The sequence below is a fragment of the Nonomuraea ceibae genome, assembly GCF_019396325.1.
GTDB lineage: Bacteria > Actinomycetota > Actinomycetes > Streptosporangiales > Streptosporangiaceae > Nonomuraea > Nonomuraea ceibae.
Genome location: NZ_JAHKRO010000027.1, coordinates 1 through 85,659 on the forward strand (window position 1 = coordinate 1; position 85,659 = coordinate 85,659).

At 71.1% G+C, this 85,659-nt stretch carries 80 protein-coding genes and 6 pseudogenes; 33 read left to right on the forward strand and 53 right to left on the reverse strand.

Translation table 11 applies throughout. From position 1 onward, the window contains the following. Positions 1 to 1,636, reverse strand: a pseudogene (locus KME80_RS19110) (hypothetical protein); the annotation flags it as partial. Further along, complete coding sequence (locus tag KME80_RS19115; RefSeq protein WP_219507059.1) at positions 1,636 to 2,034, reverse strand: YbaB/EbfC family nucleoid-associated protein; 399 nt, start codon at positions 2,032 to 2,034, stop codon at positions 1,636 to 1,638. The pseudogene KME80_RS19110 and the gene KME80_RS19115, both read right to left, overlap by 1 nt. A gap of 187 nt (positions 2,035 to 2,221) precedes the next feature. Between KME80_RS19115 and KME80_RS52760 the strand changes: the two genes are divergently transcribed. Then, entirely contained in the window at positions 2,222 to 4,339 is a 2,118-nt protein-coding gene (locus KME80_RS52760; RefSeq protein WP_219507061.1) for a polyprenyl synthetase family protein, read from the forward strand. Here the strand turns inward: KME80_RS52760 and KME80_RS19125 are convergent. Next, the gene (locus KME80_RS19125; RefSeq protein ID WP_219507063.1) at positions 4,324 to 6,459 is read right to left on the reverse strand and encodes an MMPL family transporter; all 2,136 of its coding nucleotides are present in this window, start codon (positions 6,457 to 6,459) and stop codon (positions 4,324 to 4,326) included. The two genes, KME80_RS52760 and KME80_RS19125, sit on opposite strands and share 16 nt — an antisense overlap. An 81-nt stretch (positions 6,460 to 6,540) precedes the next feature. On the opposite strand from KME80_RS19125, the gene KME80_RS19130 reads away from it, so the two are divergent. Continuing rightward, positions 6,541 to 7,176, forward strand: a complete 636-nt coding sequence (locus KME80_RS19130; protein ID WP_219507065.1) for a hypothetical protein — start codon at positions 6,541 to 6,543, stop codon at positions 7,174 to 7,176. A gap of 39 nt (positions 7,177 to 7,215) precedes the next feature. On the opposite strand, the gene KME80_RS19135 is transcribed toward KME80_RS19130, so the two are convergent. Then, positions 7,216 to 7,899, reverse strand: coding sequence for a TioE family transcriptional regulator (locus KME80_RS19135; protein ID WP_219507066.1), 684 nt, complete (start codon positions 7,897 to 7,899; stop codon positions 7,216 to 7,218). Positions 7,900 to 7,990: 91 nt separating this feature from the next. On the opposite strand from KME80_RS19135, the gene KME80_RS19140 reads away from it, so the two are divergent. After that, on the forward strand, positions 7,991 to 9,157 hold the full coding sequence (locus KME80_RS19140) for an erythromycin esterase family protein (RefSeq protein WP_219507068.1): 1,167 nt from the start codon (positions 7,991 to 7,993) through the stop codon (positions 9,155 to 9,157). A gap of 25 nt (positions 9,158 to 9,182) precedes the next feature. Here KME80_RS19140 and KME80_RS19145 read toward each other — a convergent pair whose 3' ends face one another. From KME80_RS19145 to trpB, 3 genes are read right to left on the reverse strand one after another with little or no spacing between them, the layout of a single operon-like run. Continuing rightward, positions 9,183 to 9,938: a GntR family transcriptional regulator gene (locus tag KME80_RS19145; RefSeq protein ID WP_219507070.1), complete on the reverse strand. Its 756-nt coding sequence runs from the start codon at positions 9,936 to 9,938 to the stop codon at positions 9,183 to 9,185. Next, positions 9,935 to 10,750, reverse strand: a complete 816-nt coding sequence (gene trpA / locus KME80_RS19150; RefSeq protein WP_219507071.1) for a tryptophan synthase subunit alpha — start codon at positions 10,748 to 10,750, stop codon at positions 9,935 to 9,937. The genes KME80_RS19145 and trpA overlap by 4 nt, the downstream gene beginning before the upstream one ends. After that, on the reverse strand, positions 10,747 to 11,943 hold the full coding sequence (trpB, locus tag KME80_RS19155) for a tryptophan synthase subunit beta (protein ID WP_219507072.1): 1,197 nt from the start codon (positions 11,941 to 11,943) through the stop codon (positions 10,747 to 10,749). Before trpB ends, trpA begins: the two co-directional genes overlap by 4 nt. A gap of 130 nt (positions 11,944 to 12,073) precedes the next feature. On the opposite strand from trpB, the gene KME80_RS19160 reads away from it, so the two are divergent. Both KME80_RS19160 and sigJ read left to right on the forward strand, forming a co-directional pair. Further along, complete coding sequence (locus KME80_RS19160; protein WP_219507074.1) at positions 12,074 to 12,793, forward strand: nucleotidyltransferase domain-containing protein; 720 nt, start codon at positions 12,074 to 12,076, stop codon at positions 12,791 to 12,793. An 81-nt stretch (positions 12,794 to 12,874) separates the two neighbouring features. Beyond that, positions 12,875 to 13,762: an RNA polymerase sigma factor SigJ gene (gene sigJ / locus KME80_RS19165; RefSeq protein ID WP_219507075.1), complete on the forward strand. Its 888-nt coding sequence runs from the start codon at positions 12,875 to 12,877 to the stop codon at positions 13,760 to 13,762. 66 nt (positions 13,763 to 13,828) lie between these two features. Here sigJ and KME80_RS19170 read toward each other — a convergent pair whose 3' ends face one another. Next, the gene (locus KME80_RS19170) at positions 13,829 to 14,050 is read right to left on the reverse strand and encodes a hypothetical protein (protein WP_219507076.1); all 222 of its coding nucleotides are present in this window, start codon (positions 14,048 to 14,050) and stop codon (positions 13,829 to 13,831) included. A gap of 179 nt (positions 14,051 to 14,229) precedes the next feature. On the opposite strand from KME80_RS19170, the gene KME80_RS19175 reads away from it, so the two are divergent. Further along, complete coding sequence (locus KME80_RS19175) at positions 14,230 to 15,153, forward strand: aminoglycoside phosphotransferase family protein (protein ID WP_219507078.1); 924 nt, start codon at positions 14,230 to 14,232, stop codon at positions 15,151 to 15,153. Between the two features lie 46 nt (positions 15,154 to 15,199). On the opposite strand, the gene KME80_RS19180 is transcribed toward KME80_RS19175, so the two are convergent. From KME80_RS19180 to KME80_RS19215, 8 genes are all read right to left on the reverse strand, one after another. Next, complete coding sequence (locus KME80_RS19180) at positions 15,200 to 16,126, reverse strand: hypothetical protein (RefSeq protein WP_219507080.1); 927 nt, start codon at positions 16,124 to 16,126, stop codon at positions 15,200 to 15,202. Next, entirely contained in the window at positions 16,123 to 16,656 is a 534-nt protein-coding gene (locus KME80_RS19185) for an RNA polymerase sigma factor (protein ID WP_308125832.1), read from the reverse strand. Before KME80_RS19185 ends, KME80_RS19180 begins: the two co-directional genes overlap by 4 nt. Before the next feature lie 177 nt (positions 16,657 to 16,833). Then, positions 16,834 to 17,958 carry an N-acetylglucosamine-6-phosphate deacetylase gene (gene nagA / locus KME80_RS19190; RefSeq protein WP_219507081.1) on the reverse strand — a complete coding sequence of 375 codons (1,125 nt, stop codon included), beginning with the start codon at positions 17,956 to 17,958 and terminating at the stop codon, positions 16,834 to 16,836. Further along, complete coding sequence (locus tag KME80_RS19195) at positions 17,955 to 19,436, reverse strand: glycoside hydrolase family 3 protein (RefSeq protein ID WP_219507083.1); 1,482 nt, start codon at positions 19,434 to 19,436, stop codon at positions 17,955 to 17,957. The genes nagA and KME80_RS19195 overlap by 4 nt, the downstream gene beginning before the upstream one ends. A 17-nt stretch (positions 19,437 to 19,453) precedes the next feature. Next, on the reverse strand, positions 19,454 to 20,296 hold the full coding sequence (locus KME80_RS19200) for a carbohydrate ABC transporter permease (RefSeq protein ID WP_219507085.1): 843 nt from the start codon (positions 20,294 to 20,296) through the stop codon (positions 19,454 to 19,456). Next, a complete protein-coding gene (locus KME80_RS19205; RefSeq protein ID WP_219507086.1) occupies positions 20,293 to 21,258 on the reverse strand; it encodes a carbohydrate ABC transporter permease in 966 nt (321 codons plus the stop codon). Before KME80_RS19205 ends, KME80_RS19200 begins: the two co-directional genes overlap by 4 nt. Position 21,259: 1 nt before the next feature. Beyond that, positions 21,260 to 22,573, reverse strand: coding sequence for an extracellular solute-binding protein (locus KME80_RS19210; RefSeq protein ID WP_219507088.1), 1,314 nt, complete (start codon positions 22,571 to 22,573; stop codon positions 21,260 to 21,262). A gap of 69 nt (positions 22,574 to 22,642) precedes the next feature. Then, the gene (locus tag KME80_RS19215) at positions 22,643 to 23,842 is read right to left on the reverse strand and encodes an ROK family transcriptional regulator (RefSeq protein WP_219507090.1); all 1,200 of its coding nucleotides are present in this window, start codon (positions 23,840 to 23,842) and stop codon (positions 22,643 to 22,645) included. Positions 23,843 to 23,973: 131 nt separating this feature from the next. Here KME80_RS19215 and KME80_RS19220 point away from each other — a divergent pair, with 131 nt between their 5' ends. The 4 genes from KME80_RS19220 (at position 23,974) to KME80_RS19235 (ending at position 26,622) form a co-directional block, all read left to right on the forward strand. Next, positions 23,974 to 24,399 (forward strand): MarR family winged helix-turn-helix transcriptional regulator, encoded by a 426-nt coding sequence (locus KME80_RS19220; protein WP_219507091.1) that lies wholly within the window; start codon positions 23,974 to 23,976, stop codon positions 24,397 to 24,399. A 259-nt stretch (positions 24,400 to 24,658) separates the two neighbouring features. Continuing rightward, positions 24,659 to 25,543, forward strand: coding sequence for a LysR family transcriptional regulator (locus KME80_RS19225; RefSeq protein ID WP_219507093.1), 885 nt, complete (start codon positions 24,659 to 24,661; stop codon positions 25,541 to 25,543). A gap of 68 nt (positions 25,544 to 25,611) precedes the next feature. Then, positions 25,612 to 26,091 (forward strand): VOC family protein, encoded by a 480-nt coding sequence (locus KME80_RS19230; RefSeq protein ID WP_246645215.1) that lies wholly within the window; start codon positions 25,612 to 25,614, stop codon positions 26,089 to 26,091. A gap of 96 nt (positions 26,092 to 26,187) precedes the next feature. Continuing rightward, complete coding sequence (locus tag KME80_RS19235) at positions 26,188 to 26,622, forward strand: PASTA domain-containing protein (protein WP_219507094.1); 435 nt, start codon at positions 26,188 to 26,190, stop codon at positions 26,620 to 26,622. Here KME80_RS19235 and KME80_RS19240 read toward each other — a convergent pair. Continuing rightward, on the reverse strand, positions 26,591 to 27,235 hold the full coding sequence (locus tag KME80_RS19240) for a TetR/AcrR family transcriptional regulator (protein ID WP_219507095.1): 645 nt from the start codon (positions 27,233 to 27,235) through the stop codon (positions 26,591 to 26,593). The two genes, KME80_RS19235 and KME80_RS19240, sit on opposite strands and share 32 nt — an antisense overlap. 101 nt (positions 27,236 to 27,336) lie before the next feature. Here KME80_RS19240 and KME80_RS19245 point away from each other — a divergent pair, with 101 nt between their 5' ends. The 3 genes from KME80_RS19245 to KME80_RS19255 all read left to right on the forward strand — a co-directional run bounded on the left by KME80_RS19245 (position 27,337) and on the right by KME80_RS19255 (position 29,747). Next, positions 27,337 to 28,302: an oxidoreductase gene (locus KME80_RS19245; RefSeq protein WP_219507097.1), complete on the forward strand. Its 966-nt coding sequence runs from the start codon at positions 27,337 to 27,339 to the stop codon at positions 28,300 to 28,302. A 72-nt stretch (positions 28,303 to 28,374) separates the two neighbouring features. Beyond that, positions 28,375 to 28,818 carry an RNA polymerase sigma factor gene (locus KME80_RS19250; RefSeq protein WP_246645223.1) on the forward strand — a complete coding sequence of 148 codons (444 nt, stop codon included), beginning with the start codon at positions 28,375 to 28,377 and terminating at the stop codon, positions 28,816 to 28,818. Beyond that, a complete protein-coding gene (locus KME80_RS19255) occupies positions 28,815 to 29,747 on the forward strand; it encodes a hypothetical protein (RefSeq protein ID WP_219507099.1) in 933 nt (310 codons plus the stop codon). The genes KME80_RS19250 and KME80_RS19255 overlap by 4 nt, the downstream gene beginning before the upstream one ends. Positions 29,748 to 29,751: 4 nt before the next feature. Here the strand turns inward: KME80_RS19255 and KME80_RS19260 are convergent, their stop codons facing one another. Both KME80_RS19260 and KME80_RS19265 read right to left on the reverse strand, forming a co-directional pair. Further along, positions 29,752 to 30,945, reverse strand: coding sequence for an FAD-dependent oxidoreductase (locus tag KME80_RS19260; RefSeq protein WP_219507101.1), 1,194 nt, complete (start codon positions 30,943 to 30,945; stop codon positions 29,752 to 29,754). Position 30,946: 1 nt separating this feature from the next. Continuing rightward, positions 30,947 to 31,504 carry a TetR/AcrR family transcriptional regulator gene (locus KME80_RS19265; protein ID WP_219507106.1) on the reverse strand — a complete coding sequence of 186 codons (558 nt, stop codon included), beginning with the start codon at positions 31,502 to 31,504 and terminating at the stop codon, positions 30,947 to 30,949. A gap of 440 nt (positions 31,505 to 31,944) precedes the next feature. Here KME80_RS19265 and KME80_RS19270 point away from each other — a divergent pair, with 440 nt between their 5' ends. Both KME80_RS19270 and KME80_RS19275 read left to right on the forward strand, forming a co-directional pair. Further along, on the forward strand, positions 31,945 to 32,484 hold the full coding sequence (locus tag KME80_RS19270) for an RNA polymerase sigma factor (RefSeq protein ID WP_219507108.1): 540 nt from the start codon (positions 31,945 to 31,947) through the stop codon (positions 32,482 to 32,484). Continuing rightward, positions 32,481 to 33,632, forward strand: a complete 1,152-nt coding sequence (locus KME80_RS19275) for a hypothetical protein (protein WP_219507110.1) — start codon at positions 32,481 to 32,483, stop codon at positions 33,630 to 33,632. The genes KME80_RS19270 and KME80_RS19275 overlap by 4 nt, the downstream gene beginning before the upstream one ends. A gap of 203 nt (positions 33,633 to 33,835) precedes the next feature. Here the strand turns inward: KME80_RS19275 and KME80_RS19280 are convergent, their stop codons facing one another. Beyond that, entirely contained in the window at positions 33,836 to 34,402 is a 567-nt protein-coding gene (locus KME80_RS19280; RefSeq protein WP_219507111.1) for a TetR/AcrR family transcriptional regulator, read from the reverse strand. A 192-nt stretch (positions 34,403 to 34,594) separates the two neighbouring features. On the opposite strand from KME80_RS19280, the gene KME80_RS19285 reads away from it, so the two are divergent. Together KME80_RS19285 and KME80_RS19290 are read left to right on the forward strand one after the other, a co-directional pair. After that, a complete protein-coding gene (locus tag KME80_RS19285) occupies positions 34,595 to 35,767 on the forward strand; it encodes an MFS transporter (RefSeq protein WP_219507113.1) in 1,173 nt (390 codons plus the stop codon). A 48-nt stretch (positions 35,768 to 35,815) separates the two neighbouring features. Next, complete coding sequence (locus KME80_RS19290; RefSeq protein WP_219507114.1) at positions 35,816 to 36,622, forward strand: alpha/beta fold hydrolase; 807 nt, start codon at positions 35,816 to 35,818, stop codon at positions 36,620 to 36,622. 6 nt (positions 36,623 to 36,628) lie between these two features. On the opposite strand, the gene KME80_RS19295 is transcribed toward KME80_RS19290, so the two are convergent. Both KME80_RS19295 and KME80_RS19300 read right to left on the reverse strand, forming a co-directional pair. Beyond that, entirely contained in the window at positions 36,629 to 36,847 is a 219-nt protein-coding gene (locus KME80_RS19295) for a hypothetical protein (RefSeq protein ID WP_219507116.1), read from the reverse strand. A 40-nt stretch (positions 36,848 to 36,887) separates the two neighbouring features. Then, complete coding sequence (locus KME80_RS19300) at positions 36,888 to 38,417, reverse strand: N-acyl homoserine lactonase family protein (protein ID WP_219507117.1); 1,530 nt, start codon at positions 38,415 to 38,417, stop codon at positions 36,888 to 36,890. Positions 38,418 to 38,636: 219 nt separating this feature from the next. Here KME80_RS19300 and KME80_RS53210 point away from each other — a divergent pair, with 219 nt between their 5' ends. Further along, the gene (locus tag KME80_RS53210) at positions 38,637 to 38,927 is read left to right on the forward strand and encodes a GrpB family protein (protein ID WP_372455366.1); all 291 of its coding nucleotides are present in this window, start codon (positions 38,637 to 38,639) and stop codon (positions 38,925 to 38,927) included. Between the two features lie 61 nt (positions 38,928 to 38,988). Here the strand turns inward: KME80_RS53210 and KME80_RS19310 are convergent, their stop codons facing one another. The 3 genes from KME80_RS19310 to KME80_RS19320 are packed head-to-tail and all read right to left on the reverse strand — an operon-like array spanning position 38,989 to position 42,257. Further along, positions 38,989 to 40,431, reverse strand: coding sequence for a nitrilase-related carbon-nitrogen hydrolase (locus KME80_RS19310; protein WP_219507119.1), 1,443 nt, complete (start codon positions 40,429 to 40,431; stop codon positions 38,989 to 38,991). 36 nt (positions 40,432 to 40,467) lie between these two features. After that, positions 40,468 to 41,154 (reverse strand): response regulator, encoded by a 687-nt coding sequence (locus KME80_RS19315; protein ID WP_219507120.1) that lies wholly within the window; start codon positions 41,152 to 41,154, stop codon positions 40,468 to 40,470. Between the two features lie 5 nt (positions 41,155 to 41,159). Further along, positions 41,160 to 42,257 (reverse strand): sensor histidine kinase, encoded by a 1,098-nt coding sequence (locus tag KME80_RS19320; RefSeq protein ID WP_219507122.1) that lies wholly within the window; start codon positions 42,255 to 42,257, stop codon positions 41,160 to 41,162. A 125-nt stretch (positions 42,258 to 42,382) separates the two neighbouring features. Between KME80_RS19320 and KME80_RS19325 the strand changes: the two genes are divergently transcribed. Together KME80_RS19325 and KME80_RS19330 are read left to right on the forward strand one after the other, a co-directional pair. Beyond that, positions 42,383 to 42,772, forward strand: coding sequence for a hypothetical protein (locus KME80_RS19325; protein WP_219507123.1), 390 nt, complete (start codon positions 42,383 to 42,385; stop codon positions 42,770 to 42,772). Positions 42,773 to 42,906: 134 nt separating this feature from the next. After that, entirely contained in the window at positions 42,907 to 43,572 is a 666-nt protein-coding gene (locus tag KME80_RS19330) for a maleylpyruvate isomerase family mycothiol-dependent enzyme (RefSeq protein WP_219507125.1), read from the forward strand. Positions 43,573 to 43,886: 314 nt separating this feature from the next. Here the strand turns inward: KME80_RS19330 and KME80_RS19335 are convergent, their stop codons facing one another. The 4 genes from KME80_RS19335 to KME80_RS19350 all read right to left on the reverse strand — a co-directional run bounded on the left by KME80_RS19335 (position 43,887) and on the right by KME80_RS19350 (position 48,554). Further along, the gene (locus tag KME80_RS19335; RefSeq protein ID WP_219507126.1) at positions 43,887 to 44,669 is read right to left on the reverse strand and encodes an alpha/beta hydrolase; all 783 of its coding nucleotides are present in this window, start codon (positions 44,667 to 44,669) and stop codon (positions 43,887 to 43,889) included. A 71-nt stretch (positions 44,670 to 44,740) separates the two neighbouring features. Then, the gene (locus KME80_RS19340) at positions 44,741 to 45,856 is read right to left on the reverse strand and encodes a serine hydrolase domain-containing protein (protein WP_219507128.1); all 1,116 of its coding nucleotides are present in this window, start codon (positions 45,854 to 45,856) and stop codon (positions 44,741 to 44,743) included. A gap of 89 nt (positions 45,857 to 45,945) precedes the next feature. After that, a complete protein-coding gene (locus tag KME80_RS19345; protein ID WP_246645216.1) occupies positions 45,946 to 47,454 on the reverse strand; it encodes a serine hydrolase domain-containing protein in 1,509 nt (502 codons plus the stop codon). 32 nt (positions 47,455 to 47,486) lie between these two features. After that, the gene (locus KME80_RS19350; protein ID WP_219507129.1) at positions 47,487 to 48,554 is read right to left on the reverse strand and encodes an FAD-dependent monooxygenase; all 1,068 of its coding nucleotides are present in this window, start codon (positions 48,552 to 48,554) and stop codon (positions 47,487 to 47,489) included. A gap of 79 nt (positions 48,555 to 48,633) precedes the next feature. Here KME80_RS19350 and KME80_RS19355 point away from each other — a divergent pair, with 79 nt between their 5' ends. Beyond that, positions 48,634 to 51,414, forward strand: a complete 2,781-nt coding sequence (locus KME80_RS19355; RefSeq protein WP_281427068.1) for an AfsR/SARP family transcriptional regulator — start codon at positions 48,634 to 48,636, stop codon at positions 51,412 to 51,414. Positions 51,415 to 51,614: 200 nt separating this feature from the next. On the opposite strand, the gene KME80_RS19360 is transcribed toward KME80_RS19355, so the two are convergent. Further along, positions 51,615 to 52,436 carry a helix-turn-helix domain-containing protein gene (locus KME80_RS19360; protein ID WP_219507132.1) on the reverse strand — a complete coding sequence of 274 codons (822 nt, stop codon included), beginning with the start codon at positions 52,434 to 52,436 and terminating at the stop codon, positions 51,615 to 51,617. A gap of 101 nt (positions 52,437 to 52,537) precedes the next feature. Here KME80_RS19360 and KME80_RS19365 point away from each other — a divergent pair, with 101 nt between their 5' ends. The 3 genes and pseudogenes from KME80_RS19365 (at position 52,538) to KME80_RS51890 (ending at position 54,103) form a co-directional block, all read left to right on the forward strand. Beyond that, positions 52,538 to 53,275: an SDR family oxidoreductase gene (locus KME80_RS19365; RefSeq protein ID WP_219507133.1), complete on the forward strand. Its 738-nt coding sequence runs from the start codon at positions 52,538 to 52,540 to the stop codon at positions 53,273 to 53,275. Between the two features lie 26 nt (positions 53,276 to 53,301). After that, positions 53,302 to 53,424 (forward strand): annotated as a pseudogene (locus KME80_RS51885) (short-chain dehydrogenase/reductase); the annotation flags it as partial. 172 nt (positions 53,425 to 53,596) lie between these two features. Beyond that, a complete protein-coding gene (locus KME80_RS51890) occupies positions 53,597 to 54,103 on the forward strand; it encodes an SDR family NAD(P)-dependent oxidoreductase (RefSeq protein WP_281427060.1) in 507 nt (168 codons plus the stop codon). A gap of 159 nt (positions 54,104 to 54,262) precedes the next feature. Here the strand turns inward: KME80_RS51890 and KME80_RS19375 are convergent, their stop codons facing one another. From KME80_RS19375 to KME80_RS19400, 6 genes are all read right to left on the reverse strand, one after another. Then, on the reverse strand, positions 54,263 to 55,831 hold the full coding sequence (locus KME80_RS19375) for a CotH kinase family protein (protein WP_219507135.1): 1,569 nt from the start codon (positions 55,829 to 55,831) through the stop codon (positions 54,263 to 54,265). Between the two features lie 6 nt (positions 55,832 to 55,837). Further along, the gene (locus KME80_RS19380; protein ID WP_219507136.1) at positions 55,838 to 56,515 is read right to left on the reverse strand and encodes a DUF4956 domain-containing protein; all 678 of its coding nucleotides are present in this window, start codon (positions 56,513 to 56,515) and stop codon (positions 55,838 to 55,840) included. A 6-nt stretch (positions 56,516 to 56,521) separates the two neighbouring features. Next, positions 56,522 to 57,439, reverse strand: coding sequence for a polyphosphate polymerase domain-containing protein (locus KME80_RS19385; RefSeq protein WP_219507148.1), 918 nt, complete (start codon positions 57,437 to 57,439; stop codon positions 56,522 to 56,524). Between the two features lie 138 nt (positions 57,440 to 57,577). Then, a complete protein-coding gene (locus KME80_RS19390) occupies positions 57,578 to 59,044 on the reverse strand; it encodes a sensor histidine kinase (protein ID WP_219507150.1) in 1,467 nt (488 codons plus the stop codon). After that, positions 59,041 to 59,742, reverse strand: a complete 702-nt coding sequence (locus KME80_RS19395; RefSeq protein ID WP_219507151.1) for a response regulator transcription factor — start codon at positions 59,740 to 59,742, stop codon at positions 59,041 to 59,043. Before KME80_RS19395 ends, KME80_RS19390 begins: the two co-directional genes overlap by 4 nt. 446 nt (positions 59,743 to 60,188) lie before the next feature. Then, entirely contained in the window at positions 60,189 to 61,091 is a 903-nt protein-coding gene (locus KME80_RS19400; RefSeq protein WP_219507152.1) for a LysR family transcriptional regulator, read from the reverse strand. Between the two features lie 188 nt (positions 61,092 to 61,279). Here KME80_RS19400 and KME80_RS19405 point away from each other — a divergent pair, with 188 nt between their 5' ends. After that, on the forward strand, positions 61,280 to 61,585 hold the full coding sequence (locus tag KME80_RS19405; RefSeq protein WP_219507153.1) for a DUF1330 domain-containing protein: 306 nt from the start codon (positions 61,280 to 61,282) through the stop codon (positions 61,583 to 61,585). Positions 61,586 to 61,833: 248 nt separating this feature from the next. On the opposite strand, the gene KME80_RS19410 is transcribed toward KME80_RS19405, so the two are convergent. The 9 genes and pseudogenes from KME80_RS19410 to KME80_RS19440 form a co-directional block, all read right to left on the reverse strand. Beyond that, a complete protein-coding gene (locus tag KME80_RS19410) occupies positions 61,834 to 63,075 on the reverse strand; it encodes an FAD-dependent monooxygenase (protein ID WP_219507154.1) in 1,242 nt (413 codons plus the stop codon). Between the two features lie 1,116 nt (positions 63,076 to 64,191). Then, positions 64,192 to 65,559 (reverse strand): tyrosine-type recombinase/integrase, encoded by a 1,368-nt coding sequence (locus KME80_RS19415; protein ID WP_219507155.1) that lies wholly within the window; start codon positions 65,557 to 65,559, stop codon positions 64,192 to 64,194. Positions 65,560 to 65,801: 242 nt separating this feature from the next. Beyond that, positions 65,802 to 66,656: an alpha/beta fold hydrolase gene (locus KME80_RS19420; RefSeq protein ID WP_219507156.1), complete on the reverse strand. Its 855-nt coding sequence runs from the start codon at positions 66,654 to 66,656 to the stop codon at positions 65,802 to 65,804. A gap of 375 nt (positions 66,657 to 67,031) precedes the next feature. Next, positions 67,032 to 67,487 (reverse strand): GNAT family N-acetyltransferase, encoded by a 456-nt coding sequence (locus tag KME80_RS19425; RefSeq protein ID WP_219507157.1) that lies wholly within the window; start codon positions 67,485 to 67,487, stop codon positions 67,032 to 67,034. Positions 67,488 to 67,833: 346 nt separating this feature from the next. After that, positions 67,834 to 68,187: an ATP-binding cassette domain-containing protein gene (locus tag KME80_RS50410; protein ID WP_308125833.1), complete on the reverse strand. Its 354-nt coding sequence runs from the start codon at positions 68,185 to 68,187 to the stop codon at positions 67,834 to 67,836. Beyond that, a complete protein-coding gene (locus tag KME80_RS19430) occupies positions 68,169 to 69,284 on the reverse strand; it encodes an ABC transporter transmembrane domain-containing protein (protein WP_246645217.1) in 1,116 nt (371 codons plus the stop codon). The genes KME80_RS50410 and KME80_RS19430 overlap by 19 nt, the downstream gene beginning before the upstream one ends. Positions 69,285 to 69,447: 163 nt before the next feature. Further along, positions 69,448 to 69,783, reverse strand: coding sequence for a hypothetical protein (locus KME80_RS19435; RefSeq protein WP_219507159.1), 336 nt, complete (start codon positions 69,781 to 69,783; stop codon positions 69,448 to 69,450). Positions 69,784 to 70,142: 359 nt separating this feature from the next. Continuing rightward, positions 70,143 to 70,475 (reverse strand): annotated as a pseudogene (locus tag KME80_RS53215) (MvdC/MvdD family ATP grasp protein); the annotation flags it as partial. A 36-nt stretch (positions 70,476 to 70,511) separates the two neighbouring features. After that, positions 70,512 to 70,670, reverse strand: coding sequence for a hypothetical protein (locus KME80_RS19440; RefSeq protein ID WP_219507160.1), 159 nt, complete (start codon positions 70,668 to 70,670; stop codon positions 70,512 to 70,514). Positions 70,671 to 70,843: 173 nt separating this feature from the next. Between KME80_RS19440 and KME80_RS52765 the strand changes: the two genes are divergently transcribed. Both KME80_RS52765 and KME80_RS19450 read left to right on the forward strand, forming a co-directional pair. Continuing rightward, on the forward strand, positions 70,844 to 71,998 hold the full coding sequence (locus tag KME80_RS52765; protein WP_219507162.1) for a sensor histidine kinase: 1,155 nt from the start codon (positions 70,844 to 70,846) through the stop codon (positions 71,996 to 71,998). Next, a pseudogene (locus tag KME80_RS19450) lies at positions 71,995 to 72,636 on the forward strand (response regulator); the annotation flags it as partial. The gene KME80_RS52765 and the pseudogene KME80_RS19450, both read left to right, overlap by 4 nt. Before the next feature lie 121 nt (positions 72,637 to 72,757). Here KME80_RS19450 and KME80_RS19455 read toward each other — a convergent pair. Continuing rightward, a complete protein-coding gene (locus tag KME80_RS19455) occupies positions 72,758 to 73,255 on the reverse strand; it encodes a DUF7134 domain-containing protein (RefSeq protein ID WP_219507165.1) in 498 nt (165 codons plus the stop codon). 189 nt (positions 73,256 to 73,444) lie between these two features. Here KME80_RS19455 and KME80_RS19460 point away from each other — a divergent pair, with 189 nt between their 5' ends. After that, positions 73,445 to 73,978 (forward strand): calcium-binding protein, encoded by a 534-nt coding sequence (locus tag KME80_RS19460; protein ID WP_219507166.1) that lies wholly within the window; start codon positions 73,445 to 73,447, stop codon positions 73,976 to 73,978. 660 nt (positions 73,979 to 74,638) lie between these two features. Next, on the forward strand, positions 74,639 to 74,860 hold the full coding sequence (locus KME80_RS19465; RefSeq protein ID WP_219507168.1) for a hypothetical protein: 222 nt from the start codon (positions 74,639 to 74,641) through the stop codon (positions 74,858 to 74,860). A gap of 282 nt (positions 74,861 to 75,142) precedes the next feature. Here the strand turns inward: KME80_RS19465 and KME80_RS19470 are convergent, their stop codons facing one another. The 5 genes from KME80_RS19470 to KME80_RS19485 all read right to left on the reverse strand — a co-directional run bounded on the left by KME80_RS19470 (position 75,143) and on the right by KME80_RS19485 (position 78,454). Beyond that, a complete protein-coding gene (locus KME80_RS19470; protein ID WP_219507169.1) occupies positions 75,143 to 76,702 on the reverse strand; it encodes an OmpA family protein in 1,560 nt (519 codons plus the stop codon). An 80-nt stretch (positions 76,703 to 76,782) separates the two neighbouring features. Beyond that, positions 76,783 to 77,049, reverse strand: a complete 267-nt coding sequence (locus tag KME80_RS50420) for a hypothetical protein (protein ID WP_308125834.1) — start codon at positions 77,047 to 77,049, stop codon at positions 76,783 to 76,785. 106 nt (positions 77,050 to 77,155) lie between these two features. Further along, entirely contained in the window at positions 77,156 to 77,422 is a 267-nt protein-coding gene (locus KME80_RS50425; RefSeq protein ID WP_246645218.1) for a TetR/AcrR family transcriptional regulator, read from the reverse strand. A 334-nt stretch (positions 77,423 to 77,756) separates the two neighbouring features. Beyond that, positions 77,757 to 78,023: a hypothetical protein gene (locus KME80_RS19480; RefSeq protein ID WP_219507171.1), complete on the reverse strand. Its 267-nt coding sequence runs from the start codon at positions 78,021 to 78,023 to the stop codon at positions 77,757 to 77,759. Between the two features lie 119 nt (positions 78,024 to 78,142). Next, entirely contained in the window at positions 78,143 to 78,454 is a 312-nt protein-coding gene (locus KME80_RS19485; protein ID WP_219507172.1) for a hypothetical protein, read from the reverse strand. A gap of 203 nt (positions 78,455 to 78,657) precedes the next feature. Between KME80_RS19485 and KME80_RS19490 the strand changes: the two genes are divergently transcribed. Next, entirely contained in the window at positions 78,658 to 81,210 is a 2,553-nt protein-coding gene (locus KME80_RS19490) for a type II secretion system protein GspG (RefSeq protein ID WP_219507174.1), read from the forward strand. Positions 81,211 to 81,244: 34 nt separating this feature from the next. Next, complete coding sequence (locus tag KME80_RS19495; RefSeq protein ID WP_219507175.1) at positions 81,245 to 83,167, forward strand: hypothetical protein; 1,923 nt, start codon at positions 81,245 to 81,247, stop codon at positions 83,165 to 83,167. A 128-nt stretch (positions 83,168 to 83,295) separates the two neighbouring features. On the opposite strand, the gene KME80_RS50430 is transcribed toward KME80_RS19495, so the two are convergent. Continuing rightward, complete coding sequence (locus KME80_RS50430; RefSeq protein ID WP_246645231.1) at positions 83,296 to 83,517, reverse strand: hypothetical protein; 222 nt, start codon at positions 83,515 to 83,517, stop codon at positions 83,296 to 83,298. Between KME80_RS50430 and KME80_RS19505 the strand changes: the two are divergent. Beyond that, positions 83,416 to 84,545 (forward strand): annotated as a pseudogene (locus KME80_RS19505) (DUF4158 domain-containing protein). The gene KME80_RS50430 and the pseudogene KME80_RS19505 sit on opposite strands and share 102 nt — an antisense overlap. Further along, positions 84,491 to 85,255: a DinB family protein gene (locus tag KME80_RS19510; RefSeq protein WP_219507180.1), complete on the forward strand. Its 765-nt coding sequence runs from the start codon at positions 84,491 to 84,493 to the stop codon at positions 85,253 to 85,255. Before KME80_RS19505 ends, KME80_RS19510 begins: the two are co-directional and overlap by 55 nt. A 287-nt stretch (positions 85,256 to 85,542) precedes the next feature. Here the strand turns inward: KME80_RS19510 and KME80_RS19515 are convergent. Beyond that, positions 85,543 to 85,659 (reverse strand): annotated as a pseudogene (locus tag KME80_RS19515) (IS5/IS1182 family transposase); the annotation flags it as partial.

Genomic DNA, 85,659 nt, shown 5'->3' on the forward strand with positions numbered 1-85,659 from the left:
CCGCTTCCGGTTGGTCGCGGGGTGTGGCGGGGGCTGCCGGTTCCGGCCGGGGGGCGGGTGGGGGCGGGTTCTGGTCGCGTGCCGGTGGGGGTGTGTCCGCGCGGGGGTGTTCGGGCCGTTCCGGTCCTGGCTCGCCGCCGGTGGCGGTCTCGGGGGACGCGACGATCGTCGCCGGGACGGTGGCCGGGACCAGGGAGGCGCGCGGAAGCTCCCCCGGGCCCGCGGCATCGGCGCGGGCGGTGGTGGCCGCGCTCTGGCTGTACGGGGTCCGCTCGGCGGGAAGGCTCTGCGGGGCGCGCTCGGCCGGCAGGTTGCGGGCCCGCTCCCCCGGCGGGTCCTGCGCGGCCCGCTCGGCCGGGCGGTCCTGCGGGGCCCGCTCGGCCGGGCGGGTGTGCGGGGTGCGGTCGCCGGGATGGGGCTGCGGTGCGCGGTCACCGGGCGGCTGGTGCGGGGGGCGCGTCGGCGCGGCACGATCGGCGGGGGGCAGCGGCGTGTCGTGGCGCCGGACGACCTCGCCGGCGAGGGCGCCGTTCGGGAGCACCTGCGGTCCGGCGTCGTCCGGGGCTCTGGGGGCGGGCGGCGGGGCGGTGTCGGCGTGGGCGGCCCCGGCGAGCGAGGTCTCCCCGAGGGCGGGCCGGGCGGGTGGCGGTGAATCGCCGGCCGGGTGCGCGGGGCCGCCGATCTCGCCGATGGCCGCCATCGGCAGGTAGCTCACCCGGGCCGACGCCGGGACGTCGAGCCCGCCCGCCACGCCGGAGATGAACGCGTAGCCGAGGTGCGAGGCGTCCAGCTGCCCGCTGGCCGCCAGTGCGGGGACGGCCCCGGCGGTGCCCGCCGCCCCGCCCAGCAGCGCCTGGCCGTACATGCTCTGCCCGATCGCCACGATCTTGTCGCGGACGGCCAGCTCCGCCCGGGACGCGACGTACACCATCTGCTTGCTCAGCAGGCGGGAGAGGGCGGCGTTCGCGCCGCCGAACAGCACGCCGGTGAGGGCGCCGCTGCCGGTCGACATCGCCAGCGAGGCGAGGTCGAAGTCCCCCGCCTCGCGGTCGCCCCAGAGCTGCTGGGCCACCTGTACGCCGAGGTCCAGGCCGCCCATGATCCCGGCGAACTTCAGCGTGTTCATCAGCATGAGCCGCTTGATCGTCTGGATGCTCACCTGGGTCATCAGCGTGTGGTGCCTGATCAGCGCGAGGACGGCCGGGCCGTTGACGTAGATCCACACCAGCAGCCTGACGATCATCACGCCGAGCAGCGCCAGCGCCGCGTAGATCATCCACTCGGCGTGCTGCATCCGCACGCCGTGCGTGCGCAGGGCCTCCGCCTCGTCGCGCAGCGCCCGCTCCAGCACGTCGAGCACCGCTTCGCCGGAGACGGAGCCTGCCTCGCCGCCGAGGGACTCGAAGGCCTTCTCGAACGCCTCCTTGGCGACGCCCTCCCATTCCCCGCTGCGTAACAGCCGGGTGACCGCGCCGGCGTCCTCGGCCTTGATCCCGGCCAGCAGGTCCGCCAGCCGCTCCAGCGCCTGCGCCTCGGCGAGGAGCCCGCCGACGTCGGCCCCGGGGAACGCGCCGCCGGTCAACGGCATGGCCAGCGGCTTGACCACGTCGGGCACCAGGCTGAGGTCCAGCCCCATCAGCGCGCGTCCCCCCGCGGCTGCGCCGGGCCGGCACCGGGGAGGAACGCGTCGAGGTCCGTGCCGTCGCCGAACAGGTCCTCGAACGGGAGGTCCGGCACGAACGGCGCCATCAGCTCCTTCATCTCGTCGGACACCTGCGTGGTCGCCCGCCCGATCTGCTCGACGAGCACGGCGGACAGTTCCGAGGGCGACAGCCTGCGGTAGACGCGGGGGTCGAACTCGATGGACCGGACCTCGCCGCGCGGGCCGACGGTCACGGTGACCAGTCCGTCCCTCGACGTGGCCGTGGCCGACAGCTCCCGGGCCCGCTCGCGCATCCTGCCGAGCTGTTCGGTTTGCTGGTTGACCTCCTGGACGAGTTGCTCCAGCAGCCGCCACGGCTCGTCTGTCGGCATGTGTATCCCTCATGTCCCGTCTGCAACACCAGTCCCACAATTACCATCGTTTCCCCGGTTTTGTGGGATTTGTCGAGTACGGGCGCGGACCGGGCCGATCCGGTGGCAGCGACGGCATGACATCCCTCATCATGACGGTGAGCAACGGTACGCATGCGTATCGTCACCGACCTGAAGGGTGGACGCCGTGGGGGTTGAGCCGATCGTCGAGACGGGCACGCAGACGCTTCCCGGCCCCCGTCTCGATCACGAGGAGTGGCGCTTCGCCGCCGTGCTGCGTGATGAGGGCGGGGTCGAGCACCGGCTGACGGCCGGCTTCCAGGTCCGGCGCGCCACCCGCCCCGGCGGCGGCCCGCTGGTCGCCCACGGGTGCGAGTGGGCGACGTGCGAGCCCGGGCAGCCCGCGTACCGGGCCTTCACCTGGTGCGACGACGGCGGGGTCGAGCTGACGCGACAGGAGGCGGCCGACGGGTGGGACCCGCGCATCGGCGAGGCGGTGCGCGAGGCGTGCGCGGGCGGGCGGCCGATCCTTCCCGCCCGGCTGCTGCCCGGCCCGGCCCGCGTGGCGGACGATCGCACCGGCCTCGACTTCGGGGGCGTCGCCGAGCTGCGGGCGGCCGGGGACGACGGCTGCCGCGTCGTGCTGCGCGGCGACGGCGACGAGTGGGAGCTGACCGCGCGCCCGCTCAAGCCGGCCGTGGCGGCGTCCGGCGCGGAGCTCGTCACCCGCCTCGCGGTCGAGGCGACCTGGCGGCGGCCGGAGCACCCACCCGTCCCGCTGACCGGGATCGCCCTGTACCGGCACGGGCCCGCCCCGGCGCGGGACGGCCACGCGCGGATCGCCGTGCACCTGGACAACGGGTGGGACGTGGTGGCCGCCGACGACGGGCTGCTGCTCGTGGCGCCCGACGGCACCCGCGTCGGCAGCCCCGTCACGCTGGTCCCCGGCGAGAGCTGGATCTCCACGACGACGCTGCACGCCTACCCGGTCGTCTGGCGGATCGAGGCACCCGGCGCCGGCCTGTCGCTGCGGGTGACCGCCTGCTTCCCGGAGCAGGAGCGCCAGGCGGCGTTCGGGCTGGGCGCCCTGTTCGACGCCGCCGTCACGGCCGACGGCGAGCTGGGCGGCGAGCCGGTGCGCGGCGCCGGCTGGCTGGAGATCCAGCCCGACCACCGCATCACCGACTTCGAAGGGCACGTCGAACGGCTGCGCGACATCACCCACGCCGAGGTCGTACGCCTGTATCCCGACGAGCCCGACCCGGACGCCATCGCCACGCTGGCCGGCCTCTCCCCCGCCGGCTCCTGGCCGGTCGAGGCCGTCGCCGGGCCGCTGCACCGCGCGCTGGTCGCGCCCGTCCGCCACCTGGCCGACGCGATGGGCAAGGGCTGGCGCAGCTACGCCGCGCTCGCCGCGATGGAGATGCAGGGCGTCGACAGCCGCCACTACCGGGCGCTGGCGGCGCTCGTCGAGCTGATGCACACCGCCAGCCTCATGGTGGACGACGTCGAGGACAACGCGCCGACGCGGCGCGGCCGGCCCGCCGTCCACACGGTGTTCGGGCAGGCCACCGCCATCAACACCGGCACCCACACCTATCTGGTCTTCGACCAGGTAGCACGCCATCTGCTGCCCGGCGACCCGGACCGGCGGCTGCGGCTCTACCAGGCGTACCTCGACGGCATGCGGCGCAACCACGCCGGTCAGGCACTCGACATCGCCGGGCACCACGACGTGATGGAGCTCGCCGTGGCCACCGGTGACGCCGCCGCCGTGCTGGAGCGGGTGCGGACCACGCACCGGCTCAAGACGGGCGGGATGGTGCGCGGCGTGGGCGAGTTCGGCGCGATCCTCGGCGGCGCCCGGGGCGAGCTGCTGGACGCCGTCAGCGCGTACTTCGAGGCCGTGGGGCTGGCGTACCAGATCACCGACGACGTGGCCGACCTGCGGGCGGTGCTGGTCGCGGACGGCCGTCCTGGCGCACGCGTCGCCAAGCTCCCCGGCGAGGACATCCGCGAGGGCAAGGTCACCTACCCGCTCGCCCACGCGGTCGCGAGGCTGCCGCGCGACCGGCTGCGGGAGGTGTGGGAGATCGTCCGGGCGGGCGGCGCCGACCCGGTCGCGGCGGCCGAGGTCGCCCGCGCCGTGGACCGCTGCGGCGCCACCGGGGCGAGCCTGGCCGACGCGCGCACGGCCGTCGACCAGGCGTGGCGTCCGCTGCAGGCCCTGCTGCCGGTCAACCACCACACGGTCATGATCCGGGCTCTCGGCCTGTACGCGGCCAGCCGTCACCTGGACGAGTGACGCGCGAACGGCAGCCACCAGTTGCGGTCGCCGAACAGCCGCATGAGCGCCGGTACGAGGACCAGCCGGATGACGGTCGCGTCGATCACGATCGCGACCGCGACCGTGAGCCCGAGCTGCACCAGATGGCGGCTGTCGGCTGTGAGCAGCGCCGCGAACGTGGCGACCATGCAGGCGGCGGCCACGGTGATCGGCCTGGCGGTGTGCGTCAGGCCGTCGGCCACGGCGGCGGTGTTGTCGCCGTGGGCCTGGTAGTGCTCGGCGACGCGATGGATGAGGAAGATCTCGTAGTCGATCGACAGGCCGAACACCAGCGTGAACGCCAGCAGCGGGACCAGCGTGTCGACCTCGCCGCCGACCAGGCCGGGAAAGTGGCGGGTGGCCAGGGTCAGCAGGCCGAACGCGGCGAGGACGGCCAGCAGGTTCATCACGACGGCCTTGACCGGCAGCACGACGCTGCGGAACGTCACCAGCAGGAACACCAGCGAGCAGCCCAGCACCAGCGGGATCACGGTGCCGAGCTGGGCGGCGGTCTCGTCCATGAGATCGGCGAAGATCACCGTGGGCCCGGTCACGTACACCCGCTGGCCGGGCGGCAGCGTCGCGGGCGCGAGCCGCCCGGTGATCTGCCGGGCCAGCTCGGTGGTGGCCGGGTCGTCGAGGCTGGTCCGGGTGAAGACGGTCACCACGGTGAGGTCGCGGCCGTTGTCGACCGAGGTGGCCAGCGACACCCTGGCGTCGTCCTTGAGCGCGGCGACCAGTGCGAAGGTGTCGACCGGCGGCGTGCCGGCGGGGTGCGGCAGCACGACGGCCAGGCCCGAGGCGATGCCGTCGGCCTCCATGTGCGCCAGGCCGCGCGCGAAGTCGGTGCCCGCGAGCGCCGGCCGGTCCAGGTCGAAGCCGAGACGCACCCCGGTCAGCGGGGCGGCGGCCAGCAGCAGCGCCCCGGAGCAGGCCAGCGTGTAGGCGACGGGACGGCGCATGAGGTGCCGGGCCCATCGCGCCCAGCCGTCACCGCCCGCCGGAGCGGCGGCGCGGCGGCGGAGCAGCCACCTGTCGGCGGCCACGAGCAGGGCCGGTAGCAGCGTGACGGCGACTGCGGCCGCCACCACGGCCGTCACGCTGACCGCCACCGCCATGGTGCGGATCATGGGCGTGCGGACGACCAGCAGCGCCGCCGACGTGAGCGCCACCCCTAGCGCGCACCAGGCCGCCGTGCGCCCGGCGGTGGCCACCGCGGCCCCGGCCGCGTCATGCCGGTCGTGCCCGGCGGCCCGCGACCGGCGGTAGCGCAGCAGGATCAGCAGCGCGTAGTCGAGGCCGAGCCCCAGCCCGACGGTGGCCGCCACGGCGAGCATGAACGTGTTGACCGTCACGCCCAGCAGGCTCGCCGCGCCCAGCAGGCCGAGGCACGTCACGGTCACCGCCCCGGCCACCGCCAGCACCGCCACGGCCGCCCCGACCGCGCCCAGCCCGGCCGCCAGCGCCAGCAGCGACAGCGGCACGGCCAGCAGCTCGGCCCGCCGGAGGTCGGCCAGGTCGGCCTGCTTGACCACGGTCAGCAGCGCGCCCTCGGCCACCACGTGCACCTCGACGCGCCCTCCGGAGGCCCGCCCGGCCGCGTCACCGGCCGCGCGCAGCAGCGACGGCAGCGCCTCCTGCCTGGCCCGCTGGTCGCCGTTGACGCCGAGGAGCGCGTACACGCGCCGCCGGTCCTGCCCCGGCACGGCGGGCAGCAGCCGGACCCCGCCCACCAGGGGCCGGGCGGCCACGGCGCGCGTAGCGTCGTGGAGGGCCCGCTGGTAGGGGCCGTCGGCGTCGGTGAGCGTCGCGGAGGCGAACACCATCAGCATCTGCTCGCCGCCGAGCTGCGGAAAGCCCTGCTGCAACAGCCGCGCGGCGTCGGCCGAGCCCGACCCCTCGACCCGGACGGCGGGCGCGGCCGAGCGTTCGACGAGGCCGGGGACCAGCACCGCCGACCCGGCCACGAGCGCCAGCCACGCGGCGAGGATCACCCGGCGGCGGCGCGCCGCCAGCACGCCCAGCCGCCACCAGAGCGAGCGACGCTCCCGGCGCTCGGCGGCCGACTCGCCGGCCGACGCGTGTGAGGACACCACCACGATGCCGCCTCCTGGTAAGCGGAGCCAAAAGCGTGTTACAGAGAGTAGTCAATCAGCTCCAGATAGTTATTGGGAGGATGCGTGTCCCAGTCACGTCCCGGCCGCGTTCGCGGTCTCGCCGTCGCGGTCGTCGTCGCCGGTCTCGCAGTGCCGTTCCTGGCCTCCACCGGCTCCGCCGAGACCGTCGCCCGGCAGGTCGCCCGGCAGGTCGCCCGGCAGGTGGCCCGCCCGGCGGCGCAACCGGCGGCGGCAGCCGCGGCCGTGCTGAAGTGCGACGTGCGCACCGCGCCCAAGCACCCCATCGCCTTCACCCCCGCGCTGCGCGACGCGGCGGCGCGGCACACCGAGGGGCAGGGCGTCCTCCTCCTGGAGAACTGCACCTCGCCTTCGGGCACGATCACCGACATCAAGTCGGGGCGGCTGGAGGTGAGCGGCAGCGCCACCGCGAGCTGCCGCGGCGTCGCCGACCTGACCGCGACCGGCACCGCCACCTGGCGCAACGGCCAGGGCACGAGCGTGGGCACCTCCACGCTCACCGCCTCGCACCCGGGCAGCGCCACCCTGGCCGACAACCTGCTGAGCGGCACCGTCGCCTCCGGCCGGCTCAAGGGCCGCACCTTCAGCGGCAGCGGCACCATGACCTCCGACCTGAACCAGTGCACGACCGCCGCCGGATTCACCCAGCTCACCGGCACGGGCCAGATCTCCTTCACCTGACCCCGGCGACCGGCCTGCTCGTCCGCCGCCCCGCCCGGGTCAGGCTTCCCGGGCGCGGAGGTAGGCGTCCAGCGCGGCGGCGGCGCTAAGCATGGCCCGGCCCCGCGCTGACAGGCGGGCCTGCCACTCGCGCAGCGTCGACTCCAGCGGGGCGACGCCTCCGGCGGCGCGGACCTGCGCGATCAGCGGGGCGATCTGTTCCAGCAGGTAGCCGCCCCGCCTGAGCTGGTGGGCCAGCCGCACGTCCCGTACGTCGGCCGCGCCGTAGACCCGGTAGCCCGTCAGCGGGTCGCGGCGCGGCCGGACGATCCCGGCCTTCTCCCACTTGCGCAGCGTGGCGGGCCGCAGGCCGAGCTTCCTGGCCAGCGGGCCGATGAACGTGTCGCCGCGCTCCTGCGGCACGGGCGCCAGATCCCGCAGCGCCGCCTCGACGGCCTGGAGCGTGCGGCGGTCGTCGAGAAGCAGCCCGTGGCTCTCGTCCACGAGCAGCAGCGCGTCCTCGACGGCCCCCCGGTTGACCGCCTGCATGATCGACGTGGCCGTCTGGTGGCCGTGCCCCGGCACGAGGGCGAGGAACGCGCGCAGCGCCTCGGCGTGCAGCGGCGTGTATGCGCGGTAGCCGTGGGCGGTGCGCCCGGCGGCGGGCAGGATGCCGGCGTCCTCGTAGTTTCTGATCGCCTGCGTGGACAGGCCGTGCTCGCGCGCCAGGTCCACCGGCCTCATGGATGCATCACCGTTTGAAGGTCCATCCCGCACAGGTCCCGGAATTTCGCGCGAAAGTTTACACCGGCTGTTCAACGATACCGTCGAAGGCATGGATTTCAAGGACATGGCCCGGCCGCTCGACGGCGCGGGCGTCTCGGCGTTCCTCCGTTCGCTGCCCGCCCGGCCCCTGCTGCTGGGGCTGGGCGAGGCCAGGCATTTCGTGAACGAGCTGGGCGAGGCGCGCAACGAGATCTTCCGGCATCTGGTGGAGCACGAGGGCTACCGGGCGTTCGCCCTGGAGAGCGACTGCCTCATGGGCCTGCTCGTCGACGACTACGTCACCACGGGCGCGGGCACGCTCGACGACGTCATGGAGCGCGGCTTCAGCCACCGGTTCGGCACGGTCCCGGCCAATCGCGAGCTCGTCCGCTGGATGCGCGCCTACAACGAGGAGCACGACGAGAAGGTGCGGTTCTTCGGCTTCGACGGCCCCCTGGAGTACTGGGCGGCGAGCCCCCGGCAGGCCCTCACCGGCCTGCACGCCCTCCTGGACGGCCCGCTCCCCTGCACCGCGGAGACCCTCGACGCGCTGCTGGGCGCGGACGAGCGGTGGTCGGACGAGGCCGCGGCCATGGACCCGTCCCGGTCGATCGGCCAGTCCGCCGAGGCCCACCGGCTACGGGTGATCGCCGACGACCTGGTGGCGCTGCTCGCCACCCAGGCGCCGGCGCTGAGCGCCGCCGACCGGGAGCTGGCGGCCCTGTACGGGCGCACCGCCGTCGGCCTGCTCCGCTACCACCACTGGATGGCCGACACGGCGCCGACCCGGTGGGCCCGGCTGTCGGCCCTGCGGGACGCGATGATGGCCGACAACCTGCGCGCCATCGCCGCCCGGGGCCCGGTCCTCGTCTACGCCAGCAACCTGCACCTGCAACGGCACAAGAGCCTCATGTCCTTCGGCGACCACGAGCTGCAATGGTGGAGCGCGGGCGCGCTCGCCGCGACGGATCTGGGCGACCGCTACGCGTTCCTGGCCACGGCCTTCGGCGCGGTCGGCGACGACACCCCGTCCCCGGACACCGTGGAGGGGCTGCTGTCCACGCTCCCGTGGGAGCACGCCCTCGTCGACGCCCGCCGCTTCGCCGAGGCCGTCCCGGCCCCGGACAAGCGCGTCTCCCGCGATTTCGCCTATTTCTCCCTCGACCCGGCCCACCTCGGCCTGATCGACGGCATCGTCTTCCTCAAGAAGGCCGTGGACCTCCAGGTCCTCGACTGACCAGGCTCCCCCGGCCGGACGCCGGTCAGCTCGCGGGGCCCCAGGTGAGGGAGAGGCCGGTGGCGGCCCGTTCGGTGCGGATCTCCATCATGCTGCCGAGGATGGTGGCGTGGTCGGCCACCACGGGCGTGCCGTCGAGCGTGAACGTGACGCGGGTGCTGACGAGCACCGGGCTGCCCTCCGGCTCGTGCAGGTGACGGGCGGCGGCGGGGTCGAGCACGCCGGGCCGCACCACCTCCGACGCCCGCGCGACCGTCACCCCGGCGTCGGCGAGCGCCGTGTAGAGGGAGACGGCGGTGAAGTCGCGGTCGCGGATCCCGTCGGCCACCGGCCGCCGCACCCACGACACCTGGTGCACGGCCGGGCGCCCGGCGAACTCGCGGACCCGCTCCAGCCGCAGTGCCGAGTCGCCGGGCCGCAGCCGCAGCTCGGCGGCGACGTGGGCGGGGGCCCGGCGCACCGCCCGCCCGGCCACCGAGGTGCGTACGTCGTGACCCTGTTTGCGCAGGTCGTCGGCCAGGCTGCGGAGCGAGTCGAGCTGGTATCCCAGGTGGGGCGGGGCGACGAACGTGCCCTTGCCGGGCTGCTGCACGATCAGCCGCTCGTCGCTCAGCTCACGCAACGCCTGGCGCAGCGTCATGAGGGTCACCCCGTAGGAGGCGCTCAGCTCCCGTTGCGGCGGCAGGGCCGTGCCGGGGGCGTAGTGTCCCGACCGGATCTTCGCGGCGAGGTCGGCGGCGATGGCGCGGTATCTCGCCTCGTGCCCGGCGTCGGAGGTCATCGGGGTCGGTCACACTCCTGGTCGAGGGCTTGCCGCAGGCTCGTGAGGAAGGCCCGCAGGTCGTCCGGCCCGGCCCCGTCGAGCACCCGCCGCATGACGGCGGCGCCGACCACCACGCCGTCGGCGTGCCGGCGGGCCTCGCGTGCTTGGTCCGGGGTGGAGATGCCAAAGCCTAGCAAGACCGGCCGGTCGCTGACGTGCCTGATCCGCGCGGTGAGCCCGGCCGCCGAGGCGGCGAGGGCGGCCCGTTCGCCGGTGGTGCCCATCAGCGACACGGCGTAGACGAAGCCGCGGCTGCGCTCGCAGATCCGCGCCAGCCGTGGCCGCGGGGTTGTCGGGGACGCCAGCAGGGCCAGCTCGATCCCGGCGTCGGCGGCCACGTCCGCCAGCTCGTCCGCCTCGTGCACCGGCAGGTCGGGCACGATCAGGCCGCTGACGCCGGCCCGACGCAGCGCGGCGCAGAACGCCTCGGGGCCGTCGTTGAGCACCAGGTTGTAGTAGGTGCTGGCGACCAGCGGCACGCCCAGGTCGCGCACCTCGGCCAGGTCGGCGAGGATGCGGCGCGTGCTCGCCCCGCGGGCCAGCGCCGCGTCGCTCGCCTGCTGGATGGTGGCGCCGTCCAGCGTGGGGTCGGAGAACGGCAGGCCCAGCTCGATCGCGTCCGCCCCGGCGTCGGCGAACGCCCGCAGGTAGCCGGTCCAGCCGGGCGCGATCCCGCCCGTGACGTACGGCATGAGCAGGCCGCGGCCGGTGGCGCGGCGGGCTCTCAGGTGGCGCTCGACCGCTCCGGCGGTCAGGGTCGGGTTCGTCACAGCAGCTCCTTCAGGGTGGAGACGTCCTTGTCGCCGCGGCCGGACAGCGTCATCAGCACCGTCGAGCCGGCGGCCAGCTCGCCGTCCGCCGCCGCGCGGATCACCCAGGCGAGGGCGTGCGCCGACTCGAGCGCCGGGAGAATGCCCTCCGTACGCGCCAGCCGCACCGCCGCCGCAACCGCCTCGTCGTCGGTCACCGTGACGTAGCGGGCCCGGCCCAGGTCGCGCAGGTGGGCGTGCTCGGGGCCGACGCCCGGGTAGTCGAGCCCGGCGGCGATGGAGTGCGGCTCTACGATCTGCCCGTCGCCGTCCTGGAGGAACAGCGAGCGGCAGCCGTGCAGGACGCCGAGCCGGCCGTGGCTCGCCCCGGCGCCGCCGTCCGCCTCGACCCCGACCAGCCGCGCCGAGGTGCCGGAGAAGCCGGCGAACGTGCCGGCCGCGTTCGAGCCGCCGCCGACGCACGCGACCACGTGATCCGGCACGCCGGCCGGCAGCTCGGCCGCGCACTGCGCGCGCGCCTCGTCGCCGATGACCCGCTGGAACTCCCTGACCATCCACGGGTACGGGTCCGGCCCGACGACCGAGCCGATGCAGTAGTGGGAGTCGCCGGTCGCGCCCACCCAGTGGCGCATGGCCTCGCTGGTCGCGTCCTTGAGGGTGCGGTTGCCCGAGGTCACCGGGACGACCTCGGCGCCCAGCATGCGCATGCGGAACACGTTGAGCGCCTGGCGTTCGATGTCGCGTTCGCCCATGAAGACCGTGGCCCGCAGGCCGAGCAGCGCGGCGGCGGTCGCGGTGGCCACGCCGTGCTGCCCGGCGCCGGTCTCGGCGATCAGCCTGCGCCGTCCCATCCGGGTGGCGAGCAGGGCCTGGCCCAGCACATTGTTGATCTTGTGTGACCCGGTGTGGGTGAGGTCCTCGCGCTTCAGGTACAGCTCCACCCCCAGCGCCTCCGACAGGCGGCGGGCCGGGGTGAGCGGCGTCGGCCGCCCGGCGTGCACGGCGAGCAGCCGCGCCAGCAGGCCCCGGAACCCGGGATCCGCCCACGCCTCCCGGAACGCCTCGTCCACCTCGCGGCACGCCTCCACCAGGGACTCGGGCGCGTAGCGCCCGCCGTACGCGCCGAACCGCCCCCGGGCGTCCGTCGTCGCGCCCTGCGGGACCGGCTCGCGCCAGGGCAGCAGATCACGCATGTCTAGCTCCGATCGTTCTATAACTCTTCAGTGAGTTCTAGAACAGTGTGACACCGATCGCCCTGGGACGCCACCACGGCCCCGTTAACCGGTTGCCGTCGTCGCGCCCGAGATGCTGGAGTGGCCCTCGATGAGCACGAACAGCGGCACGGCGCCGCCCGCTCCCCGCCTCGCCGGCATCCGGTCCCGCTGGCTCACCGCCGCGACCGCGGGGCTCCGCGACGATCCCGCGGTGGCCGGGGCCGCCCTGGTCGGGTCGCTCGGCGCGGGCCGGGCCGACGACTGGAGCGACGTCGACCTGCTCGTGGTCGTCGACGATCCGCTCCTCGACGACTACGCGCTGCCCGGCCGCCTCCCCACCGGCCCGGGGACCATGACGGCCGCCTTCGACGCCCGGCAGAACGGGCCGCGCGGCACCAGGGCGTTCAGCGCGTACCAGATCATCGACGGACTCCCGCTCTGCGTCGACTGGCACGTCCACCCGAGTTCGCGGGCCGGCTGGCCCGCCGACAGCACGGTCGTCCTCGACCGGCGCGGCTTCGACCGGCTCCCCGCCGCCTTCGCCGACCTGCTCGCCGCAGGCGAGCGAGAGACCCCCACGCCCAAGCGGCCGGTCGACCACCAGGTGGCGCGGCTGGTGATGATCCCGATCGCGGGCAAGCGGATCGCCCGCCGCTCACCCGGGACCGCTCAGCTGATCGAGTTCCTCGGCGGTTCGCCGGGGGCCTCGTGGCGGGACCACCTCGCCGCGCTGCGCCGGCTGCTGGACGGCTTCACGCCGCTCGACCGGCCCGGCGACCTCGCCGCCGGGCACGCCTACCTCGACCTCGTGGAGGACACGCTGGACTGACGCCGAGGCGTACGCGGTCACCTTTCGCTGGTTGGATACGTCACCTGTTGTGATGTGACTGAGACGAGAGGAACGCGACCGATGACCTCCCCTGACTTCCTGGCCGACCAGTTCCAGGGACACCGCCCCCATTTGAAGGCCGTCGCCTACCGCATGCTGGGCTCGCTGAGCGAGGCCGAGGACGCGGTGCAGGAGGCGTGGCTGCGGCTGGCGCGTTCGGACTCGGGTGACATCGACAACCTGGGCGGCTGGCTGACCACCGTGGTCGGCCGGGTGTGCCTGGACATGCTCCGCACCCGCAAGTCCCGGCGCGAGGAGTCCTTGGAGGAGCGCCTGCCCGACCCGGTGATCAGCAGCACGGACGCCACCGACCCGGAGCAGGAAGTGCTGCTCGCCGACTCGGTCGGCCTGGCGCTGCTGGTCGTGCTGGAGTCGCTGAGCCCCGCCGAACGGCTGGCGTTCGTGCTGCACGACATGTTCGGCCTGCCGTTCGAGCAGATCGCGCCCATCGTCGACCGCACCCCCGTGGCGGCCAAGAAGCTCGCCAGCCGCGCCCGCCAGCGCGTCCGCGGCGCGGCCCCGAACCCCGACCCCGACCTGAACAGCCAGCGCCGGGTCGTCGACGCCTTCCTCACCGCCGCCCGCGGTGGCGACTTCGCCGCCCTGGTCTCCATCCTCGACCCCGACGTGGTCCTGCGCGCCGACGGCGGCGTGCTCACCGGCGGCATGAAGGTCATCCGCGGCGTCGCCGCCGTGGCCGGCCAGCTCGCCACCTTCCAGCGCATGGCCACCTCCAGCACCACCCACCCGGCGCTCGTCAACGGCCTGGCCGGCCTGGTCAACACCGTCGACGACCAGCTCATCTCCGTCATGAGCTTCACCATCTCCGAGGGCAAGCTCGCCACGATCGACATCCTGTCCGACCCCGACCGCCTCGCCCGCCTCGACCTCACCCGCCTGGAGCCATGACCCCTGGGGGCCGGGGCCGGCGTGGGTGAGGGTCAGGCGTGTCGTCCGCACTGCCGTACGGCCGGGTCACCGTCCGCGTCCGCTCAGCTTCGCGTGCTTGCTGCCCCAGCCGGCCAGGAGGGCTCCTGCGACGGCGGCGGCCACGTAGCAGGCGAGCCACACCCCGAACCCGCCGGGCAGCCGGCCGAGCAACCCGGCGTTGTCATGGTCGGCCAGCAGCCGGATGGCGCCCTGGGCCCCCAGGACCAGCAGCAACATGCCGATGATCAGCACGGTCACGTACTTCATGCGCTTCGTCTCCTTTTGTGGTTCGTTCGAACCATAACACGTGCGTGGTGCGATCGCACCACAAGCGCGGCGCGCGGTAGGCTGGGTCCATGCTTTGACGCCGGCCCAGCGACCGGGCCCCTCCGTGATCTCCTTCGTTCGTCGCCATGTGACCCGAATCCACGAAGGAGATCCCTTTCATGACCACGTCGGCCTCCATCGAGGTCCCCGACCAGTTCGCCGCCTCCTACGGAGCGAACAACGCCGACGCCCGCGCCTGGCTCGCCGGACTGCCACGCCTGGGCGGCGAGTTCCTGGACCGCTGGCGGCTGCGGCCCGACGGCCCCGCCGCGTACGGCATGGCCTCGCTGGTCTTCCCCGTACGCCAGCCCGACGGGACGCCCGCCGTCCTCAAGCTCCAGCAGCTCCGGGAGGAGACCGCCGGCGCCGCCGCCGGACTGCGGGCCTGGAACGGCAACGGCATCGTGCGCCTGCTCGACCATGACGAGCAGAGCGGCACCCAACTGCTGGAACGCCTGGACGCGACCCGTACGCTCTCATCGGTGGCCGACGACGACGCCGCCATGCGGATCCTTGCCGACCTGATGGCCCGCCTGACCTCGGTCCCCGCCCCCAGAGACCTGCGCCGGCTGTCCGGCATCGCCGCGGCCATGCTCGACCAGGCGCCGCAGGCCGTCCCCGCACTGCGCGACCCCGACGAGCAGCGGCTGGTACGCACCTGCGCGTCCGCCGTGGCCGAACTGATCGGCGAGCCCGGCGACCGCCTCCTGCACTGGGACCTGCACTACGACAACATCCTGGCCGGCGAACGGGAGCCGTGGCTGGCCATCGACCCCGAACCGCTGGCCGGCGACCCGGGGTTCGAGCTGCTGCCCGCCCTGGACAACCGGTGGGAGCAGGTGGAGGCGACCGGCGACGTGCCTCGCGCGGTGCTGCGCCGCTTCGACCTGCTGACCGAGACGCTCGGCCTCGACCGGAGCCGCGCAGTCGGCTGGACCCTCGGCCGCGTGCTGCAGAACGCCCTGTGGGACATCGAGGACGGCAAGCCCACCCTCGAACCCGCCCAGGTCGCCATCGCCACCACCCTGCTGCACCGACGCTGATCAGCACGATTGATCGCGCGGAACCAGGAGCAGCAAACTGCGATGCTCAATGAGGGTTGGCCGTAGGCCGAGGGGCCACGACAAGTCCGACCGTGTTCGGCGCGTGGCCGCCGAACACCTCGTGCACGTACCAGTCATCAGGGACACTTTCCGGTCGCAGGACGTGCGCCGAGAAGTCCCATCCGGCGCCGTCACGGGGACGCGGTTCAGGAGGGGCCTGGTGGTAGGACTCGACGATGGCACCCCGCTCCCGTAGCAGGGCCTTGACCTCGGCCACCGTGTGATTGGCCGGTTCCGCCCCTTCCAGAACCTCGCCACGCGCCACGGGATCACCAGTGATCTCGTACCTCTCCCCAGGGCGGGCGGGGCGGCCGAAAACGAGCTCGAACGGACTGCGCAGGTCGGCGGGAATGCTCACGCCGGCCTGGCACCACCTCCGGCTGCAGTCAGCGCCTTCGATGAGTTTGATGCGGTTGTCGTCGGGTTCGCCGTCGATGGTGAACCCGTCGGGATGGAAGGTCACTCTCCGCTGGGGAGCGGACACCGAAACGAGCGTGCCGACCAGGCTCGGCGAGGCGGGCTTCATGGTCAGGGTGACGTTCAGGCCGTGCGCGGCGAAGTCCTCGCGAAAGCGCCGAGGGTCGGCGTCGGGGTCCACGATCCGCACGTTGATGTAGTCGCCGTTCTCGGCGAACGCCAGCGCCTTGGCCGGTCCCACGACGAACGGCCCCACCTCCTGCGGCTGCAGGAGGACCGGCAGAGCGGTCGCCAAACCCACCAGAACGGCCGCCACGGGAGCGAGGGCGAGCCACCGGCGCCGGATCCAGCGACGTCGTGGCGTGGCAGCGGCCGAGGCGGAGTCCCCGAGAATGGCGTCCAGAGTTGCGGTGAGATCGCCCGGCCTGGCCTGCACGTGCTGGGCTGGGTCGTGGGCCCGGAGCAATCGGGTGAGCTGCTCGAGATCGGTGGTCACAGGCTGTTCCCCTCGAAAGACGGCTTCCGGTCGGCGATGGGTGGTGCGTCCTTGGAGAGCAGGTGGCTCAGTCGTTTACGGGCGCGGTGCAGCCGCATCGCTGCCGTCGGCCGTGAACAGCCCACCACCGCCGCCGCCTGGCGCAGGTCGAGCCCTTCCCATGACATCAACAGCAGCAGCTCCCGGTCGGCCTCACTCAAGCTGCGTAACGCGGTCAGCGCTTCCTGTCGTGCGGCAACACCGGCGGCATGGTCGTCTTCGACGTCGGAGAGCATCAGGGACCCGTCCCAGAGGAGACCGTCTCGCCGGTTGTCCCGTCGGATCGCGTTCGAGATGAGGTTCCGGGCGGTCGCGTACAGCCAGGGCAAGGGTTGGCCGGACGGGAAACGGTGGTACTTCTCCCAGGCCACCTTGAACGTCTCTGCTGCTATGTCCGCGGCCTCCACCGGACCCACCCGTCGCCAGGCATACCGCAGCACCGCCTCGTAGTGTTCATGGAACATATGGGTGAAGCCGGCCTCATCGCTCACGCTCCGTCTCCTCTGTGGCGTGCTGATGCACGATGCACCATCTACCCGGTAAATGTCGCGAGCCGGGTGAGTATCACCACGCGTGGCGCTGTTCTGCGCGCGGCATGACCAGCAGAGCGGATGCCGCGGCGCCGCCGGAGCTGCTCACCCACCCGCCGGTCTGCTGAGCCCGGGTGGTCAGGCCAGGTAGGTGGTCTGCGGGTGCAGGTGGGCGTCCAGGATGACGAGGTCGGCGCGGTGGCCGGGCTCCAGGGCGCCGCGTCCGGGGAGGTCGAGGACGTCGGCCGGGTTGGCGGTCGCCATGCGCAGCGCGGTGTGGACGGGGACGCGGGCCGCTCGCACCAGGTGGCGGACGCAGTCGGTGAGGAAGGCGGTCGATCCGGCGAGGCGGTCGGTGCCGGCCAGCCGGGCCGTGCCGCCGGAGACGTCGACGGTGCGGTCGGCGAAGGCGTAGCGGCCGTCGCCGAGGCCGGCGGCGGCCATGGCGTCCGTGACGAGGACGGCGCGGGTGCCGTCACCGGTGGCCAGGGCCAGGACGGGCGGCAGCACGTGCTGCCCGTCGGCGATCAGTTCGTAGGTCAGCCGCGGGTCGGTGAGGGCGGCGGCGACGGGGCCGGGGGTGCGGTGGCCGAGCGGGGGCATGGCGTTGAACAGGTGGGTGACGTGCCGGGCGCCGGCGTCGGCGGCGGCGCGTACCTGGTCGTAGGTGGCGTCCGTGTGCCCGATCGCGAACACGCAGTCGCCGGAGTAGGCGGCGATGAGGTCGAGCGCTCCGGGCAGTTCGGGCGCGATGGTCATGACGGTGGGGAGGCCGTCGGCGAGCTCCAGGAGGTCTTCGAGGAGGGTCCGGTCCGGCGGGCGCAGCGCCGACTCGGTCTGGGCGCCGCGACGGGCGGGGGCGAGGAACGGGCCCTCGAAGTGCACGCCCACGAGGTTGGGCACGCCGGGATCTCTGGCCGCCTCGCACACCGCCCGGGCGGCGGCCCGCATCAGGGGCTGGTCGACCGTCGCCACGGAGCCGAGCATGGCGGTGGTGCCCCGCCGCAGGTGGGCCTCGGCCGCCGTGCGCACGTCGGCGGGGTCGCCGGTGTAGACGGCCGCGCCGCCGCCGCCGTGACAGTGCAGGTCGACCAGGCCGGGAGCCAGGTACGCGCCGCCGACGTCCACGATCGGCGCACCGCCGGCCGGGTACGGCGAACCGTACCCGAGGGCGGTGATCCGGCCCGCGTCGGTGCGCAGCCAGCCGGGCTCGACCCGGTCGGCGAGCACCAGCTGGGCGTTCACGAAGAGCCGGGCGGTCACCCGCGCCTCCCGGTGAGCGCCTCGACGGCGGCCTCGGCGCAGACCCGGGAGGCGCCGAACGTGCGCACCCAGCCGCGGGCGGCGGAGAAGTCCAGCTGGGGGAAGCCCATGTCCAGGACGACGACGTCCGGGGTGGTGGCCAGGATGCGGTCGAGGATCGGGGCCTGCCACTCGAACCGGTGCGGGCTCCTGACCAGGATCACCACGTCGCCCGAGGCCCCGTACTGCTCGCGGAACTCCGAGATGGCCGCGTGCACGATCCCGGGGCCGTTGTACGTGCCGGCCGCCACGGTCACCTGTTCGACGGTGCGGCCGGGCGTGGCCAGCAGCGTCTCCACGTTCCCCGGCCCGCCGCCCGAGGCGGGTGAGGCGACCGGTTCGAGGCGGACGACCAGGGTGGCGTCCCCGCGCAGCAGCGGGTCCCCCGACACCCGCGCCGCCCGCCGCGCCAGCCGCAGCCCGAGCCCGCTGTCGGCCTCGTCGTCGAGCGGGCTGTCCGGGGCGCCGCGCCGGCCCATGCGCCGCAGCCGGTCGGCGGCCTGTTCGAGGCGTTCGGCGGGGAGGTCGCCGGTGCGCACGGCCTCGACGATGGCGTGGGCGGCGGTCCTGACGTCCTCGCCGTAGGCCCACGCGCCCAGGCACAGGGCGTCGGCCCCGGCGCGCAGGGCCAGGACGGCGGCTTCGCCCAGCGGCGCGACGTCGGCCACGCCGCGCATCTCCAGGGCGTCGGTGATCACGACGCCGTCGAAGCCCAGCTCGTCGCGGAGCAGGCCGGTGATCACCGGCGCGCTGATCGACGCCGGAAGCTCGTCCAGGGCGGACACCCGGGGGTGGGAGACCATGATCGAGTCGACGCCGGCCGCGATCGCCGAGCGGAACGGGTCGAGGTAGTGGTCGACGAGCTCGTCCCGGCTCAGGTCGAGGTCGGGGGTGCCGAGGTGGGCGTCGGTGCCGCTGAGGCCGTGGCCGGGGAAGTGCTTGGCGCAGGCGCTCACCCCGGCGGCCTGGAGCCCCTCGATCCAGGCGGCGGCGTGCGCGGCCACGTGCGCCCGGATGCCGCTGAAGCAGCGTACGCCGTTGGGGCTGAAGGGGTTGACGGCGGTGTCGACGGCGGGGGCGAGGTCCCAGGTCACCCCGGCGGCGCGCAGCGCGAGCCCGATCTGGTGGGCGCAGGCCCTGGTCGCGTCGAGGTCGTCGATCCGGCCGAGGGCGAGGTTGCCCGGCGTGGAGATCCCGCCGGCCGCCTCCAGCCGGGTGACGTCGCCGCCCTCCTCGTCGATCGCCAGGTGCAGGGAGGGGGAGAGCTCGCGCAGCCCGGCGGTGAGGCCGCGCAGCTGGTCCTGGTCGACGATGTCCTTGCCGAACAGGACGAACCCGCCGAGGCCGGCGGCCACCGGCCCGTCGATCCAGCGCGGGATGGCGGGGCGGCCGAGAGCGGGGAAGAGTACGGCGTGTGCGAGCCGTTCGAGGTGATCCATGAGACTCCTGTCGGATGTCAGCCCTTGACCGCGCCCGCCGCCAGCCCGCCGACGAGCCGGCGCTGGAGGAAGAGGAAGAAGACGAGGACGGGCAGGGAGAAGATGGCCGAGGCGGCGATCGTCTCGCCGTAGTCGACCTGGGGCGCGGTGCTGAACGACACGAGCCATACGGGCAGCGTGTAGTTCTCCTGCGACCGCATGAGCACGTACGCGAAGAGGTAGTCGTCCCAGGCGTTGATGAACGCGAAGACCGACGTGACGACGATCCCGGGGGCGAGCAGGGGAAGCACCACCCGGCGGAAGGCCTGCAGCCGGTCGCAGCCGTCGATCATCGCCGCCTCCTCCAGCTCGACGGGCACCCCGGCGACGAAGGCGCGCAGGTTCCACACGGTGAACGGCAGGACGAAGGACAGGTACGTGAGGACGAGCCCGGGGAGCATGTCGAGCGCCCCGATGTCACGCAGCATCAGGTAGAGCGGGATGACCATCGCCGAGCCGGGGATCATCTGGACGAGAACGAGCACGGCCAGCAGGGTCCGGCGCCCGCCGAAGGCGAACCGCACGGTGGCGAACGCCGCCGCCACGGCCACGGCCATCGACAGCACGACCGTGATCAGCGACACGACCAGCGAGTTGCGCAGGAAGGTCAGGAACTCGGGCGCGGCCAGGGTCCTGGTGAAGTTCTCCGTGCTGGGCGGCCACGGCACGAACTGCGGCGTCAGCGACAGGACCTGCCCCGGCGGCTTGAACGCGGTCGCGAACATCCAGTACACGGGGAAGATCATGACGACGGCGGCGAGGACGACCACCGCGTCGACGGCCAGCCGGCGGCGGGTGCGGAAGTCGCGCAGGGCGTTCATGCCACCTCGCCCCCCTTCGTGAGACGGCGGACGTACAGGACGGCGAAGACCGACAGGAGCGCGATCGTGATGACGGAGATCGCCGACCCGGCTCCGTAGTCGTTCGCGGTGAAGGCCTGGACGTAGGCGTAGACCGAGACGGTCGTCGTCTGGCCGGACGGCCCGCCCTGCGTCAGCACCCAGAACGGGGTGAAGGAGTTCACCGACCAGATCACCTCGAGGACGACGAGGACGGCGAGCACGGGCCGCATCAGCGGGAGCGTGATGCGGCGCAGCGTCTGCCAGGCCCCCGCGCCGTCGATGCCGGACGCCTCGTACAGGGCCGACGGGATCTGGAGCAGGGCCGCGTACATCGTGAGGATCACGAACGGCAACCCCTTCCAGACGATGAGCACGATGATCAGTACGAGCGCCGGGCCGGGCTCGGAGAACCAGTCGCGCGCGGTCAGGTCGCCGAACACGCCGAGCTGGGTCAGCATCCAGTTCGCCACGCCGTACTGCGGCTGGAACAGCCACTGCCAGATCAGCGCGGCCGAGACCATCGGCATGGCCCAGACCAGGACGAGGCAGACCACGAAGACGAGCCTGGCCCACGCCGAGGTGCGGGTCAGCGCCCTGGCCAGGGCGAAGCCCAGCGCCATCATGGCCGCGACGCAGGCGGCGGTGACGACGACGGTGCGCCCGAGCACCGCCCAGAAGGCCGGGTCGGCCAGCACGTCGGTGTAGTTGGCCACGCCCACGAAGGGCGCCTCGCCGGTGAACAGCGAGCGGGAGTCGAACTTCTGGAACGACAGGACGACGAGCCGGACGACCGGATAGCCGAGGGTCACGGCCAGCACGATCACCGCCGGCGCGACCAGCCCGTAGGGCAGCCGGGAGCGGCGATCGCGCGCCGGGGCGGGCTCGCGGGACTCACCCCGGTCCGGCCCGAGACTCACCGCCCCCTGAGTCTGGAGTGCCATGTCAGGAGGTCGTCCCCGTCGCGTTGAACGCCTTGGCGATGTGGGCGTCGTACTCGGCGGCCCGGGCGGCGATGTCCTTGCCTGCGGCGATGTCGGAGAAGAACTGCTCGTTGTAGCGTTCGCCGTCGAGCGTCGCCTGGCCCGGGGTCACCGGCAGCGCGTGGTTGCTCCTGACGGCCTCGGCGCCGGTCGTGAGCGCCTCGGTCACCCCGTCGGCGGGCATGAATGCGGGCGAGATCGGCATGAGGTTGAGCTTCTGCGCCATCAGCCCCTGGAACTCGCGGCCGGTGACCACCCGCAGCCAGTCCTTGGCGGCGTTCGGCCTGGTGGTCGCCGCCGAGACGCCGATCGTCGAACCGGCGACGATCGTCGGCAGCGGCTTGCCCTTCTCGTAGCCGGGCATCACGAAGTAGCCGAGCTTGTCCTTCAGCTTCGGGTTCTTCTCCAGCACCTTGTCCGGCTCCCAGGCCCGGACGTAGAGCATCGCCGTCTGCTCGTCGGCGAAGAGCTGGGTCTGGTCCGGGCTGTTGGTGTTGCTGCCGACGGACGAGGGCGTGGAGCAGGTGTTCTGGAAGTCCTTCCACTCCCGCAGCCCCTCCTGGGCCTGGGGCGTGCTCATCGCGCCCTTCCAGGTGTCGCCGTCGCGGGTGGCCACGTCGCCGCCCTTGCCGAAGACGAACGGCGCGCCGGCGAACCAGTACTGGCCCGGCATGTAGAAGCCGGAGAAGTTCTTGGTTGCGGAGTTCTTCTCGGCGAGGGTCTCGCAGGCGCTCTTGAGCTCCTCAATCGTGGCCGGCGGCTCGTCGATGCCCGCCTCGGCGAACAGGTCCTTGTTGTAGAGCACCACCTTGGTCCCGCCGTACAGCGGGGTGGCGTACAGCTTGCCCTGGTGGGTGGAGGGCTGGGCGAGACCGTCGAGCCAGGTGGCCGACTCCTCGAAGCCGGCCTTGTCCGCCGTCAGGTCGAGCAGCGCTCCCGAGTACGACTGCAGCGGGGTCTGTGTGTTGCCCATCTCGACGACGTCCGGCCCCTTCCCGGACGCCAGCGCGGTCGTGATCTTGGTGGCGATGCTGTCCCACTGCTGGATCTCGACCTTGACGTCGATGCCCGGCTGCTTCTTGGCGAACGCCGCCTTGGCCTGTTCGATGATCTCGGAGTCGCCGGGCCCGCCCGTCATCATCCAGACGGTCAGGGTGCCGGACTCCGGCCCGCTGTCACCGGAGCCGCCGCCCGCGCCACCGCACCCGGCGGTGAGTACGAGCAGGCCGGCCAGAGTCAGTGCGCCGTGGACGACGGCGGTCCTCCTGGTTCGCATCGGGGGTTCCTTCCATGGGGGATGTGAGGGGGTTCGTGGGGGTGGCTGGTTCGGGCGTCCGCAGGCGGGTCAGCCGGGATGGACGGGCGCCTCTTCGAGGGCCTTGACCGCGCGGGCCCGGTCCACCTCGATCTGGTTGATGTGCTCCTCCAGCACGCCGAGCGAGGCGTACAGGTCGCCGAGTGCGATGGCCAGCGCGCCGAGCAGGCCCGCCTGGCCGCCGAGCATGGTGCGGCGGACCCGGGTGCTGACGCCGACGAGGTCGAGCACCTCGCCCTGGACCTCGTCGAGCGCCGACTCGGCCAGGCCGTCGCCGAACCCGCCGGTCACGATGACCGTGCGCGGCTCGTAGGCCAGGGCCACGATCGACACCAGGTGGACGAGCGCGTCGCGGATGCGCTGCCGCAGGTCGCCGAAGCGCTCGGGCTCCTCCAGGATCTGCCTGGCGTGCGTCACGTCGTACCCGGCGGCGCGGGCGTGGGCGACGAGGCCGGCGCCGGAGACGAGGTCACGCAGCCGGGTCTTGGTGCCGGGGATGAGCAGCCGCCCGAACTCGCCGAGGAGCCCGTCCTTGCCGGACAGGACCTGGCCGTTCATCGCCGCCGCGGAACCGAGGCCGGTGCCCAGCGTGAGCAGCACCGCGGTCTCCTTCTCGGCCAGCGCGCCGTACTGGAGCTCGCCCACCAGGGCCAGCTTGGAGTCGTTGTCCAGCGTCGTCGGCACGGCGATGCGCTCGCGCAGGGCGTCGACGAAGACCGTGCCGTGGAGCTGCGGCAGGTTGTGCGAGCCGACGACCCGTGACCTGTCGCCCGACACCACACCCGGCAGTCCCACGGCGACCGCGCCGAGCGGGCCGTGCTGTCCCGATACCGCGCCGGCCAGCTCGTGGATGCGCTCGGCCATCCAGCCGGCCAGCCGCTCGCCGTCGAGCGCGAGCGGGGTGGGGTGCTTGGCCCGGACCAGCGTGTTGCCCAGCGCGTCGGCGACGGCGAAGCGGCAGTTGGTGCCGCCGAGGTCGATGCAGCCCACCAGGTGCACGGAGCCGTCGAACTGGACGAGAGTCGACGGCCTTCCTCTGCCGCTGGCCGGTTGCACGGCCGCGTCCCGGGCGAAACCGCGTGAACGCAGGTCGTCCACGATGCGGAACACGGTGGCACGACTGAGCCCGGTGCCCTCCACGATCTGTCCACGCTCCAGGGAACGCCCGGAGAGCAGCGTGGACAGGACCGCGCTGCGGTTGGTGGCACGAGGTTCGGTGGCAGAGTGCATTTATTTCTCTCAGCTTGAACAAAAATGTTGGCCGTGAGTGTAACCACAGGACCACGCGGTTGTCACCACCCCCGCTCTTGCGTCCGGCCCCGCTGGTTTGTAATGCAAAGCACGATGGGTAGCGTGAGCACATGACTTCCGACGCCCTCGTGGACGCCCTCGTCCGCAACACCTTCGAGGTGGTCGGCGTGCTCACCCGCATCGGAGCCGAGCACGACCTCTCGCTCACCCAGTTGCGGGTGCTGGGCATCCTGCGCGACCGCCGCCCGCGTATGACCGAGCTCGCCGCGTTCCTCGGCCTCGACAAGTCCACCCTCTCCGGCCTCATCGACCGCGCCGAGCAGCGAGGGCTGGTGGCCAGGGGCAAGAACGCCCAGGACCGCCGCGTCGTCGACGTGTTCATCACCCCTGCGGGACTGGAGCTGGCGGAGCAGGTGTACGACGAGGTACGGCGGGCGCTGACGCCGGTGACGGACCGGCTCGACCCGCAGGACGGCGACCAGCTCGCCAAGCTGCTGCACGGCCTCCACTCCCCCGGCCGGGACCTGGCGCCCTGACTGCGCCACCTCCTCGTCGTCCACCGAACCGGCGCTCCGGTTACGCGGGTCGCTCAGCTGTTTCTCCAGCAATGCCGCGCCTTCGCGGCGGGAGCCGTCCCGGGAAGCCGGAAGACCGTCGAGCCGATGGCAGACGACCCTGGGCAGGCGTGCCGAACCAGCCGGGTCACCTCGTACAGGGCCCGCGCCGGCCGGGCCGTCGACGGATGGTCGCCGCCGGCGCCATGAACCGAGCGGGACGGTCGCTAACGTACGGGGCATGGAACGGCGCGACATCGAGATCTTCCTCACCCTGGCCGAGGAGCTGCACTTCACCCGCACGGCGGAGCGGCTGGGAGTCAGCGCAGCCCGGGTGAGCCAGACGATCAAGCAGTTGGAGCGCCGGTTCGGTGTCGCGCTGTTCCAGCGGACCAGCCGCCAGGTGGCGCTCACCCCGGTCGGCAGCGCGCTGCGCGAGGACGTGGAGGCCGGGCACCGGCGCATCCAGGAGGGCATCGCCAAGGCGGTCGCCGCCGGGCGCGGCTTCACCGGGACGCTGCGGGTGGGCTTCTCCAGCCCGCTCGTGGGCGAGGCCCTGATGGCCGCCGCCGAGGCGTTCCGCGCCCGCCATCCGGGCGGCGAGGTGCGCATCCGCGAGGTGCACCTGTCGGACGCGTTCGGCGCGCTGCGCACCGGCGAGCTCGACCTGCAGATCACCGAGCTGCCCGTACGGGAGCCCGACCTGGCGAGCGGTCCCGCGCTGCTGCGCGATCCCCGCGTGCTGGCCGTCTCCGCCAGGCATCCCTTCGCCCGGCGTGACAGCGTCACGGTGGAGGACCTGGCCAGGGACGCCGTGCTCGTGCCCGCCGACGCGCCCGCGTACCTGCTGGACGCGATCATCCCAGCGCGGACCCCCGGCGGGCGGCCCGTCCGGCGCGAGCAGGTGCTGACCTCGCGGCAGGAGCTGCTCACGCTGGTCAGCGGCGGCGCGGGGATGGCCGTGGTGGGGAACCAGGCCACGCGCTATCACGCCCGGCCGGACATCGCCTACGTGCCCATCGCCGGTCTGCCGCCGATCGAGTACGGGCCGGTCTGGCCGGTCGGCGGTCGGACCGATCGGGTGCGTTCCTTCCTCGCCCTCCTCCAGGCCGAACTGGATCGTTAACCCAGGGGTTGACGGTCGTTGCGGATCTCGTCGTTGTTGCAGGTCGGCGCCGTGGCCAGGATGGAGTCATGACCACGACGAAGGAGCACACCATGACGAACCCCATCCCCGAGGAGTACAAGGGCGGCGTTCCCTACCTCAACGTGCACGACGCCAAGGCGGCCATCGACTTCTACCGGCGGGCCTTCGACGCGGACGTGCGCATCGAGATCCCCCGCCAGGGCGGCAAGATCGCGCACGCCGAGTTCCGGATCGGCGACGCGGTGTTCATGCTGCGTGACGAGTACCCCGAATACCGCTTCCGCAGCCCGAGGACGATCGGCGGCACGCCGGTCAACCTGATGGTCTTCGTGGCGGACGTCGAGACGTTCGCCGAACGCGCCATCGCCGCGGGAGCGCGTGTGATCCGGCCGGTGGAGATGCAGTTCCACGGCGATCTGCAGGTCGAGCTGGAGGACCCGTTCGGCCACTCCTGGTTCTTCACCAGCCGGGTCGCCCACATGGACGCCGCCGAGCTGCAGGAGACCGCGTCCGCGGTGAACCTCTGAGCGCGGCCCCCGGGCCGGCCCTGATCCGAGAGTAACGTCCCGCCTACTTTTCGTGATTCAGAAGGGTCGGTCCACCGCTCCCAGGAGGCTCCAGCCATGCACCTCGCCCGTGCGCTCACCCCCACCGCGCTCCTGATCGCCGCCACGGCGGCCGCCTGCTCCCCGGCGGCCCCGTCGACCACCACGTCGGCCACCACGCCGGCGCCCGCCGTCACCGTCACCGCGACGACCACCACGACCCCGCCACCATCGGGTGACCTAACCACTGACCAGCCGGAATCCACCGCCCCCAGTCGCAGGAGCGCCCAGCGCGTCCGCCTGCCGGACGTCGTCGGCATGAACCTCCAGGCCGCCCAGGACCACCTCCAGGCCACCGGCTTCTACATCCTCAACGACAAGGACGCCACCGGCCAGGGCCGCCTCCAGGTTCTCGACCGCAACTGGGTCGTCGTCCGCCAGACCCCGGCCGCCGGCAAGCGCGTCCCCACCTCCACGCTGATCACCCTCTACGCGAAGAAGCTGGGCGAATAGCGCGGCCGCTACCCGTCCGCAGGGCGCCGGCGTGGGCGGCGGCCAGGGTCACCTCCACCGCCCGGTCGGCGGTCGTCTCGTCGACCGGGTCGGCGGTGATGAGCAGGCGCAGGTAGATCGGCGCGGCCAGGGTCTTCAGCAGCTCTGCCGGATCGGTGCCGGCGGGGAGCTCGCGGCGCTCGACGGCGCGGGTGACCACGGGTTCGGCGCGGGCGAGGCGGTCGTCGAAGACGTGGCGCCGCGCTGCGGCGATCTCCGGGAGGTGGGCCGCTCCGGTGAACATGGCGGCGAGGATGGCCTGCCCGGTGGAGCTGGTGAAGGTCTGGACGATCGAGCGTGCCAGCGCCCGCAGGTCGGTCTCGATCGCGCCGGTGTCGGGAACGGGGACGTCCATCGCCATGTGCTCGGCCAGGGCGTCGGTGAGCAGGCTCTCGCGATCCTTCCAGCGCCGGTAGACCGTCGTCTTGTGGACCCCGGCGCGCTGGGCGACGTTCTCGACGCTCAGCGCGGCGTAGCCCTTGTCCACGAGTTCGGCGAGCGTGGCGGCGTGCACGGCGGCGCGCACCTTGACGCCGCGGCCGACCGGCCGGGCCGGGGGGCGATCAGGCTGCATTGCAACTCCAAGTTGCGATATTCGCAGGATGGATGACAGGATGACTCTATCGCAACTTTGAGTTGCGATACATTCGCCTGCGTACCCTGAGGTGACACACCATGCGCAACCCTCCCCCTTGGACCTTCCACGCCATCCCCGACCAGAGCGGACGCGTCGCGGTGGTGACCGGCGCCAACAGCGGCATCGGCTACGTCACCGCCCGCGAGCTGGCCCGCCGGGGCGCGCACGTCGTCCTGGCCTGCCGTGACCCCGGACGCGGCGAGGCCGCCCTCGCCCGCATGCGGGACGAGACGGGCAGCGCCCACCTGGAGCTGCGGCGGCTGGACCTGGGCAGCCTGGCCGCCATCCGGGAGTTCGCCGACGGCTGGGACCTCGGCCGCCTGGACCTGCTCGTCAACAACGCCGGGGTGGCGATGGTGCCGTACGCCAGGACCGCCGACGGGTTCGAATCGCAGTTCGGCGTCAACCACCTGGGCGCCTTCGCCCTGACCGGCCTGCTCCTGCCGCACCTGCTCGCCGCGCCCGACCCGCGGGTGGTCACCGTCAGCAGCGAGGGCCAGCGTTTCGCCCGCTTCGACCTGGACAACCTCAACGCCGAACGCCGCTACCGCACGGCGTTCGCCTACGTGCAGTCCAAGCGGGCCAACCTGCACTTCGCCGTCGAGCTGCAACGCCGTGCCGACGCCGCCGGGCGCCAGCTCCGCAGCATGGCCGTCGCCCCCGGCCTCACCCGGACGAACGTGCTCACCGGCGGCGCCAACAGCGGCAGGGGACGGCTGTACGCGACCCTCACGCGGCTGCTGGTGCGCGCGGCCTTCCGTCCCACCCCGGAAGGCGCGAAGACCTCCCTGTACGCGGCGACCGAGCCGGATCTGCCGGGCGGCAGCTACGTCGTCCCCGACGGCGTGCTGCAACTGCGCGGCGAGCCCACCCGCCGGACCCGCGAACGCGCCGTCCGCGACACCGCCACGGCCGCCCGCCTCTGGCAGCTCTCCGAACGGCTCACGGGCGTCACGTACGCGCTGTCCACCACGGCGGCTCCGCTGCCGGGAAATGGTCTGTGACCATCGGGCGTATCGGCTCGTCCTCAATGACGTGACTGTCGTTCAAGCCCGGAGGCCCCCATCATCGAGGAGCTGTACCGCGAGTACTGGCCGCTCGTGTGCGGATTCCTCCAGCGGCGCACCCGAGACCCCCATCTGGCCGAGGACCTCGCCCAGGAGACGTTCATCAAGGCCACCAGGGCGTTGTTCGGCTGGCGTGGTGGGAACCCCGGCGCGTGGCTGCTCGCCATCGCGCGCAACGTCCTCATCGATCACGCCCGGCGCCGCCGCCTGGAGCTGCCGTTGCCCGATCCCGGCGAGCTGGCGGTGCCCGCGCTCGACGTCGCCGCCGTCGACGTCCGCGAGGCCCTGGACCGGGTGCCCGAGCAGCACCGGAGGCTGCTCCTGCTGGTCTACATCGAAGGGTTCTCGCTCGTGGAGGTGGCCGCGATGACCGGGAAGAGCACATCGGCGGTGAAGACCGCGATCTGGCGGGCCCGCGCCGCCTTCGCCGACAGCTACGGAGACGACGCATGACCGAGCAGCCCGAACCCCTGCTGATCCCCGAGTTCGACCCCAAGGCGACCCGGCGCGCGATACGCCGCGGCATCCGCAGGACCGCCGTGCTCGTGCTGGGCGTCCTCACGGCGCTCGCGCTGGTGGCGACCCTCGGTTCGGCGCTGATCCAGACGCGCGGCGACCGGGAGTGGCGGATGGTCCACGTCCTCGGCACCGCGCTGCAGATCGCCAAGCCCGCCTACACGGTCACGTCCTGGACGTGCTGCCGGACGGAGCCGCTGTCGATGTCCTTCACGGTGACCGCCGCGCCGATGCGCGCGCACGGCGGGTTCGGCCTGCAGAGCCGGCCGGATTTCACCGTACGGCAGAACCTGTTCGGCGGGGTCGAGGAACTGCCGTGGGCGCAGCTGGCGAACACCACGCTGACCCAGGCGCTGTTCAACATGGGCACCCAGCTCCAGCGCAAGCCGGACATCCGGCAGGTTCTGGCGAGGTTGCCGCAGGACATGAACGCTCTCGCCGTGGTGGAGTTCGAGCGGCCGCTCACGGCCGACTCGCTGGTCGGCTTCGCCCGGCAGTACGGCGCGTGCCCGGAGAAGGTGGTGTACGAGGCCCGTCCAGGGGCGGCGCCCATCACCTGGGGCAGCGACATGACCACGTTCCTGGGCGTCGCCCCGGAGAGCCAGGTGACCAGGTGCAGTGATCTTCCCCCGGAGGACCTGGCGGCCTTCCGATCCTGGGTGAAGACGCTGAGGCAGCACGACGAGCCCAATCTGCGCCGGTTCGACCTGACCCTGGCGCGGCTGCGCAAGGCATCGGGCGAAGGGCTCGCGTACGGCTACGTCGACCAGCTGGTGACCGTCAAGCAGCTCAGGAAGATCATCGAGGATCCGCAGGTGCGCGCGGTGCGGCTGGCCGACGTGACCTTCGAGCTCGAACGCCCCTGACGCGTCATGCGGCGAGGTGCTCCGGGCGGACGCCCAGGCCGATGAAACGCCCCAGGAGGTGGCGCAGCGGCGGCAGCGTCCGGAACGCCGTGAGGACCGGCGGCACGTGCCGGGTCGTGTCGTCGCCCAGGTCCTTGGGGTAGAGGTCGCGCAGGATGCCGAGCTGGAAGGCCTGGGTGATCCGCGCGGCGCGCGCTCTGCGCGCCTGCACCCGGGCCAGGTCGGCGTCCTGTGGCGCGCCGCCCCGGGCGAGAAGCGGGCCGAGCAGGTTGGCGGTGGCCACCGCGTCCTGCACGGCCAGGTTGATGCCCACGCCGCCCGCAGGCGACATGGCGTGGGCGGCGTCCCCGATGCACAGCACTCCTGGCCGGTGCCAGTGCGACAGCCGGTCCACCCGGACGCTCAGATGGTGCACCGCCTCCCAGTCGTGGATCTCCTCCACGCGCTCGCGCAGGGCGGGGGCCAGGTGCGCCACCCGGCCACGGAACGCCGGCAGCCCGGCGGCCCTGAGCTCGTCGAAGGCGCCGGCCGGGATCGCGTAGGCGAGCTGCCAGTAGTCGCCACGGTCGATGGAGATCAGCGCCCCCTTGCCGCCCTGGAAGAACGGCACGTCGTCCCGCGGGTGGCGGGGCAGGCGGAACCAGAGCACGTCCATGGGCGGCGAGGCGCTGACCGGGGTGAGGCCGGCGGCGGCCCGTACGGTGGAATGGCGGCCGTCGGCGCCGATCACCAGGTCGGCCCGCACCTCCACGGGACCGTCGGCGGTGTCGGCCAGGACGCCGGTCACCCTCCCCCGCTCGGTGAGCAGTCCCGTGGCCCGGGCGCGGCGCAGGAGGCGGAAGGAGGGGTAGGCCGTGGCCTTCCCGGCCAGGAAGTCCAGCACGTCCCACTGCGGCATGAACGCGATGTAGGGGCAGCGCACGTTCAGCCGGCTGAAGTCGGCGAAGGTGACGTCCCGGCCGCCCAGGTTGACCGTGACCTGCGGCATCCTGGTGTGCGGGAGGTCCAGGAACTCCTCGATCCAGCCCAGCTCGGCGATCAGTTGCAGGGTGGAGGGGTGGACGGTGTCGCCGCGGAAGTCGCGCAGGAAGTCCGCGTGCTTCTCCAGCACGATCACCTCCACGCCCTGACGGGCCAGCAGCAGCCCGGCCATCATGCCCGCGGGGCCGCCCCCGACGACGCAGCACTGTGCGCGCATCTCATCCTTCTTCCGGAAAAAGCAGCCCGACCAGGGCCGCGACGTCGATGGGGGTGCCCAGCCGCCGGTTGACGGCGACGGCGGCGAACAGGGTCCTGGCGGCCGTGGCCGTGTCGTGCGGGCGCAGCTCGCCGGCCTCGACGCGTTCGAGCAGGAAGTCGCCGATGAGCCGCTGGCCCTCGCCCACCAGCGCCGCCAGCGGCACGCGGGCCTGGGCGGAGCTGAAGAACACCGCCATCAGCTCGGCGTTGTCGGCCAGCAGCCGGTCGAACGCCGCCAGCGTCTCGGCCAGCACCACGACGGCCGGCCGCGTGTCGTTCTCCTGCTCGGCCCGCAACTCCCGCAGGCGCGGCAGGAAGCCCCGCTCCGACAGGAGCGTCTCCACCATCGCCTCCTTGCTGTCGAAGTAGCGATACAGCAGCCCCGGCGTCACCTCGGCGGCCTGGGCCACGTCCTTGACCGTGGCCCCGTCCACGCCCTTGTCGGCGAACACGCGCAAGGCCGCGTCCAGCAGCCGCTCCCGGCGCCATGCCGCCTGCTCACTTCGCGTCCTGGACACTGCCCCACCTCATTGAGTAAACGTTTATTCAACATAGCACGCGCACCAAGAAACGAGAAGGGGCATCCGGTAGGCAAGGGGCAGAGTCCCCCGTTCGAGGGGCCCCCGCGCCGATTCCGGGCCGCCTGCCGGCGTACCGGGAGACGATCAAGGTGGTGGTGGTCGGCGACGAGCGGCTCGGGCCGGCGCTCCTCCGGACCGCGAGCGGCCTGGAGGTCGCAGGAGAGGCGGCGACCGCCGAGGAGGCGGCGGGCGGGGGCGGCCGGGCTGCTGCCATGCGACACCCCGCCGGCTCGGATGCTGCCGGCGGTCCGGGCTCGCGGCAGCGAGGGCGTGGCCCAGGTGCGGACACCCTGGGCGTGCCCGAATCGGGATGTAAGAAAGCCTTCCTTCGGACCACTTGCTCTGTGAACGTTCGTCCCTGACCGAAGGAACCCGGCTTGCCAAACCCACCTGAGCGCTTCACCGCGCTCTACAACACCTACCAAGCGCGGGTGTACGGCTATGCGGCGAGTCGCGCCGGGCACCAACTCGCGGAGGAAGTGGTCAGCGAGACCTTCCTGGTGGCCTGGCGGCGTCTGGACAGCATCCCCGAACAGGCGCCGCTGCCCTGGCTGCTCCGCGTCGCTCGCAACATCCTGCGTGACAACTACCGGCAGGCCGCACGGCGCGAATCCCTGGAAGCCGAACTGCGCAGGTGGACCGACGAGGCGGTCACCGACGTGGGCGACCACGCCACCGAACGCGTCGCCGTACTCCGCGCTCTGGCCGGCTTGTCCGAGGCCGACAAGGAGATCCTGACCCTGACCACCTGGCACGGCCTGTCCACCACGGAAGCGGCCACGGTGCTCGGCTGCACCAAGGCCGCCTTCTTCGTCCGCCTGCACCGGGCGCGCCGCCGGCTCCAGGCGGCGGTCGAAGCCACCGGCACCACCACACCCCGCAAGCCCGTGACCGTTCCAGGAAGGAACCTGCGATGAGCCGCAAGCCCGACGCGATGGACCTGCTCGCCCTGGCCCGCCCGGCCTCGCTGGACCGCGGATCACCCGTCTCCGCTGATGACCTGCTGCTCAGGGCCACCGCCGAGGCGCCACCAGCACTCGCGCGCCCGGGCCGTCCCCCGCGGTCCCGCCTGGTGGTCCTGTGGGCGCCGCTGTCCACGGCCGCGATCGTGGCCCTGGTCCTCACGGTGGTGACGAACCTGGCGCCGGCCCCCACCGTGCTCACTCCGCCGAGAACCAACCAGGAACTGTACGACCTGGCCGACAGGATCGAGAAGCTGCCCGCAGCCGGCGGCGCCTACTGGCGGGACGTGCGAATCGACGGCAAGAGCCTGTCCGTCCGCGGCTACAAACTCATCGTGACCGGCCGCCGCGAGACCTGGCAGCCGCGCGATCCCGCCGATCCGGTGCTCACGCAGGTATGGCGGCAGGACAGCGCCCGCCCGGCCACGGCCGCGGACGAGCGCGCCTGGCGGGCGGCGGGCGCTCCCGCCCAGGTCAAGGGGCACTGCGAGACCAGCGGGCCGTGCGAGCCGATTCCGGTCGCCGACGAGCCGGAGGACTGCACGTACAGCCTGAGCCTGGATCCCGCGGGAACCTATCCCGACACCTCGGTCAGCGAGTTCACCATGGCGGACCTGGCCGCGATCCCCACCGATCCGGCCCAGCTCGTGAAGCGGTTCCGCGTCTATCACGAGACCTGGAACGGCCGCGGCTTCACGCAGCCGTTCGAGGAGTTCCTGCCGATCACCGCGAACCTCCTGAGCATGCCGCTCAGCCCCGCCCAGCGCGCCGCGATCATCCGCGTGCTGGCCGGCCTGCCGACCACCAAGGTCGTGGGCACGGTGACGGACCCGCTGGGCAGAAGGGGCATGTCCGTGGACTTCGGCGGTGCGGGAGGCTCCCTGGTGTACTCCGACAAGCCGCGCAAGGAACTGCCGGTCTACGACAGGCACATCCTCGACCCGGCGACGGGGGTGACGCTGGCGCGCGTCTCCCACGCGGCCCGCACCGCCCTGGGAGCGACCAAGGGAGAGGTCATGGGTTACCAGGCCCGCGGCCCCGAATCGGGCTGGACCGGACCGCCCGCGTCCCCGCCGAAGGGATGCGGGAAGAGCCGCCGCTGACCTCCCGCTCGTGCCGATCCGCCGGTTGGTCTCGGCCGGCGGGGCACAGCTTCCGGAGCGCCCGCAGGCCGCCGGCTCCTGCTGCCTGCTCGGAGCCGACGTCGTACGCCGCGCCCCGCCCCCAGAGCTTCACGCCTGTGGCCACCTCTGCCCGTTTGACGGGAGGGCTGCATGGACGAGGTTCTCGGCGGCGCGGCGTCAGGCTATTTCGGTAGCAGGTGCGACACGAGCGAACGCGCCCATTCGGGCGAAAGGGGCTGGTCGGTGAAGACGGCCCGGTAGTAGAGGGGGGCGAGCAGGGTCTCTATGGCGCGTTCGATGCTCGGAACCTCGTTGCCCCGCCCCTGCTCCCGTTCGATGATGGCTTCGAGCTGTCGCTGCCGCTCCATGCGGCACACGCCGGCGGCCTCCCCGCCCGTGCCGACGATGGCGCGTACTAGCGCGAGAGTGTCCGGGTCGCTGAGGTCCCTGGCGAGGTCGTACGCATACCGTTCCAGGTCCTCGCGGAGGCTGCCGGTGTCGGGGACCACGACATCGCCGGAGAAGCGGCTGGTCGCGACGTCGGCGAGCAGCTCGCCGACGGAGCCCCAGCGGCGATAGACGGTTGTGGCGTGCACCCCCGCGCGCGCGGCGACGACCGGGATCGTCAGCGCGTCGCCGGCCTCGTCGGCGAGCAGTTCCTTGACCGCCTGGTGGACGGCCGCCCGGACCCGGGCTGAGCGACCTCCGGGCCGGCTGTCGGTGCGCGGTGGAGAGCTCTGAGCTGGCATGTCTCCATTATTGCATCGATCACTGCTTTTAATTCGCAGTAATCACTGCGTTTGTGATACGTTTCCAGCCACTAACGCAACGATCACTGCGAGGTTCCAGTGTCTGTTGAATCCTGCGATACCGCGTCCTCCTGCACCGCCCCTCCTGCCGCCGGTCCGCACCGCCGTCCGTGGAGGGGCGCCTTCTCGTCCGTGGCCGCCGTCCTGGTGCTGTTCCTGGCCGCTTCCAGTGCGCCGTCACCGATCTACGTGATCTACCAGCAGCAGTGGCGGTTCACGGCGTGGGTGCTGACCGTGGTCTTCGCTCTCTACGTGTTCGGCCTGCTGGCCTCGTTGCTGGTCGTGGGAGCGCTGTCGGATCATCTCGGTCGCCGGCCGGTGCTCGCGGCGGCGATCGGGCTGGAGGCGGTTGCGCTGGTGTTGTTCCTGGTCGCGGGAGACGTGTGGGTGCTGTCCGTCGCCCGGGTGCTGCAGGGTGTCGCGACCGGGGCGGCGACGACCGCGCTGAGCGCCACTCTGGTCGATCTCGAACCGGAGTCGGCTCGCGGCCGGGCGGGCGTGGTCACGTCGGTGGCGCCGTTGACCGGGCTGGCTCTGGGCGCGGTCGGCAGTGGTGTGCTGGTGGAGTTCGGTCCGGCGCCGACCCGGTTGATCTACGCGCTGCTGCTCGGAGGCATGGTTGCGGCGGGGGTGGTCGTCGCCCTGCTGCCGGAGACGTCGCTGCGCCGGCCGGGAGCGCTGGCCTCCCTTCGCCCGCGGGTGGCGATGCCCGCACACCTGCGCGCCGACATCGTCCCGCTGGTGCCGGCGATGATCGCCACCTGGGCGCTGGCCGGCATGTATCTGTCCCTCGGCCCGTCGGTCGCCGCGGAGCTGCTGGGGCTGCGCAGCCATCTCATCGGCGGTGTCGTCGTGACGTTGCTGGCGGGCACCGCGGCGCTCTCGGTCGCGTTGCTCCGCTCCCGCCCGGCGTCCTCGCTGCTGGCTCCCGCCGCGGCGCTGCTCGGGCTCGGCACGTTGACCTCGCTCGCCGGGGTGGCGGGCGATCTCGCCTGGCTCGCCGCGGCCGGCACCGTCGTCGCGGGCATCGGCTTCGGCGGATCGGTGCTGGCCACGTTCGGCACCTTCGCCAGGATCGCCAGGCCACACGAGCGCGGCGCGGTCTTCGCGCTGGCGAACATCATCAACTATCTGGGCAACAGCGTGCCCGCCGTGCTCGGCGGCATCGCCGTCACCGCCCTGGGACTGAGGTCCGCCACCGTGATCTACGCGCTGGCGATCGCGCTGATCACCTTCTCTGCCTTCCTCCTGCGCCTGAACCAGCTACGGCTCCAGTCCCGCATGGCCCCGGTCCCCTGCGACTGAGGCCCCGACGAAGACATCCCTGCCAATTTCGAGAAATGAGGACGAAGCATGACAACTACGCACAAGATCAGGCAGGACCGGGAGGTCCGGCGGCCCGGTGGCACGACGATCCGCTACACGACCAGCGGTCCGGCGGGAGGACCGGCCCTGGCTCTCATTCATGGCTGGGCGTGCGACCGCCGCGACTTCGACGCGGTGATCGACCATCTGCCCGACGACCACCGCGTGCTGGCGATCGACCTCGCCGAGCACGGCGAGTCGCGGTCGGCGCGCGAGGTCTGGACGATCGAGGAGTTCGCCCGCGACGTGGCCGCGGTGCTGGAGGCTGAGTCGGTGGACAAGGTGGTCGTGGCCGGGCACTCCCTCGGCGGGGCGGTCGCCGTCGAGGTGGGCCGGCTGCTGCCCGGCAGGGTCTCGCACGTGGTCGCGCTCGACGCCTTGCACTATCTGTCCCTGTTCCCGGCGATGAGCGAGCAGCAGGCTGAGGCGATGCTGCGCGTGTTCAGGGAGGACTTCGCCGCGGGCGTACGGGGCCTGGTGGAGGGAGGCTCGCCGATCGGGACCGACCCGGCTCTCAAGGATGCGTACTTCGAGAAGATGGCCGCCGTGCGCCAGCCCGCCGGGCTGCGTTCCATCGAGGGCCTGGTGCGCTGGGACATGGACGCGGCGCTGCGCGAGACGGAGCAGCCGATCACCGTGTTCGCGATCCGCGACCTCATCACGCAGGATGCGATCGACCGCTACGGTGACCGGCTCGACATCGTGCTCGTCGACCTGGGCAGCCACCACTTCCCGGTGGAGTCGCCGGAAGACACCGCGAAGCTCCTGGCCGGCGTGGCGCCCTCCCCTGCCTGACCCTTGCTAAGTCAGGTGGACCTGCCCCCGCCTGCACGCCTTCGCCCGCGCGACTCGTTCCGGTGGGGCCCCGAGGCGTTCCTGCCGAAGAGGGGGCGCGTCGGGGCGCCGCAGCAGCCGGTCGGCTTGGCGGAGGACGGCCCGCAGGTACTGGCGGGTGGCGGCGGGGCCGGCCGGTGTGGCCGGGTCGATGAGCATGCGGTACATGGCCGCCCCGACGATCATGTCGATCACGGTGTCGAGGTCGGCGTCGTCCGCGTGGAGGTCATCGGAACTCCACTCGCCCCAGGTCGGCGCCGGACGGGGGCGGCACGAAGTGGGGTGTGTGCCCGGGCCGCAGCCGCCAGCCGGGAGTGAGGACGCTCTCCATGTACCGGCGCAGCTCCCGTACCCCTTCCTCGCCGGGCGTCCCGTGGGCGAACGCGGAGGCGACCAGGCCGGACTGGTAGCGGGTGTTGTCGTGGGCGAACAACGGCACGGTGGCGGGGTCGGCGGCCAGCAGGCTCTGGATGCGCCGGGCGGCCTCGAGCTGGCGGTTCGTGTCGGCGCCGCCGATGGTCATCTGGCGGACCTGGTCCGTGGCCAGGTGGGGCAGGGTGTAGGTGGTGTCGCCCATGAACAGCACGCTGCCGGAGTCCAGGCGCAGCAGCACGCACATGTGGCCTGGCGAGTGGCCGGGGGTGGGGAGCAGGACGAGGCTGCCGTCGCCGAAGTGGTCCTGGGCGGCGGGGAACGGGCCGAAGGCGCCGGAGTCGAAGGCGGGGAAGGACAGGTTGTCCTTGACCAGGTCGAAGGAGTACGGGTAGACCGTGCCGTGCTCCCAGTCGCGGCGGTCCAGCACCACCGTCGCCTGGGGCAGGCCGCGCAGCCCGCCGGCGTGGTCGTCGTGGACGTGAGTGAGGAACACGGTGGTGATCTCCCTGGCGTCGTAGCCGAGCCGGGCCAGGCGTACCCGCAGGTCCTGATCGGGGGTCAGCCTGTACTCGTCGCGCTGGGTCAGCAGGCGCGAGACCATCTGGTTGTGGTTGTAGTACCCGTCGTGATCGTGGGCCTGTTCCCAGTTGACGCCGCTGTCGACCAGCAGGAGGCCGTGCCGAGGGTGGTCGATGAGGTAGGCGAACACCGGCACCGCGATCTGCGCCTTGTCCACCAGGGTGCGCAGGTAGCCGTTCAGCCCTTCCCAGCCGTCCAGGCCGCCGTAGAACTGGCCGTACGTGACGATGGTGTCGCCGGTGTGAATCGGGAACACCCGTACGGCGCCGTCGTCGATCCGCCGCCGCGCGCCCGGGGCGCGCACGGCCGCCCGCCGCTCCTGCTCGCCCCGCGCCAGCACCTCGCGTCGCTGCCGTTCCACCCGATCGACGGACAGTACGCCCAGCGCTCCCAGCGCCAGTCCGGCGCCGCCTGACAGGAAGGCGCGCCTGGTGCTCCGCGCCTCCCGGCCGCCCGCGACCCGGCGCCCGCGCAGGAAGGCGACCGCCGCCCATGCCAGGCAGGTGACGGCGGCCAGGGCGAGCAGCACCGGCAGGTCCGTGACGTAGTAGACGACCGCGAGGTAGAGCCCGAGGGTGCCCAGACCGGCCAGGACCCCGAGGTACGCCCGCACCCGGCGCCGTGTGGCCGGCCGGCCGAACACGCCGGGCCACAACAGCCCGACCAGCGCCCCGGCCAGCAGCAGTCCATAGACCACCAGCAGCGGCACCGGCACGTCCTTCATCCGCAGCACGACCAGCCAGGCGGCGCCGACCGCGAACGCGGGAACGAGTAACCCGATCTTGCCCAGAACCTTCAGCATCCCGGCCACCCCAATTCGTATACGCATACGGATGCGTTTACATAATAGGACTGCCGTAAGCCCTGGTGCGCCCAGCAGGGACAATCAGGGCATGGGCGATTCGATCGAGGTCGTGGACCATGACCCGGCCTGGCAGGCGGAGTTCGCCGCGATCGGGAAGGCGTTGCGCGGGGCACTCGGCGACGGCTCGGCCTGACGCATCGGGCGGACAACCCCGAGCTGACCAAGCGCTACTTCCGCGAGGCCCCGGGCAGCCGCCGCACCCACGTTCACGTACGCGAGCTCGGCAGCTTCTCCCAGCAGCTGCCCCTGCTGTTCCGCGACTACCTGCGCGCCCATCCTGACGCCGCGACCGAGTTCGCCGAGGTGAAGCGGCGGTGCGCGCGGCAGTTCCGTGATGACCGGCAACGGTATGTCTCCGCCAAGGAGCCCTTCGTCTGGGACATCGTGCGCCGCGCCGACACGTGGGCCCAGCGCGTCGGCTGGCGACCGGGCCCCAGCGACGCCTGACCCGACCGACGCGATGCCCCGCCACCGCGCGGCGTCGTGGACGGACACCCGTGACGCCGGCTCACTGCTTCTGACCAGGTAAGACACCGCGGAGCCCATGCGGTCCGACCTGGCGGGTGCGGAGCCTGGCGAGCGCGACGATCAGCAGCGCGATCGAGGACCAGGCGGCCCAGTCGCCCAGGCTGGTGTAGACGGTGGAGGCGCCCTGCCGCGGCAGCGCCGCGTACACCGTGTTGACCGTGTTCGCCGTGTTCGCCGTGTTAACCCCGGGCTCGCCGCTGCGGGCCTCGGCCAGCACCCGCCCACGGGTGTCGCTCACCGTGAGGAACCCCTGACGGGCCGCGCGAGCCACCGACAGCCCGCTCTCCACGCCGCGGACCATCGCCATCCGGCTGTGCAGCCAGGCGTCGTCGTCGAAGTCCCACGCGGGCGCGAGCAGCGCGGTGGCGCCCGCCTGGCGGTACTGCCGCACCAGCCACGGGAAGTCCAGGTCCTTGCAGATGATCAGCCCCAGGGTGGTCCGGTCGAGGAAGGCCAGCGCCCGTCCAGGGGTGAACTCCGACTCCAGCCCGGGTATCAGGTGGTGTTTGTCGTAGCGGACGCCGGTCGGGGTGGCCAGCGCGGTGTTCGTCCGCGTCGCGCCGGCGCCGAGCGCGACGCCGGTGACGACCTCGACCCCCGGCCCGGCCGGCGGCAGCCGAGGGGTGTCGGCCTCGAACGTCTTCTCCGGCAGCACCACGATCTCGGCCCCGCGGGCGGCGGCCGCGTCGACGGCCTGGCCGTAGCGCCGGAGCAGGTCGCGCCCCTGCGGGGAGTCCAGCTTCTCGGTGTCGCGCGGGTGGTCGGTGGAGATCAGCGCGACCGTACGGTGCCCCTCGCCGTCCTGGGCGGCGCCGAGCCGGGTGAAGCCGTACGCCGCCACCAGCGCCGCCAGCGCGCCCGCGGTCACCGCGACGTGGAGCCGGTGCGTCGCGCCGGGCGCGAGCAGCGCGGCCACGGCGGCGGGCGCGAACAGAAGCAGGAAGGTGATCCCCCACACTCCCGTGACGGATGCCGTCTGCAGGACGGGCAGCACGTCGGCCTGGGTGTAGGCCAGGCTCCACCAGGCGCCGTGCGGACCGGCCCGCGCCATCAGATATTCGACGCCGACCCACAGCGCCGGCACGGCGAGCGCGGCCGTCAACGGCCGCCGCCGCGCCAGCAGCGAGCGGTGCAGCAGCACGCCGAGGCCGTACAGCAGCGCCGGCCCGCCGAGGAGCCCGGCCGCCACCAGGGCGGGCATCTCGAGCGTCCCGGCGAAGTACGGCCACAGCTGCAGCTGCCCGCCCAGCCAGGCCAGAGCGCCCGAGGCGAACGCGAGCCCGGCCCCCACCCGGGGAGCGGCGACCAGCACGGGCAAGGGAGCGAGCCAGGTCAGCCAGGCCACGGGGTGCAGGCCGGTGCCGAAGTGCAGCAGGACAGCCGAGGCCAGAGCCGCGACGAGCGGGATCAGGGCACGTCTCATGGCGACGATGTTGCTGGAGGCGACCCCGGTGGCGCGTCAGTCCTGAGTATGATCCCCGAGGTCACTCTCACCGGCGACCACCAGGCCGCATTCGTAGGCGAACACCGCCGCCTGCACCCGGTCCCGCAGGCCCAGCTTCGTCAGGATGCGGCTGACGTGCGTCTTGACCGTGTGCTCGGTGACCACGAGCGTGGCGGCGACCTCGGCGTTCGACAGGCCGCGGGCGACCAGCCTGAGCGTTTCGCGTTCCCGCTCGGTGAGCGCCTCCAGCCGTCCCGCCAGGCGCGGCATCGGGTCGTGGGCGGGCCGTCTGACCAGGCTCTCCAGCAGCCTGCGGGTGGCGGCGGGAGCCAGCAGCGCCTCACCGGCGGCGACGGTGCGCACCGCGTGCGCCAGCTCGTCGCGGCGGATGTCCTTGAGCAGGAAGCCGCTCGCGCCCGCGCGTACGGCGTCGTACACGTACTCGTCCAGGTCGAACATCGTCAGCACGAGCACCTTCGCGGAGGTGGTCGCGCAGATCTCACGGGTGGCCTCGATGCCGTTCCTGCCCGGCATCCGCACGTCCATCAGGACGACGTCCGGACGCAGCCGCCCGGCCAGCGCGATCGCCTCGTCGCCGTCCGCCGCCTCCCCCACCACCAGCATGTCCGGTTGAGCGCCGAGGATCAGGCCGAACCCGGCCCGGAAGAGATCCTGGTCGTCGGCGATGAGCACGCGCAGCATGTGCGCTATTCAAGCGGAAAGACGGCCCTGACCACGTATCCGCCGGCTGGTCCCGGCCCGGCGGTGAGGGTCCCGCCGCACGCCGCCGCGCGTTCCCGCATGCCGATCAGGCCGTAGCCGCTGCCGCCTCGGGCCGGGCCGCCGCCCTTGTCGGCGAGCTCGACGACCAGCTCCTGCGCGGTCCATCGCAGTCGCAGCCGTACGGCGTCCACCCCCGCGTGCTTGCGCACGTTGGTGAGGGCTTCCTGGACGATCCGGTAGACGGCGGCTTCGAGGCCGGCGGGCACCGGCCGCCGCTCGCCCTCCACGGTGATGTCCACGTCCAGGCCGCTCCGCCCGGCCAGCGAGGCGAGCCCGTCCAGGCGCGGCTGCGCCGGCCCGAGGTCCTCCCCCGCCGGGACGGCCGAGGTGCGCAGGGCCGCGAGCAGGCCGCGCAGCTCGGTGAGCGCGCCCCTGCCGGTGTCGGCGATCGCGTCGAAGACGGCCTCGGCCCTGGGCGCGTCGCTCCGGACGACCACGGGCCCGGCCTCGGCCTGCACGACCATCAGCCCGACGGCGTGCGTGATGATGTCGTGCATGTCCCGGGCGATCCGCGCCCGCTCCTCGGCCACCGCGGCGACGTGCTCCTGTTCGAGGCGGCGTGCCCGCTCGGCCAGTTCCGCGGTACGTGACCGGCTCGCCCGCGCGCTGGTGCCGAGCGCGTACGCGGCCACGAAAGCGATGCCGACCAGGCGGAACGTCTCGCTGTCCTCCCCCGGCAGCGCCAGGGACACCCCGACGATGGCGGCGATCGCGGGGATCGCGGCCAGCCGCTGCCGCGCGGGGCTGCGGTCGGCGATGGTGTGGACGGCGACCAGCGGGCCGAACGGCAGGAACGGCTTCTCCCAGAAGACCATGGCGCTCATCGCGGCGCCGACCAGCAGCGCCACCGTCATGGGTGCGCGCCTGCGCCAGTAGACGGGCGTGGAGGCGACCACGCCCAGGGCGACGATCCACCACGCCTTCGGGCCGGACACCAGCAGCGGGCCGAGGGTGGCCGCGGTGGTGACCGCCGCGATCACACCGTCGCCCCGCCGACCGGACAATCCACCGATCCAGGCCATCAGCCCATTATCGATCCCGAGCGAACGCCCGCGGAAATGAACCGAGCACGGGCCTGCGGCTCCTGTGTGATCATTGGCGAGTGCGACCTACGGGTAAGCCCTCCCGGCCATCCGTTCTGAAATGGGTGCTCATCGGGGCGGCCATCGGCGCCGCGCCTTTCCTCCTGCTGTACGCCGTCGTGGCGGTCCCCCAGTGGATCACCGATCATCGCTTGGCGAGCTTCGAGGAGCGAGCCCTCGAACATCCGATGCCGCCGGGCACGACGTTCGCCGGGTCCGAACCTCAGGAGCCCCTGAACGGGGACTCCGGCGACTGCTGGGTCGGCTTCACCTTCAACCTCCGCACCGAACGCCCGCCCGAGGAGATCAAGCGCTACTACGAGGCGGCTCCCTTCATGCGGGCTGACACGCACTTCTCCGAGCCGAGCGTCATCGTCCTGCAGAAGTCCGCCGGCCACGTGTCGGTCGCCGTCGATATGATTTCCTCCGGCACCTGGGACCTCCGCTGCTGGTGAACGCATCGCGCGGCCGTGGCCCCGTACCGGCAAGTCACCGATGATTTCGCGCCCTGGCGGAGGTCTTCACCTTCGACCTTCCTGACCGACCTGACGCGAGGACTCCTGTGACTGACGAGAAAAGGCCGTCCGACATGACCGATCCGGCACCGGAAGCACGCGGCAGCCGCGCGGCTGACCTCTGGCCGCTGGTGCGTGCCGAACGAGCGGCTCTGGCGGGCGACCTGGCGGGACTGACCGCCGAGCAGTGGGAGACGCCGTCGTTGTGTGCCGGGTTGACGGTGCGGGAGGTGCTGGCGCACCTCACCGCAGGGGCGAGCCTCAACGGCGTGCGGTGGCTGGCGGGGGTGATCCGCTACCGGTTCGACTTCGACAAGCAGGTCGCCATGCGGCTGGCCGAGCAGCTGGGCGCGACCACGGGGGAGACGCATGACAGGTTCCGCCGCGTCATCACGAGCACCACCAAGCCGCCGCTCCCGGTCATCGCGATGCTGGGTGAGACGGTCGTGCATGCCGAGGACATCCGGCGGCCGCTGGGCATTCGCCACGACTACCCGATCGAGACCCTCACCCGGGTGGCCGAGTACTACCAGGGCTCGGACCTGGTCGTCGCCGCCAAGAGACGGATCACCGGCCTGCGGCTCGTCGCCACCGACGGCCCTTTCGCCACGGGCTCCGGCCCGCTGGTGTCCGGCACCACGCTGGCGCTGGTGATGGCCACGACCGGACGCTCGGTGTTCTGCGACGAACTTGACGGCGACGGCGTCGACATCCTGCGCGACCGGCGCGACATGACCTGACCCGGGGTCCGGCGGTCACGGCAGGTTGCCCAGGGCGTACCGGGTGGCGCTCCGCCTGCGCCTCGCTCGGCAGCGTGCACGGATCCACCTGCACCACCGCCGTCCCCCCTGCCAGGCGGTGCGGACGGCGTCCCACCGGCGGACGTACTGAGGACGGCCGTGCCGCCGGGCCCTCCAGCACCGCCCGGGGCCGCCCGCAGCAGAACCCCGCCCGTCACCAGCGCCGCCGCCGCGCAGCCGCTCCGGGGCGATGTAGCCGGGCGAGCCCGAGCGGGTGAGCGTCGCCTGCCCCTCGACGATGGCGATGCCGAAGGTCAGGGCAGAAGCCGTTGAACATCCTGAAAAATCCGCTCGGTGGCGGCGATCGCCGCCTCGTCGAGATTCTGGATGAAGCCGTGCTCCAGGCCCTCCTCCCGCCTGCTTGTCACCGCGACACCGGCTTCGCGCAGCCGCCCGGCATAGGCTTCGCCCTCGTCACGCAGGGGGTCCCGCTCGGCGGTGATCACCACGGCGGGCGGCAGGCCGTGCAGGCTGGGCGCGCTCAAGGGGCTCGCGGCCGGGTCGGCGGGGTCGGGCGTCCAGCAGGAGATCGCCTCGCGCAGGAACGCCGGGTCGAGCCCCCACCCGCCCTGCTCCCGGACGCTCGCCGACGCGAGCGTGAGATCGGTGTTCGGGCAGATGAGCACCTGCGCGGCGGGCAGCGGCTCCCCGGCGTCGCGCAGCCGCAGGCAGGCCATCGTGGCCAGGTAGCCGCCGGCGCTGTCCCCGGCGACGGCCCACGGCTTCGCCCAGCGCAGCACCTCGACCGCGTCGTCGATCGCCGCCGGGTAGGGGTGCTCGGGTGCGAGCCGATAGTCGACGGCCAGCACCTCCACGTCGCAGGCGGCGGCGATCCGGCGGCAGGCGCGATCGTGGCTGTCGAGGTCGCCCAGTATGAACGCGCCGCCGTGCAGGAACACGATCATCGGCCGGGGCCCGTCGGCCGGCCGGTAGTGGCGCAGCCTCAGCCTGCCGGGGCCGCTCAGGTCGCTGACGTGCGGCAGGTCGGGTCCGGGGACGCGGGTACGCGGAGCGCGCAACGCATTGAGATCAAGCACAGCCTGACATCCTTCCTCATCGGCTGAGTCACGGAGGGCACGGGTCTCCTGGATGCCACCGGTGTCCCGGTCTAGCCGATCGCGCGCAGCACTGCGGCGATGAGCCGGTGGTTCTCCAGCGCTCCGCCACCTCCGCCGGCGGCGAAGCGGTTGCGCGTGTAGCTGTAGGCGATCCCGTGGTGGGGGTCGGCGAACGACTGGGCGCCCACGGCGCCGCTGTGCCCGAACGCGCCGGTGCCGAGCTGGGGATAGCGAACCCCTTGGGCCTCGAAGCCCAGGAGGAAGTGGTCGGGCTCACCGGTGACCAGGTCGGCGCCGGTCGAGTGTGGTCCGGTGAACTCGGCCAGGGTCTCAGGGGTCAGCAACGGCGGCCGGCCGTCGACCTCGGAGATGGCCGCGGCGTAGAGCGTCGCCAGGCCGCGGGCGTTGCCCACGCTCCCCGAGGAGGTGGGGCCCAGCGCGCGCACGGACCGGGTGTTGGCGAATTCCACCAGGTCGGTCGGCGGGGTGGCGTTGAGGTTGAAGGCGATCCCCGTCAGGCTGTCCGGCGCGGGAGCGCGCTGCCCGTCGTCACGCGCCGGCCGTACCGGCACGTAACGCGGCTCCAGGGCCTCGGGCAGCCCCAGGTAGAAGTCCAGGTCGTACGGGGTGCGCACCCGCTCGGCGTAGATCTCCTGGATCGACCGGCCGGTCACCCGGCGCACCACCTCGCCGATGAGCGCGCCGATGACGAAGGCGTGGTAGCCGTACGCGCTCCCAGGCCGCCAGTAGGGCCTCTGCGCGGCCAGCCGCAGGGCGAGCAGCCGGTCGTCGGTCAGCTCCGCCGCGCTGAAGCCGCCGTCCACGCCGATCAGCCCCGCACGGTGGCCGAGCAGGTCTCGGAGGGTGAGGTCGTTCTTGCCCGCCGCGGCGAACTCCGGCCAGTGCGCGGCCACGGCCTGGTCCAGGTGCAGCACGCCGTCCTGGACCAGCAGCGCGACGACCAGGTAGGCCGCGCCCTTGCCGGACGAGTACAGCGCGAACAGGGATTCGCCGCGCACTCCCGGCCCGGCCCACAGGTCCACCACCTGCCGGCCGGCCAGCCGTACGGCGAGCTGCGCGCCCAGCCCGGGTTCGGCGGTGACGACTGCGGCGAACTCGTCCCTGACGTTCTCGAAGCCGTCGGCGACGGTGCCTGTGACCGTCATGGTGTCCACTCTCCTTCACCTGGCCTTGGCGACATTGAGGTGCCCTGACCGCTGGCGCAGACCAGCGGTCAGGGTGATCGAGGCGCCGGCTACTGAGCCGATCCGGCCTGGCCGCTGCCGAACACCTCGGCGACCAGACGCTGCGTCGCCTGCTGGAATGCCGCGCCCACGGACATGTCGGCGTCGTCCACGTAGTTCAGCGCGGCGGTCAACGTCCTGCCCCCGTCAGGTGTGCCGTACATCAGGGCCGCGTGGCCCGCCATGCCGCCGTTGTGCGTGATGACCTTGCCGCCGCCCGGCGTCTCCTGGACGAACACGCCCAGGCCGTAGCCGGCCTTGGACTCCGGCGTGCACATCTCGGCCAGCAGTTCGGCCGGCAGCAGCTTGCCGCCCAGCAGCGCGGTGACGAACGTCTGCAGGTCTCGGATGGTGGAGATCATGTCGCCGCCGCTGGAGATCCAGGAGGGGTTGTGCCGGGTGACGTCGACCGTCCGGGCCTGGCCGTCCTCCTCGTAGCGGTAGTAGGCGTGCGCGTGCGGGGCGGGGATGTCCTGCTCGGTGGTCGGCTGGACGGTGCCCGTCAGGCCGAGAGGCCCCAGGACGAGGCGCCGCATCTCCTCGGCGACCGAGCGGCCGGTGACCTTCTCGATCAGCAGCCTGGCCAGCACATAGTTGGTGTTGGAATAGCTCCAGTCGGTGCCCGGCTCGAACCTCGCCGGCTTGGTCAGCGCCAGTCGTACGAGCTCCTCCGGCCGGTAGCTGTGGAACCGGTTGTCCACCCACGCCTTGCCAGCGGGGGTGGCGGGGATCCCCGCCACGAACGTGCCGTCCTCGAAGTACTCGCCGGTGAAGTTGAACACCCCGCTGGTGTGCTGCAGCAGCATCCGCACGGTGATCCGCCGGTCCAGCCCGAACTCGGGCAGATAGTCGTCCACCGGGGTGTCCAGGGCGATCTTGCCCTCGGCCACCAGTTGCAGCACCACGGTGGCGGTGAACGTCTTGGTGTTGCTGCCGATCCGGACATGCCCGTCGATCGGCGGCGCTTCGGTCCCGGCGAGCTCGCCCGCCCCGGCGCTGCCTGCCCATTCGCCTTGCTCGTCACGCACCCGCAGCGTCACTCCGACGAAACCGGAGTCGACCATCTCCTGGATGAGCTTCTGCAACTCCGGGCGATCCTGGCCGGGCGGCGTGGCCGGAGCGGCGTCCAGAGCTGCGGTGATCTTGCGGGCCATCTCTGCCACGGTGGGGCTGGGCTCGCCCCGGTGGGTGCGGGCGGCTGCCTCGACGGCGACGAGGACGGTGCGGCGGAAGTTGCCGGCCTCTGCCGCGGTCTGCTCCTTCAGCAGGCTCATGGAGGCGTTCAGGGCCGGCAGCACCTGATCGGCCAGCTCGGCCACGGACCTGCCGTACTTCACACCCTTGGGCGCCTTGGCGAGCACGTGCCCGACCAGCCCGGTCGCGGAGGTCAGGGCGAGGGAACCGTCGGTCCCGGCCTGGTGCGCCGAGCCGGCGGCGCCGGCGGCGGACATCAGCGAGACGGCGCCCCACGCGGCGATCCGCAGGGTGTTCTTGTCCTGCTCGGTAAGGGTGATGGACATGATGGTGTGCTCCTTCGATGCGTTACGGAAAATCAATGGGATGGGCGGATGGTGCAGCCGAACGCCTTCGCCGCCTCTGCGCCCTTGACCTGGTTCTCGGTGACGTAGGGGCGTAGTTCACGTTCGTAGGCGGGGAACGCGACGGTGTGGTCGCCGTCCGTCTCCACCAGGCGGGCCGCCAGCAGGCGGGCCCCGATCAGGGCCTGGGAGGCGCCCATGCCCGCCATCGGCGCCGCGCAGTAGCCGGCGTCGCCGACGAGGACGACGCGGCCGTGTGACCAACGGTCCATGACGATCTGGCAGGCGGAGAAGAAGGAGAAGTCGCGAGCCAGCCGCATCTCCTCCAGCAGCCGTGGCACCAGCCATCGCGTGCCTGCGAAGCGCTCGCGGACCAGGCGTTCCTTCGAGCCGCGGCCGAGCCTGTCCACGTCGGCCGAAGCGGTGGCGAACGACAGGCTCACGGTCATCCTGCCGGGGTCGCCGCAGCTGAACACGTGGACGGCCCTGCCTGGCCCGCTGTACAGCAGGCCCTCGTGGTCGAGGCCCGGCCGGTTGGCCGTGGTGAACCCGACACCCGACATGCCCAGGTGCTGGACGAAGTCGCGGTCGGGACCGAAGACGTGGCGGCGAACGCCGGAGTGGACGCCGTCGGCGCCGACCACCAGGTCGAACCTGCGCCCGGCCGCCCGTTCGAACTCGACGCTGACGCCGTCCTCGCCCTGGTCGATCGCGGTGATCGAGTCGTTGAAGACGTAGCAGACGTCGTCGGCGGTGATGCTGTGCAGGATGCGCGTCACATCGGGCTTGAGCACCGTCAGGTCGCCGGCGAGCGTCTCCCCGGGAACCTCACCGATCCGCTTCCCGTCACCGTCGACGAGCGTGATCGCTCCCAGTCCCGTGGCGTGATCGCGCATCTGCGACAGCAGACCCATGCCGTCCAGGACGCCGATCGCCTGCCCGCGGAAGTCGACCGCGTACCCGGTGCCGTGCAACGCGGCGGCGCGCTCCACCACGGTCACCGCGTAGCCCTGCCCGTGCAGCCAGTACGCCAGCGACATGCCCGCGACACCCGCACCTGAGATCAGCGCGTCTCCGCTCATGTGTCCTCCTGTCCTGTACGTGCCGCGGCCTGGAGAAATACTGAGCGAGGGCGTTGATACATTCGCCCATATGGTCTCTATGCGCTTCTCGCTCCTGGGCACAGTGGAGGTGAGCGCTGACGGGCATGTGCTGGGCGGAGCGCCCCGGCATCGAGCGATGCTCGCCTACCTTCTGCTGAACGCGGGAAGCACGGTGAGCACGGACCGGCTGATCGAGGCGATGTGGGGGCCGACCCCACCGGAGACGGCCAAGGCGCAGGTCCAGGCGTCGGTGATGGCGATACGCCGGATGCTGCGCGCGGCGCAGGCCGAGAACATCGTGCAGACGCGTCCCGCCGGCTATGCCGTGGTGACGGAGCCGGGTCAGGTGGACGTGCACGAGTTCAGGCGGCTGGCCGCGGGCGACCGCGACGAGATCCGCCAGGCGCTCGGGCTCTGGCGAGGGCAGGCGCTGGCCGACGTGCAGGCCGACTTCGTGCCCGCCACCCGGGCCCTGCTGGAGGAGCAGCGGCTGACGGCGCTGGAACGGCTGGCGGAGCTGGAGCTGGAGGCCGGGCGGTATGCCGTGCTGCTGGACGAGCTCGCCGCGGAAGTGGCCGGCCACCCGCTGCGGGAGCGCCTGCGCGGACAGTACGTGCTGGCGCTGCACCGGTCGGGACGGCAGGCGGAGGCGCTGGCGGCCGCGCGTGACTACCGCACGACGCTGGCCGCGCAGCAGGGCCTGGACCCCAGCCGGGAGTTCGCGGCCGTCGAAGAGGCGGTGCTGAGAGACGACCGGCCCGCGGTGGTGAACTTCCTGCCGTACGACGTGCCCGACTTCGCCGGCCGGGACGCCGAGCTCGAGCGGCTCGCCCAGCTGCCCGACGGGGTGAGCGTGGTCGCGATCGACGGCATGGCGGGCATCGGCAAGACCACGCTGGCCGTACACGCGGGACACCTGCTCGCCGAGCGCTTCCCCGACGGCGCGCTCTTCGTCGACCTGCAGGCCCACACCGCAGGCCGGGACCCCGTCGCTCCCGGCGACGCGCTGGAGATTCTGCTGCGCCAGCTCGGCGTCCCCGCCGAGCGCGTACCGCCAGGGACCTCCGAACGCGCCGCGCTGTGGCGCGCCGAACTGTCGGGGCTGCGCGCCCTGGTCGTCATCGACAACGCCGCCGACGCCCAGCACGTCAGGCCGCTGCTGCCCGGCGGTTCGGGCAGCATGGCCGTGATCACCAGCCGGCGCAGGCTGACCGACTTGGACGGCGCCCACGCCATCTCCGTCGACGTGCTCTCGGAGCGTGACGCGGTCGAGCTGTTCACCGGCGTCGTCGGGCCGCGCGCGCGGGCGGAGCCCGCAGCCGTCGCCGAGGTCTTGAGCCTGTGCGGGTTCCTTCCGCTGGCCGTGCGCATCGCCGCCGCGCGGCTGCGCCACCGTCCCCGGTGGACCGTGGACTACCTCGCCGTACGGCTGCGCGACCAGGGCCGCCGCCTGGCCGAACTGGCCACCGCGGAACGGGGCGTCGCGGCCGCTTTCGGACTGTCGTACGAGCAGCTGAGCGCCGACCATCGCCGCATGTTCCGCCTGCTCGGTCTCCACCCCGGCCAGGACATCGACGCCTACGCGGCCGCCGCGCTGGCCGGCCTGACCGTTACGCGTGCCGAGTCGCTCCTGGAAGACCTGCTGGACACCCACATGCTCCTCCAGCAGGAACCAGGCCGCTACACCTTCCACGACCTTCTGCGCGACCACGCCAGGTCAGCCGCCGTTCTGGAGGAACAGGACGCCTCCGCAAAGGCCGCCCTGACCAGGCTCTTCGCGTTCTACACCCACCTGACGGGCATGGCCGCCGACCTCAGGTACGCGGACAGGGTTCTCCCAGCTCCGCACGAGCCCGCCCCGGGCCTGGAGACCCCACCCCTGTCCGACCGCGCCGACGCCGCGGCCTGGCTGGACACCGAGCTGCCCGCCCTCCTGTCCGTCGGCGCGCACGCGGCGGAACACGGCTGGCACACGCAGGCCTTCTTCCTGTCCACGACCCTGTTCCCCTTCCTGGAGGAACGCGGCCGCCGCGGCGCCGCACTCACCCTCCACCTGCAAACCCTTTCAGCGGTACGGCAGGCAGCCGACCTGTGGAGCGAGGGCCGCACCCTCGCGGACCTGGCCAGAACTCACCACGCCCTGGGGAACGTGGCCCAGGCCGTCCAGTACGCCCACGAGGCGATCAGCACCTGCCGGGCGGCCGGCGACCCGGAGGGCGAAGCGGTGGGCCATCACTTCCTGGGCCACTCGCTCGAACGCCGAGGCGACGTCCACGGCGCCCACGACCACTATCGACAGGCACTGGAACTGTTCCAGAAGGCGGACAACCGCGTCGGCACGGGGGTCCTCCTGATCGACATGGGCGAGACCTACAGGCAACTGGGCAAGCCCGACCTGGCCCGCGACCACCTGATGCAGGCCCAGCGGATCAACCACGAGATCGGCAGCCAGGCAAGCCTCTGGAACGCCCAGCTCGCCCTCGGCAACCTCCACACCGACCAGGGCGAGCACGACGCCGCTCGCCGCGCCTTCGAACGCGCCTACGCGATCAGCCGCGACCTCGGCCCGCACCTGCAGGCGGAGACCCTGAACGCCCTGGGCGCCGCCGCACGAGCCATGGGCGACCACCATCAGGCCCTCATCGATCACGACGCCGCACTCGCTCTGGCCACGGAGATCGACGATCCCCACGAAGCCGCCCACGGCCACCTCGGCTTGGCCAAGGCCCGTCACGCACTCGGCCACACCGCCCTGACCCGTACTCACGCCCAGGAGGCGGTCCGCCTGCTCGAAGAGCTCGGCAACCCCGCCGCTGACACCGCCAGAGCCCTCCTGTGACGATCTTGGCTTACCTGTTCAGAAGGTCCGCCCGGCACCGCGCTGACTGCTCACGTCCAGGTCCGTCCCTGAAGGAGCCGACCGCGGACCCCGGCGGCGGCTCCCCGCTGTCACCATCGCGAGCATGCCGCGCACGCCGCGCACCACCACCGCGGCCGGCCGGCCTTGCGGCACCGCAGGTCAGAGGTCCGGGGGCGCCCCTATTGGTCGGCGGTTGCGGCGAGGGTGCCGAGCAGGGCGAGCGCGTCCGCGCTCGCAGAGCCGGGCTCGGCGTGGTAGACGACGAGCTGCTGCCCCGGTGCGGCCCGTACGTCGAAGGCATGCATGCGCAGGGTGAGTTCGCCGACGTCGCGGTGGCGGAAGGCCTTCACCTCGGCGCGTTTGCCCCGGGCCTCGTTCGCTCGCCACAGTTCGGCGAACTCTCGACTGTGCGCCAGCATCGAACCGAGCACCTCGCGTACGCGCGGATGGTGCGGGTCCTGCCCGTACAGCAGCCGGAAGCCGGCAACGGTGTTGACCGCGGCGGCCTCCCAGTCCTTGTAGAACCAGCGCGCGTCCGCATCGCGGAACAGCTTGTCCAGCAGGTTCGCCCCGCCACGGAACTCTTCGAAGAGCGCGTAGCCGAGCCGGTTTCCGGCGAGTACGTCGTACGCTCGCCCGAGCACCAGCGCCGGGTTGTCCGGCCAGCCGTCCAGCAGTTGCAGCAGCTCGGGATCCGCGCGCTCGGGGGTGGACCGCGCGGGCCGTGGGGTCAGCCCGGCGAGCCGGAAGAGATGCGCGTGGGCGTCACCGTCGAGGCGGAGTGCGGTCGCCAGCGCGTTCAGCACCTGCGGTGACGGGTTGCGTTCCCGCCCCTGCTCCAGCCGCACGTAGTAGTCCGCGCTCACACCGGCCAGCAGTGCGACCTCCTCACGCCGCAGCCCGGGCACCCGCCGCCGTGGCCCGGCGGGCAGGCCGGCGTCTTCGGGGCGTACGCGTGCCCGCCTGCCACGCAGGAAGTCGCCTAGGGGCTGCTCGGTCATACGTTCAGGGTAGGAGGGAACGGGCGGCCAAGGGTGGGTGCGGTACTCCCATGCACACGGCGGCCTGTAGCGGGACAAGCGGACTGCCCGAGTCTCGAAGCATGACAGAGACACCGGAACAGAAGGTCGTACTGGTGACCGGCGCGAGCAGCGGCATCGGCGCGGCCACCGCCCGCACACTCGCGACCGCCGGACACCACGTGGTCCTCACCGCCCGCCGCACCGACCGGATCAAGGCGCTCGCCGCCGGCCTGTGCGCGGCCGGCCACTCCGCCGAGGCCCGCCCGCTCGACGTCACCGACAGTCCCGGCTTCCATGAGGTGATCGAGGAGGTCGTGAACGCGTACGGCAGACTCGATGTGCTGGTCGCGAACGCCGGAGTCATGCTCCTGTCCCGGCTGGACGCACTCCTGGTCGAGGAGTGGGACCAGATGCTGAACGTCAACGTGCGCGGCCTTCTCCACGGCATCGCCGCTGCCCTGCCGATCTTCCGCCGCCAGGGAAGCGGCCATTTCGTCACGGTCGCCTCGATCGGCGCCCACCAGGTCGTGGAGACCTCCGCGATCTACTCCGCGACCAAGTACGCCGCGTGGGCGCTCACCGAGGGGCTGCGGCTGGAATCCGAGCCGGGCATCCGGGTGACCACCGTTTCCCCCGGCGTGGTCGACACCGAGCTGGCCGACCATATCAGCGACCCGCACGCCGCTGAGGTCATGCGCACGTACCGAGCCGCCTCGATCCGCTCCGAGGACATCGCGAACGCCATCGCGTACGCCATCGCCCAGCCCTCCGACGTCGACGTCAACGAGATCGTTCTCCGTCCGTCCGCGCAGCGCTGACGGACATCTCTCCGAAGGACGGCAAGATGAGTAAGACCTGGTTCATCACCGGCGCTTCCCGAGGCTTCGGGCGCGCGTTCACCGCCGCGGCGCTGCAGCGCGGCGACCGCGTGGTGGCGACCGCGCGGAACCTCGCGGCCCTCGACGACCTGGCGGCCGAGTACGAGGCGGACCTGCTGCCGCTCCGGCTCGACGTGACCGACCGCGCCGGTCCGGCACGCCCACGCGGAGTTCGGCCGGCTCGACGTGGTCGTCAACAACGCCGGATACGGCCACTTCGGCATGGTGTAGGAGCTGTCGGAAGACGACCTCCGCGATCAGATGGAGACCAACCTGTTCGGTGTGGTCTGGGTGACTCAGGCGGCAGTGCCGCTGATGCGTGCTCAGGGAGGTGGCCACATCGTGCAAATCTCCTCCATCGGTGGCGTGGGCGCCTTCACGAACCTGGGCGCCTACCACGCCTCCAAGTGGGCACTTGAGGGGATCAGCGAATCGCTCGCGCTCGAAGTCGCCGCCTTCGGCGTCAAGGTCACCCTGGTCGAGCCGGGCGGGTTCGCCACCGACTGGGCGGGCGCGTCGGCCCGCCGCTCCCCGGTACTGCCGGAGTACGACGGCGTACGCGAGGCGGCCGCCGCACGCCGCAACGTTCAGCCACCGGGCCACCCTGACGCCGCAGCCCGAGCTCTGCTGGAAGTGGTGGATGCCGCCGAACCGCCGCTGCGGGTGCTCTTCGGGGCCGCCGCACCCGGGATCGTCACCGCCATCCACGAACGGCGGCTCGCGGATTGGAAGCAGTGGGAGCGGCTGGCCTACGACGCACAAGGATGACCGACCCAGCCGTCGGCCACCGGTACAGCAATGTGATCGGCACCTGCGCCTTTGTGCTATCACCTGCAAGGGAAGCCTCACTCCGGTGCCGACTTACGGTTCACAGGCCGAGGGCGCGGGGCCGCATGCTGTCCCCGCGCCCTTGAGTAGCGCCGGCGATCAGCTTCCGTTGATCGCCTTGTCCGCGCCCAGGCTCTCGGTCCGCGCCTGCAGGAACGTCCGCAGTGTGCTCGCGTCGGTTTCGATCGCGGCCGTGTCGGCTCCATTGTTCAGTTGGTAAGAGCTGACCAGGTTGTCGAGCAGCTTGGTGGCGCTGCCATCGGCCAGGAGTGTGTTGTACAGGTTTCTGTACTGCTCCTCGTAGACCTTCTTGAAGGTGGCGTTCTTGAGGAACTTCTCCTTCAGCGGGTGGCCCATGGTCATGCCGCTCCTTGGCCGGTCGCCCTGCGGGGGCTGGCCGTTCTGGCGAGGGCGGTCACGGCCGAATCCCATGCTGATGCTGTCGTGGACGCCCGCCGTGGCATCGCCGTTGAAGGCGAGGTTGAGGTCCCACGTGATGACGGTGAACTTCTTGCTGCCCGAGTCGTACCAGAGGTAATAGTTCTTGCCCGGCCCGGCCATGTCGTCGAAGTTGACCATCAGGTTCTGCAGGGCCAGATAACGGGCGAACGACTCCACCTCCAGCCGGTCGGCGAGACCGGCGGCGAACTCGGCGTCGGAAGCTTCGTTCACCCATTTGACCAGGTCGATGACAGGCTGAAGGTCCTTGCCGCCGATCTTGTTGATCTGCTTGAAGTCGTTGACATATTGGGTCTGGTCCTCGCCCTTGTAGGTGAAGGAGCCGGTGGCCAGCGACTTGTACAGGACGCCGTCGCCCAGGTCCTCGGCGTAGCCCTCGTCGAGGTACTCCACCAGCAGGCGCGGCGTGGAGGAACGCCCGTTCACGTTGAAGGAGCTGTACGCGGAGCGCTGCGTCGGCTCGCCGGCGGCGCCGACGACCGAGATGCCGAGCGCCTCGCTGAGCATCGTCGTCGAGCCCGTCGCAGCGGGTCGCACAGCCACCTGCGTGTGGCCCTGGTAGCGGCGGCCCTCGACGAACTCGTCGAAGCTGATCAGCCAGGGCAGCTTCTCGGGCTCCTCCGCCTTGAGCTGAGCGCCGAACATCCCGCCGCCCGGCCGCCCGTTCGTCATCGGCTGTCCGTTTCCTTGCGGCTGCTCACCGCCAGGCGGCTGAAACCCGTCCGGCGGCTGGATACCCTCGGGAGGTTCGAAGCCCTCGGCTGGCCGTCCGCCGGGGAAGCCGCCCCGGCCGCTGCTGCGGGACTTGCCGTTCCAGGTCAGGCCCATGAGCGTGGAGTTGCCTTTGAGCCGGACGCCTACGCTGGGGATGCGGGTCCCGTCGATGGTCAGATCCGCCTCGACGTACTTCTTCTCGCCACTGGCGTAGTACTCGGTCAGCATGTCCTGGTACGCCGCGTCGGTGAAGGTCAGCTTCACCTCGTGCCCGACCGTGGTGTCGAACAGGTCCTTGGTCCCGGTGAGGTTCGTCGTGACGGTGTCGGCCGAAGCGGTCCGGGCGGTGGTCACGTACGGGCGGATCGTCCCGCTGCCGAACACGCCCCAGCACGCGGCCAGGAAGGCGGTGCACAGCGCGACGAGCTTCCAATTGTGCCGGAGCTTGATCGGGATTCGGTGGCGTAGCCGTCGCCGGTTGGTGGGATGGGTCATGGCCGCCTACAGGTCGGTCTGGTCGTACCCGGTGAGCACGGTGACGGACTGGCCGTGGTTGCGCTCGCGCAGAGCCGAGATGAGGTCGGCGGGCTCACTGCCCTTCTTGATCCTCACGGTGTACATGAGCTCGGTGAGCGCGCCGCCGCGGATCGATTCCATGCTGACCAGTTCGAACTCGTCGGTGTGCCGCACCAGCACGTCCTGGACCGTGGCGGTGAAGTCCTCGTCGGCCGGCACCTGCACCTTGACCACCTGGCGGCGCACGTTGAGCGCGAACCAGTCGAACCGCTGCATGAGCATGATGATCAGCGAGATCGCCACCGCCGCGACGATCGCCAGCAGGTAGAAACGAGTGCCGACGGCCATGCCGACGCCCATGACCAGGAAGATGAACCCGACGTCGCGGGTCTCCTTGATCGCGTTGCGGAACCGCACCACGGACAGCGCGCCGACCAGGGCGAACGCCCGCGCGATGTTCGAGCCGACGACGAGCATGATCAGCGAGATGAGCATGCCGAGGATGACGAGCGTCTGCACGTACGACTGGCTGTAGGAGACGTTGCGGTGCGTCGCCCGGTACACCCAGCCGATCATCGCGCTCAGCACGAACGACAGCGACATCGCGATCGCGATGTCGGCCACGCTGAACGTGCCGGACAGATCCTGGAAGGAGAAGTCCATCAGGGGTCAGACCTCCATGTGAGCCATCGACCGCTCGCGGCCGGGAAGATGATCGTTGCCGGGCATGTGATCGTTGCCGGGAAGGTGGAAGACGGAGCGCGGCGCCAGCCCGTAGGCCTCGACGCTCTGGCAGTACTTGGACACCCGCACCACCTGCAGGCTCCGCTTGGCGGTCAGGTCGGTGAGCCAGTACGGGACCCGCTCGTTCGCCTTGACTTCCATGATCGCTTTGCGGGCGGGGACGATGAGCCGGTTCTCCGCGTCGGCGCCGAAGTGGAAGTCGCGGTCCCGGCCTCTGATGCGGCGGTCGAAGGTGACGCGCAGCCCAACGTCGGCATCTCGCCCCATGTAGGCGTGGCGGGTGTAACCGGTCATCGCGGTGGCGCGCAGCTCCAGCCGGGAGACCAGGTCGAGCACCTCTTCCAGGAAGGCCCGCTGGGACGGCTCGTGGTCGACCATCTGCCGCCCGTCGCACAGCCGCAGCGCGTCAGCGTACGGCAGGCGTACCCGGCGCTTCTGGGTGACCCGGTTGACGCGCTGCTTGATCTCGACGAACACCGGGGTGTCCGGCGCCGCCGCGAACCGGTCGCCGTAGTGGCGCACCCGCAGCTTCCTGCGGAACTTCAGGCCCTCGATCTTCTCCCAGTAGAAGCGAAGCTGCCGGGTGTCGTAGTAGACGCTCCAGATGTTGTAGCCCTCGTCCGGGCAGTGCCGGTCGCGGTCGAGCCGGTTCTCCAGTTCCTCGCGCAGTTCGTCGACCCGGTCCGCGTCGATCAGGTATTTGATCTCGTACCGGTTGAACGCGTGCAGTTTGCTCGGGGCGCGCAGCCGATGGCCGGCATCGCCTTCCGGCAAGACGCTCGAAGCGGTGCATTCTCCGGTCTGACCTTGGAAGACGTCTCGCTTGCGGAATCTTCGCAGCATGTCCCTCCTTCGGTGTCAGAGCACATCTGACAGCACGAAGCTGGGAATAGTGTGTGAATCGCCCGCCAATCAGAGATGAACAATCTGTTCCCATCCCCTGCCGTTTTGGCCTGGCTGATATGCGAATTCGCGGCAGGCTCAGCCGTCCTGAGACCGGTACAAAGGCAACAGGACGCGGAACGTCGCTCCCGCGCCGGGCGCGCTGCGCGCCTCGATCCTGCCCGCGTGCGCCTGCACCAGCGCGGCGGCGATGGCCAGCCCCAGCCCGGTGCCGCCGTACGCGCGCGAGCGGCTCGGGTCCGCGCGATAGAACCGGTCGAACACATGGGGCAGATCGTCAGGGGCGATGCCCTGTCCCTCGTCGCGCACCTCGACCAAGGCCGCTTCCGTATCCGCGGCAGGTCCTGTTCCCGCATGCACGCCCCCGTAGGGTGCGTCGTCGCCGGCGGTCCGTCGCCTGACCGTGACGCGCACCGCGGTGCCCGCCGCCGTGTGGGTGATCGCGTTTCCCACCAGGTTGGCGATGACCTGGTGCAGGCGGTGTTCGTCGCCGCGTACGAGCACCGGGTCGTCGGAGATGTGCAGATGGATGGGGCGCTCGCGGTCACGGGCCTGGGCGGCGTGCACCACATCACCCGCGAGGACCCGGAGGTCCACCACAGTGGGCTCCAGCGTGGGTTCCTGATCCAGGCGGGCCAGCAGAAGCATGTCCTCGACCAGTACGCCCATCCGTTCGGCCTCGCCCTCGATCCGGCCGAAGAGCCGCTCGGCCGCCGGGTCCCGCGTCCTGTGCCCGTGGTGGTACAGCTCGGCGAAGCCGCGGATGGACGTGAGCGGCGTACGCAACTCGTGCGAGGCGTCGGCGACGAAGTGACGCAGCCTCCGCTCGGACTGCTCCCGCTCGCGCAGCGCGAGGGCCAGGCGCTCCAGCATCACGTTCAGGGTCCGGCCCAGCCGGCCGGTCTCGGTGCGCGGATCGGTGTCGTCGACCCTGCGATCGGTGTCCCCCTCCGCGATCGCCTCCGCTGTACGCTCGATCCGGTTCAGCGGACGGAGGCCCAGCCGCACCACGAACCAGGCGACCGCGCCCAGCAGCGACAGCACCAGGACGCCGGCGGCCAGCTCGATGACCAGCAACTGCCGCACGGTTTCCCGGTTGGCCGCCAGCGACATCGACACGGCCACCCGCCCGCCGCCCGGCACGCTCGCCACGAGCACACGCCACTCCTCCGAGCCGGTCCTGCCGGCCACCGTGACGGGGCGAGCCGGTAGCGCCGTGGCTTCCTGGGCCGTCAGGGCGGGGCCGTCGGAGAGGTCGGGCGGCATCTGCCGCACCACGCTTCCGTACGCGTCGTAGAAGGTCATCCGGAACTGTGTCGGCAGCTCCATGTCCCCGAGACGCCGAGGAGGCGGCGCCGTGGGCGGGGGGCGCCGGCCGAGGGTGAGGACCAGTTCGGTCAGCTGGGTGTCCACCCGAGCCAGCAGCACCCGATCCAGGAGCAGCACGCCCGCCACGGCGAAGACGGCCAGACCGGCAGCGCACAGGCCCAGCAAGGCGGCCAGCAGCCGATGCCGCAGCGACCACGAACGCCGACCCAGCCTCATGAGGAATCCTGCAGGCGATACCCCAGCCCGCGCAACGTGTGGATCAACGGCCGGCCTTCCGCGTCGATCTTCCGCCGAAGGTAACTGATGTAGGACTCGACGATCCGGCTGTCACCGTCGATGTCGAAGTCCCACACCCGCTCCAGAATCTGTCCCTTGCTGACGACCCGCTCGGCGTTGATCATCAGATAGTGCAGGAGGCTGAACTCCGTCGGCGAGAGATGGATGGCCCGCCCCGCCCGCCGCACCAGATGAGCCTCCTCGTCGAGCTCCAGATCCGCATAGCGGAGAACCCGGTCGTCGACCTCTTCCGGCACGGGCCGGACCCTGCGCAGGATCGCCCGCAGCCGCAGAACCACCTCCTCCAAGCTGAACGGCTTGGTGACGTAGTCGTCCCCGCCCGCGGTCAGGCCGGAAATCCGGTCCGACACGGCATCCTTGGCGGTGAGGAAGAGCACCAACGGACTGTCCTGCGCCTCCCGCAACCTGCGAGCGACCGTGAAGCCGTCCAGGTCAGGCAGCATCACATCCAGCACGATGATGTCGGGCCGCTCGGACGCCACCGCTTTCAGCGCCGCCCGTCCACTGGACGCGGTTCGCACGTCGAAACCGTTGAGACTCAGCGCCTCGGACAACAGCTCCCGGATGTTGGGCTCGTCGTCAACGACCAGGACTTTCGCGGGCACGGACTCGTTCATGGGTACCGTTCTACGGTACCTGTGTAAGTGCAGCCTGAAAGGCCACGACCCGAGCGTGCGAGGCGCGAAGTCGGGCCGCGTTCCTCACTCCCCACAATCTCCTGTACGTTGCCGCCGACGCCTACCTCGCCACCCCGGCCGACGCCGAACGCCGCAAGGAAAGCGCGAACGGACCCGCGCGGTCGCCAAGACCACCATCCGCCGGCTGCTGTCCCGCCGCGACATCTAGCTAGATGATGTCCCGGAGGCAGCGGTGGCCCAGCCGCCGAGAGCTCGGGCTGGGCGAGGACGTCGCCGCGGTGTACGACTCGGACACGACCCCGGGGCCGTCATCGGATGCTGATCCGCCGGTGTTCTGAGGTCGGATCGGGCATTAAGCCAGTCCGCCGGGCGCAAGGTCTTCGGCCTCGCCACCGCAGGCGTCGTCTTGCTTGACCTCGTGTGCGTCAGTCCGGCAGCCAGTGCAGCTCGTGCGCCAGCGTTTTGGCGACGGCACGGATGCGGCGGTGCAGCGGCGATTGCTCGCGCGGGAGGACCAGGTGGATCGTCAGGCTGGGCGCTCCCCGCAGCGGTCGCCAGGTGACACCGGGCGGTGCTGCCGCGACCGCGGCTTCTCCGGCCGGGGCGAGGGTGACCCCGTCGAGCAGGTCGCGTTGAGACATGTCGAAGGAGACAGCGGGCGTGTGGAATCGAGGGTGTGGCCGGATGTCTCGGAACAGTGCGGACAGCTGATCGTGGACCACGGGGTTGGCCGCACGATCCGGGAGTCGCAGCGGATACGCGGCCGCGTCGGCGATCTCGATCTCCGGGTGTTCGGCCAGCGGATGGTGCTGCGCCAGCTGGACCCCGACGCGCATACGCCGCAGCAGGAACCGGCGCACGCCACGGCCCGGCTGTTCACCACGGGTGATCCCGGCATCGATTCGGCCATCGGCGACCGCGAGGGAGATCTCCGGTGTCGCCATCGGTACCGCGCCGACCTCGAGCCCGCTGTTGCCGCGAACCAGCCTGTCCACCAGGGCCGGTACCGTCTCGGCCCCGGCGCTGAGGCTGTATCCGATGCGCAGCGTGCCCAGCTCACCGGCCGCCGCGCTCCGGGCGGTGTCCCATGCCCGGTCCAGCGCCGCCAGCGCGGGCGGTGCGGACTCCGCCAAAGCCGCACCGGCCGTGGTCAATGCGACGCTACGCGTGTTGCGGACCAGCAGGGCCGTACCGAGTTCCGCCTCCAACCGGCGCATCCGGGCGCTGAGTGCGGGCTGTGCGATACCGATCCGTGCGGCCGCGCGGGTGAAGTTCAGCTCCTGCGCCAGTACCAGGAAGTAGCGCAGGCTCACCGTATCCGGCGCCACGTGCCCTCCCCGCCGATTGATAACGATCCGTTCTGAGTCTATCCCGTACCGGTCTTTCCCTCGGCCGCGCACCAAGCCCTAACCTGCGCATATGACGATTCAACCGGCCGCAGTACCCATCGCCGGGATCGATCGATCTGCATGTCAATGCGAAGTCGGACGTGTCCGGCCCAACACAGGAGGTTTCCGTGGCCAAGGGCTACTGGGTCAGTGTCTACCCCGCTATTTCCGACCCTGAGGGGCTGACTGCCTACGACAAGCTGGCCGGTCCGGCTGTCCAGGCTGGAGGCGGGCGCACCATATCCCTCCTCCCGTCCCAGGGCGGTCGAGTCGTCGCCCACGAGGCCGGAATTGCGCAACGCGTCGTTCTCATCGAGTTCGCCAGCTTTGAACAGGCTGTCGCGGCATACGAGAGTGAGGCGTACCAGAAGGCGCTGGTGGCCCTCCCTGACGGCTTCGAGCGCGACTTCCGCATCATCGACGGCATCGACTGACCTCGACGGCCTGCATGAGGCCACCGGCAGCCTGCCGTGTCCTGCTCAACCTCATCGACCTGGGCCTGGCCTGGCAGCTCCCGCCCATGCGCTCGACCGGCCCCGGCCGGCCGCCGGTAGCGGGGAAGACTTCCTCCATAGGATCTCAACCTCCCCCGGCGATCGCCGGGCCGAAAGCTACCATTCCCGCAGGCGCCACGTCGTCGTCCAACAGCAGCCCGGTGCCGTGCGGCGGGCTACTCCATGTCCTAGCAGCCCGCGAGGTCGCTCCGGCCTGCTGATGCGGGGAGCGACGGCGAGTAGTCGTCGAGGGTCATGGCGTTGTGCAGGCGTGCGCTCTTGCTGGCCAGGCGGAGAAGTGCTCGCCGGGGCCGGGCGGGCAGGGCGGAGATCAGGCGGGCGCCCTGGGCCAGTCCTCGTACGCCGAGGCGGGAGGCGGGGATCAGGGTTTTGGCCGCGCTGAGCGCGGCCGCGTGGCTGCCGCGCACGTGCCCGGCCATCGCGTGCTCGTAGGCGGGGAAGGCGCGCTGGTGATCGCCGCCCGCTCGCGCCAGTTCCCCGGCCAGTACGTACGCGCCGACGACGGCCAGGCTGGTACTGCCGCCGACGGCCGGGCCGGGACAGTAGCCGGCGTCGCCGACGAGCGTCACCCGGCCGCGCGACCAGGTGTCCATGCGGACCTGGGTGATCGAGTCGAAGTAGAAGGCCGGCGTACGGTCCAGCTCGTCCAGCCAGCGGTCCACCTCGGGGTGCATGCCGTCGAACGCGCCGCGCAGCAGCTCCTTCTGCCGGGGCACGTCGTGGTGGTGGTAGTCGAGCTCGTGTTCACTACGGAACAGGAGCAACGCCCGTGCCTCGTCGAGGTGTCGCGCGCCGTACATGCCGGCGGTGCGGCCCACGCCGACGTGCATGAGGAGCTCTCCGTCGAGGCCGAAGGCGTGAGGCAGGGTCAGCACCCCGAAGTAGGCGCCGATGAAGGCGCCGAAGCGGGGCTCCTCGCCGAAAATGAGGCGGCGCACGTTGGAGTGCAGCCCGTCCGCGCCGACGACGATGTTGAAGCGGCGCGGCGTGGCGCGCTCGAACTGTACCTCGCCGTCGGGCGAGATCGCGGTGATCGAGTCGCCGAAGAGGTACTCGACGTGGTCGCGGGTGGCGTCATAGTAGATCTCGCTCAGGTCGTCGCGCATGATCTCCAGGTGCCGGTCGGAGGTGGCGTTGAAGATCTTGGACAGGTTCACCCGGACAGGGCGCCGGGCGCCCTCCTGATGAATGGTCATCCGGTTGGTGCCGGTGGCCCGCTCCTCGACGCGCGCGATCAGGCCCATCTGCTGCGAGATGTTCATCGCGGGCCGGAACAGGTCGACCGCGTGGCCGCCGGTCTTGCGCAAAGCCGGCGCGCGCTCGACGACGGTGACGGAGAAGCCGTGCCTGGTCAGCCAGTACGCCAGGACCGGACCGGCGATGCTGGCGCCGGAGATGAGAATCCGCATGGCATTCCTGCTTGTCATTCAGCCCACCCGTACGTCGTGGAGCGCGCGGTCGACCGGCCGTGACCGCCCGTCGGAAACGTTCATGAGCCCACTGTCGCCGCCGGTACGCGCCGGTGGCTTGGACAAATGTTCCCCTCTATCGCCTGGCCGGCGGATTGAAGCACGGCCTCGAGAATCGCGGCGGACCGCCGCATACAACTCGACCTTGGACTTGGGCTGCACCAGCGCCACCTCATCCCGCGAAGCACATCAATGCTCGCACCACCAGTCCTCGGGGCGCTGTTACTTCCCAGCGACATCACCTTGCAGCGGAAACGATCGCTGTCACCTGTCATCGACAGAACCAGACGTCAAATGGACGCGGGACCACGTCCGTGGACGTGACCAGGCCATGCGGCGGGAAGTTCAGCGTCGTCAGCGCTCTTCGTTGGTTGGATGATGGGGCATCGTGACGGACTCGGCGAAGTGAAGGTCGCGCGCCGTGGATCATGACCGGACGGTGGCGGCCGAGGTGTGGACCGACCCCTTGGCGCCGGCTTCAGTACTGCGTGACCCCCCAGCGAGCGTGGCGGAGTTCCTGCTCGGCGACGGAGCCTGAGGTGGTCAGGCCAAGGCGAGCACGTCCCCTGTCCCAAGGTTGCCCGCTCACCCGCTTCGCGCCTGCTTCGAACTCATAACGGATTACCCCCGTCGCCGCCCCTGGGACTGTTGGCGACCAGATCAACGTGATCATCGCGATGACGCTGCACGACCGTGCTATCACCCCATGCCCCACCAGACCAGTCGTTCATCTGGGATTTGCACCTCGTGACCCCGCCCGGCTGGCGGGCACACGCCCGCAAGCTCGGCAGTGTGATCTTGCTCGTCGGGTAGGGCTCACGCCTGACCGACACGAAACCACCTGGACGATAACGCTGCCGCGTGCGCGCGGGCCGGGCTGCTCACCAGCGCGCTGATCCCCTACGCCGAAACTGTCGGTGCCCGTCCGTAACATCTCGGTCACCAAGACGGGCAGCGGCCGGGTTTCGGGTCGAGCCGAGACAGCAGGAGTTCCGGCCTTGGCGCGGGCAGAGGACTCGTGCCAGGAGTGCGCTGCGGCCGGCCGACACAGCCTGCTCAGCGTTTACGTCGCGAGGGGTCGCCGGTCTTGCGGCGTTTTCCTGCCAGTGGCTGTGCTCCCCGATGACGCGGAGGCCGAGGCCGGCGAGCGCGCGCTGTGGCATCCTCCCCGTTCGTCTCATCGACGGCCACCGTGACCTCGGTGGCCTCCCCGGGGCCGGTGGTGGGCTGTCCGGTGAGCAGGTCGGTGAGCCGGTAGGCGGCGTGGCCGTCCAGTGCGCTCTGGCCGCGGTCGTAGCGCTGGGTGGTGACCGGGGAGGCGTGCCCGAGCAGTTCCTGGACGTCTTCGACGGCGACGCCTGCGGCCCGCAGCAGGGTGGCGGCGGTGGCGCGGAGCATGTGCGGGGTCAGCTTCGCGATGTCCAGCCCTGCGGCGCGGGCGGCCCGGCGCAGCGCGGTCTGCTGCCGCCAGCGGTCGAAGCTGCGCCCGTCGGCGCGTAGCAGGAGCAGCTGGTCGGTGCGGCGGCCGTCCAGCAGCGGCCGGAGCAGCTCCATCACCTCGGCGGCCAGCGGCACGACGACCTGCCGGCCGCCCTTGAGCCGGAAGGCGATCACCCAGTGCCCCGCCGAACGCTCGATCCGCCCCGCCGTCAGCCCCTCCAGCTCAGCGGCGCGCAGCCCGAGGGTGGCCAGCAGCATCACCGCCGCGGCGTCGACCGGATGACGCGGGGCGATCTGCTGCGCACCGCGTACGAGGGCGGCGGCCTCGTCGAGGGCCAGTGCGGGGGTGGTGCCGACCTTGCCGACCTCGGGCGTCTCCACGAACGTAGCGGGGCTGTGGCTGATCACCCGGCGGCGCACCGCATACCCGTACAGCGATTTCAGCGTGGAAATGTGCCGTTTGACCGTCGCGGCGGCCAGCGGGCCACCGCCCCGGCCGAGCACCGCCGCATGGCCGCCGCCGGTGCCCAGCTGCTCGGCGTAGGCGACCAGGACGTCCTCGCTGACCTGCCACAGCCCGGCGCCGGGCGCGGCGGCGGCCCACCAGCGTACGAACTTGGCCAGGTCGGCCAGCCGGGCGCGGCGGGTCGCGGCGGTCCTGCCCGCGCGCAGCCACGCGGCCACCGTCGGCCAACTGGCCCGCTGACCGGGGGTAGGCACGTCGTCGGTGCGCGGCAACGCGTCGATGAGGTCAACGTCGGCGCCGGGCACCTCACCGCCGTCCCTCGGCCGCCGCCGGGGACGCAGCCCGGCGATGTCACCGACCGAATCCACCAGCGGCGCGGGCGGCGGCAACGGCGGCTCGGCCGCCTGACCGACCCCGCCGACCACTCCCCCGCCGCCACGACCGCCCGCATCGGCAAGCGTCGCGCCCGCCCCGGGACGCCACACCGCGGTGGGCACGAGCACGTCGTCACGGCTCATACGACTCCTTCGAGATCGAGGCGCTCCGAGGGGGCCTCTCCGGTGTCCTGACTCAAGAGAAATGATGCCGGGTGTAACAAGCCTGCCCAGAATGCATCAGCTTCGCTGAGCCGCGGGCCTGCCGACCGGCTCAGCGAAGCTGATGCACACGGAATGCGGGCGCTGGGCTGTGGCCACCACAACCGCACGCCCGGGCTCCCGTCAGGGTCGTGACGAGCCTGATCGTGCCACATTGATCGTGATCAGCGTCCGTCGGTGTTCGGTCGTGGTGGGCTCGTGAAGAACCTGTGCAGTTCCCTGGCCACCAGGGGCGGATTGCCGCCTCTGTTCCTGTTGCCCGAGCCGCCGTGGTTGAGCTTGGCGAACTCGACGCGTTCCGCGTCGGGCAGCAGGCGTTTCAGCTCGTCGAGCGCGCCCTTCAGATAGGCCGGGCTCTTGCCGCCGCCCATGAGCAGGACGTCGGCTTTGATGCCGGCGAAGCGCCGCCACTGGTCTGTCGTCTCGATGATGAGTTGGGCGTCGTAGTGAAAGGTCGGGACGAGTCGCAGCATGTCGCCGAGCATGAGCCGGACGATGGGCTTGAGCAGCCATCCGGGCGGGGCGTGCCGGAACAGCTGAGTCTCCTTCGTCGCGATGACCAGCGCTTCGGCGTGGTCGCCCGCCTCGATCTCCCGGTCGAAGCGGGGTAGCCAGTCGGTGGCCAGCGACCCGTTGATCGACAGCGGCGGCTCGTAGACGGCCACCTTGCGTACTGTCGGCAGGTCGAGCGCCGCCTGCAGGCAGATGATGGCGCCCGAGCTCAGGCCGAACAGCGCCTTGGCGCCTGTCGCGGCGAGCAGCGCTTCGAGGTCCTCGACCTCCCTGCGCAGGCCGTAGTCGGCCCCATGGGGGCCGCTCAGCCCGCGGCCGCGCCGGTCGGGCAGGTAGACGGTGAACTCGCCGGCCAGTTCCTCGGCCAGCTGCACGTGGCTCCCCGCCGACTCCATGCCGCCGTGAACGAGGACGATCGGCGGGCCGCTGCCGAGCCGCTGGTAACCGATGGTGGTTCCGTCTGAGGAGGAGACGGAGCCCGTGGTGCCTGACGTGTTGACATCCATCGCGGTCATCCCTTCGGACGTGCCTCGACCGGCCCCCAGGGTTGCCACCCTAATGCGATATAACGCGATGTGGGCGAACGCTCACTCTGCCCCAGCCGCCAGCGACATGCGCACGTCGCGACCCTCGCTCATCGAGCCCGAGAGGGACGGGGCGCCTCGGAGAAGCCCCGTGCCGCATCAGTTTGCCTGGGCCCAGTGAGAGTTCTCATTCTTCTGTCAGTAGCTGATCATCATCAGGTGGCCAGTAAGCACAATGGAGCTTCATGGGAGTCGATTCTGGCATCGGGGGGGCGGAGGAACGGACGGCCAAGCGCGAGGCGACCGACCGTGTCCTCCAGTGTTGCCGCGCTCATGCGCCTGCGCGCTGCCAGAGGGTTACTCGTAGCGTGCGCGTCGGGCGATGGGGGTGAATCCCAGTCCGCTGAACAGTGCGGCCGACGCGGGGTTGTTGACGTTGATGTCGAGGAGGACATGCGTGTCTCCGGCTGCGCGGAGCCTGTCCAGCGCGGCCAGCGCGAGCATCCGGCCGATCCCCTGACCGCGCCGTGCGGGAAGCGTGCCGATCTGGATCAGGAAACCTTGAGCGCAGGTCACGAAGCCGAGAAGATCTCCATCGTGCCGGCGTGCCACCAGCGAGCAGTGGGGGCGGAAGGCGTCGTCGACGGTCCAGTCGATCCATTGCTGCTGTGACCAGCCGGGAAATCCGGGCCGGTCGGCGAAAGACCGCTGGTACGCCTGAAAGAAGAGGTGGCGCGTGTCTTCCTCCCAGGGCTGGACGGTGATGCCGGCGGGGATCGCGGTCGGGGGAAGAGCGTGCAGGTCGAGGCGCATCACGTCTTCGCCGAAGCTCTGGCGCAGGCCACCAGACGCACGCATCCAGGAGCCAGCAACCGGTCCTCGCCGAACACGCCGACGCTGATCATGTCCAGGCCATAGCGTCGCCCCAGAAGATCGCCCCCAAGCCTCCTGCTCTCCTCCATCACGTGCCGTGCATCGGCCCGCAAGACCAGCTATCTGAGTGAGATGCTCCGGCGAGAGTGCCGACCACGTCATGTTCATATTGGCTCCAGACCGGTAAACAGCATCGCGGTCACGGCGGTGCCTGAGCTGGGCCCGTACGGGTGGCCGCGTCTACGGCGCCGTCGAGGTCTGAGATTCCGCCGGAACAGGCGATGGTTCAATGGCCCGGACCACGTGACATATCGGCCTGGGTCGCGACGAGTTCGGCGTACTTCCCGGGCACGCTGATCAGTTGGTCGTGGGTGCCGCGCTGGACGATTCGGCCCGCGTCCAGGACCAGGATGAGGTCAGCGTCCCTGACCGTGCTGAGCCGGTGAGCGATGACGATCCTGGTCTGCGGCAGCCGAGCCAGGCGGGCTTCGATGGCGGCCTCGGTGGCGCTGTCGAGGTTGCTGGTGGCCTCGTCGAGGAGAAGCACCCTGGGCCGGGACAGTACGGCGCGGGCCAGCGCCAGTCGTTGCCGCTGGCCGCCGGACAGGCCGCCGCCCTCGGTCAGCATGGTGTCGTACACACGACGGCGTCCAGGAAGCCGTGGGTGAGGCCGACCTGTACGTCCGCGTCGAGCTGCTGGGCGAAGTGACCCGACCACTGCTCGACAGCCCTGCGCTCCGCGCCCGACGCTTTGAGCGTCTCGATGCCGCTGAGCGTCTGGATGAGGGCGCCCTGCGACTTGGCCAGGGCCGCCAGCTCCCGCTGGGTCAGCAGGTGTACGCGCCGGGACATGGCCAGCAGCAGCAGCGACTGGAGCAGCACCACGCCCGTGAGCGCCGCCCCGAAGACTGGGTCGCGGGCGTGGACGAGCGCCAGGTAGCCGATGGCGAGTGGCCCGTCGAGGACCGCGGTGATGATCTGGCCGGTGAGCAGTTCGCGCAGGGTCGAGACGCTGGAGGCGCGGGTGACCAGGTCGCCGGTGCCCCGCCGAGTGAAGTACGTGTAGGGCAGGGCTACCAGATGGCCGACCACCCCCTCGCTCAGCTCCCGGTCGGCACCGGCGCGTACGGTCACCAGCAGCGCCGCCCGCAGGTAGCCGAGCACGAGCTGGGCCGCCCCCGCGATCAGTACCGCCGCGCCGAGCAGCGGCAGCAGGGCGGCGGCGCGCTGCGGCAGTACCGTGTCCAGCAGCAGCTCGGAGAACAGCGGCAGGGCCAGGCCGGCCAACTGCAGCAGCAGCGAGGCCGCGATGACCTGCGCGAGCAGGCCGCGCCGGCGGGCCAGCAGCGTCCGTACGAACTGTCGCCGCCAGGCGTCGGCCGGCGACGGGCCGCGCCGGGATCCCGCGCCCGGTTCGAAGAGGAGCAGGACGCCGGTGAAGCCCGCCGCGAACTCCGCCTGGGTCAGCCGTCGCCGCCCCTGGCCGGGGTCGACGAGGTCGACGCGGCCGGCGGCCCAGCGCTCGACCACCACGAAGTGGTTGGATTCCCAGTGGGCGATGGCCGGGAGCGGCGCACGGGCGGCCTCGCCGGGGGCGAGCCGGAGCGCCTTGGCGGCCATTCCGTGCTCGCGGGCGCCCGCCACGACGGCGCGGGCGCTGAGGCCGTCCCAGCCGACGCCGAGGCGCTCCGACAGCTCGGTGACCGTCGTCCGGTGGCCGTGATGGCCCAGGACCATGGCCAGGCATGCCGCCCCGCACTCGGTCTGCGTGTTTTGGAGCACCACCCGCAGCCGGCTCACCGGACGCCCGCGATCAGTACCGCCACCACCCCGCCCGCCGCCGGCACCGCCACCGCGAGCCAGAGCAGTGCGAACGACGGGCCACGGCGATCAGGCGCGGTCACAGCCAGTGCCATTCGACGTCGGCCTTGGCCCGCAGTCCGGCCAGGTACTCCGCAAGGCCCGCGCGACCGGCGGCGAGGGTGCGCGGGTCGGCGGGGTCGGCGGGACGGCGTTCGCGGACGACGCCGAGCAGGTGACTCCTCCCGTACGGGACCGGCCCGACGACGGTTCCGGCGGGGGCGGTGCGCAGCGGTTCGGGCTGGTCGAGGGCGGGGCCGTCGGCGGTGGTGACGGTGATCCGGTCGCGGCCGGCGAGCGCCCGGGTGAGGGCGGCGACGGGGTCGGGGGCGCTTGCCGGTACGGCGAGGCGGTCCTCCGGGCCTTCCGCCCACAACGCCCAGACCCCCTCGAACTCCGCCGGATTGCGCGCCAGGTAGTCGCGTGCCGTCTGCCGCTCGATGCGGGCGCGGACCCGCTGCTTGACCGCCAGGCCGGGTGATGTGGCTGGTGTAGGCCGTCTCGGTCAGGCCCACGCTCTCCAGCCAGCGCGTCAGGTCGGCGCGGGCGTGCAGGCCCTTCCTGATCCGGAAGTCGTCGGACGCGCGTTGGAGCTCCTCCTGGGTGGGCGGCGGCTCCTCGCCGGTCAGGGCGCCGAGGAGGAAGTGGTCGATCAGCTCCTCCTGGATCGACGGGTCCCGCTCGGCCCGGACGCGCCTCGACGGTGTGCTCCCACCCGCGCAGCAGGATGGTCGCGATCTTCTCGACGTACTTCCGGTGGTTCGCGTCAGTGACCGGCTCGGGGGCCTGCGGGTGGGTGGGATGGCGGTTCCAGATCGCGGTGAACCGCGAGCAGTCGTACGCGCGGCCGTCGATGCGCAGCGTGTGCCGCCATGACCCGCCGGTCAGGCGCGAGCTCATCGTAGTGCGGGCGGGGTAGCCGCCCGGATCCCACCACAGAAACTCGGCACCGCGCTTGACGAGTTCAGGAACGACCATCCTCACCGAATCGTCGTTCTCGGCGCTGAGGATGAGGATCAACGGATTTCCTTGTCGTCGGCGGGCGGCGTGCCAGGTAAGCACGGGCACGCCGCCCTTACCGCACTATGGCTTCAGGCGTTGCCGTCACACCTGGATGTCCAGCCTGTCGACGGTCCGGCCCTCATGACTGCTGGCCAGATAGGCGCACGACGGCCCTTGCATGCCCCGGCCCCCGACGATGTCGTCCAGGGCGTCCTCGGGCAGCTCGGCGGCCTTGTCGAGATCGTCCAAGCGAATGCTCATTGCTCACCTCTTACGATGTTTGATCGTTTTCTTCCGATGTCACGACGCAACGCTAGAGATCATCCGGTTCCGGGCGCGTCCGCCCGGCGGCGCGATCGCCTACCACCGGAGGCTGACCCGGCTACCTCAACCGGCTGACGCTCATGGCCCGGCCCGGCAGTACCGTTCTGCGGGTGGACCCCCTCGCACGGCTGGCCCAGGTGCCCCGGCGCCCGCCCCGCTCGGACCTGGCGCTCGCCGTACTGCTGGCCGTCTGGGCTGTCGCCGAGGTGCTGCCACCGGGCCCGGACCCGCTCTGGGCCGGGATCGCCTTCGCCCTGGTGACGACGGTTCCGCTGGCGGTACGGCGGCACGTACCGCTGCTCGTTCTCGCTGTCATCGTGGCCGCGCTGCTGCTGCGGGCCGCCACTGCCGACGGCCCGCCCGCCACGGTCGCGCCGTTCCCGGCGATGCTCGTGGCCGCCTTCTCCGCCGCGCTGCACACACGGTCGCTGCCGGTGGCGCTCGGAGCGTGGTGCGGCGCTGTCGGGGGCATGGCCGGCGCGATCGTCCTGCAGTTCTACGACACCCGGCCGGACGCCGGCTCCGCCGTGGTCATGGTCTTCTTCGTCACCGGCGCGTGGATGGCCGGGCGACTGCTGCGCCGCCGGGAGGTCCAGTTGCGCGACGCCCACGAACGTACCCGTGAGCAGGCGCTGGAGGCGGTCGCCGCCGAGCGGCTGCGGATCGCGCGGGAGCTGCACGACGTGGTCGCGCACTCCCTGTCGATCATCGCGGTGAACGCCGGAGCCGCGCGTGAGCTGGCCGTGGGCGAACCGGAACGGGCACGCGACCACATGGACTTGGTGGCCGACATGGCCCGCGAAGCGCTGACCGAGATGCGCCACCTGCTGGAGGCTCTGCGCGACGACGGCGACGACGCCCTCACGCCGCAGCCCACCCTCGACCGGCTCCCCGAGCTCGTGGAACAGGCGCGCACGGGCGGATTGCCGGTGCGACTGATCGAGCAAGGAGGGCGACGCACGCTGCCTGCCGGGCTGGAGCTGGCCGTCTACCGGATCATCCAGGAGGCGCTTACCAACGTCCGGCGCCATGCCGGTCCGGCCGACACCGAAGTCCGCGTCACGTACGGAATCGGGCAGCTCGACCTGGAGGTCGTCAACGCGCCGCCCGGCCCCGGACACGCGCCACCGGCCTCGGCTCCGCCCGGGCACGGCCTGGTCGGAATGCGGGAGCGCGCCCGCCTCTACGGTGGAACACTTGAATCCGGTCCCGCCGCGGACGGCGGCTACGCCGTCCGCCTGCACCTGCCTGTGGAGCCCCCATGATCCGGGTCCTGATCGCCGACGACCACGCGCTGGCGCGCTCCGGACTGTCGGCCATGCTCGGCGTTCAACCCGACATCGAGGTGGCGGGCATGGCCGCGGACGGAGCCGAAGCGGTCACCGGGGCCTCTCGCCTACGGCCCGACGTGGTGCTGATGGACATCCGGATGCCCGTGTTGGACGGTATCGAGGCCACCCGGCGCATCCGCGCCCGAACCGATGCCCCCACGGTGCTGGTGCTCACGACGTTCGATCTCGACCAGTACGTCTACGAGGCGCTGCGGGTGGGCGCCGGCGGCTTCCTGCTGAAGGACGCCCCGCCCGGCCAGCTCGCCGAGGCTGTACGAACGGTCGCCGCCGGGCAGGCGCTGCTCGCGCCGGCGGTGACCCGGCGGCTCATCGAGCGCTTCCTGACGATGCCGCCCGGAGGCGGGCGAGCCCTGGAACGCCTCACCGACCGTGAGCGGGAGGTGCTGGCCCACGTCGGGCGCGGTCGCTCGAACGCGGAGATCGCCCAAGCGCTGCACCTGTCCGAGGCCACGGTGAAGACGCACCTGTCCCGGGTGCTGACCAAGGCAGGGTTACGTGATCGGGTGGCAGCGGTGGTCTTCGCCTACGAGCAGGGCCTGGTCAAGTCCGGCGAGGCGAGGCGAGGCGCTGACCGCCATCCTGCCGCGGACGGTCCGTCCGGCGAGCACCGCGATCTGGGTACGGGCCGCGCTCGTCATAGGTCGGACGCGAAGCGGTACTGGGCGATGGGCGTCAGCCGGTTGAGGTAGCCGAGTCAGCTTCCGGTGGTAGGCGATCGCGCTCCCGGGCGGACGCGCCCGGGAGCGGATGATTTCTAGCGTTGCGCCATGACCTCTCAAGAGACAGCGCGAGGGCGCACCGCAGGCCAGTTCCGCGGTACGCGACCGGCTCGCCCGCGCGCTGGTGCCGAGCGCGTACGCGGCCCGGCAGCGCCAGGGACACCCCGACGGCGGTGACGATCGCGGGGATCGCGGCCAGCCGCTGCCACGCGGGGCTGCGGTCGGCGATGGTGTGGACGGCGACCAGCGGGCCGAACGGCAGGAACGGCTTCTCCCAGAAGACCATGACGCTCATCGCGGCGCCGACCAGCAGCGCCACCGTCATGGGTGCGCGCCTGCGCCAGTAGACGGGCGCGGAGGCGACCACGCCCAGGGCGACGATCCACCACGCCTTCGGGCCGGACACCAGCAGCGGGCCGAGGGTGGCCGCGGTGGTGACCGCCGCGATCACACCGTCGCCCCGCCGACCGCAGAACCCGCCGACCCATTATCGGCCCTGCACAGCGCGGCCTGCAGCCGCCGTCCGATCCGGGGGTGCAAGGCAGAAGTACGGCCTTGCAGTGCTCATTGTTACGCGGACCTCCCCCGCGTACTCGGTGTCTACTCATCGCCGGGGCCCGGAACACACCTAAGGAGCAAGATGAGGAACGCACTGCGCACGCTCACCCTGGGGGCACTGGTGGCGGCACCGCTGCTGGCCCTGTCGGCACCGGCGCACGCCTTCACCAACGTGACGTCGAGCGGCGGCCGGCTCTCCGTCAACTCGGCGAACGTCGGCGACAATGTCTCCATCAGCGTCCAGAACGGCTTCCTCGTGGTGAGGAACAGCAAGGACGCGCTGATCACCGCGGGCGTCTGCCAGCAGGTCGACACCCACACGGTGCAGTGCCCGAGCGGGGGCGTCACCAACATCCAGGCCAACCTGCAAGGCGGCGACGACACCCTGAGCAACAACACTGCACTGCCGTCGAGGGTCTTCATGGGGCCCGGGGCCGACACGTTCTTCGGCGGCGCGGGGAAGGACTTCGTTTCGGGCGACGACCACGACGACATCCTGCACGGCAGGGGCGGCAACGACATCCTGGTCGGCAACGCCGGGTTCGACCAGGGATTCGGCGGAGCGGACAACGACTTCTGCGACACCGAGACGCTGAACTCCTGCGAGGACTCGTGAGCCTGCCGGGCCGCCCCGAAGATCGGGGCGGCCCGGCAGTACGGAGCAGGCCAGGCGATGTCGCCGGGCCGGACGTGGGCGCACCGGCAGGCCAGACGCGAGCGCGTTGTTGAACAGGTGGGGAACCGCGCGACCCGGCTGGCCGCCCGGGCTGTCCGAACTGGCCGACCTCAGCGGCGGGCGTACACGGGGTGGGGCTACCTGAGTCCGGCATCGCCCTTGCTCGTGGTCGGTGCCGGTGCCTGCTTCCCGATTCTCGAGGCGCGGGCCGGGTGCTCGCCCGGCCGGCTCCGCGGTGCGGCGAGCACCAGAGGTCGAGAGCGTCTCAGGCTCCAGGCAAGATAGTCGTGGTGCCGGTCCCTGACTCCCTGGGGATTCGGGACGCAGCAGACCGACCTCTACACGCCGTCGGAGACACAGACCAGCCCCAAGTACGCCACCGTCCACGGTGCGAGGATCCAGCCGCACGACCCTGGCAAGGTCTCCATTTCATACACGGTCGGTACCAGCACCGTGAAGGTGAGTTGCTGGACGCGTGGCTACTACTTCCCCAACAATCAGTACCCGCGATTCGTCAATGTGCCGGTTACGGCCTTCTTCACTCCCAAGACACCGTGACCGCCGTCCAGGAGGAGGTCGCTCGAATGAGCGGGCCAGCACGTGTGCGGTTTAGCGGCGGGGTTCCTGATTCTGCTCACCCTGTCCGCGTGCCAGATCGGCCCCGGCGAGTTGTTCAGGGTCGTCAACGAAACCGATGAGAACGACGCCGTCTACGCCACGTTGCCGCCCGGCCGTATGACGGCGACAGCGCTTTCCGAGGGCTATTGCGAGCAGTCGCGGGGCGGCCGGCAGTATCGCTACCAGGGCCGCGTGTGCGGCTGACGACGCGCATGCCGGGGGCATTGCGCCTGGGCGGACCATCGCCATTCGAATACCACATGTTCTTGACGAGCTACCCGACCACCTCGAAGTCGCGCGACTGAATTTCGGCAGTTCGGCCTTTCAGTATCAGGCCGTCAGCGCCAGAACTTCACCCCTTGCGCGATATGGGGTTCAATTTCGTGCCGACCAATCACGACTGGGATTCCGCCATGCCGGACTACAGCGATCACGGTCTGGTGAGGCTTGCGACGGTGGCATCCTGCGGCGGTCAGTCCTGCGGGGTCAGGGGGCGGCGAGCACGGGGACGTCGGTCACCTTGCCGAAGTTCTGCACCTGGTCCTTGACCTCGAACGTCACCGACTTGACGTCGTCGGGGGGCGCCGGGAAGTAGACGAAGACGCGTTGCGTGCCACCGGGGCCGATGGCGGTGACCGCGTTCTCCACGAAGAAGGACTCGCTGCTGCGCACCGGGTAGTGACGCGCGCGGCGGCTCTCGTCGACCACGGTGAACATCCCGTACGCCGAGTGGGTCACCCACTCGTGCTTGAACACCCCGCTGAACGGCTGCGGCTGAGGCACCGCGGCCACGTCCTGGTTCAGGTTGCGCACCTCGAAGCTGCCCACCAGGTAGGCGCCGTCGCGGTAGAACGGGTGCACGTCCACCTTGAGCTCGCCCCGGGTGATCGACCCGATCACGGGTCCGAGGTCGTCGCGGAACTCGGCGGGCGTCGAGTCCGACGGCGTGGTGGGCGCCTCCTGTTTGATCTTGTAGGAGATCTCCACCCGCCGGTTGCGGGCCCTGCCGTCCGGGTTGTCGCTTCCGTCCGGCCGCTGGTTCGCGGCCGTGGGCTCGCTCTCGCCCTTGCCGGTGGCCCGGTAGTCGTACGCGTCGCCGAGCCGGGTCGCCAGGTGGTCGCGTACGGCTCGCGCGCGCCGTTCGGAGAGCGTCTGGTTGTAGGAGGCGGAGCCCTTGCTGTCGGTGTGCCCTTCGATGAGGAGCGGCGGCTCGGCGCGTTCGCCGGTCTCCCGGGCCACTTCGTCGAGCACGGCGGTGGCCTTGGCGGACATGGTGGCCTTGTCGAAGGCGAACAGCACGTCGGTGCGCAGCGCGACGGTCTCGTCCGCGCCGGCCTGGGTGGTCGAGCGCTGCTCGGTCTCGACGAACTCCTGAAGGTCCTCCACCTGCGACCAGATCTCACCCGCAGGCGGGGTGACCGGCCACTGGAACTCCTGGCCGGGCGCCGCGTCGCCGTCGTCCCGCGGCTTGGCGACCGGCGCCGCCGTCGCGGCCGTGACGGGAATGCCGGTCAGTTCGGCGAGCCCGTCGGCGCCGATCACGGTGACCTTCTCGACCTCGGGGGGAAGCGGCGGGAAGTACACCTCGACCGGGTAGCGGGTGCCCTCGCGCCAGGTCTCCGAGTCTCCGCCGGAGGTGACGTGCCTGGTGCCGAACGCCTTGCCGTCGCCGTCGTTCTCCCGCAGGGTCCAGTAGAGCTTCTTGCCGACCGGGTCGAGCAGCCAGAACTCGGCGAAGTGGTCGGGCAGTGTCCCGTGGCCGAAGTGCGGGCCTTGGAAGTCACCGGAGTCGCTGCTGAGCTCCATCTTCAGCGTGGTCAGTGACGAGTGCCTCTCGACGGCTTCGACCGTCAGGTCCATCACGGTCCCGGGGTAGACGACACCCTCCCGGGTGAACGTCCGTGCCTGGGTGGTCTGTGGCGCGGCGGCGCTGGTGGCGGACGCGGGCGGCGTCGGCGGCTCGGCGTCCGGGACCGGCGGCGGGCCGGAACAGGCGGTGAGCAGCACGGCACCGACGAGTAAGCACGTGCACGGGAGCGGTCTCATCCTGCGGATCCCTCAGGTCGCCGACACACCTCTCGTCCATGATATTGGTCATCCGTGATCGTGACGGGGATTCCGCGGCGTCAGGACGGCCCGATCCGGACGGCGACGCCGTCGAGGATGAGATCCAGCCCGAGCGTGAAGTCCAGGTCGGCGACCGCCGCGTCGGGGGTGTCCGCCGGCAGCGTCTCGAACAGCGCGGAGGCGAACAGCCGGGCCGTCTCGGGGAAGCACCCCGGATCGACGAGCCGGGCCAGCGCGCGGCCGTAGTCGCGTTCGGCGCCGGCCTGTCCCTGGCCTGCGGGCCTGCCTTCGGCCAGCTCGCCGTGCTGCCGCACCGACTGGACCACGTAGCCGTTGATCAGGGTCAGGACGCCGACCTTGTGCGCCCAGTCGAGCCCGGTGCCGGAGCGATCTGGTTGGGCCCGGAGGGCGGTCCGGAGGTGGGCACGCGGGTCAGCCAGGGCCGGCGGCGGCGTCGGCCATGAGCGTCAGCAGCTCGTTCTTGGAGCCGACGTATCGGTAGAGCGACATGCCGGTGAAGCCGAGGCTCTTGGCCACCTTGGGGATCGTCACGCCGCCGAGCCCGTCGCGGTCGGCGATCTCCACGGCGGCGGCGACGACCAGGTCGACGTCGAGGGCTGCGGGCCGCCCCAGCCGCGAGGACTCCGGCAGCCGCCACAGCCGGCGCAGCGCCGGCGGAACGAAGTCGTCGCTGGTCATGGCTTCCTTGTTCGCCCCGGAAGGTCAGCCGTCATTACGCCAGAGCCCCTTTTAGTTTATCTGTGAAACAAAATCGACGGAAGGGCGGAATGGCCACCACGCGGACATGGAGAGGGCCGGTCTGGCGCGACACGGTCGTCTTCCCCCCTCAGCGACAGCCACCTCGCGTACATCTGGAGCCCTGACAGGAGGCCGGGCGACACCTCGGGCCTGTGGGGCCCGTGGTACTCGTTCTTGAGCGATCCCCACTGATCTCTGCACTCAGCCTCCTCGAAGGCCCGTACATGACGAAGGGCCCGGAGGAATGCCCCCCGGGCCGCAGGTGATCAGGTGGCTACCGGGTCAGCACCATCAGCGTGAAGAAACCGGTGTACGTGCAGTAGTAGGACAGGTAGGCGCCGCTGCTCCTCAGCGCCTTGCCCTTGGCTACGCACTTGGCCTCGGACGAGTAGTCGCCGTACTTGATCCAGGTGGAAGCGGCGGCCGAGGTGACCGACGCGGTCGTGGCGCCGGCGGGCGCCGCCAGCGCGAATCCCGTCGCCGTAGCCAGAGCGACCGCCGCGAACGAGGTCGCGGCGGCGCGGGTGAGCTTGGTGGACATGAAGCATCCCTTCGGGGGGTCGGGCAGCTACGCAGCGGAATAGTAGATCATTTCCGCCATGACCATGATCATAATCATGTGCCCGGCATGCGGCTCCCACCACCCCGCGTTTGCGGTCCTCACGCCCAGGTGGAGGCCCCGGCGTCATCACGCTGTCCCGGCCGCTGCCCGTCATCGGCGGCGAGCTGAACATCGACCGACAACTGTTCCTCGGCAGCCTCCGTGCCGCGGCGCTGGACGCCTCCCAGCCGCGTACGCGCCTGACCGGAGCCGATGAAGCCCGGCGGCTCCCCGAGACCGAACTGGCCGTCGTACGAGATCCGCGACGTCGAGGGCCTGCCCACGATGATCGGGCGGGTGGCGTCGCTGGTCACCCAGCGCATCGTGGAGGACGGCCCGGCGTTCGCGATCAGGCCGCGTTCATTCCGCACTGCCTGATCAGCTAAAGACCGGTGACGGCTCGCGGCAAAGATTCGGCAGGCCGCCGGCCATGTACGAAGCCCTCGGGTTACCCGGCGGCACCGCCAGGGCACAGCACGGGATGTTGAACGCAGGGGACGGGCTCGCATCGGCGCCGCCAGATCTCCGCAGGACTGTCGGGCGCAGTGGCGCTCGCTGGCACTCGAGGCAGGCCATGGAGCTCTCCAACAGCAAACGGATCCTTCGCTCGGCCAACTACACCCAGATCAAGCTCAGCGCCACGGAGTTCGCCGAGGAGGACCGGCGGCCCGGCCGGGCGTTGGAGAAACTGAACTTCATCGACCAGATCCCCCTGACGCCGGACGAGCTCGAAGCCGGCGTTGAGAAGCTGATGCGGCAGGAGGACGAGGCCCAGCAGCGGCAGGACGCCGGCGAGGGCTACGACCGGTCGCACCTGCAGCAGGTCGTCAACGTGAAGCGGGAGCTGTCGCGCGCGTCCCTGGCGCCTGATGTCTTCTCCCGGATGGCGCCGACCGCCGCCGCGATCCCGATCTCCGCACTCTTGGCGGTCGCGCGCAGCGCGGTGAGCGGCGACCTCGGCGGAGGGGGGAGCCTGCAGATCGACGCCTTCGAGCAGACCTTCAAGGTGGCGCCTGTCGGGCGTCTCCACCTCGAACGCATCGAAATGTACCCGGCGGGCATCGAACGCGGGGAATTGATGTTCACCATCCCGCTGGCACCCAAGGAGACCATTACCGTCTCTCACAAGGAATGGTCCACGACCGGCGAAGAGTACGAGAACATCGTCCAGGACTTCTTCGAGAGTTACAGCGAACGCGGCGTAGCGGAGAAGACCGACGCCTCGCTCTCCGCCGAGAACGAGAGCAAGCACGCCAGCGCCTTCAACTTCCAGGCCGTCGCGTCAGGAAGCTATGGACCGGTGTCCATGACGGTCACCACGGGGCTGACCAGTACGTCGGACAATCGTGAAGCGCTCAAGACGAGCACGCAGCGCTCCCGCGAGGTGACGGAGAAGGCATCCTCCCGCTCCCGGCAGGAGCACAAGATCTCGCTCAAGCTCGAGAAGAAGTCGGGCGTGGAGGACAGCTCTTTCCGCACCATCACCAATCCGAGCGATACCAAGGCGCTGCGCATCGATTTCTACCGCATGATGCGCAAGTGGCGCACCGATCTGTTCCGGTACGGGCTGCGGCTGACCTTCGACATCATGGTGCCCAATCCCGGAGCTCGGCTCTGGGCGCTGTACCGCCAGGTTCGCGAGCTCGACGCGCAGATCAGGAAGCCGTTCGTCTTCCCGCTCACCCTCGACCAGCTGACCGACGCCAACTGGAGCGCGGAGGCGACGAAATGGAGTGCGGCGGTCGATCCGCCCCCGCCGGCTAAAACGGCTTTGAGTGATTCCAGGAAGCTCCACAATCCCGACCCGCCCGATCCCGGCGTCAATCTCGAAGTGTTCGAATTCATCGCCCCGGACGGCTACACAGTGGGCTCCGAGGTCGCGGGTACGGGAAGCTGGACGGGCGAGCACGACAATCCCGCCATGCAGATCCCGCCGCCCGTCGTGATGCAGGTCACGCCCGGTTCCTTTCCTCACAGCGGCACGTTCCTCTTCACGTCCGAGGCGCGCGGCGGCTCGAAGAAGAAGGTGCTGGAGATCCTCTACCTTCCGTCGGAGCTCATTCACTTGACGGTCAGGGCCGGAGCGAACCGCACGCCGGAGGCGTTCGCGTCCTGGCGGCAGCAGGCGTGGTCGGCGATGCGTGACGCCGCGTTCAACGCCTACCGCGAAGAGATCGCCCGCCTGCAGGAGCAGCGTGACCGCCTGTGGGCCGATCTGACGAGCAAGGACACCTTGACGCTGCGCAGGCTGGAGCGCGAGGAGCTGATCCGGCAGGTCATCACCTGGCTGCTGGGCCCCGACTACCGGGTCTCCCCGGCGAAGACGAGCGTGCTTCTGAAGAAGATCGTCGGCGACGAGCAGAAAGACTTGCCCGACGACCAGACCGGGGGCGCCGACCAGCATCAGCTGACGCCGGCGGACTGGGCGAATCTCAAAGAGATGGGTGACGTCGTCAAGTTCGTGCACCATGCGGTGGAGTGGGAGAACCTGCTCTACTTCCTGTATCCGTACTTCTGGGGATCGGACGACCTGGCGCGGGAGAAGATGCTGTTCGAGCACCCGGACGTCAACCACCGCGACTTCCTGCGCTCCGGATACGCGCGCATCGTCATTCCGGTCCGTCCGGGCTTCGAGGAGCAGTTCACGAAGCTGATCGACTCGGGCAGTCTCGGCGGCACCGGGTCCACCCCTTACCTGCCGATCGCGCAGGAGATAGCCAATCATGCCCGGACCAACTACATGGGCATCCCTCCGGCCAACCCTGAGACGCACGCCCGCCCGCTGCTGCTTCCTCAGCAGCGTAAGACCTGGGCGACGATGGAGCAGGTGATCCTGAAACTGGAGGAGTTCTACAAGGCCAACGGGAGCTATCCCAGCGCGCTGTCCAGTCTTTCGGGCGGGCCCTTCATCGACGCGTGGGGGAAGGCGCTCAAGTACACCATGCCAGGCTCGAGCAACGACTACGACCTGTTCTCCTTCGGCGCCGACGGTGATGAAGGCGGAACAGGGGCCGATGCCGACATCTCCGCCGGCGCGGCAGCCTCGCTGGTCGGCACCTGGTACGACTACACACCGACGAGCGGCATCGACATCGAGCTGAACAGCAAGCTCGACACCACGGCGTGATCGCCGCACGCCCGGCACCAGGAGGCGTGTGGTCATGAGACGGCGCGTCTGCATGGTCCCGAGCAACACGCTGAGCTCGACGCAGGCCAGCACGTTCGCTCTGAAGATCATCGAAGGGCCGATCTTCCTCGACTATCTGAGCGAGACGCTGGGCCAGCCCGTCCAGTTGTTCAGGCAGCACGTTCCGGGCGTGCAGGACTGGTGGGACGTGGGGGAGATCTCCTACGCCGCCGTCCTGTCGACCCGCCACAAGGGGAAGGTCACCTTCGAGGCCCTGCGCGCCGACCGGAACCTGCCGCGCCCGGACATCTCCACGTTCAACGGTCCACGAGTCTCCCGGTTCTTCAGCTTCGGGTTCACGACGGTGACCAAGGCTCCGCCGATCGGTCCGCCGCCTCCCGGGGGCGGCCGGTCGGAGATCTACGAGATCAAGCCGCGCAACCATAGAGGGGAAGCAGACGCGCTGCAGAAGCTGGTCGACGTCGAGGCCAGTTACGTACGGCACCGGATCAGCGGGATTTACAGCCGTGGCACGACCTATCCGTTCCTGGTCGTCAAGGAGATCCCCCTGGAGTGCAAGTTCATCGCCGTCTGGCGCTACCTGATGAACCTGTGGCTGGCCCCGCTCAAGATCGCCATCGCCTCGATCGACATCGAGGTCCAGCGCAGGCACCCCGGCGTCCTGCTGTACAGGATCTGCGTCACCCTGGACGGCCCTGAACGGCTCACCCAGGACGAGGCCGATCGCGTGGCCAACTTCGCCGTGAGAATGTTGCTGGAGGTCAACACGCTCGGTGCCTCCGCGGAGGCCAAGAGCGCCACCAAGGCCATCACCGAATCGCTGCAACCCGCCGACCCCAAGGCCACTCCCCCGCGGCAGACCTCGCCGGTCGTCGCGGGCAAGGACCTGTCCAAGACCCCCTACCTGTCCATCGTCGCGGACTCCATCGTGGACGAGATGCGCGACGGCCTCGCCGCCATCCGCGACTCCATGTACTCCCGGCTCATCGGAGCTCCGGGAGAACGGTATTTCCTCTGCTGCGACGAGGCCTACTACGCCAACGCGATCGAAGGGCCGAAACGCGCGCGCCTCGCCTCTCAGATCAGAATGCTCGGCACCGGAGGGCAAGCCCGCGCGGCGGCCGGAAAGTCGATGGCCGGCTTGCTCCCGACCTTCAGCATCACCGGCGCGGAGCTGGTCAGAGGGCTGCCCGACATGGCCGTCGCAGTGGGCCGGTGGGCCCTCGATCATCCGACGGAGACTCTCGTCATCGTTTCCGTCGCCATCGTGGTGACCGCCGCGCTCATAGTTTCCGCCGGCGGTGTGGCGCTTCCCGCGGTCGCGGCGGCGGAGGGCACGGCGCTCGCGGGGGCGGCCACCACCGCGGAGATCGTCACCGCGGAAGGGGCGGCCCTCGGCATGCCGGCCACCATCATGGCCCAGACGCCCGGCGCAGCGAGCGTCGCCGCGGCCGCCGTACCCGATGCCGTCCTCGTCACGGGTGAGACGGCCGGTACGTCGCTGGCCTCGGCGCCCGCGTGGCTCAGATCCGCCCTCGCCTCCAGGGCGACCGCCGCGGAACTGGCCGAGATCGCCGGGCAGAAGCAGATCGACGAAATGCTGATCAACGTCATGGCGGAAGTGGCGCGACGCAAGGTGCTGCCCGCCGTGGTGTCGGCCGGAGCGGTCGCTCTGGTGGGTCTCGCGCCGTCCGCCGCTTTCGCGGCCACCCCACCCACCACCACCGGTGCCGGCGCCGGCCCGATGGTCGGCATGACCACCGGGCGCCTCTACCTGATCAAGGTTCCGTCGGTCCTGCCCTATCCGTTCTCTTCGCCGCCCCCACTCCATCAGGTCTTCGACGCCGAGCGATACGTCGACAAGACCGCCCGCCTCTCCGGCCCGCAACCCATAATCGGAAATGTACGGATGCTCGGCAGCCTCAGAGTCACCTGACCTGCACTGACGTCCCGCCGGGCCAGGGCCAGCCGGAAGAGCCGCGGTGATGCGTATCCGGAGTTGAGGAACAGCGGTACGGCCATGAGCGGTGAGAATGATCTTGGCGTTTCCGCTGGTCGTGAGCACTACAGCTCGATCACGATGCGGACGAGCCAGCCGATCAGGTAGCTATCGTCCGCTTCATGCCGGTTGAGTTTCTGACGGATGAGCAGGCTGCGGCGTATGGGACGTTCGCCGAGGTGCCGATGCGGTCGGAGCTGGAGCGGTTCTTCTATCTGGACGATGTCGACCGGGACTTGATCGCGTTGCGCCGCACGCGCTCGCACCAGCTCGGGTTCGCTCTCCAACTGACGACGGTTCGCTACGTCGGGCTGTTCTTGAGGATTCGCTGGAGGTGCCGTGGCCGGTGGTGGAGTACCTGGCCGAGCAACTCGACATCGCCGATCCCTCGTGGGTGAAAGCGTGTACCCGCCGCACGCAGACGGCCTACGAGCATGCGTGGGAGATTCGCGACGCCTACGGCTACAAGGTGTACGAGGATCACGAGATGGGCCGGGAATTCCGGACCTTCCTCCACGGCCGGGCGTGGATCCACGCCGAGGGACCGGTCGCTCTGTTCGACCACGCGGTGGGCTGGCTGCGCCGGCATCGGGTGCTCTTACCCGGCGTCCATGTGCTGGCCCGGCAGGTCTCCGAGGTCCGCAAGGCAGCGGAGAGCCGGCTGCACGCGACGGTCGCCAAGGCCACCCGCCAGGTGGATCCGGCGCTGCCCGGCCAGCTACTCGCACTGCTGGAGATCCCGGTAGGCAAGCGATGGTCGGATCTGGAGCGGCTGCGGAAACCACCGACTCGCAACTCCGGCAGCAGCCTGGCCAAGGCGCTGCATCGGGTAGAGGAGATCTCCGCCTTCGACCTGGGACGGCTCAAGCTCGCGCATGTGCCGCCGAACAGACTGTCGGCACTGGCTCGGCAGGCGATGAACAGCAAGACCTCCAACCTGGGACGGCCCAGCGAGCCCAAGCACACCGCGCTGGTGTGCAACCTGGAAGCGATGGCCATCGACGACGCGCTGGATCTGTTCGCGCTGCTGATGTCCACCAAGCTGATCAACCCGGCCCGGCGCGGGACCGACAAGGAGCGCCTGGCCATGCTGCCGAAATTGGAGGGAGCCTCCCGGATCCTGGCGAGGGCTTCCCGGGTGTTGATCGAGCGGCTGCAGGCGGTGGAGGAGACCCAGACGGACCTGGATGTCGCCGCGTTGTGGGCGGCGCGTTGTGCCATTCACCGGCACGGGCGGGACGGATACGGGAAACTTTCCCAATGCCTGCTGAGTACACCCAAAGTGACCAGTTCCGTGGTGCCTGCATCCACCTGAGCGACCTCTCCGGCCTCGAGATTCGCGATTGCGACGTCACCGGCCTGAAGATCGTGGACTGCTATGGGGGCAACGTCTCCATCGGTGGCGGCTTCGAGCGTGTCGTTGTCAACGACGTCGACGTGACCGCCCACGTCGAGGCCGAGCTCGACCGGCTGCATCCCAACCGGGTGCTGGCCCGTGAGGCCACGTCCGCCGCCGAATACCGGGCCGCTTGGGATGCCATCGAGCAGCAATGGGAGGAGACGCTCGACCGCGCCAGGCGCCTACCCGAGGCGAAGCTGCACGAGCAGGTCGACGGCGAGTGGTCGTTCGTCGAGACGCAGCGGCATCTGCTGATGGCCGGCGATGCCTGGATCGGCAACGCCGTGCTCGAGGAGGACGCGCCGTACCACCCGTTGGGCCTTCCTAGCGGCTGGATGCCGGCCGAAGCATCGGCGAGGCTCGGGCTCACCCTCGATGCCACCCCGACGCTCGACGAGGTACTCGCGCCGCGGCTCGCCCGCATGACCACGATGCGCCGGGTCGTCGACGAGCTCACCGAGGCCGAGCTCGATCGGGTGTGTGGTCGCAAGCCGGCGGACCCATATCCGGACCGGGAGTACGTCGTGCGCCGCTGCCTCACGGTGGTGTGCAAGGAAGAGGCCGAGCATCACCGGTATGCGGTCCGCGACCTCACCGTGCTCGAGGCCGGTGCCCGAACCGAGTGAAGGCGCGTCCCGGCAATGGACGGAGATCTCGCGATCCTGCGCTTGACCAGCCCGTCTTGCTGTCGGAGCCCTCATCGCACCCGCGCTGCCCAGCCAGGGAGCGGTGCCGACCGGCGAGGTAGCCACGACCGGCTACGGAAAGACCAGCAATACGGGCTTCCCCAACGAGCGACGCGAGGTCTTTCTCGATGTCACGCCGCGGTGGACCTGCGAAGGCGATCACGCCCGGAATGAACTGCACCCGCAAATCCGGCCAGACGGCCCGAGCATGCGGCACTGAACGCTTTTCATCCTGCTTCACGGAGTTGAAGAACGAGGATGGCTTTGACGAGCTGACCTGCGAGAAGAGGGCAACACCGTAGCTTGCGAAGGACGCGCCAGGTTTTCAGCTGCGCATTCGCGCG

Coding starts and splice junctions, on each gene's coding strand:
- KME80_RS19115 (WP_219507059.1), bottom strand. CDS start 2,034: ATGCCGACAGACGAGCCGTGGCGGCTGCTGGAGCAACTCGTCCAGGAG.
- KME80_RS19135 (WP_219507066.1), bottom strand. CDS start 7,899: ATGAGGCCGGTGGACCTGGCGCGCGAGCACGGCCTGTCCACGCAGGCG.
- KME80_RS19140 (WP_219507068.1), top strand. CDS start 7,991: ATGGATTTCAAGGACATGGCCCGGCCGCTCGACGGCGCGGGCGTCTCG.
- KME80_RS19145 (WP_219507070.1), bottom strand. CDS start 9,938: ATGACCTCCGACGCCGGGCACGAGGCGAGATACCGCGCCATCGCCGCC.
- trpB (WP_219507072.1), bottom strand. CDS start 11,943: ATGCGTGATCTGCTGCCCTGGCGCGAGCCGGTCCCGCAGGGCGCGACG.
- KME80_RS19160 (WP_219507074.1), top strand. CDS start 12,074: ATGAGCACGAACAGCGGCACGGCGCCGCCCGCTCCCCGCCTCGCCGGC.
- sigJ (WP_219507075.1), top strand. CDS start 12,875: ATGACCTCCCCTGACTTCCTGGCCGACCAGTTCCAGGGACACCGCCCC.
- KME80_RS19170 (WP_219507076.1), bottom strand. CDS start 14,050: ATGAAGTACGTGACCGTGCTGATCATCGGCATGTTGCTGCTGGTCCTG.
- KME80_RS19175 (WP_219507078.1), top strand. CDS start 14,230: ATGACCACGTCGGCCTCCATCGAGGTCCCCGACCAGTTCGCCGCCTCC.
- KME80_RS19195 (WP_219507083.1), bottom strand. CDS start 19,436: ATGGATCACCTCGAACGGCTCGCACACGCCGTACTCTTCCCCGCTCTC.
- KME80_RS19200 (WP_219507085.1), bottom strand. CDS start 20,296: ATGAACGCCCTGCGCGACTTCCGCACCCGCCGCCGGCTGGCCGTCGAC.
- KME80_RS19205 (WP_219507086.1), bottom strand. CDS start 21,258: ATGGCACTCCAGACTCAGGGGGCGGTGAGTCTCGGGCCGGACCGGGGT.
- KME80_RS19210 (WP_219507088.1), bottom strand. CDS start 22,573: ATGCGAACCAGGAGGACCGCCGTCGTCCACGGCGCACTGACTCTGGCC.
- KME80_RS19215 (WP_219507090.1), bottom strand. CDS start 23,842: ATGCACTCTGCCACCGAACCTCGTGCCACCAACCGCAGCGCGGTCCTG.
- KME80_RS19220 (WP_219507091.1), top strand. CDS start 23,974: ATGACTTCCGACGCCCTCGTGGACGCCCTCGTCCGCAACACCTTCGAG.
- KME80_RS19225 (WP_219507093.1), top strand. CDS start 24,659: ATGGAACGGCGCGACATCGAGATCTTCCTCACCCTGGCCGAGGAGCTG.
- KME80_RS19230 (WP_246645215.1), top strand. CDS start 25,612: ATGACCACGACGAAGGAGCACACCATGACGAACCCCATCCCCGAGGAG.
- KME80_RS19235 (WP_219507094.1), top strand. CDS start 26,188: ATGCACCTCGCCCGTGCGCTCACCCCCACCGCGCTCCTGATCGCCGCC.
- KME80_RS19240 (WP_219507095.1), bottom strand. CDS start 27,235: ATGCAGCCTGATCGCCCCCCGGCCCGGCCGGTCGGCCGCGGCGTCAAG.
- KME80_RS19245 (WP_219507097.1), top strand. CDS start 27,337: ATGCGCAACCCTCCCCCTTGGACCTTCCACGCCATCCCCGACCAGAGC.
- KME80_RS19255 (WP_219507099.1), top strand. CDS start 28,815: ATGACCGAGCAGCCCGAACCCCTGCTGATCCCCGAGTTCGACCCCAAG.
- KME80_RS19260 (WP_219507101.1), bottom strand. CDS start 30,945: ATGCGCGCACAGTGCTGCGTCGTCGGGGGCGGCCCCGCGGGCATGATG.
- KME80_RS19275 (WP_219507110.1), top strand. CDS start 32,481: ATGAGCCGCAAGCCCGACGCGATGGACCTGCTCGCCCTGGCCCGCCCG.
- KME80_RS19280 (WP_219507111.1), bottom strand. CDS start 34,402: ATGCCAGCTCAGAGCTCTCCACCGCGCACCGACAGCCGGCCCGGAGGT.
- KME80_RS19290 (WP_219507114.1), top strand. CDS start 35,816: ATGACAACTACGCACAAGATCAGGCAGGACCGGGAGGTCCGGCGGCCC.
- KME80_RS19295 (WP_219507116.1), bottom strand. CDS start 36,847: ATGATCGTCGGGGCGGCCATGTACCGCATGCTCATCGACCCGGCCACA.
- KME80_RS19300 (WP_219507117.1), bottom strand. CDS start 38,417: ATGCTGAAGGTTCTGGGCAAGATCGGGTTACTCGTTCCCGCGTTCGCG.
- KME80_RS19310 (WP_219507119.1), bottom strand. CDS start 40,431: ATGAGACGTGCCCTGATCCCGCTCGTCGCGGCTCTGGCCTCGGCTGTC.
- KME80_RS19315 (WP_219507120.1), bottom strand. CDS start 41,154: ATGCTGCGCGTGCTCATCGCCGACGACCAGGATCTCTTCCGGGCCGGG.
- KME80_RS19320 (WP_219507122.1), bottom strand. CDS start 42,257: ATGGCCTGGATCGGTGGATTGTCCGGTCGGCGGGGCGACGGTGTGATC.
- KME80_RS19330 (WP_219507125.1), top strand. CDS start 42,907: ATGACCGATCCGGCACCGGAAGCACGCGGCAGCCGCGCGGCTGACCTC.
- KME80_RS19340 (WP_219507128.1), bottom strand. CDS start 45,856: ATGACGGTCACAGGCACCGTCGCCGACGGCTTCGAGAACGTCAGGGAC.
- KME80_RS19345 (WP_246645216.1), bottom strand. CDS start 47,454: ATGTCCATCACCCTTACCGAGCAGGACAAGAACACCCTGCGGATCGCC.
- KME80_RS19350 (WP_219507129.1), bottom strand. CDS start 48,554: ATGAGCGGAGACGCGCTGATCTCAGGTGCGGGTGTCGCGGGCATGTCG.
- KME80_RS19355 (WP_281427068.1), top strand. CDS start 48,634: ATGCGCTTCTCGCTCCTGGGCACAGTGGAGGTGAGCGCTGACGGGCAT.
- KME80_RS19360 (WP_219507132.1), bottom strand. CDS start 52,436: ATGACCGAGCAGCCCCTAGGCGACTTCCTGCGTGGCAGGCGGGCACGC.
- KME80_RS19365 (WP_219507133.1), top strand. CDS start 52,538: ATGACAGAGACACCGGAACAGAAGGTCGTACTGGTGACCGGCGCGAGC.
- KME80_RS51890 (WP_281427060.1), top strand. CDS start 53,597: ATGGAGACCAACCTGTTCGGTGTGGTCTGGGTGACTCAGGCGGCAGTG.
- KME80_RS19375 (WP_219507135.1), bottom strand. CDS start 55,831: ATGACCCATCCCACCAACCGGCGACGGCTACGCCACCGAATCCCGATC.
- KME80_RS19380 (WP_219507136.1), bottom strand. CDS start 56,515: ATGGACTTCTCCTTCCAGGATCTGTCCGGCACGTTCAGCGTGGCCGAC.
- KME80_RS19385 (WP_219507148.1), bottom strand. CDS start 57,439: ATGCTGCGAAGATTCCGCAAGCGAGACGTCTTCCAAGGTCAGACCGGA.
- KME80_RS19390 (WP_219507150.1), bottom strand. CDS start 59,044: ATGAGGCTGGGTCGGCGTTCGTGGTCGCTGCGGCATCGGCTGCTGGCC.
- KME80_RS19395 (WP_219507151.1), bottom strand. CDS start 59,742: ATGAACGAGTCCGTGCCCGCGAAAGTCCTGGTCGTTGACGACGAGCCC.
- KME80_RS19410 (WP_219507154.1), bottom strand. CDS start 63,075: ATGCGGATTCTCATCTCCGGCGCCAGCATCGCCGGTCCGGTCCTGGCG.
- KME80_RS19415 (WP_219507155.1), bottom strand. CDS start 65,559: ATGAGCCGTGACGACGTGCTCGTGCCCACCGCGGTGTGGCGTCCCGGG.
- KME80_RS19420 (WP_219507156.1), bottom strand. CDS start 66,656: ATGGATGTCAACACGTCAGGCACCACGGGCTCCGTCTCCTCCTCAGAC.
- KME80_RS19425 (WP_219507157.1), bottom strand. CDS start 67,487: ATGCGCCTCGACCTGCACGCTCTTCCCCCGACCGCGATCCCCGCCGGC.
- KME80_RS19430 (WP_246645217.1), bottom strand. CDS start 69,284: ATGGTCCTGGGCCATCACGGCCACCGGACGACGGTCACCGAGCTGTCG.
- KME80_RS19440 (WP_219507160.1), bottom strand. CDS start 70,670: ATGAGCATTCGCTTGGACGATCTCGACAAGGCCGCCGAGCTGCCCGAG.
- KME80_RS19460 (WP_219507166.1), top strand. CDS start 73,445: ATGAGGAACGCACTGCGCACGCTCACCCTGGGGGCACTGGTGGCGGCA.
- KME80_RS19470 (WP_219507169.1), bottom strand. CDS start 76,702: ATGAGACCGCTCCCGTGCACGTGCTTACTCGTCGGTGCCGTGCTGCTC.
- KME80_RS50425 (WP_246645218.1), bottom strand. CDS start 77,422: ATGACCAGCGACGACTTCGTTCCGCCGGCGCTGCGCCGGCTGTGGCGG.
- KME80_RS19480 (WP_219507171.1), bottom strand. CDS start 78,023: ATGTCCACCAAGCTCACCCGCGCCGCCGCGACCTCGTTCGCGGCGGTC.
- KME80_RS19490 (WP_219507174.1), top strand. CDS start 78,658: ATGGAGCTCTCCAACAGCAAACGGATCCTTCGCTCGGCCAACTACACC.
- KME80_RS19495 (WP_219507175.1), top strand. CDS start 81,245: ATGAGACGGCGCGTCTGCATGGTCCCGAGCAACACGCTGAGCTCGACG.
- KME80_RS19510 (WP_219507180.1), top strand. CDS start 84,491: ATGCCTGCTGAGTACACCCAAAGTGACCAGTTCCGTGGTGCCTGCATC.